Consider the following 85,588-nt stretch of genomic DNA (forward strand, 5'->3'; position numbering starts at 1 on the left):
AATCGGACGCAATTCAGAGCGACAACTCGTCGAAGACAAACGTCAACAATTCATTCAATGCTTTGAAAATATGAAAGCAGTATTAGACACAGCAAAGATGAGTTTTAACAATGTTGTCGAAGTCACCAGCTACCACACGGACATGAGGGACCTTCCGCTCTATATGGAAGTTCGTAATCTTTATTTTGGTGATTGTCTACCTGCTTGGACAGCTATTGGGGCGGCATCTCTGTGTGGTAGTCCTGGGTATTTCTTAGAAGTTAAGGCCATAGCTGTAAAAGAGTAACCGAAACAATAGGCTTTAGAAGTCCTGTGAAGGAGACGATAGGATGCTAAAAGATTTACACCTTTCAACTATTACTGCTGGATTGGTTGCTGTGCTTGTATCTTACTCAGGTCCACTGGCGATTTTTTTCCAAGCAGCTAACAGCGCTAATATTTCGCCAGAGATGATGACATCATGGGTTTTCGCCATATCGATTGGCGCTGCGATCAGTGGTATTGCCCTTAGCATCTATTTTCGAGTGCCAATTATTACTGCTTGGTCTGCGCCGGGTACCGCTTTACTTGTGACGCTGTTTCCAAACCTTAGTTTAAATGAAGCTATTGGAGCGTATATAACAGCAGCCATTATTATCTTTTTCATTGGCATAAGTGGATGGTTTGACAAAGTCATCCATTGGATTCCGAAGAGCGTCGCTGCGGCTATGATGGCGGGAATTCTATTCAACTTTGGTATTTCTGCCTTTCAGTCGTTCAACAGTATTCCAATTTTGACAGTTTCGATGCTCATTGGTTTTGTTATTTTTAAAACCATCAGTAAAACCTATTATTTAATGTTATTAGTTGCCCTAGGTAGCCTTTTATCTATTACGGTTTTACATGCCGATTTCAGCCATTTTACATGGCAGTTGGCATCACCTATTTGGATATCACCACAGTGGAGCTGGTCATCAACTTTAAGCCTAGCGCTTCCCCTCGTTATTGTTAGTCTTACAGGTCAGTTCTTACCGGGTTTTACTATTTTAAAAACATTTAATTATCAAGTACCTACTCGCCCAGTTATCAGTGTACTTGGGCTAGTCTCCATTCCTATCGCTTTTTTTGGAGGTATAACCACTGTTATAGCTGCGATTACTGCACCTATTTGCACCAGTCCAGATGCACATCCAGATCCAAATAAACGCTATATAGCAGGTATTTTTAATGGGGTATTTTATTTAATTGGTGGTATTTTCGCAGGTAGCATTGTTCTATTTTTCACCACTTTCCCTGCACAAATGATTGCTATTATCGCTGGACTGGCTCTTCTCGGAGCCATATTTAATAGCCTTACTCTTGCTTTAGAGGATAAGTCTAATATTGATGCAGCTGCTATTACGTTTATGACAACGGCCTCTGGTATTCAGCTATTCGGTATAGGATCAGCCTTTTGGGGCGTGGTACTAGGTACAGGAGCCTATGGGCTACTAATAGGTCTAAGGAAGTTAAAACAAAATCAATAAAAACAATGAGGTAAACTATGACAACCACTACAGAATTCTTACCTGCTCCGTTATGGAATGAAGCACTTTTTACTGGTGAGTGGAGCCGCCCCGCAAAAGCATTAAGCTCAGTCATTGAACCCGCCACAGGAAAATCTCTCGGCAATATAGCCATGGCTGATGAAGCTTTAATCAAACAAGCCTGCCAAGAAGCTCGACAAGCGCAAAGAAAATGGGCAGACCTACATTATGATGAACGCGCGAGCATCTTGCGAAAAGCTATTAGTATCGCAGAGCAACATTCAGATGAAATCGTAGACTGGTTAATAAAAGAAAGCGGCTCAATAGGACCTAAAGCTCAAGCGGAACTGGGTTTTACTATTAAGTCTCTAATTGAAAGTGCAGGTCTACCATCTCAAAGCCACGGGCAAGTTCTCCCATCTAGCGCTGGCCGACTTAGTATTGCAAGAAGAAAGCCCCTAGGCGTAGTTGGTGTTATCTCTCCCTTTAATTTCCCACTGTATTTGGCTATGCGTGCTGTCGCTCCAGCTATTGCCTTGGGTAATAGTGTCGTATTAAAGCCTGATCCTCGCACTGCTATTTCAGGTGGATTTGTGATTGCACGCATTTTTGAATTAGCAGGTTTACCTAAAGGCGTTCTATCTGTTCTTCCTGGTGATGGCGCTGCAGGTGCCGCATTAGTGGCTGATCCTAATGTAGCAATGATTCAATTTACCGGCTCAACTCCCGCCGGCCGTAAAGTTGGCGAAGCGGCTGGCAAACACCTTAAAAAAGTCTCATTGGAACTAGGTGGTAAAAACTCACTCATTATTCTTGAAGATGCGGATTTAGATATTGCATTAGCCAATGCCACATGGGGAGTTTATTTACACCAAGGACAAATTTGCATGTCTACCGGTCGAGTCTTGGTACAGCGCAAAATTTATGACAAGTTCAAAGCTATGATGATTGAAAAAGCAAAAAACTTACCTGCAGGAAATCCTGCCACGGAGCAAGTTGCATTGGGTCCGTTAATCAATGAGCAGCAACGGGACCATGCCGCGAATCTTGTTAAAGCAGCCGTTAAAGCAGGAGCAACATTGGAAGTTGGAGGAAACTACAATGGTTTATTTTTTGAGGCCACGGTCCTTAGCGATGTAAAACAAGATAACCCTGCTTTTATTGAAGAAATATTTGGGCCTGTGGCAATTTTAGTCCCTTTCGATACAGACGCAGAAGCAATAGAACTGGCTAATGATACCGAATTTGGCTTGTCTGCGGCCATTATTTCGCGAGATGTTGGCAGAGCATTAGCACTAGGTGAGCGTTTACAAACAGGGCTATTACATATAAATGATCAAACAGTAAACGATGAAATTATTAACCCATTTGGTGGTGTTGGCGCATCTGGTAATGGAACCAGTATTGGTGGCCCTGCGAACTGGGAAGAATTTACACAATGGCAATGGCTAACGTTAAAAGGCGATGCACCACAATATCCCCTTTAACGAGTAACAATGAAAGTCATCAACAATCATTAGAGTTATCAATAATAAAAAGGAAACTTAATATGACTGATACACAATTCACTCAAATAACTGCCGCCGTCACTCGCTCAAAAGGTGCGCCTTTTACTATTGAAAAAGCGCAAATTAGAGCACCTAAAGCAGATGAAGTACTCGTTAAAATCGTTGCTACAGGCATGTGTCATACGGACATGATTGTACGCGATCAGTATTACCCAGTACCTTTACCTGCAATCCTTGGTCATGAAGGATCAGGTGTTGTAGAAGCAGTCGGACCTTTAGTAAAAAACATCGCAGTTGGAGATCACGTTGTTTTGACCTACGGCTATTGTTCACAATGTAATTCCTGCCATACAGGCCATGAATCTTATTGCCAAGAGTTCTACCCAAGAAACTTCGGTGGTGGCGATATGGAAGGAAAAACGGCGATTCAAGATGCTAAAGGCGAACCATTACATGATCACTTCTTCGCCCAATCCTCTTTTTCTACCTACGCATTAAGCCTTGAAAGCAATACCATCAAGGTCTCAAAAAAAGCACCTCTTGAGTTACTTGGGCCACTAGGTTGCGGTATTCAAACGGGCGCAGGAGCGGTAATTAATTCACTAAAAGTCAGCCCCGGTAGTAGTTTCGTCACTTTTGGAGCTGGTGCTGTTGGTTTGTCGGCAGTACTCGCCGCTCAAGTTGCTGGCGCAACGACCATCATCGCAGTAGATGTCGTTCCTTCCCGATTAGAGCTTGCGAAAGAACTTGGAGCGACTCATGTCATCAACAGTAAAGAAGAAAATGCTGTCGAACGAGTAAAAGAAATTACAGGAAATGGTGCCAAATTTGCGCTTGAGTCTACCGGCATACCTGCTGTACTACGTCAAGGCATCGACGCCCTTGGGTCTCTGGGTACAATAGGTGTTGTTGGTGCACCAGCATTAGGAACAGACGCAAGCTTTGATGTGAATGACCTACTGCTTAATGGTAAATCCATTCGTGGTGTTGTAGAAGGTGACTCCACAACAAAAATATTCATCCCGCAATTAGTGGAACTCTATCTACAAGGCCGATTTGCCTTCGATAAGCTAGTCAAATTTTATGCTTTTGAAGATATCAATCAGGCTGCAGAAGACAGCGAAAAAGGGATTACATTAAAACCCATTATTCGCATTTCTGATCACGTTTAATGGCAAATATCTAAAGGCCATAATAAAGTATCCTTGTGATTGGCAAGGATACTTTATTATCTATCAATTCAAACAAGGACAACTAAGTTTTAGAGATAGCCTCTACAGCAATAAAATCAAACGTTATTATATTTGCCATGAAAACGTTAGTGTTCCATAACGAGTAAATTTATCCATTTCCCTGTCATGCTTATCACCATCGATACTAAATGGTGAATTAATGGCAAAAGCCAAAGCCATATCACCCCAAGAGTAAGTCAAGCCAGTGGTAAACGTATTATTGTTGTGGTTATAGTCTATAGACCGACTATTGCGGAAGGTATTACCATCGGTAAATATTTGATTAAATGTATAACCTACTTCAACTCCTGCAAAAACAAACCAACCTTCGTTAACAGCAATTGGGTTAGATGTTCTAGATTCCGCTAATAATACTGTGGCATAAGAATCATCAAGATTCTGTCCATAACGCAACATAATCCCAGTATTTACTCCACTTCGTAAGGTACCAATACTCGCATTTGCACCAGATAAAATATCAGTTCTGCCATTATCCGCTACCCATGCTCGCCAAGTTCGTCCTCTGGATAGCTCAAACACAACCTCATTTTCTAATTGCGTATCCCAGCCCATTGGGGTTTTAGCACTAATGACTCGATGCACTGCTTTTTGTGTTTGCTCACCCATAGCAACAGGGCCAACAACACCTAAAGTTGTGCTGACTCTATCTGCATAATTTGGAGTCACGGAAATATAAGCATTTGTAAAACTCAATAAAGCAGAATAAGGAAACGTCCCTTCAGCAGGGACCTTTTCTTCAATATTATATGGTGTTGCTAACGTTTGGCCTGCACTATAGATATTAACTGACGTTTTAACGTTTTCATTAGGCATGCTCCACAATAATGGCTTAACCCAAAAATCAGGTTGCTGAATGGATTGAACATCGTCACTAATTTCGAAGAATGAGACATAAATACCATTGGTATAGCCATTGTCTTCATTGACAAAAAAGTCGTTATCTAGTGTTGCAGACATCCAGTTAAAATCTGCATAAGCTGGCAGTATAAAAATCAAACAAAAGCCTAAAAAACATTTCCGTAATCTTATAAGCCCTTTTTGATTATTAGAAACTGCACCGCACTGCCCGCCCATTACTCACCTACTTTATTGGTATAAAAAAGGTAAATTATAAAGAGATCTTGGAGCAAAAACTGCAGCAAATAACATCTATAACAATTTAATCATAAAAGAACAATTGGTGAGGAAATCCTTATGAATACGATCTTTTGGTGCACTTTTACAGCCATCAGAAATAAGAGTTATAAAAGCAAAAAACCTCTGTCGGGCATTTCCTGACAGAGGCTTCTATTTTAATGCCAAACAAAAAATGGCAGACAAACTTAGCTAAAAGAGATCTCTTAAAAAATCAAAAAACCTAGTGAAATAATCACTCCAGAACCAATCAAGGCCATTAAGCAATAACCCATTACGTCTTTTGCACCAAGCCCAGCGATGGCTAGCGCTGGCAATGCCCAAAATGGTTGAATCATATTTGTCCATGCATCACCCCAAGCAATCGCCATAGCTGTTTTCGCAGCATCAACCCCCAATGCAGCGCCTGCAGGCATCATGATTGGCGCTTGTACCGCCCACTGACCGCCACCGGAAGGAACAAAGAAGTTAACAATACCAGCACTCAAAAAAGTGAACAGCGGGAATGTCGTTTCATTGGAGATTGACACAAACGCCTGAGAAATCACCCCAGCTAATGATGCACCAGAATCTCCTGTTGCTGTCATCATGCCCATAATCCCAGCATAGAATGGAAATTGCAGCAAAATACCAGAACAGTTACGCGCCCCTTGAGAAACCGAGCTCAACAAACTCTTTGGTGTTCCATGTAATAAAACAGCCGAAAACAAGAAGGTAAAGTTAACGACGTTTAAGTTCAGTGCAAAGCCATTATTCACAAAGTAATAAATAATATAAGCAAACCCCATTACACCAAGCAATAACGACAAAACACGGCTATTTTCAAGACGTTCTGCTGGAGTCATATTGGTTTTGTTTGGTGTCTCAACAACTTGCTCTTTTAATAATTCAGCGTCAATCGTAACCGTGTCTTGTGGTGCTGGATGCATCAAACGATTCAATAATGGAATCGTGATAAACATAACCGCCAAAATGGTTAGGTTCATCGTTGAGAAAATAGTTTCAGAGGTTGGAATAGGACCGGTCACCGCGCCATTGGTGACTTTCGAAATATTTGCCCCACCAGCAATAGACAATGGAATAGAACCGGACAGTCCACCATGCCAAAACAAAAAACCGCTGTAAGCAGAAGCAATCAATAAACGGTAATCTACGCCCTTTACACGAGCAGCAATTTCTTTAGCAAAAATAGCGCCTACGACTAAGCCAAATCCCCAATTAACCCAACACGCCATCGCACTGATAACGGTCACCAAGATAATCGCTTGCCCTGGTGTTTTCGCAACACCTGCCAGCATAGCTAATTTGCGCTTAAACGCTGGCGCACTCGCCATAGCATGTCCTGTTACTACGACCATTGCCATCTGCATAGAGAAGCTAAGCAAGTTCCAAAACCCACCTGCCCACGCGTTTACCACTTGCATTGGCCCCTGCCCGGTACTAGGCATAACCAATAAAAACACGGCGAAAGTTAAAACGATGGCAAAAATGAAAGGATCAGGAAGATAGCGCTGCAACAGAGTAACGAAGAATTGGCTTACTTTTTGTAAACCCGTTTGTTTTTGTTCGAGAGTATTCATCAGTTTTATCCTGTTTTTTATATTTTTTATTGGACGATAAAAGCAAAAAACAGAAAGAGAGACTAACTAGGAGCCCCCTTTCTGCATCACTTATTACGTTTATTAATGAGATTTTTTGTGCCAATTTCCTTAACGAGAAACCAACATAGCAACGCCCATTCCGCCACCAATACACAAGGTCGCCAGTCCTTTTTTAAGGTCTTGACGTTGCATTTCATGGAGCAATGTAACCAGAATTCGACAACCAGAAGCACCAATCGGATGGCCCAAGGCAACCGCACCACCGTTCACGTTCACCTTACTAGCATCCAAACCAAGCTCTTTGTTGACACACAAAGCTTGCACGGCAAAAGCTTCATTGGCTTCGATTAGATCCAAGTCAGATACTTGCCAATTAGCTTTCTTCAGCACTTTTTGAGTGGCGGCAATGGGGCCTGTACCCATAATTTCAGGATCAACACCCGCACCATTCGCGGCTTCAATTACAGCAAGAATCGGCAACCCCAAACGTTCAGCTTCTACATCGGATGTCACTATCACCATGGCAGCACCATCGTTCAACGTCGATGCATTACCTGCGGTGACGGTGCCTTCTTTAACAAACGCTGCTCGCAGTTTGCCAAGAGATTCAGCCGTAGTATCAGGGCGAATTTGTTCATCAGCATCGACCATAATAGGCTCGCCTTTACGCTGAGGTATTGAGATAGGTAGAATCTCTTCAACAAATCGACCCGCTGCCTGTGCTTGCGCAGCTTTTTGCTGGGAGTTTGCAGCGAAAGCATCTTGCTCTTGGCGGCTAATGTCCCAACGATTAGCAATATTTTCAGCCGTTTGTCCCATGTGATAATCGTTAAACACATCCCACAGGCCATCGGTCACCATGGAATCCAACAGTTCCCAATTGCCCATTTTTTTACCTGAGCGACTGTTTGGTAACACATGTGCAGCTTGACTCATGCTTTCTTGACCACCTGCAACGACCATGCTGGCATCACCGTTCAACACAGCTTGCGCCGCTAATTGCACAGCTTTCAAGCCAGAACCGCAGACTTTATTAATCGTCATAGCGGATACATGTTTTGGTAAGCCTGCATGAATAGCTGTTTGACGGGCAGGGTTTTGACCACAGCCTGCCGCTAATACTTGACCTAAAATCACTTCTTCAATGTGATCTTTCAAGATAGGTTGTTTAGCTAACATGCCAGACAAGAGTTGAGTGCCTAATTGCACCGCACTCAATGAAGATAAAGCACCATTAAAAGCACCAATAGGTGTTCTTGCAGCAGCAACGATGACGGCTTTCATAAGAAACTCCTTTAATTGTTTTAAGCAAATGCCATTTCTGGCACATGATCCGGCACGATGAGTTTGCCTTGGGTTTTTTCGATAATTTCTTCCACTGAAACACCCGGTGCTCTTTCTTTCAAGACAAACGCACCATCTTCAATTTCCAACCAAGCTAAATCTGTTAGAACTTTTTTGATACAGCCTTTGCCAGTCAAAGGCAAAGAACAATTAGACAGCAACTTTGATTCGCCATCTTTAGAAGCATGTGTCATGGTGACAATAATATTCTCTGCGCCTGCGACCAAATCCATCGCGCCGCCCATGCCTTTGATCAGTTTATTGGGAATCATCCATGAGGCGATATTGCCGTTCACATCCACTTCGAATGCACCCAACACAGTCAAATCCACATGACCACCACGAATCATGGCAAAGGATTCAGCGGATGAAAAAATCGACGCGCCTTTCACTGTGGTCACAGTTTGTTTACCTGCGTTGATCATGTCCGCATCAATGGTTTCTTCGGTAGGAAACTCCCCCATACCAAGCAAACCATTTTCAGATTGCAGCATGACGTCCATATTATTCGGCACGTAATTAGCAACTAAGGTAGGAATACCGATACCAAGGTTAACGTAAAAACCGTCTTGTAACTCTTGGGCAACACGTTGCGCCATTTGCTCTCTAGTAAGTGACATAAGAAACCTCTTTTTTATTCTGTTATTTTATTCAGCTGTCTTAACGGTTCTTTTTTCGATGCGTTTTTCAAATGTACCGAGTACAACTCGATCCACATAAATACCGGGCGTATGGATGTGAGCAGGGTCTAATTCGCCAATCTCGACGATTTCTTCTACTTCTACAACGGTGATTTTGCCGGCGGTTGCGGCCAAAGGATTGAAGTTCTGTGCGGTGTGGCGATAAATAACATTGCCATAACGGTCTGCTTTCCAGCCTTTTACAATGGCGAAGTCACCAACGATAGCTTCTTCCAACAAGTATTCACGGCCATTAAATTCTTTGGTTTCTTTGCCTTCTGCGACTGGTGTACCAACGCCAGTGGCGGTATAAAAAGCCGGAATACCCGCGCCACCAGCGCGCATTTTTTCAGCTAGCGTGCCTTGTGGAGTAAGTTCTACTTCTAATTCGCCATTCAATAATTGCTTTTCGAACAAGGCATTTTCGCCAACATAAGACGACACCATTTTGCGGACTTGCTTGTCTTCCAGCAAAATGCCCAAGCCAAAACCATCCACACCGCAGTTATTCGACACAACGGTTAAACCTTTTGTGCCTTTGCGTTTGATTTCAGCGATCAGGTTTTCTGGGATACCACACAGGCCAAAACCACCCGCAAGCACCGTCATACCATCTTCTAGCCCGATCATGGCTTCTTCATAAGAAGCGACGACTTTGTCAAAACCGGCCATAGTAATTCTCCTATCTTATTATTTTTAAATTCCATTCAGTTTGACCTAACGTGATAAATTAATTAAATTTGTTTTTTCTATTTATTAATAAGTTTTTTAAAACAATAATCCTAAAGAAGTATTCTTTAATGAACGTCAAACAAGTACGAGCCTTCCTCGCTGTCGCTCAATCAATGAGTTTTGCCAGCGCAGCCACACAATTACATTTGTCACAACCTGCACTGAGTTTATCTATTAAAAGCCTAGAAGATAATTTAGGTGGGAAGTTGCTGACTCGCACGACACGTCACATTGCGTTGACACCAGAGGGCGAAGCCTTGCTGCCAATCGCCAGGCGGTTATTAGCACAATGGGAAAATGCTGAAGACGAGATGAAGCAACGTTTTGCCTTACAGCTTGGCAAAATCACCATTGCTTCCATGCCATCCTTTGCTGCTTCGTTGCTGCCAAAAGCCATTCGTAATTACCATGCTTCGTACCCCAATATTCAGGTCGCCATAGACGATGTGTTATCCGATGTAGTAGTAGAAATGGTGCGGAACAACCAAGTGGAACTAGGAATTTCCTTCGAACCCAGTACTCCTATGGATTTGTCTTTCTATCCGCTCTATGAAGACAGGTTCATCGCGATTTTGCCAAAAGATCATCCACTAGAAGAACAAGACACGATTTGTTGGCAGGCACTTTTAGAATACGATTTCATCACCTTACAACGCCCTTCTAGCGTTCGCGCCATGATAGAAAGCACACTCCATGAGGCAGGCATCGAACTCAATGTGGCGTTTGATGCTCACCAACTTGCTACGGTGGGACGTATGGTCAGCGAGGGTATGGGCGTGGCTGTTGTCCCTGCGCTGTGCCGACAACAAGCCATAGAACAAGGCGCAATCTGCCGTCCCGTTATAGCACCCGAAATTCGCCGCCGCGTTGGCGTGATTTGCCAACCCAGATCCAACCTATCTATCGCCGCAGCAGCAATGCTAGATGTGCTGATCAATACTTATGCTTGATAGGTTTTTATCTGAATGTATAAAAACTATTCTGTTAGCTTAGCCACTGCGGCAAGCATCAGCTGTCTCAACCAGATAATCCCCAAATCTGCATGTTGATACTTATGCCACTGCATACTTTCCCTTAGTAGAGGCAATTTAACAGGCGTTGCAAAGGATTTTAAAGCCATTCCTTGCGAAATAGATTTATCAACTAAGCGCTTTTGCAATGTGGCAATTAAATTGGTTCCAACGACTAAGCTAGGGATACAAGAAAAGCTATAAGTACGAACATCTATTCGGCGCGATACTCCCTTAATTTTATAGGCATGAGTTTCAAAGGATGGATTGGAATTAGGTGGTTGCATACAAATATGACCCGCCGACATAAAAGCGTCCATCGTCATTCCCTTTTTTGATAGCTCACTTTGATCCCATACGACACAGACAAATTCGTCAGTGATTAAGGGCTCGCTTAGATGATAATCCGAACAAAAAATTTCTGGTAAAATCAATAGGTCTGCTTCACCTCGATCTAGCTCGTTCTTTGGATCACTCACCTGAGGAAGAAAATTTAACTTCACAGTACAGCCTTGCTCTTGTGTCATCTCAATCACATAAGGAATAAGCGTATGCAGCATATAATCGGACACACAAATGCGAAACTCACGATCAGATGAGGTTGGATCAAACCCTGGTTTAAGCATGATAGATGCGTCTATTTTTACCAAGATGTCACGAATCGGCTCTTCCAACTGTTCTGCAAGAGGACTTAATACCATCTTACGACCCGTTTGAATCAATAAATCATCGTTAAAATAGCGACGTAGACGAGATAAAGAACTACTCATCGCTGATTGGCTCAAGTGCAACTCTTCGGCAGCCATACTCACATTCTGATTACGAATTAAAGCATCTAATGCCACTAATAAATTCAGGTCAAGTTTTCGAAAATGCATTGTTTTTATTCTCTTTTTTTCACTTTTAGCACATTGGTAATGTATGAAATACCACGTATTTTTTCTTTAATCTGACTTGTTATTGTCACAATGGTCAAATCGATACCATAGATACGTAATAGAGATATTATTCATTTAAAGAATATTATTTTTTTATCTAACATGATTCGTATCAAAGGTTATGACTTGCTTAGCCTCCGTATTTATGTACAGCCACGCAAGCTAATTTATTCGCAATAAAAATAATAATTTGGAGTCAATATGATGGACCTACTTTTCCCTAAGTTGCTAAAAACGCCTGCTGTTCAACTCAAATACTCCAAAAATCCAATCAAAACCTTCAGCCCACGTTAGTGCCCACTGAGCAAACAATCTTCCCTATAAATCTACTGCCTTAGCTTTGTAGGTTATGAAATTCAGCTTGGCGCTCATTAATGCCCATGCGGTGGGCACCTTATTTCTAAAAATGCCAAAAACATAAAAATAAAAAGAGAGAAAAGCATGAAAAAAACTGCTATTGCACTATGTATGTTATCGCCTATCACTTACGTAAACGCCGGTGTATTGGATTTTTTAACAGAAAGTAATCATAAGTTTGGACTTAAAAACTTCTATGACAATGTTCAAAGTGGACGTAATGATCGAACTGGGAAGTCAGATATATTTAACTGGGTACAATCTGCTTCGTATGATTTTGATTCTGTGTATGTAGATGATCATTATGGTTTCAATCTAGGGTTACTTGCCGTTGAGCCGCTTGATTACGGTAAGATCTTTTTTGCTAAAAGCATTGCTCAGGTGAAAGTAGACGATAAGGGTCAACGAAGTGCTGAAGGCTTTAATAAAGTTACCGAAGCATTTTTAAAACAAAAGTTTACGACGGATGACAATATTAATGTCAATTTGTATGAAGGTCTTCGTGTGCTAAAGAATTTTGGCGCGGTCTCACGTGAAGGTAGTGTTACTTCTAGTGCCTACTACGGTATTACAGCAGAGGTAACAGCAAAAAAATGGGATATGAAAGTGGGCTATTTAACAGAATACAGCTCACCTAATGACTCAGATACAGAGGAATTACTAACCAAAGATAACAAACCAATAGATTTCATCTATACCATAGCTGCTGGCTACAACAATGATGGCGAATCTTTCCAGTATTACATCGGTGAAGGCCAAGACTACTTAAGAAGTCAGTCCTTTGGTTATAGTAAAAAGCTGACAGGTAAAAAAATCTCCGCAAAACTAGTTTATGTGGACGCGCTATCTAAATATAAAGCCCTATCTGATCAAAATCGTTACTTCGATGACAATGCCTACATTGCAGAAATAAAAACAGACTTCTTTTTATCTTCTGGTATTTTTTCTCTAGGTTACGCTTATGTTTCGGCAAAAAGAGAAAGCAGCTTAGGCCGATTTGAAAATAACCTTTCAAACAATTCGTATGGTGAAGATAGCAATCTCGCGAGTGGCTTGACTAAAGATTTCTATAACGACCAAGAGAACGTCTTATTAGCCAGTTACTTCCATCGGTACAACCAAGAAATAAGGTTAGGGCTGATCGCCCGTTATGGTTTTAACTTCGAATATAAAGGGCAGGACTTATACGAATATGAATTGGGCGGTGCTATTTTTTATACACCTACGTCAGTTCCAGGGCTTGAACTAAGCCTTAAAGGTGGACCAAATTCATCTTTCCGTCGTGGCAGAAGTGACAATACCCCCTACTTAGACAGTAATGGAAAAACGAACAATTTTGATGGCACAACCGTTATGGCAAAAATCAGCTACGACTTCTAATTTTTCTTTTGTACGGTTAAAGCGAGAAAATAAAAATGATAAAACCAACAACCAAATTCATGGGGCATTTATTGCTCCTCAGTAGTGCGACAGTACTGCTAACGGGCTGCGTTACTAGCCCTCAAGGCAATTTCACCGAAAATACTAATATCAAACAAACTAACTTAGTAAGCAAAATCAAACCTAAGTTATCTATTGATGGCTTAACATTTAAAGACCTAAATCAAAATGGCCACCTAGACCCATATGAAGATTGGCGTCTCCCGACACAGCTTCGAGTCAATGACCTAATCAGCCAAATGACACTACAAGAAAAAGCGGGCTTAATGCTAATTGATACTCTAAACAGCGGCTGTGAAGGCTTGCCGCAAGACACCGCAGAGCACTATATAAAAAAGCAAGAAATGCGCCGTTTTATCTTTCGCAACGTGGTCACTAACGATAACAGATGTGGACCAGATCGAGGTATTTTTGCAGGATCATCCTTAACACCTGCAGAATCCGCGTTCTATATGAACCAAATCCAAGAAATGGCTGAAAACAGCCGTTTAGGCATTCCTGTTTTACAGAAATCCAATGCACGAAACCATTTTGATAAAGACCCGAAAGTGGGTATTAATGAAGCTGCTGGCGCATTTACCCAATTCCCTAAAGAGCCAGGTTTAGCCGCAGCAGTTTTGGGCGAAGAAGCACTTCACCCAGGAAAAGGCATGGAGATAATTAAAACCTTTTCAGAAGTAACTGGCAGCGAGTGGCGCTCTATTGGACTACGCGGTATGTACGGTTACATGGCAGACCTTGGTACCGAACCTCGCTGGCACCGTTTCCATGAAACATTCACTGAAAATGCTGACCTTGATGCGAGCATCATGACTGAATTAGTAAAAGGTTTGCAAGGTGGGCCGGTCAATCCAGATACAAATATCGCTTTAACACTTAAACATTTCCCAGGCGGTGGTCCACAGGAAATGGGACTAGATCCGCACTATTCCTTTGGTAAAAACCAAGTTTATCCAGCTGGGCAGTTTGAAGAGCACCTTAAACCTTTCCAAGCAGCAATTGATGCTGGTGTCTCTTCTATCATGCCTTACTATGGAGTCCCGATTGACGTTGTCCACAATGGTGTGAAGTATGAGCAGCTAGGTTCATCATTCTCTAAACAAATTGTTACTGATTTATTACGTGGCGAGCTGGGATTTAAAGGTTATGTGAATACTGACACAGGAATAGTTGATGCTAGAGCCTGGGGATTGGAAGATAAAACTGTGCCGGAACGTGTCGCCCAGTCTATCAAAGCCGGGGCCGATACTATTTCTGGATTCCACGATGTGAAAACCATTACAGACTTGGTGGATCAAAAACTACTGACAGAAGCTCGTATCAATGAATCTGCAAAACGTCTATTAGCACCTATGTTTAATTTAGGTTTATTTGAAAACCCTTATGTAACAAGCGATTTGGCTCAACACATCATAGGCAATGAAAACCATCAGAATAAAGCCATGGATATTATGCGAAAGTCCATTGTTTTACTGCAAAATAATAACCTATCTGACAACACTAAAGTGCTACCAATTAAACACGGCGCTCACCTTTATGTTATGGGTATGGCACCAAAAGACGTTAAATCATATGGCTATAACGTTGTTAATGGAGAACCAACAGACACCAATGGCAAGGCTCTACCAAGGCCAAGCGCAAAAGGCAGTGACTATGCTTTAATCAGAGTCGAAGTCAAAAATGCCAGTCCGTTATTACGTAGCTATCGTTCAAGAGATGCGGCTACAGGAAATAACCCAAAACTGATCAATCCACTTACAAATCAAACATGGGGAGCAGAAGATCCATGCAATATGCATCCAGACATTAATCGTTTGTGTGTTGATGATATGTTTGGGCTAGGATTAATATTTGGTGGCGCTGTTCCATGGGAAGTAAATAACCTTTCTTTTACTAGCATGGCCGCTTCCGATTCGTGGAAAATCTCACCATCTTTAGAAGAGATACAAGCTGTGATGAAAGAAGTCGGTGCCGAAAACACCATTCTTAACATCTACTTTCGTAATCCTTATGTACTCGATGAGGCAAGTGGCTTGAAAAAAGCTGGCGCTATTTTGGCAGGCTTTGGAGTCAACAACAAAGCACTTATGGACGTTATCTCCGGACGTTTTTCACCACAAGGCAAGCTGCCATTTGCTCTACCTAATAACCTAACAGCTGTCATTGAAAACGATCCAGATGCACCAGGCTACGCGAAAAAAGACACCTTGTTTGATTACAATTTTGGCTTAACTTATTAGTATGCTTAATAAATCGACTGAATTGTTTTGATTGCTATTTTACAAAATGACGCTTTTATCATAAGCGTCATTTATACCTTAACCGTAAAACGCTTTCTTACAAGTTCACGTCGTTTTTAGCATGTTTCTATGTCGCTCTAAGGGCTACTCTTTATTTTCACTGGTGACAGAATAACCAGTCGTGCGCACAACAAAAACAACAGTAAAAAGGATGTCGATATGAGTAATCATGCAAACCGCGGTGTTATTTATCAAGGTAACGGCACTGTCAAAGTAGAAGCAATCCCCTTTCCAGAACTTTCTATTGGCAAGCGCCGGTGTGATCACGGCGTTATTCTAAAAGTTGTTACAACTAACATTTGTGGTAGTGACCAACACATGGTTCGTGGTCGAACAACTGCAGAAAAAGGCTTGGTTCTTGGCCATGAAATCACTGGCGAAGTTATCGAATGTGGTCGCGATGTCGAATTTATCAAAGTCGGCGACTTAGTTTCTGTTCCTTTCAACATTGCTTGTGGCCGCTGCCGCAACTGTAAAGAAGGTAAAACAGGTATTTGTTTGAACGTAAACCCAGCTCGCCCAGGTGCGGCTTATGGCTACGTAGATATGGGTGGCTGGGTTGGCGGACAAGCTGACTACGTTATGGTGCCATACGCAGACTTTAACCTACTAAAATTCCCTGATAGAGACCAGGCTCTGGAAAAAATCCAAGGCCTAACATTGCTTTCTGACATTCTTCCTACTGGTTACCATGGCTGCGTCACCGCTGGCGTGGGTCCAGGTTCTACCGTTTATATCGCGGGCGCTGGCCCTGTTGGTCTAGCCGCAGCGGCATCCGCTCACCTACTTGGCGCAGCTTGTGTCATCGTCGGTGACATGGTGGAAGATCGTCTAAACCAAGCACGTTCTTTCGGCTGTGAAACAATCGACCTAACTCAAGAAGGCGATATCCAAGACAAAATTGAAGCAATTCTTGGTGACCGCGAAGTCGATGCTTTTGTCGATTGCGTGGGCTTTGAAGCACATGCTTGTGGTTGCAACCACCATCAAGAATCCCCTGCTGTTGTTCTAAACTCTGCTATGCAGATGACACGTGCTGGTGGACAAATTGGTATCCCAGGTCTGTACGTAACAGAAGATCCAGGTGCGGTTGACGCTGCTGCTAAGCAAGGTAGCTTGAGCATGCGCTTTGGTCTAGGTTGGGCGAAATCTCACTCATTGCATACCGGACAATGTCCTGTTATGAAATACCATCGCCAACTAATGCAAGCCATCTTGTTTGATAAGATCGACATTGCTAAAGCAGTTAACGTACAAATGATTTCACTTGATCAAGCACCACAAGGTTATGCTGACTTTGATGGCGGCGCAGCGAAGAAATTCGTTATCGATCCACACAAAATGGTAAGTTAAACCTGCTTCATATTTAAAGATCTAGTTTGAACTGGCCTTGCCCTGCTAACCCTAGTTAGCAGGGCAAGGTTTTTTTTGGGTTTCAACGGGAGAAATATTGAGCTTTAAATCGGACTAACACCTTAGGCAAATGCTCGGGTAAATCTTCTGCAATCAGACCAATACCCACTTCATTGCCAACTTCACCATGCAACCAAACCGCGGCGGCAGCCGCATCAAATGGCGACATTCCCTGAGCCAACAATCCAGCAATAAACCCAGCCAATACATCACCAGAACCACCTGTTGCCAAATCCGCAGGCGCATTTGAATTGATAATCGCTCGTCCATCAGGTGCCGCAATCACGGTATCCGCGCCTTTCAATACCACCACAGCACCGCTTTGTTTAGCAGCAAGTCGAGCACGCGTTAATTTATCATTAGGATGTTGTTGATTGATTTCAGGAAATAGCCGCGCAAACTCGCCTTCGTGAGGTGTCATCACACAAGGACAATTTATGGCATCAAAGAGTATTTGCGGATCATTAGCGAAAGCACTGAGCGCATCCGCATCGAGGACGACCGCACGATCAGCCTTAAGCGCAGTCATCACCATTTTACGTGTGCGGATGCTTTCAAACCCCGCCAGCCCGGCTCCCGGGCCAACCACAATGGCATTATGACGAGCGTCTAATAACAACTCTTCAAAATCCTCCGCTTCTTGTGTCTGTTCTAGCTTGGCCACCATGATGCTAGTTAATGCACTCGCGTAAACAGGCCATGCTTTAATGGGGACAGCGAGTGTCACTAAACCCGCGCCAATTCGCATAGCACCACGAGCCGTTAAACGACTCGCACCAGTGATGCTTTCACCACCGTACACAACTGCATGTCCACGGTGAAATTTGTGCCCATCCAATCTTGGCCAAGGGTAATCTCGATACCAAAGCTCTGGGCTGTTCTGCCATGCTTGAGCATTTAGCGCTTCTAACACAGTAACGGGAATACCAATATCAGCAACAACCAGCTCACCACACAAAGCACGACCTGGAAGCAGTAAATGCCCCGGCTTTTTGCGGAAAAAAGTCACGGTTAATTCAGCGGGTGCAACAGCACCAAGCGCCGCCCCTGTTGTGCCATCCACGCCACTGGGTACGTCCACCGCGCAAATAGGCATATCACACTCAATCATGGCATCGACCATGTCGCGAGCTTTGCCTTCTAAAGGGCAAGCCAAACCCGCACCAAACATGGCATCGATAACCAAATCGGTTTGCTCTAATAAATCGACAGAATACTCTTCAACTTCACCTTGCCAAGCATGATAAAAATGCTCGGCTTCCGGAGATAACCTCTCCACAGAACCAAGAAAGGCTAAACGAACAGGCCAACCTGCCGAGCGTAAAATTTGAGCAATGACAAAACCATCTCCACCATTATTACCCGGTCCACACAAAACGAGTACAGAACACTTTGACCAGCGTTGAATCACGGCATCCGCTACCGCTTTGCCCGCTGCGGCCATTAGATCTAACGCTGGCACGCCAGCCGCTACCGCCGCTTTATCTGCCACGCCCATTTCATTTGACGTTAGCAGCGTTTGCTGGAATCTAACTAGGCGGTTTGTCATGTTTTATTTTCCTTTTACCATAAGTAGTGACTCGATAACTTGATGCTATCTTCTTTAAGGGTCAACTACCTCAAATTAGTAACCTAATGTTGGATTAATTTGATTATTTAACCTTTCTTCAGCAGCAAGTTTTTTGGCATTGTCTACCAGCTGATGGATTATTTCAGGTTTTGAAGCATCAGAAGCAACATGAGGGGTAATCGATACGCCTTGGGTAGTCCACAGCGGGTTATTCTCTGGCAATGGCTCCACACTAAACACATCCAACAAAGCGCCTCGCAAGTGGCCTGATTCAATAGCCTGTATGAGATCGGCTTCAACCAAATGATCGCCTCGACCACAATTGATCAAATAGCTTCCTTCTGGCATTTTATTGAACACTTGTGCATTCAAAATTCCCTGAGTGGAAGCGTTAAGTGGCAAAATATTTACCACAATATCAGACTGTTCTAACAGAGAATCCAAGCCATCTTCCCCGAAATAACAGTGAACATCTTGTAAGAATTTCTTGGTGCGAGACCAGCCATATACAGAGTACCCAAATGCCGCCAACTGGCTTGACACATAACCACCTAACTCTCCCAAACCTAAGAATCCAATACGAATATCCTTTTTTTTACGAATAGGATATCGCTGCCAATTTTTTATACTTTGCTCTTGTATCGCTTTATCAAAGTTACGCTGTACATTCAAAATACCGTACAGAATATATTCAAACATACCAATTTTTTGCCCATCATCAACAACTCGACAAACTGGAAGGCCGGCAGTCAGCAAAGTTTCACCAAGATGGTCAACTCCAGCCGCCACGGAGTGTATTAATTTGATATTGGGATATTCTATTAGCAAGTCTTGATCTGGTGCCCAACAAGCAGCGATCTGTGCATTTTCAGCCCCAGGCTCTCCAGGTAAGAAAGCCTTTACATCAGGGTAAAGTTCTCGGCAAAGGTTAACTAAAAAGCTGGAATATTTTGGTGTATTTGTAGCAAATAGTATGGCGGCACTCATTTACATCTCTCTTTACTAATTGAATTTTAGCCCCAAAAATTTGAATTAGCGGCCTCTAGAGCCAACAAGATAGCGCCCAAAACGCCCGTTTAAAAGAGGATTTACAGGCTAAAATGATCAAAAATCAACAAACCAAATAATATTCCGAATACGCTTCGAATTCGTCACATCTGCCTTGTTATCGCTATCTGACTCAACAGAATACGCCGCCTTTTTGATACTAATATAGAAGCCATCTTTCAATGACCGATGGCAGATAGACAATGCAAAATGACACGCTAGTATCTTTAGATAAACAACACCTTATTCACCCTGTCACCAATTATCGTGCTCATGAAGTACGCGGTGCGACCATACTAAAATCTGGCAAAGGAGCCTATTTAACCGATAATACCGGCAAAGAACTACTCGATGCTTTTTCTGGCCTTTGGTGTGTCAATACTGGCTATGGCCAAGAGAGCGTTATTAAAGCCGCCGAAAAGCAAATGCGCGAATTACCTTATGCTACAGGCTATTTTCACTTTGCCTCTGAACCTGCTATTACACTAGCTGCGAAATTGGTCGAAATCACACCAAAATCTTTGCAGCATGTCTTTTTTACACAAGGCGGTTCTGATGCCGTTGATTCCGCGATCCGCTTTATCGTCAATTACTTTAATTCCATCGGTAAACATGACAAAAAGCAGTTTATTAGCATAGAACGTGGCTATCATGGCTCTTCATCACAAGGGGCCGGATTAACCGCTTTACCAGCGTTTCACCGCCATTTCGATTTACCTCTTCCTAGTCAGCACCGAATTCCTTGTCCGTATGCTTATCGCAGCAAAGCGGGTTCAACGCCCGAAAGCATCATTGCCGACTCCGTTTCTTCGTTAAAAGACAAAGTAAATGAACTAGGAGCCGACAATGTAGCGGCCTTTTTCTGTGAACCTATTATTGGTTCAGGCGGGGTCATAGTGCCACCAAAAGGCTGGTTAAAAGCCATGCAAGCATGCTGCAATGAGCTGGGCATTTTGTTTGTCGTTGATGAAGTGATTACCGGCTTTGGTCGAACAGGTCCAATGTTTGCCTGTCTAGCCGAAGAGGTCACACCGGATTTGATGACCATGGCAAAAGGACTGACCTCTGGCTATGCGCCGATGGGGGCGGTCATGATGAGCGACGCCGTTTATCAAGGTCTTGCAGAAGGTTGTGGCCAAGATGCGCCGGTCGGCCATGGTTATACTTACTCGGCGCACCCAGTGAGTGCGGCAATTGCATTAGAAGTCATTCGTTTGTATGAGGAAGGAGGATTACTGAACAATTGTCAAACACTCGCCCCTTATTTTGAACAAGGATTACAGTCTTTATTAGACCATCCTTTGGTGGGTGATGCCCGTAGTCGCGGTTTGCTTGGTGCTCTTGAATTAGTTGCTGATAAAGAGAACAAAACGCACTTTGATCCAGCATTAAAGTTAGCTGATCGGCTAACGAAAAGTGCTTATAAACACGGGTTGATTTTCCGCGCCTTTGCCGACAACATTCTTGGCTTTGCCCCAGCCTTGTGTTATACCAAAGAGGACTTTGACCTGTTATTTAAGCGTTTAAAGGATACACTTGATGATGTACTTGAGCAGCCAGAAGTTCGTAGTGCTCTAAAGTGATCAAACGCGCTTTACATTAGGTTTATTTTGTAAAAGCAAACATTGTGACACATCAATAGATGACGTTTCGCAATGTTTGCTTTAGTATCGAAGGATATCTAACCGCTTAACATAATTGGAGATTTTGATGAACGGGGCGCAAAAACTGGATCGACTTGATATTCGTATTTTAAGCCATCTACAGCGTAACGGTCGTATTTCCAATGTTAACTTAGCGGATGCCGTAGGTTTATCACCCAGCCCCTGCTTAACACGAGTTAAGCGATTAGAAAAAGCCGGTTACATTATTGATTACGGCGCTCACATTCAATTAGAAAAGCTCGGCACCATTCAACGGGTTTTCACTCAGGTCACTCTAAAAGATCATCGCCCAGATCACTTTGCCCAATTCGAAAACTACATTCGAAAACTAGACGAAGTGCAAGAGTGCCATCTTGTCAGTGGCGGTTTCGACTATCAGCTAATTTTCCTAACTCGCAATGTAGTCCACTATCAAACCGTAATGGAAGAATTACTCGACAAGAACCTCTTTATCGATAAATATTTCAGCTACATAGTGATCAAATCTCCTATCGTCAAAAAATATTATCCTATCGATAATTTATTTACGCCTGAAGATTAATACCTTGACAATCTAGCAAAGCACATTCTCCCTATTGGGTGCGATTTCCCCAACCGCAGCATAAGCTTCCGTATCTGCTCATAAAAACAAACAATCCTACGATTTATCCTCCCATAACAAGCGTAATCGTTAGTCTGCTCTCGCTAAAATGGTTATCAACTCAACGATGGCTGTATTGAAAAGGCAAAGATTTATGACTCTGATACTCAAGCGCCCCAACCTAATTCGTACCAATAACTTCATCAATGGCCAATGGCAAAATAGTGAGCAAAATGCACACTACCCCGTTAGTAATCCTGCCACTGGAGAAGATTTTGCTCAGGTAGCAAACAGCACAGTAAAAGATGCTAAAGAAGCCACCGACGCTGCTTATCAAGCATTCGAAAGCTGGCGCACCCAACCCGCAAAAGTACGCTCACAATGTCTCATCCGTTGGCACCAGTTAATAATAAAAAACGCGGAGGATTTAGCTCGCATCATTTCCTATGAACAAGGAAAACCGCTCGCAGAAGCCCGTGGCGAAGTCGCCTATGGCGCCTCATATGTGGACTGGTTTGCCAGCGAAGCACTTCGCACTTACGGGGATATCATTCCTGAAACAGTTCATGGCAAAAAGCTCATGGTGGTCAAAGAAGCGGTCGGGGTTGTGGCGGCGATTACACCTTGGAACTTCCCTTTGGCTATGATCGCACGAAAAATAGCGCCTGCGCTTGCCGCTGGCTGCACTGTGGTTGCCAAGCCCGCGGAAGACACCCCATTAACGGCATTGGCTTTAGTTGCCTTAGCCGAAGAAGCCGGAATTCCAGCCGGTGTATTAAACATAATCACCTCGTCACGGGACCGAGTATCAGAGGTGGTAGGCGTATGGTTAAGCGATGCCCGCGTCCGTAAAGTCACCTTCACGGGTTCCACCGCCGTCGGTAAAATTTTAGCAAGAGAATCAGCTGCCACATTGAAACATCTGTCTTTGGAGTTGGGAGGTAATGCGCCCTTTATCGTCTTTGAAGATGCAGACCTTGATGCCGCTGTTGAAGGATTAATCGCTGCGAAATTTCGTAATGGTGGTCAAACCTGTGTATGCCCAAACAGAGTCTACGTTCATGACAGTGTTTATGATGATTTTGCTGACAAATTAACCAAGCGTGTTGCCTCTCTAAAAGTCGGACCATGGGATCAGGCCGATAGCCAAATTGGCCCTATGATCAACGACCGAGCCATCGAAAAGATTCAACGTCATGTAGACGATGCTCTGACGCTCGGCGCTCGCTTGCTCACAGGTGGAAAGCGCATTCAAAACGACATGGCAACAGGGCCAAACTATTTTGCTCCTACCGTTCTGGTTGATGCCAATCATGATATGGAACTCGCCCGTGATGAAACCTTTGGGCCTGTTGCTCCACTCTTTCGTTTTCACTCAGAACAAGAAGTGATTGAAGCGGCCAATGACACTCCGTTTGGTTTAGCGGGTTATTTTTATTCCAACGATATTAAGCGCGTTTGGCGCGTCTCAAGCAAAATGCAAACCGGTATTGTTGGTATCAATGAAGGGGCCATCGCTTCAGAAACAGCTCCCTTTGGTGGTGTGAAAGAGTCCGGTTATGGTCGCGAAGGTTCACGCTACGGATTGGATGACTACATGGATACAAAATATCTTTGCCAAGGTAATTTGGATTAAGACTGGAGATGGCTGCAATGAATAATGAATCGTTAACACCCAATAAGGATACGCTACCGGATTATCCTATTGAGATAGAATTTCCAGACATCACGCCCTACGAGAAAGGCAACAGTGGCATTCCTTATCTTTATACTTTTGATAGTGGCGCCGCTGGACCACATGTGATGATAAACAGCATTATTCATGGCAATGAAGTCTGTGGTGCTATTGTCGTAAAAGAGCTGATCGATATGGGGTTAACACCTCGTCAAGGCAAACTCACGCTGGCATTTTCAAATGTGGCAGCTTATCTAACTTTTGATCCGCAAAATCCGGATAAATCACGCTTTGTAGACCAAGATATGAACCGTGTGTGGACGAAAGCGATCCTTGAAGACCTCACTAAAGACTCATCCGAACTTCGCCGCGCCCGTGAAATGCGTCCAGTAATTGACGAGGTGGATTTCCTCTTAGATTTGCATTCAATGCACGAAAAATGCTCACCCCTTTGCGTCTGTGGTCCATTGGATAAAGGCTTAGAACTAGCCAAACAACAAGCTTCCCCTGCTTGGGTGATTCGTGATGAAGGCCATCCGGAAGGTTGCCGACTCCGTGATTATGCGGATTTTGGTGATTCAAGCAGTGATAAAAACGCTCTTTTAGTCGAATGCGGTCAACACTGGGAGTCTTCTGCGGTCACTGTGGCACGCGATGTTACCGCTCGCTTCTTAGTATTGCATGGCGTTATTGAACAAGATGACTTACCCAGCTATTGGTTCCAACCACTTGAGCCAATAATGAATATAGTAAAAGTCACGGAACCTGTCGTAGCGACCAGTATGGATTTTCGTTTTGCCGATCAGTACACAGGTTTAGAAACATTTAGTGAAGCTGGCAACGTCATTGCATGGAGTGATGGCCTACCTGTTAAAACCCCTTACGCAAACTGCGTTTTGGTGATGCCATCGATTCGGCAATTACGACCAGGTGTCACTGTGGTGCGTCTGGGTGAACTGTGCATTTAGATAAGTCATAAAAATACATACTGACACTTTTAGTCGAATTCATCCGTCAAAAGCGTCATCCTTAAATACAGCAAGGGGAACAAAATGCCCGCTCCATTATTATGCATTTCATCAACACCAGAATTACCAGAAAGCGCGGATGCCGTTGTTATCGGTGGTGGCATCGTGGGCGTTTGTGCAGCCTATTTTATGGCACGCCAAGGAATGAAAGTCGCTCTCATTGAAAAAGGCCGAGTTGGAGCAGAACAGTCCAGCCGAAATTGGGGCTGGTGTCGCCAACAAAACCGTGACGCACGTGAACTCCCCCTTGCGACCAAAAGCCTAGATCTGTGGGAAGAAATTACCGAAGATCTTGGCGAGGATTTGGGCTTTCGCCGCTGCGGATTACTCTATTTATCGGATAACCAAGCGGAAATTGATACTTGGGCGAAATGGCGTGACTTTGCGAAAGGTGAAGGGGTAACCACTCATATGCTCAGTGCGAGCGAAGCGGCTGAACGTGGTATCTCCACCAATAAACCATGGCTAGGCGGTGTGTTCTCTCCTTCCGATGGTATTGCCGACCCTTCCAGAGCCGCGCCATTGATTGCCAAAGGCGTGATAAAACACGGCGGCAGTATTCACCAATTCTGCGCCGCTCGTGGCATTGAAACCGAGGCAGGCAAAGTATGTGGTGTCATTACAGAAAAAGGCGTGATTAAAACCTCTCAAGTGGTCATGGCTGGCGGCGCTTGGGCTTCGTCTTTTTGTAACCAGCTGGGGATCCGCTTCCCACAATCCGCCGTGCGCTCTTCTGCTCTCTCTCTTATGCCGGGAGCGAAAGGCATTCCGAGTGCGTTACATACGTCCGAAGTCTCCATTACACAACGCAGTAACGGTGGCTATACACTTGCTATCTCAGGCACAGCGAATGTGGATATCACGCCTCAACAATTGCGCTTTGCCACAGATTTCTTACCCATGTTCGCAAAACGCTGGAAGATACTCTCTCCAGGCGATTTACAAGCTTGGCTAGCAGGTCATGAAACTCGTAAAAAATGGGCTTTAGATAAACCCACTCCGATGGAAAAAACTCGAATTTTAGACCCAAGACCGTCCACCAAATTAATTGAAGAAACTCTGAGACGTGCACGCATGCTGCTGCCTGAATTCGCCAATATTCCAGTACAAAATGCATGGGGCGGCTACATTGATAGTACGCCTGACGGTGTGCCAGTCATTGATCATGCAGAGAATATTTCAGGCTTTTTAATTGCTGCTGGATTCTCGGGGCACGGATTTGGTATCGGACCAGGCGCTGGTAAGTTGATCGCTGAAATGCTCGCCGGTAAAGAAACCTTTGTGGAGCATAAACAATACCAACTTGCTCGATTAAACAAAAAAGCATGGGGGAAAGTGTCGGATTTTTAAACAGAATCCGTCCTTTCCACATTAAAGTAAAAAGCCATGACAGTGACCTGTCATGGCTTTTTTATCACTTATAAAAATCACAAACTCGCTAAGCCTTACAAAAGCGTTCTCTGTATTGGCTAGGTGTCACACCACATAAACGCTTAAAGTGCTTAGCCAAATGACTCTGATCAAAAAAGCCCACCGCTCCAGCAACTTCGGTAGGTCGTTTGCCTTGCTCAATCAAAAACTGAGCGTTACAAACACGCACTCGGCAGACATATTGATAGGGAGAAATCCCCATTAATTGACGAAACCGCTTTGCCAAACTAAAGCGAGTTAACCCTACTAGAGCAGCTAAAGAGTCTAAATCAATAGACTCTTTATAATGCTGATCAATATATGCTTTGGCTTTTGCTATCGACTGAGAGGCCGATTCATTAAGGCAAATAATGGTATTTTCGCTTAGGATATTTGCTGGCAAAATTTCCACTAGATCTTCCATAATCGCACCTCTCTCGCTTAAATATAGATTCCTTGTCCCTATAGGTTTCGGGACTCTCATAAATTTAGACACTTTCGACTAAGGCATTTTTCTGCTCATGGCGTTGAACACTTTGACTATTTAAGTCATTAACAAATGTGTGGTGACACAATATTTGATTGCCTTTTGGTAGCTTAATTCGAGCAGGAATAATGCGATTACATTTACCCTCAATCCTTACCGCACAACGATCTAAAAATGGACAAAGTTCCACATTCTGTTTGGCCGCGCTAATGGTTGGCAAAGTTTCATGGTTCGCATTTGTCGACTCTAGCCAGCCTTGTTGCAGCTCTGGTACTGAATCGATAAGTAATTGAGTATAAGGATGAAATGGCGGACGCTGAAAAGACTCACCAGCCCCTTGCTCCACTTTAAAACCAGAGTAAAGCACAACCACTTCATCACAAATGGCTTGAACCATACTGATATCATGGCTGATAAAGAGATAGGAAACGTTTAATTTCTTCCTTAAATCGGCCATTAATTCGAGAATAGCAGCACCAACAACGGTATCCAGAGCCGATGTCACTTCATCACACAGAATAATATCGGGTTCTGCGGCTAACGCTCTTGCTAAGTTAATACGTTGTTTTTGACCACCAGACAACTCGGTTGGTCGACGATTCGCAATGCTGGCCGGTAAATGCACTAACGACAATAACTCTAGTACCCTATCACGCTGTTTCTTGCCTTTCATGCCATGATAAAAGCGCAATGGACGGGCAAGAATTTCTTCAACAGTATGCAAAGGATTCAAGGCCGTATCGGCATTTTGAAAAACATATTGCACGCGTCTTAACTGTTCTCTTGTTCGCTTAGTAGCATGCTCATTCAACTGTTCGCCATCAAGGTAGGTATTTCCCCCACTTGCTTGAACTAAGCCAACAATACTTCTTGCTAAGGTGGTTTTTCCTGAACCCGATTCGCCAATCACCCCAACGGTTGCACCACGACGAATTTTTAAATCTATGTTGTGAAGTACTTTTTTATTACCAAAACTCACTTCTAAATGACGTACTTCTAACAAAGGAGTGTCTGTATTCAAGTCCATCGTTTTCTGCTCGACCGTATCCTGACGAGTTTCAGGTTTCATAGCAGACAATAAACTTTTGGTGTATTCATTTGTTGGGGCTTCTAGAATCTCACGAGTGACATTATTTTCCTGAATTTCACCATTTTTCAGAACCACGATACGATCGGCCATTTGAGCAACAACGGCTAAATCATGGGACACATAAACGGCCGTTGTATTGCGCTCTTGAACCACCTTTTTAAAAGCTCTTAGCACTTCAATTTGTGTTGTTACATCCAACGCCGTCGTCGGCTCATCCAATATCACCAAAGCAGGGTCGGTGATGAGTGCCATTGCAGCCATCAAGCGCTGAAGTTGTCCACCCGATACTTGATGGGGATATCTTTCCCCTATGGTTTCAGGTGATGGCAAAGCCAGCTCTTTAAATAAACCGATGGCTTTTTCTTGAGCCTCTTTGCGAGAACAGGTCTTATGAATCATGGCGCTTTCTATGACCTGATCCATTATTGTTTTTGATGGATTAAAAGCCGCTGCCGCACTTTGCGCAATATAAGATACCGTTCGGCCACGCATTTTTGTCAGCTGATGAGGAGAAAGAGTCAAAACATCCACTCCTGCGACTTGAACAGAGCCGCCAACAATATGACAGCCACTGCGAGCATAGCCCATCAAAGACAAGGCAATGGTTGTTTTACCAGAACCAGATTCACCAATTAATGCTAATACTTCACCCTTTTTTAAACTGAAGTCGGCGCCATGGACAATTGGAATATCAGCCCCACCAGAGCGCACAGCAACGCGTAAACCACTCACTTTTACAAGTTCTGTCATCATTCTTCTCCTTAATGGTGTGCCGATTTATTGCCAAAGCTATCGATCAACAAGTTAACCCCAATGGTCAAAGACGCAATAGCAATGGCTGGGGCAATAACCGCTGGCGCTCCTGACCCTAAACCAGAGATATTTTCACGAACCAAAGATCCCCAATCTGCATCCGGCGGCTGTACACCCAAGCCAAGAAAACTCATGGAACTCAACAGCAAAACAACAAACACAAAACGCAGACCAAAGTCGGTCAAGACTGGACGGAACATATTAGGAAGGACTTCTTTGAAAATAATATAAGCCATGGACTCACCACGGAGCCGAGCAACTTGAACATAGTCTAACGTCATGACATTTACTGCCAAAGCACGGGCAATTCGAAAGCTCCCCGGCATGTAAGCAATGGCTGCCATGATAATTAGCAAAGGAACCGAAGAACCGAACGATGCCACCATAATCAAAGCAAACATCTTGCTTGGGATTGAAATCATTGCATCTTGAGTACGACTAATCACCGCATCTAACCAACCACCTGAAGCGGCAGCCACTAAGCCCGAAACAACACCAGCAGTACAAGCCGCAACGGTGGCGGCCAAAGCAACACCAATGGTATAAGGTGTGCCATTTAATACTCGGCTAAAAATATCTCTGCCTAAGTAGTCCGTACCCATCCAGTATTTAGCGCTCACAGGGCCAAAGACATCGTAACTTACAAAATCATTGGCGCCATAAGGTGCAACCATCGGCCCAATTACCGACATGATTAACCAAAAAAGAATTAAGATACCACCAATAGCACCACTGGCAGATCGCCCACGCAAGCGAGAGAAAAGTGACACGCTATAAATAGAGGTAGCCTTTTTAACGGAAGAAGTATTTGAACTCATTTTCGCAACCTCGGATTAGATACAATTTCACAAATATCAGCAATTAGAACCAAGATGAGATAGCCAAAACAAAATAGCATGGCGCAACCTTGAACCAAGGGCATATCCCTTGTGCTAACCGCGTTAAGCATTAATGTTGCGATTCCGGGGTAATTAAAAATGGATTCGACAATAATTACGCCGCCCAATAAATAGGACAAGCTCAATGCAACCGCATTCGCAATTGGGCCAAGGGCGTTAGGTAATACATGACGTAACACAATTCGCATTGGGCTGGCTCCTTTTAGCAAAGCCATCTCCACATAAGGGGAACTTAATTGATCAATCACCGCTGCTCGTGTCATTCGAGCCATTTGGGCGACCAAGACACTGCACAACGTCAGTACAGGCATGGCATAGACTTTAATCATCTCGCCAAAAGTATGTGCACTTTCCACATGAGACAATGCCGACAACCAACCAAGTTTTACCGCAAAGATTAATACGGCAATAGTCGCAATTAAAAACTCTGGAACCGACACTGCAAAGACCGCCATCATATTGATGTACCGGTCGAACCAAGAGCCACGATACATGGCAGAAAAAATACCAATCGACAGTGCGATAGGAACGGACACACTCGCAGCAAAGGCTGCCAAAACAAGTGTATTGGGTAAACGGCTCCAGATTAGCTCCATGATTGACATGCCATTTACCATGGAATAGCCAGCATCCCCAACGAGTAAGCCACCAAGCCATTGGATATAACGAGTATAAATGGGTAGGTCTAATCCTAGTTGCGTTCTTAAAGCCGCCAGAGTTTCTGGCGTGGCGGATTGACCCAATAACTCTTGAGCAGCATCACCTGGCAATAAATTCGTGATGATAAAAATCACCAGAGAAACAATCCATAAGGTCAATACACCTAGCCCTATGCGATTCATTATAAGCCGTGAAATTGTTTGATTCATGGTTCACCTATTATGCAGAGCATTGTGGAATCAAAGCTTCCACAATGCTGAGTTTAGTAACAAGAATTGGGACTTAAACTTCTAGCCAAACTTGTTCTGCAAACATGTACCCCATGAAACCACCTATTGGGTGAGGGGTATATCCTCCTAACTTACTGTTACAGGCATCATTGATACTATTAAAGTTGGAAATACCAATACCGCAATGATCATGAACTAAAACCTGCATATCGCCATACATTTGCTTGCGTTTGGCCTCATCCATCTCTCCACGTGCCGCAATCAACAGCTGATCAAACTGTTCATTTTTCCAACCCGATTCATTCCAGTTTGAGCTTGATTGATAGAACAAACTAAAAATCAGGTCAGCCGTGGGTCGCGCATTAATATTTGAAAAGCCTAAGGGATCTTTCATCCAATGATTGGACCAATAACCGTCTGCTGGAACTCGTTTTATATCCAATTTAAGCCCAGCTTGTTGAGCTGACAATTGCACTATTTGGGCCATTTCAACGGAATTATCCGCCGCAGCGGACGCTACCATAGGGATACTTTGGCCTAACACTCCAGCTTTTTTGAAATGATACTTCGCTTTATCTGGATCAAATTCTCGCTGTGCTAATCCGCTGTTGTAATAACGGTGGCCTTTTGGAATTGGTTGGTCATTAGCAATTGTGCCAAAGCCACGACAAGCCACATTTATAATTTGCGGGCGATTTAGAATCGATTTCATGCCTAAAACAAAATCAGGATTTTGCACAGGACCAAGCTGCTCTCTCATTACCAAATTGGTATAACCACCAGAATCCGTCTGTATTACTCGTGCAATTGGGTTTTCCATTAGGGTGTTAATAGAGCGCGGATTGACTGAGTTTATCAAATGCACATCGCCAGACAAAAGCGCATTGACGCGAGCAGACTCATCTGGAATAGAGAACAGCTCTACTTCGTCTAAATACGGAAGACCTTTTTTCCAATAATTTGGATTACGAGTGCCGATAGAACGAATACCTGGCTGGAACTCCTGACAAATAAATGCCCCAGTTCCATTGGCTTTTTTGAAGTCTGTTGTGCCATCACGAACAATCAGAAAATGAGACACAGCTAGAATAGCGGGCAAATCAGCATTTTTAGTTTGTAAAGTGATATGAACTTCGTGAGGTCCTACAGCTTTAACCTCGACCATTTGCTTAGCAACACTCTCAACTTTAGAGCTGGTTTTTGGGTCTTTATGACGATTAAACGAGTACACAACATCAGCTGATGTGAAAGGCTTACCATCATGAAAGTTAACATCTTTGCGGAGTTTAATGACCCATTTTTCAGCATCTTTCGTATCAAATGATTCCGCTAACACCATTTGAGGTACCAAGCTTTCATCTAACCGAGTGAGTCCGTTATAAAACATATAATGGCGGGTGTAATCAGTAGAGCCCGATCCTTTAGCCGGATCCAAGGTATCTGCCGTGGAACCTGACTGACTAGCGACTTTGACTTTACCGCCGTACACACCAGCGGAGGATTTAGCAAAAGATAGTGAGGAGCCTGGTACTAATACGCCTGAGCCAGCTGCCACTACCCCAGTTGTCATCATTCCACGCAAAACCTGACGTCGGGATACGCCCTGCGTTAACAGACTTGAACTTTGTTTTTCTCCCAACGAACGTTTTTTGTCATCTTTCATTTTATGGTTCCTTTTGTAAGTTATTATGTCATTAAAGTCTTACTCTTCTTTTTATATATCGGTTTATTTACTTCATTGCATTTCTACGAAAGCGGATTTGCCGACTCAAAGTCGCCTCGTTTTCTCATTCATGAATTAATGTATTAAGTCTTGAAAGCGGTAATAAGCTCCAACAAAGGGAAGAAACCATGGCTTGCCAAAATGACCAGGCACAGAGGGCCAATCAAGTTCTCGCCAAGGATTTGCTGCTTCATCACCCATAATGACTTTTGCCATTACTTTGCCCATGTGTGTCGACATTTGAACACCATGCCCGCTGTAGCCTAGTGAGTAATACATGCCCTCATGCTGACCCGCTCTAGGTAATCGGTCCGCCGTCATATCCACTAATCCCCCCCAGCAATAGTCGATACGAACATTGCGTAGCTCAGGGAAAACTTCCGCCATCGATGCTCGTAAAATATGCCCACTCTTTTCATCAGAGCTAGGGTTAGACATAGCAAAACGCGCTCGACCACCAAACAACAGACGATTATCAGGTGTAATACGAAAGTAATTGCCGATGTTTTTTGTCGTCACATAGCTGCGTTTTTCAACTAAAAGACGGGCTAACAATTCAGGAGCTAATGGCTCGGTAACCACAATAAAGCTGCCAACAGACACCAAACGTCGACGAAAATATTGAAAGGGTCCTTTCGCCGAGCTGCCAGTAGCAAGAAACACTTTATTAGCAACAAGCGAGCCGCGATTAGAAGTGATTTGGTAACGATCCACTGAAAGCCGATCAATACCGGTTACCATGGCATTTTCGTACAGTTTTGCACCGTATTTCACGGCAGCATCTGCCAAACCTAAGCCAAACTTGCCCATGTGCATTTGCGCACTGGTCGTTTGTAAGAGGCCACCATGGAATTGATTAGTCCCCACTTCACCTCGAACTTCGCCAGCCGTTAAGATACGAACATTAGGGTCCACTTCGGCTACAAGACGGTCATGAGCACGAGCCAATTTATCGTAGTGTGCTGGCTTAGCCGCCAACTTAAGACGGCCATTGCGAGTAAAGTCGCAGTCTATCGCTTCCTCTTTCACTAAATCCGCAACCGTATCGACCGCGTCTATATAGGAATGATAAAAAGCACGAGCTTTATCAGTACCGATTTTCTCTGCGAGTGAAGCATAGTCATGGGCTAGACCCGCATTACATTGGCCACCGTTACGCCCTGATGCTTCGCCAACCATCTTTCCACCTTCCAAAAGGACAACAGAAAGACCTTGCTTGGCTAACGCGATGGCTGCGGATAATCCAGTAAAACCACCACCCACAATCGCCACATCGTACTGACCCGATACGTTGCCCTGTTCCCCATTCTTGAAAGTTGAAACAGTGTCTAACCAATAGGATTCTAACTTCATGAAGCCCCCTCTGATGCTGTTCGACTAAACGCCCAACAAGTCCGCTAAGCCAGATAAATCAGACACTTCATGATATTCATAGAAAGGTGTCGATGGCTCATGACCACGGTTAACAAACACTTTGTTCTTGATTCCCATATCATGAGCTGACATTAGGTCGTAGCGTAGGCTAGAGGAAACATGCAAAACATCTTCTGGGCCGCAACCCAATTTTTCCAACATATACTCAAAGCCTTGTAACCTAGGTTTGTAAGCTTGAACTTGTTCTGCGGTATAAACAGCGTGGAAAGGAGCGCCTAACTTTTCAATATTGTGCGGAATTTGCTCATCCATGGCATTGGTCAGACCTACGAGTTTGAATTTAGTCGCTAAGCGAGCCAATGCTTCAGGAACATCTGGATGAGGCCCCCAAGTAGGAACGGCGTTGTAAAAGATCATTCCTTCATCATCGCGGTATTCAATTCCCCAGCGCTTGCAAGTACGTTTAACCGCATTACAAACAACTTGGTCGTAAGGCTTCCAGTCACCTAACACTTCATCCAATCGATAGGCTGAAAAGTCTTTTATAAATTGGTCCATGTCTTCTGGAGCAATACGGTCTTCAAAGACACGTCGTGCCGTTGGCCCCATTTGAAAATAAATTAAAGTGCCGTAGCAATCGAAGGTAATGTACTTTGGATTCAAGGTAGACATGTGGCTCTCCATTTTTTAGCGATTCGTTAAAATTTCTAAAATTTTTTGAATTAAAAACTTGATGAAATTATTACAACATTAAAACAAAGCCTGTTTGGCTTGATTTCGTTTTCATGTAACGCATTTTCAGCGGTATTGACCCCTTACCTCGGCACAATCTACCGCCCAGAATCTAGATGTCGTTAATAGGCAATTTTTACCCTAAAGCCCAAATCACTCATCGTCTTCCGTAAAATCAATCAATACACTTTTGGTTTTTTGATTCGCTTCATAGGCATAACGACCTAGATCTTTGCCTATTCCAGAACTCTTAAAACCGCCCGTCGGAATAGCAAAATCCCAGCTACGTCCATAGCGATTAACCCAAACCGTGCCAGCCTCTAATGCTTTCACCATACGCATAGCGCGATTTAAATCAGCCGTATGAAGACCTGCCGATAGCCCATAAGATGGGTGAGATGCTAGATTGAGAGCCTCGTCTTCTGTCTCAAAGGTTTCTACACACAATACAGGTCCGAAAATTTCATCTCGTACCGCTTCCATGCTCATATTTACATTGGTCAAAATAGTGGGGGTATAAAAAAAGTGATTGTCTTTATTCAATGGACATCCGCCCACCAACACTTCCCCTCCCTGCTGAACGGTTCTTTGCACTACACCGTCGATACGACCCACTTCTTTTGCTGAAATAATAGGAGATAGCGTGGTGTTATCCTGCCAAGTTGGTCCAGAGACCATTTCGGAAAAAATCTCAGAAATTCGCGAGACTAATTGCTCTGCAATACCCTTTTGCACTAAAAGACGTGAGCCCGCCACACATACCTGGCCTGCATTGGTAGTAATTGCGCCGGCAATACGACGCGCCACTTTATCGATATTTTTAATATCATCAAAAACTAGCTGTGGGCTTTTACCACCTAACTCCAAGGTCACTGGTTTAGTTCCAGTTTCTGCACAGGCCTTCATTATCAAAGCGCCCGTTTTAGTGGATCCAGTAAAAGTGACTTTGGAAATACGAGGATGACGGCAGATAGCATCGCCCACTAGTCCATCACCTTGAACCACATTAAAAATACCGGGTGGGATGCCTGCTTCTATGGCTAATTCTGCCAAACGAACAACACTGAAAGGTGTCATTTCAGAGGGCTTCAATACTACGGCATTTCCTGCTGCCATCGCGGGGGCGATTTTCCAGGATGCCATTACCAAGGGGAAATTCCATGGTGCGATCGCACCAATAACACCGTATGGCTCAGTAATCGTCATGCCTAAACTGCCATTTGCTGTTGGAATAACTTCTCCACCACATTTATCAGCATATTCAGCAAAAAAACGGATACCTTCGGCACAAAAAGGAATATCCCATTGCGTTGCCGCAGAAATAGGCCGTGTCGATCCCATTGCTTCAAGTGGAGCCAGCACCGCGACATCCGCAGCAATTAAATCAGCCCAACGCTTCATGACTTTCGCTCTATCTCGAGGAGATTGAGTTGCCCAATTACTTTGTTTAAAAGCTTGCCAGGCATTTTCAACGGCGTGGTCAACCAAATCCATATCAGCAATGGAAACTGAAGCGTAAGCTTGACCATCTGATGGTCGGATTACATCCATTTTTTCACCACTATTGATGGCTTTTCCACCAATAAAGTGGCTATAGGGAAGTCGCACATCCGCTGGATTGAAAGATGTCATACAGTTACCTTCTTCTCTCTTCATGTGAATTAAGTAAGCTCGTTAGAAATCAGGTGGCAGTGTTAAACACATATAATTTCCGGCTTATTTCTATTCTATGTGTGTAGAAGAAGCGTTTTATGCCGTTAAAAAGTAAGGGGACAGTACAAATTTGCCTTTGTAACTCGATGATTAAGTCATTGATGCTGAATCAAGATTTATAGCCAATGAAGATAGTTAGAAAAGTTATTTGGCAAGAACGTCCTAGCATTTAAGAGTTCGCAATGACAAACTAATATAGGTATTAGTAATGCACACTTTATAAACAGGGGTGACAGTCGTGCCTAGCGCAACATCAAAACGATTAGAAACTTACGAACTCACCATTCGAGAAATGACTCCGAATGACATAGACAAGCTCCATGAGCTTTCTACTACTGTGCTGTGGCCCCACCGCCCTTCAGATTGGCAACTTTTGCTAACTCTAGGTAAAGGAGTGGTAGGCTGTGACGCCATTGGCAGGATAATCGCCTCTGGAATGTGGTTCCCAATCGGTGACAAGTACGCAACAATCGGCATGGTCATTACCTCCCCCCGCCTGCAAGCATTAGGTGGTGGACGCTGGATCATGAACCATATTATGGCTCAATGTGACAATCGTGAAATTTTGCTTACCTCTACCCGAGCAGGCTTCCGCCTTTATCAATCACTCGAGTTTCAAACCATTGCACCCGTTTTCCAGTATCAAGGCATTGCTAAAGCAGTTGATAGCTCTAAACTTGCTGTTACTGAAGGTATTCGAGAATTAGCTCCTAATGATGAAGCAAGCATTCTTCAACTTGATAAAAATGCCTTTGGCATTGATAGAAATAACATCATAAAAACTGTCTTACAACAATCTCAAGGATCTGTATTGGTGCGTAACGATCACATCGTTGGTTTTGCCCTATGCAGAAAATTTGGTCGCGGTCATGTCATAGGTCCAGTTGTTGCTCAGAATTGTCAGGATGCCATGGCACTAATCGCTCCTCATGTGAATAAACATTCAGGGACTTTTTTACGTATCGATACCATAGAACAAGACGAATTATTTACCGCATTTATTTTAGAAGCTGGTATGTCACACTTTGATACTGTCACCTCTATGAGCAAACCCAAATTCAATCGAAATGACGGTGAGTTCCATAGCTTTGCTTTGGTTAGTCATACGCTCGCTTAACCCTGCCATTCTGATTTGTGATCATGGTGACGCAGTTATGACAACTCTAAAGCAATTATATTGAATCCAATTATTATCTTTGGTTCCAAGCCCCTATCACCTAAAAAACCTTATTGGCAAAAAACGCCTTCACAATAATATGCCGTCATAAGTCATGCTGACAGCAGATTTATAATATTCTCCCTGCCTAACCAACGCTTACTACCGTATTTCATTTTCACCTTATTTTATGGCAAGAACATCCTAGTAATTGCCAATATCAGGTACCAAAATGTCCTTCAGATTATAAGGAGACAGCTATGACAGCGACTAAAAACGCCCTCACAATTTCTTATCGCTCTTTGACTGAATCAGATATAGATGCCGCTTTTGAACTTTCTCAAGCAGTAAAATGGCCACACCGAAAAGACGATTGGAAAATGGTTCATAATCTTGGTTCGGGATTTATTGCCGAGTATAACAATCATCCAATTGGCACAGTGTTATGTTGGGATCATGGAGAGAAATTCGCCTCTCTGGGCATGGTTATTGTCTCACCAGATATGCAAGGCAATGGCATTGGCCGAGCGCTTATGAAGCAAATCTTGGCAAAAATTGGGGATCATAAAAACGTCCTTTTATTCGCTACCCCATCAGGCCAACCACTTTACGAAAGCTATGGTTTTCACCCTTCAGGTGATGTCTACCAGCATCAAGCCATAGTGAAAGATAGTCACCCTATTGATTCTGCTCAGGCTTCTCAACAACGCCCAATGACGCCAGCGGATCATAAGGCGATTGCTCAACTTGCAGAAACCGCTTGCGGCCTAGCAAGAGAAATGGCCTTAAATGAGGTTCTAAAATCGGCTACCGGTATCGTCACCGAACAGCAGGGAGAAATAACAGGATTTGCCCTTATCCGTAAATTTGGTCGAGGTTATGCCATCGGCCCCGTTATTGGCTCTACTCAAGATGACGCCAAGGCCATGATCCAAGCCTTAGTCAATCAGCATACCCATGAGTTTGTAAGAATCGATGTTCCACAAAGTAGCCAACTCAGTCCATGGTTAGAAGAAATTGGGCTCCCTAAAGTAGACACTGTCGTCAGAATGATTCGTGGTGAAATGCCACAAACAAACGCCAACGTGCAGCAATATGCATTAATAAGCCAAGCGCTAGGTTAGACACACTAAAGACCTTTGACCATCATAAACAAAGGTCTTTAGCCGTAAAACACAGGTGGAGAAAGACATGCAAAAAGTCAAAATCGCGGTTATTGCAGGCGATGGAATTGGAACCGAAGTCATTCCTGAAGGTATCCGCGCATTAGAAGCCGCTGGACGACACAGTGACGTCACGTTTGAATGGACACATTTTGATTGGTCATGCGAGACCTACCATAAAACTGGACGCATGATGCCTGAAGATGGTCTTGAACAGCTCAAAGCGTTTGATGCGATCTATCTTGGTGCTGTCGGTTTCCCTGGCGTGCCTGACCACATCTCTTTATGGGGATTGCTGCTCCCGATACGACGCGCATTTGATCAATATGTTAACTTGCGCCCAGTCCGCCTCTTTGATGGTGTTCCTTGCCCCTTAGCCAATAAACAACCTGGCGACATCGACTTTTACGTTGTTCGTGAAAATGTAGAAGGCGAATATTCCTCCATAGGCGGTATTCAATACGAAGGCACAGAACGGGAGATTGTTTCCCAGCAAAGTATCTTCACTCGCCATGGCACTGATCGCATCTTGAAATATGCGTTTGAATTAGCCCAAGGCCGAGAGAAAAAACACCTTAGCTCAGCCACAAAATCCAATGGTATTTATCACTCTATGCCCTATTGGGATGACCGTGTTACTAAAATGGCCAAGCATTACCCAGAAATAAAAGTAGACCAATATCATATCGACATTCTCACAGCGAACTTTGTTCTTATGCCGGAACATTTTGATGTGGTCGTGGGTTCCAATTTATTTGGTGATATTCTTTCTGACTTGGGCCCCGCTTGCACAGGCACTATTGCCATTGCCCCATCGGCAAACATTAACCCAGAAAAAACCTTCCCTTCTATGTTTGAACCCGTACATGGTTCAGCTCCCGACATCGCAGGACAAAACATCGCTAACCCGCTAGGCACTATTTGGGCAGGCGCCATGATGATGCAACACCTTGGTTATCCTGAGATTCACGACACCCTACTAGGTGCAATGGAAAGTATATTGCGCAATAAAAAATGTCTGACACGAGACATGGGCGGAAGTGCGAGTACCCAAGAATTGGGGCAGGCTATTGTAGAAGAAATAGATTCGGTGACACTTTGATCAACTAATTGCACTCCCATTGTGCCTTCTCCAGATCATACTGGCAGAAGGCATTTTTTTAGGAGTAAAACGACTTTAGTCTAGTTACTTATATATATCAGCAAGGTCGGCTAAATCCCAATTACCGCCAGTCAATACCACGCACACTTTCTCATCTGGTTTAAGTTTAACAGCACCTGACAATAGCGCACCCACTCCAATGGAAGCGGCTGGCTCAGCAATCAATTTGGCGTCTTTAGCAAGGCTACGCATCCCAGCAATAATATGCTCATCATCCACCAAGATAATTTCGTCAACGTACTTTTCAATAATAGGATAAGGATTTTGCCCAGGAACACTGATTCTTAACCCATCAGCAATGGTATTTTTTAGGGGCAACGTGGTTCGTTCTTTATTGATTCGGCTGTAATAATACTTTGGGGTTAATGCCGGCTCGGCACCGATAACACGCACGGACGGGTTAATTTCTTTGATGGCCGTTGCAATACCAGAAATAAGTCCGCCGCCGCCCATAGGGATAATTACGGTATCCACATCCTCTAAATCCTCCAGTATTTCACAACCAATTGTGCCCTGCCCCGCCATCACTAGCGGATCTTCAAAAGCATGAACTGGGACATATTGGTTTTCTTCGGCAATTTCATAAACCCTTTTCCACCGAGCAGCCGTGTCCCCATCAAAAAGAACTACTTCGGCCCCCAGCGCTTTGGTGTTCTCAATTTTAATTTTAGGCGTAGTCACTGGCAGAACTAATATAGCTTTTACTCCCAACATTCTGGCAGCATAAGCCAAACCTTGCGCATGATTGCCCGATGACGTAGCAATAATGCCATTAGCAATTTCTTCTTTTGACATAGAAAGCGTCTTATTTAGCGCGCCACGAATTTTGAATGCTCCCGTAATCTGCAAGTTTTCGGGCTTAAGATAAAGTTGGCAACCAAGGTTCAGCTCTATCTTTTCCGCACGCAAAAGAGGGGTGTGTTTGATATGAGGCTCTAGCCGCTTTTGGGCTTCTCTAATGTCCTCAATGGTTGGATAATCGCGCATCTTACTGACTCCTTAATGCGTATAAACTTAGTTTTAAACGGTAAAATAGAACGCGACTAAAAAAACTCGAAGCTCGTTCCAATGCCTTGTGCAATCGCATTCTGGTAAATTTTGCTTGCTGATGTGTTGTCTTGTATGGCCATACCGGTGGAATCGAAAATCGTAATTTCTTGATCATTTTCTCTTCCAGGTTTTGTGCCCAACAAAATTTCACCAATTTCCGCGTGAATATTCTCTTTCGTTATAATGTTCTGATTGAGCGGATGCCATGTTTCGCCTTTTTCGGTGCATTGAGCCATGGAATCATTCACTATTTTGGCGTGTCGAAAGATCTCGGGATCTAATTCTTGCTTGCCCTGCTGATCACTGCCAATAGCAATAATATGTGTGCCCGGTTTAATCCAATCAGCTTCCACCAACGCTCCTTTGCCTCGCGTGGTGGTAATTAAGATATCCGCGTGTTCTACCGCTTCTTTTTTAGAAGGGGAAATAATAACAGGAATGCCAAGTTCACTTTCCATATCTGTTTTGAACTGAGCCAGCGTGTCTTCAGTCCTGCTCCACGCATGAATCTCTTCAATTTTCATAACTTCATTAATGGCTCTAATTTGCATCCTTGCTTGGTTTCCCGTACCAATACAGGTCACCTTCTGGGCATTTTTTCTTGCCAACACCTTAACGGATACGGCACCAGAAGCGCCGGTTCTAAGGCCCGTTAATAAACTGCCATCCATAACACACAGCAAGGCACAGGTTTTCGCATCAAATAACAAAATACTGCCCATATTCGTAGGAAGCCCATGCTCTGAAGGGTTATTAACAAACCCACCCGATGAGGATTTCATGGAGATCATTTCATCTGGCTTAAAATAACTAAGCTTAAAATCAATTTCACCACGGGGAGATGGTAAATGTATTCCGATGTAATCAGGCTGAACGACTTGGCTAAGGTTAAAAGCTTTATAAGCTTCCTCTACCCTTTCAATCACTTCCGGCATGGTAATCAACTTGCCAACCTGCTCTTTATTAAGCAATAGCGTTTTCATATTCATCCTCTTTTTCTAAATACCAAACTAGGCGGGTCGAAAAATTGCGTAGACCTTTTTGACGTATTCAAGACTTTCCCAACTGCATTGGGCTCCTTGTTGAACTAAAAACACATCCCCTTCAACAAAGGTGCCTTTTCTTCCTAATTCATCAATAAATGTCACACTACCTTCGAGTAAGTACATAAATTCGTAGTGTTTATATTTCATCGCAAGACGATGATAAGGCGTGGAGTCCCAGCAGCCACATACGAACTGGTTATCAAAGGACAAATAGTCTGTGTGATTACGGCAGCTTGGCGTAGGCCCCACCAACAGTTCAGCTAGCGGAGTCCCAGAAGGCTCAAGCATAGCGGATAAATTAATAGGGGTTATCTTATTATCACTTGGTGTACTTTGGTTATAACGCATATAAATTAACGTCGTTGCTTCCTCACAATGCCATGAAAAAGAACAACCATGTAACAAGACTAAACTGGATGATTTACCTAAAACCATTGGCTCATCTTGAGTCAATGATAGCTTTCCTTTTATAGTAAAAATAAACTCATCCGCTACTAGCTCAGTAACAGCACCACTCCCAGGCGATAACTGAATAACACCTATTTCAACCGGCCCTTCAGGTAAAGGCAACGCTCTTCGCTGTCTTAGAAATGGATCCTGATCAAGATTATTAACACACGCACTTGCCTCAAACAGTTCTTCAGCAAATGCTTTGAGATCAACAAACGAAGGAACAGTACCCAAGTCAACAAGAGACGATTGCTCTGATATTGAATTTAGAAAAGTAGCCTGAGACATAAAAACCTCTAGATGAATAAATACCAACTAAAGTATAAACATCCAGAGAAAACGATAATCGCGGTTTCCTAACTCAAGACCAATCACATCCGCTTTTTTTAACAGATTAAACAGCATAATGTGATGAAACCCTCTCTACTCAAGAACCTAAAGACTCCTGTCACCGTCTCTGAAATTAAATAGGTAAACGCGGCTTAATTCCCCCCCTTAGCTATATTGTCTAAGCCGTCGCAGGTATGATGGCGCATTCTTAAGCTTTTAAACTTTTTGACTTATTACCGGACACTTTTATGAACGACGAGATCAACTACACAAACAATCCTCTACACGGTCTGGGATTACAAGAGCTACTCACCCAGATAGTTGATCACTATGGTTTTGAGATTCTTTACGCCTATCTAAACATCAACTGTTTCAAAACTAATCCAAGTATTGAATCCAGTGTGAAGTTTCTCAAGAAAACCGAATGGGCGCGGGAGAAAGTAGAAGTTTTCTACCTCTACAAATATAAGAACCTGCCACGCGTGTCATCAGAGCAATTTGCCTTACCACCAAGAAAACGCATTATCCCTGAAGGCCAAACACCCCGCGAACCGGCTGAATTAAGTTTGGAAGATGCTGAACGCGTGCGAGAAAAACAGGCGCAGAAAGCCGCTGAACATGGCAAGACAAAAAGATATGGCAACAGTAAGTTTGATTGATCGCAAAGGCGAATAGATAAACTGGATAGTAAGTTCGCAATCCTTGGAGAGATTTATGTTGAGTATAAAAAAAACGCTTTTTATCCTACTGACCATGATGCCTTTTCTCGGGCATGCCCAGCAGGCTACCCATAATGAGCGTACTAATTATGGTGAAGCCTCTCTAGAGACAATGCGTACGCTTGATTTACTGACTATCTCAGATTTTATGAATAAAAATAAAACCATGCATATTCAAGATGTGGCAGGGATTTGTTCATTACCCAATCAGATAAATATGTATGGAAGAGAACACGAGGTCATGGATAAGGTACTTTCCAGTAACGGCCTAGATAAAAGCTATTTTGTAAAAATAGGCTATGTAAATGTAGATTGTGGTGAAACCAACTTCATCATTGACGCGATGGAGAGAGATTCAGGGGTATTTATTAAATGGTTAGATTATGGTTTTGACCTTAATCGACCAGTGCAATACAAGGGCATGGTTGGAACCCCAATTGATATTGGCTTTTATAACCTCAATAGAGCGGAAAAAGAAAAAAAGGGATTATGGCGAAAAAGCATTTCTTACTTAAAGAAGCGTGGCTTTAAATCATGCAAAGAGTTGGGCATTAAATGCTCTATAGACTCTTAATTTAACGCGACACAAACCTAAAAGAACATGGTGCAGGCCAAATTATTGACGATTTATTGGAATTAATTCCTTCTGAAAATTAGCAGTGGCTACTAGCGCCTTCAAACTAGCAACTCCCCCTGCCAGCGTCCGGCCTCCCATTCGGCTTTTGTGACTTCCTTGATGAGAGGAGTCACCGCGTTTATTAAAGCCGTTTGCGGCCTTTCTATTGCGGTGGAGACACACACTTCACGCCATAGGGTTGGCGCCACAATGTCGATTGCTTGAATCTGATTTGTCTGCAATAAATGATAAAAGGCAGAGCTAGGTGACAGCATAATTCCATGGCCATCCGCCACATAGCGCAGTGTCGTCATGAGTTGCCCAAAAGCCGGCTTGTGGGACAACTTAACTCCGGTCTCCTCTTCATATTGACCCAAGACATAACCCAGTGAATCACGCGGGCCAGTAACAATCACCTCATGCTGAGCCAGCTCTGAAAATCGTATTTTTTTAGCGCCACTTAACACCTTATGGGAAGCCACTTTAGGCTCAGAACCCAGCGCCAAAAATAGTTTTTCTCGGAACAGTTTTTGTTGGCGAATTTGGCTCATGTCCGATCCATCAGGTGATGAAATAGCCATATCAATTTCTCCTGACAACAATTGGTTAGACAAGCTATAAGATAAGCCGGCATGTAGATCCAAGGTGATCTTAGGATAACGCTGTTCAACCAAGGCCAATAACGGCACGGAAATAATATTGCCAATGGGCTGAGTCATGCCAATTGATAAAACGCCCGATGGCTCATGCTCAAACTGATGCACATCGCATTTTGCTTGTTCGATTTGACGCATGATGGATTGCGCATGGGCTCGAAAAATCTGTCCGCTTTGAGTTAACACCACGCCACGAAAGCTGCGATCAAATAAATTCGCCCCCAATTCATGTTCAAGGTTTTCAATCTGCAAACTGATACTGGGCTGAGCGACATCTAATGCTCTTGCCGCCGCCGCAATGCTATTTAACTCGGCTGTTTTTAGAAAAAAGGTTAATTGTTTGCTGTTCATAATCGAGATAGCTATATAAAAAGTATTGAACCACACCATATTAATTTTTGTTTTTTATAGCCAGTTTTTTATTTAGCCTAACAACAAAACAACAAGAAAAGAGAGAAATTATGTCTACAGCAAAACGCTATTTTGAACAGCCCAGCCGATTCAGTGATGCCGAATGGCAAGCGAGACAAGACTTAGCCGCCATGTACCGAATCTTTGCCTACCTAAAATGGGATGAGTCCATCTACAACCATATTTCTTTGCGCGTACCGGGTGAAGACGAACACTTTTTGATTAACCCTTTTGGGCTACATTACAGTGAGGTAACGGCTTCGAACTTGGTTAAAATCGACTTAAAAGGCAATATCATTGGCCATTCTGACTGGCCAATTAACCCTGCTGGATTTACCTTCCATAGTGCCATTCACGAGCAAGTTGAAGGTGCTCACTGCATTATGCACGTCCATACCACGCCTACTTTGGCCGTTTGCTGTCTAGAAGATGGCATGTCATATAGCAATTTCTATTCAGCACAAATCTACAACAAGGTGGCTTACCACGACTTCGAAGGCATCACCCTGCATATGGATGAAGGTCAACGCATTATTGACAGCGCCGAGGGTAAGCCGATTTTAATGCTAAGGAACCATGGCCCCGTGGTCATGGGTGGAACCTTGGCTCAAGCCTTTGCCCTTATGTGGTTGGTTAATCGAGCTTGTGAAGTGCAAAAGGCGTCTATGTCCATGGGACAAGTACGCGAAATACCTGAAGAAATTTGCAAAAAATGCACCGCAGCCTCCCTTCCCCTTGACCCCAAATACGGTGCTGGTGAAGATGTTTTTGCCGCGATGAAACGTATTATTGAAAGACAGGATCCGTCTTACAAACAATAGTCTTAGATATAAAAAAAACCACACCCTTAAAAAAGGCGTGGTTTTTAATTTTTCATATAATTACAGAAAGAATTACTGACTCAATTCACTTACATTTTTTCTAAAGTAAGCGAGCGCTGCTTTGGCATCCACTTTACGATCAGAGACAGAGTCAATCCATGCCTGATCTATTCCCTCGTCCAATTTATCCATATCTTTTACGATAGCATCATCTTTAGAAAGATAGACCACGTTCACACCGTTCGCTTTTGCCTCCAAGATACCGTCTTGATCTTCTTTACCCCAAGCTGCGCCAGCGAGTCTTGAAAGCTTTTCACCTGAAACACTCATAATAGCGTCTTGGTCTTTTTTACTAAGACTGTCTAGCGTATCTGGGTTCATCACAATACTAAATGCAGTGGTGTAAAGCCCTTTAGGGAACAAGATAAGGTCAGTCGTGACCTCATGTAAACGCAAGGTCATTTGCTGCGAAGCCGGTAAAAAGGTGCCATCTACCACACCTTGCTGCATCATTTCATAAGATTTAGGCGCGGGAGCAGAAACGGGCGTCACTTCTAAACGTTCAGCAAGAGTATTTACCAAACCACCACCAATACGCATTTTTTTACCTTTCAAGTCGTCTAACGATTTGACTGGAAAGTTAGTATTCAACTGACCTGGGCCATGCACAAACAAGGCAAGTAATTCCAAACCTCTGAATTCTTGGTCAGCTTTGAAGAATTTTTCATAGGTATTCCACAATGCCACAGATCCCACTTCCGCATCGGTGATTTCACCAGGAATTTCCGCCACACTGGCTAATTTGAATCTGCCAGGTAAATAAGCATTAACACTAAAGCCCACATCAAATACACCATCTTCTACGGCATCGAAGATCGTTTTAGGGTCACCGGTATAGTTTTCAATAACCACTTCTACACGACCCTCAGTTGCCTTTTCAACCCACTGCTTCCAAGTTGGCCAAACAATGGAGTTTTGTGAACTCGTTGGCGGTAACCAAGTAGCCACATGCAAAGTCGTCTCTGCAGCTGAAGCCAGTCCGGATACTAAAATTGATGTACCACAAACTGCCCAAAGTAGATTTTTTTTAACATTCATCATATTTATTATTCCTATAGTTTATGATTTACATTGATAAAAACTTTGCTCTCTCATCACCATGACTTTATATAAAATCAGTAAAAAACTTATAATTATGCAAAGTCATAAAACGCCCTAACCATTAATAAAGCCTATTTTAAAAATCATTAGTCATATAAAAAATTAGGCAAAAACATCGATACTGGAACGATGAATACAATAATTAAAAGTCGAATAATATCTGCACACCAAAACGGTGTAACACCTTTGAAAATCGTACCTGCTTTTACATCCTTTAATACCGCACTTAATACAAATACATTCATCCCCACAGGTGGCGTAATTAAACTAATCTCCGTCACCACGACAACGACAATGCCAAACCAAACAAGGTCAAAACCCAAGCTAGACACTAGAGGAAAAAAAACTGGCACCGTTAGTAACAGCATGGAAAGACTTTCGAATACCATGCCAAGAATGATGTAAATGGCGAGGATAACCATAATCACCAACATCGGACTTAACTCCAATGCAGTGACAAAGCTCAACAAAGCATCTGGCAAGCCCGCTCGGGTAATAAAATCTGAAAAGATAAACGCCCCAATAACAACGCAAAACAGCATGGCAGAAGTTCGCGTGGTGTCCACTAGGGTCTCGACAATCCCACCAAAACTCAGGCTACGTCGAGCTAAACCAATAATTAGTGCTCCACCTGCACCAATACCAGCCGCTTCGGTCGGAGTGAAAACGCCCAAATAAATACCGCCCATCACAATAATAAACAGCAATAAAACGCCCCAAATACTCTTTAAAGCAAGCATTCGCTCTTTAAAGCCCATTCGCTCACCGGCAGGACCAGCAGAAGGGTTACGCCAGACAACAAAACGCACCGCACACATATAGAGAAAAATCCCCAACATGCCGGGAATGAAGCCCGCTGCAAACAATTCACGAATACTGGTTTGGGTCAGCAAACCATAAATCACCAAAATAACGCTAGGAGGAATCAATATGCCCAATGTTCCGCCAGCAGCAATCGAGGCGGTTGCCAAACTATCCGCATAACCAAACTTACGCATTGGTGGCATAGCCACTTTTGCCATAGTTGCAGAAGTGGCCAAACTAGAACCACAGATAGCTGAAAAACCACCACAAGCTAAGACTGTCGACATCGCCAATCCGCCTTTTCGATGCCCTAAAAAAGCATAAGAGGCGTTATATAATTCCTGAGATAAACCAGAACGAGTCACTAAATTCCCCATCAGAATGAACAAGGGAATCACTGATAAATTGTAGTCTTGTACTGTTCCTATCACCCGACTGGACGCCAGTGTCAGCGCTGAAGTCCAACGAAAAGACAGGACATTATCAAAACTTAGACCCTGCAAAATAGCAAAACCTAAAAAGCCAACCACTCCCATTGCAAAAGCGATCGGCATACGAATAACTAAAATTAAAAACAACAGGACGGCAAAGCCGATTAATACAACTGACATGCTACTCTCCAAACTGCTGTGATTCGTTATTGCCTTTCAGTACGCGATACGCACCGTAAGTCAACATACAAGCTGCCGTGATCCAGCTCATAATGGCGATATATTCGGTTAAATATCCGGTTGGTATTTTTAAATACTCGCTAACTTCGCCACGACGCAGAGAGCGCTCAGCCAGTTCATAAATACGAATGGCCAAGAAATAAAACGAAGAAGAGATAATAAATACTGAAAAGATGCCAAGCACTTTAACGATCCGATTGCCTAACACATGATCCAATAAATCCACGACCACATGCCCTCCACGCCATGTAATCAAGGGCATTTGAGCAAAAACCATAATAGCCAAGCCCATTTGAGTCAGTTCGAAGGCACCATTAATAGAATTATTAAACAGATAGCGGCCCACCACATCCACACAAGTAAGTGCCATCAACAAAAACAACACAGTTGCAGAAATCCCTTCTAACCCCACCCCAACCCAACGATATATATTTGGCTCTGGGTAATGCTTATCAATCCAGTCTCTTATCGACATAACAACTCCTAAATTCTTTTATTGTTTTAAGCTAGGTAAAATGCGCAAGACTTGAAAAAGGGAGAATAACTCCCCCTTGTAATAATCAATCAAATTGCTTTTTAACTAAAGTTAAAATGTCGTAACTGGCAACTAATTCATCATGCTGGTTAGTAACTTGAACATCCCAAACCACCACGCCCTGAGGCTCGCCTTTCGGGCTTAATTTGCCTTGGTCAATTTTGCGCTTGCAGGTTAAACGCGCGCGAATGGTGTCACCAATAGGAACAGGCGTGATAAATCGCAGAGTGTCCAAACCATAATTCGCCAAAACAGGCCCTTCACCAGGAGAAACAAATAATCCCGCCGCGGCAGATAACACAAAGTAACCATGGGCAATACGCTGTTCAAACTGAGAGTCGCGCGCTGCAATGTCATCAAAGTGCATGTAAAAATGGTCACCAGATAAACAGCCGAAGTTCACGATATCGGTTTCTGTCACTGTGCGACGATGGGTCAACAAAGACTCACCAATGCGAAGATCTTCAAAATAACGGCGGAAAGGATGCACATCCGTTTCATAAGTTTCGCCGCCACGAACGTATTCGCCAGTAATCGCAGACAGCATGGTAGGTGAGCCTTGAATAGCCGCACGCTGCATGTAATGTTTTACACCGCGAATCCCACCCAACTCTTCGCCACCACCAGCACGACCTGGACCACCATGTTTTAGCATGGGCAAAGGTGAACCGTGTCCAGTCGATTCTTTTGCAGAAGCTTGGTTTAAGATATGTACCCGTCCATGCCATGCAGCCAAGGCCGGAACGACTTTTCTTGCAACCTCAGGATCTTGGGTCACTAAAGTTGTTACCAAAGAGCCTTTACCACGAGCGGCCAATGCAATCGCGTGATCAATATCTCGATAAGGCATTAATGTGCTGATTGGGCCAAACGCTTCTATGTCATGCGCTCCGCCTTCTGCATCTGGATCATTACTCAGCAGCAAGGTAGGTTGTACAAAAGCACCTTTTTCCGTGCCTTTACCCAAAAGCTCAAACCCGTCTTCATGCCCGTAAACCACACGACTGCTTTTTAAAAGCTCAGCTAGCTGCCCTAAGACATCCTCTTTCTGTTCAAAAGAAGCCAACGCGCCCATACGTACAGTATCCAAATGCGGATCGCCAATTGACACTTTACCAAGGCGTGCACTTAAGTGCTCCGAAACCGCTTCGACTTGATTTTCAGGGATCAATACACGACGAATAGCGGTACATTTCTGCCCCGCTTTCACTGTCATTTCCCGTGCAACTTCTTTGATGAAAAGCTCAAATTCTGGACTATCGACAGAGACATCTGGCGCTAGGATAGCGCAGTTCAAAGAGTCGGCTTCAGCATTAAAAGGAATAGAATTATTGATGATATTTGGCGTGACTTTTAATTTGGCGGCGGTGCTCGCAGAGCCAGTAAAAGTCACTACATCTTGGCCATCCAAACGATCTAACAAATCACCAGTACGACCAATGATTAACTGCAAACTGCCTTCTGGCAATAAACCCGACTCGTGCATCAAACGCACACAAGCTTCAGTCAGATACGAAGTAGAGGTAGCAGGTTTAACAATACATGGCATGCCTGCCAAAAAGTTAGCGGCAAATTTTTCTAACATGCCCCAAATTGGGAAGTTAAAAGCATTAATGTGTACAGCAACACCTTGGCGAGGTACCAGAATATGCGAACCGAAAAACTGCCCTTCACGTCCTAACGGAAAAGCATCGTCTTCATGAATCAGGTTGCCGGATGGCAACTCACGTCGACCTACACTTGCGTACGCAAATAAAGTACCTGCACCACCTTCAATGTCCACCCAGCTGTCATTACGAGTCGCCCCCGTTAGTAGGGAAATAGCGTATAACGACTCCTTGTATTCAAGTAAATATTTGCCTAAATCACGTAAGCAAGAGGCACGACTCTGGAAATCCATAGCCATTAAAGAAGCTCGACCTTTGGTGCGGGCAAATTCCAGTGAACGAGCAAAATCGATGGTTTCTGCGTGTGTGTGATAAATTGTTTCGCCGTTAACAGGGCTAGTTAACGCTTGTGCGGCTTGATTCCCTAACCATTCTCCAGCAATGAAGCTTTGTAAAACATGGTTTTGGCTCATAATATTCTCCATCGGCAGCGTATTCACTGCCGTCATCTTTGTTGTTTTTATGATGTCTCGATCTAATTTTTTGCTATTAAAACTTTATGCTCAGTTAAGCGAGGTCATAACCCGTTATACTTGGTCAAAATCCAGCACAACTTTTTTGGATACCGGATAAGACTGACAAGAAAGCACATAACCGGCTTCTACTTCGTAATCTTCAAGACCAATACTGATGTCCATATCCACTTCGCCTTCAACCACCTTACATTTACAGGTAGAACACACACCAGCACGACAAGAAAACGGCAGATCTGCACCCTGCTCGTTACCTGCATTTAGCAAGTTTTCGGTATTCTGTTTCAGATCAAAACTCATTGCGTGACCATCACGAATGACCGTGATTTCTGACACATCTGCGTTGGCAGCAGCTTGTGCACGCTGCTCTCGTTTGCGCTCATTACCGGCCGCGGCAAACAGTTCAAAATGGATGTTTTCTTCTGGCGCACCAGCTTCTTTCAAAATATCTTTTACGGTTTCTGTCATGGCTTGTGGGCCACAAATAAAAGCCCCCGTTAGCGCTTTCACATTCACCCAACGCTCAAATAAAGCGCGACATTTCTCTTCGTCAATATGACCGTTGTACAAATCGATATCTTGCTGCTCTCGACTCAAGACGAAAATCAGATTCAAACGATCCATATAAGTGTTTTTTAGATCGGCAAGTTGATCTCGGAACATGGTGGAAGAAGTAGAACGATTACCATATAAAAGCGTGACTTTACTGTACGGCTCAGTGGCCAAAGTCGTTTTGGCAATAGACAGAATTGGGGTAATCCCACTGCCTGCGGCAACCAATAAATAGTCACCATGACGGGAAGGATCAAGCTCTGAATAAAAGTGTCCTAACGGTGGCATTACCTCAAGCACGTCACCAACCTTGATGGAATCATTAGCAAAGGTAGAAAAAAGACCGTCTGGCACACGTTTGATGGCAACACGCATTTCATTGTCTTGCACACCACTGCAAATAGAATAAGAACGACGTACTTCTTGGCCATCAATTTGAGTGCGTAACGTCAAATATTGACCTTGTTTAAAGTGATAGCTCTGCGCTAAATCCCCAGGGATATCAAAAGCGAGCGAAATAGAATCACGAGTTTCACGACGTAAATCAGAAACGGTAAGTGGGTGAAATTGATTCATCTGTGTCTCCACGGCCATGTTATTTTTATCTATGGCTCAAATGCATTTAAAATAATCAAACGGTTCTAAACAGGACTTACATCGATACAAGGACTTGCACGCTGTTGAGCCAAACTCACTTAATTGCTCCGTGTCGTCACTGCCACAATTAGGACACTCAACTTGCGTTACGCCAGACAGCAAAGATCGTTTATTCGAACTCCCAACTGGAGGCGCAATCCCGTAGGCTTTAAGGCGATTTCGACCTTGCTCAGTTATCCAATCAGTTGTCCAAGCGGGATCTAAGCGCTGCAATACTTTAGGGTGAGAAAAACCCGCCTCGTGTAAAGCATCGCGAATCGAAGTCTCAATATATTCCGTCGCAGGGCAGCCAGAATAAGTCGGTGTCACCACTACATTCAGGTGCCCATTTGCCCAACTAACGTCCCTCACAATGCCAAGGTCCATCACACTCACCACAGGCACTTCAGGGTCCATCACCTCTTCCAGCACGTCGTATGCGAGCTGGATATCCGCTTCGTTGCCTGAACGACCCTGTTGGTCAGTGGTTATTAACTCACCAGCTTGCATCGGGATATGCTCTTTGTAAGAACTGCATTTCTGCCAACAAAATCCCTAAATGCTCAGAGTGCATACCAGTTCGAGCACTCAAATAGAAAGTACTGGGCGCATCAGGAACGGTTAACGTCGCTTTAGCGAATACTTCGTTTACTGTCGCCCGCCATTGTTCCGGCAATTCGGTAAGCGCTGGGATACTTCCTGATTCAGACAAAGCCAATTCAGTATCGCTTTTTTCAACCAGTTCAAAGGTAAAACGCCAAAGAACATCAATGGCTTTTTCCATCCGCTGATGACTTTCTTCCGTGCCATCACCCAAACGCTCAACCCACTGAGATGAGCGGCGCAAATGGTAAGTCACTTCTTTTAAAGACTTCGCTGCAATCGCCGCAATTCGCTCATCTTTGGCGTCTTTTAACAGCGTCAGCAAATGGAATTGCCAAGCATCAAAGAAGAACTGCTTAGTCATGGTGACGGCGAAATCGCCATTAGGCTGTTCAACTAGTAACAAGTTACGAAACGCTCGCTCATCGCGACGAAAGGCTAACGCATCCGCGTCCGTACCATCGTTAATTCGCTCTGCAGCGTACTCATACCAATTGCGGGCCTGACCCACTAGGTCAAGACCCACGTTCATCATGCCCATTTCTTCTTCAAGGGCAGGCGCACGACCTGTCCACTCACAAAGACGCTGAGCATGAATCAAGGAACTGTCGCCAAGACGCAATAAGAATTCGGTTAATTCATCGTATTTAGTCATAACCACCTCACATATGCCCGACTTCATCTGGCAGCTCATAAAAACTGGCATGACGGTAAACTTTGTCTTCCGATGGATCGAATAAAGGCTCTTTCTCATCGCTTGCCGTCGCTGTAATTGATGCCGATGGCACAACCCAAATACTCACCCCTTCATTACGACGGGTATAAAGATCTCTGGCATTTTCAATGGCCATTTCAGCATCCGCAGCGTGAACACTGCCAACATGCTTATGATTTAGGCCGTGTTTACTACGGATAAATACTTCAAAAAGTGTCCATTCAGACATGGGAGATACCTCAAAATTAGTTAGGCAGCTGCCTGTTGTTTTTGTTTTTTATTTGCATGAGCTACCGCCGCTTCACGTACCCAAGCTCCATCTTGTATTGCATTTCGACGCGTTTCCAAACGCTCTCGATTACAAGGACCATTACCTTTGAGAACCTCGTAGAACTCTTCCCACTGAATTTCACCAAAGTCGTAGTGACCACGCTCTTCATTCCATTTCAAATCAGGGTCTGGAACTGTGCAGCCTAATAGCTCTAGCTGCGGAATGGTTTGATCAATAAAGCGTTGACGCAATTCGTCATTGGTATGGCGTTTGATTTTCCATGCCATTGATTGAGCAGAGTTAGGAGACTCTGCATCGCTAGGCCCAAACATCATCAAAGATGGCCACCACAAGCGATTAATAGCGTCTTGCACCATGTCTTTTTGTGCTTGCGTGCCATGGCGCATCATGTGCAAAAGGATTTCGTAGCCTTGGCGTTGATGAAAACTTTCTTCTTTGCAGACTCGGATCATGGCACGGGAATAAGGACCATAAGAGGTACGCTGAAGGGGTACCTGATTGACAATCGCAGCACCATCAACCAACCAACCCACAGCGCCCATATCAGCCCAATTAAGTGTTGGATAATTAAAAATACTCGAATACTTAGCACGGCCGGAATGAAGCTTTTCAATCTCTTCATCGCGATCCGCACCGAGCGTTTCCATCGCGCTATACAGATACAAACCATGGCCAGCTTCATCCTGGATTTTAGCCATCAGTTGCAACTTACGCTTCAAGGTTGGTGCGCGAGTTACCCAGTTACCTTCTGGCAACATACCCACAATTTCAGAATGAGCATGCTGTGAAATCTGGCGAATCAAAGTTTTACGATAGTTATCTGGCATCCAGTTTTTTGGCTCTATTTTAATCTCTGCATCGATCTTTTCTTGAAACGCCCGTTCTTCTGGCCCCATTTCAGCTAGGGATTTCATTGCTTTTGTCCCTGTTTCAACCTGTTGTGCGTACATGAGAACATCTCCAATATCGTAGAAATAAGTCATCTTATTAACAAAAGAATAGACTAATGATACATAAATTCAAGTTAATTTTTAATATAATGTATCATTTAAAAACCTAAATTTTAGACAATAAAATACCGTAACCCCTTACACTAAGGAGCTACGTTTAAACAAACAGGAAGATTAATTAAACGGAAATTCGTTCGTCATAAACGTGTTTAGCTTTACCCTCTGAGCGAGCTATACTGCCTATTTCTCTGAGTTTAACGTTAACACTGATTCCTACAGAAGACTTCACATGATGGCGCAATTGGTTGATGGCATCATTGATTTTTTGCTCATCAAAGCCAGCGCAATCCGGACGCAACTCAACATGCACATCCATACCGTCCATATTACCTTTTCGATACAAATGTATTTCATAATTTTCAGAGAAGTGATTCACTTTTATCACCTCCTCTTCAATTTGAGTTGGGAAAACGTTAACACCACGAATAATCATCATGTCGTCGCTGCGGCCTGTAATTTTGTCAATTCGACGCATACGACGAGCTGTGCCTGGCAAGAGACGAGTTAAATCTCGTGTACGATAGCGAAGCATTGGCAACGCCTCTTTACTCAAACTGGTAAATACCAACTCGCCCATTTCGCCATCAGGCAATACTTCACCCGTATTAGGGTCAACAATTTCAGGATAGAAATGATCTTCCCAAACCGTTGGCCCATCTTGGCTCTCGGCACATTCCATCGCTACACCTGGCCCCATAATCTCAGACAAACCATAAATATCCATCGCACGAATACCGGCTCGCTCTTCCACCGAACGACGTAGCTCATGGGTCCAAGGCTCTGCACCAAAAATCCCCAAACGCAATTTAAGGCCAAGGGGATCGATACCTAGTTTTTCCATCTCGTCTAGCAAATTCAACATATAAGATGGCGTCACCATAATGATGTCTGGCTGAAAATCTTTAATCAGACGCACTTGCTTTTCAGTTTGTCCGCCCGACATAGGAATCACGGTACAACCAAGACGCTCGGCACCATAATGCGCACCTAAACCACCGGTGAACAGGCCGTAACCATAAGCATTATGTAAAACATCACCTTTGCGCCCACCCGCTGCACGAATTGACCGCGCCACGATATTGGCCCAGTTATCAATGTCATTTTGAGTGTAGCCAACGACGGTAGGCTTGCCTGTTGTACCACTTGAAGCATGTAGACGAACCACTTGATTCATCGGCGTGGCAAACATGCCATACGGATAATTATCACGCAGGTCCGATTTTGTGGTGAAAGGAAGTTTGGCAATATTATCCAAGGTTTTAATATCATCTGGATGCAGCCCTAATGCATCAAAACGCTGCTTATACATAGGAACATTGTTATAAGCATGACGAACAGTCCATTGTAAACGCTCTAACTGATGAGCTCGCAACTCATCAATACTGGCGGTTTCCATAGGGTCAAGTTGATCTGGATTAAACCGACTACGAATATCCATTGTTCTGCTCTCTCTATTTATTATTTTTTAGAATGTATATTTTTTGCTTGCCCTATCTACTCGATAAGGCAATTTTTTGTATCGAATGAGTTAACCAAGTCGCTCAATTACCATTGCAATTCCCTGACCCACACCAATACACATGGTGCACAGGGCATAACGTTTCTGCTGAACTTCCAACTCATTCAAGGCGGTAGTAATCAATCGCGCACCACTCATACCAAGCGGATGACCTAATGCAATAGCACCACCATTTGGGTTCACCCGAACATCATCATCGGCCAAACCTAGTTCACGCAATACAGCTAGCCCTTGGGAAGCAAAGGCTTCATTTAGCTCAATAACATCCATATCTTCTAGAGTCAGCCCCACTTGCTGAAGCACTTTTTGTGAAGCTGGAGCAGGACCAATCCCCATAATACGCGGTTCAACACCTGCCGCCGCCATACCCAATACTCGACCACGCGCCTTCAAACTGTAAGTTTTGGCCGCTTCTTCACTGGCTAACAACAAAGCACAAGCACCGTCGTTCACACCTGACGCATTACCGGCGGTCACTGTACCCTTGCCGTCGCGACGAAACGGGGTCGCGAGATTTGATAACACCTCTAATGTGGTATCGGCGCGAGGATGCTCATCATGCTGAACGACAACCGGGTCCCCTTTGCGTTGTGGTATCACAACAGGAACGATTTCTTTGGATAAACGCCCGCTTTCTTGCGCTACGGCGGTTTTCTGCTGACTACGTAAAGCAAAAGCATCTTGATCTGCACGAGACACTTTAAAATCTTCCGCCACATTCTCCGCCGTTTCAGGCATAGAATGGACGCCAAATTGATCTGCCATCAATTTATTAACAAAGCGCCAACCGATTGTGGTGTCATACATGTCTGCTTGACGAGAAAACGCCTGCTCCGCTTTCCCTAAAACAAATGGCGCCCGTGACATAGACTCCACCCCACCCGCAATCATCAGCCCCGCTTCACCAGCACGAATGGATCTAGCCGCTAAACCCACTGCATCCATCCCAGAACCGCACAAACGGTTGATGGTTGTACCTGGCACACTATGAGGAAGACCAGACAACAAAGAAGACATGCGTGCCACATTGCGATTATCTTCACCAGCTTGGTTGGCACAACCATACAAAACATCATCCACTTTAGACCAATCCACGGTCGGATTTCGTTCCATGAGAGATTTAATTGGAATCGCACCCAAATCGTCTGCCCTGACTTTAGAAAGCGCACCACCATAACGCCCAATCGGCGTACGGATAGCATCAATGATTAGAGCATCAGTCATTTACGTTCTCCTGTGAAAGTATCTCACCTTTAATGCGATAAGATTTACCGTGAAAAATAGCGATCAATTGATCTTGTTGGTTATAAATTTCGACGTCGTAATTTCCTGTGCGACCACCACGACTTTTTTCCTGACACCGCGCTGTTAAAACATCACCTGCAAATGCTGGTGCCACATAATCAATGGAACAACCAAGCGCGACAGTTGGTTGGTTGTAGGTATTACAGGCAAACGCAAAAGCCGAATCGGCCAAGGTAAACATATAGCCGCCGTGGCAGGTTTTATGACCTTGCAACATAAAGTCTTGCACTGTCATGCGAACTTGCGACTGACCCGGCGCAGAAAGTAGCAACTCAATACCTAAATGCTGAGTGGCGACATCTCGCTCATACAAAGCCTGCGCGCAACGCTCAGCAAGCTGCACTTTCATCTGTTCTTCAGTAAAGTTATTGGACATGGAAGCTTCCTTCTAACATAGCGATACGACGAATTAACAAAGAAGGACGATAACGATCCTCACCATATGACCGCTGCAAGTTACTCAACACCGTTTCCACATCAGCCACACCAATAGAATCTGCCCACGCCAATGGACCTTGCGGATAATTAACGCCAAAACACATGGCAGTATCGACACCTTCTGCCGTTGCGACGCCCTGCAAAACCGCATCGGCGGCCTCGTTCGCCAACATAGCGACCGTTCGCATCACGACCAAAGCTGGCGAATCCACCACCTCACTTACTTTAATGCCAAGCAGATCAAGACACTGAACAACGTCATTAAAGGCTTCCTCAGATGTCGATGCTGAACGACTCAAGGCAATATAAGTGGCACTCTGATAATCCAAAGCCAAATCCACCAAGACAAGATCATTTAACGCTTCATCTTTGGCGCGCTCACAAGCCATTCGCCCATCGGTCAGCGCCACAAAGGTGTCACCAATTTTTAGATAACCTTTCGCTAAATCAGATACCTCAGTCACTTGCACACCAGCACGAGACAAGCGGTCGACCAAGCCTTTTAAATACCCGATATCTTTGGAGACCTCACACTTAATAACGGCTCCGTCATCTAAAGGAGACACTTCGACACATTGCGCCTGCGGTTTATCTGCCCCCTCTTTGTAGGAGTAAAAACCTTGACCAGATTTACGTCCCAAGAAGCCAGCATCCACCAAGTCTTTTTGAATCAAAGAGGGCTGAAAGCGAAAATCGCCATAGTAAGCATCGAATACAGAACAGGTAACCGCATAATTCACGTCATGACCAATCATGTCCGTCAGCTCGAACGCCCCCATTCGGAAGCCACCTGCCCCTTTCAACAAAGTATCCAAGGTCACACAATCCGCAACTTGCTCTTGTCGTAAACGAAAACTCTCAGCGTAAAAAGGACGTGCTACTCGATTGACAATAAACCCCGGAGTAGAAGCCGCATAAACTGGCTTTTTCCCCCAATTCAACGCAGTTTCATAAACACAGGTCGCCACATCAGAATCGGTTGCCAAACCAGACACCACTTCAACCAACTTCATAATCGGAGCGGGATTAAAGAAATGCATTCCCACCATGCGTTCGGGATGTTTCATCCCCGCCGCTAAACGGGTAATAGAGATAGAAGAAGTATTACTGGCCAAAATACAATTCGCTGAACAAATCGTTTCCAAGGCATCAAAAATACTTTTCTTAACGTCAATATTTTCAACGATGGCTTCCACCACCAACCCAGTATCAGACAATTCATCCAGCGAGTTGGCCACCGACAAGCGAGCTAATATTTGTTGCACCTGCTCAGCCGTAAACTTATTGCGCTCCACCAATTTCGCTAGTTGCTTTGCCATTGAATCGATAGAGGTTTGAGCAACCCCTTCGCGGTTGTCATAAAGCTTCACTTGATGACCCGCTTGAGCAGCCACCTGTGCGATTCCAGCGCCCATTGCGCCAGCACCAATCACCCCAATCACCGCACTTTGATTTAAAGCAGACATGATTATTCCCCTTTAAATTCTGGAGTGCGTTTTTCCATAAAGGCTTTCACACCTTCACGGTAATCTTGGGTTTGACCAGCCAAGCGCTGAAGATCACGCTCCATTTCAAGTTGCGCATTGAAATCATGGTCAAAGCTTTGATTAAGAGCACGTTTTATAAAAGACAAGCCTTTCGTCGGCTGAGAGGCGAGATGACGAGCCAATAACAGCGCTTCGTCACGCAGACTTTCATCGTCCACCACCTTATAAATCATTCCCCACTCAAGGGCTTTTTCCGCCATAAGAGGTTCACCCAACAAGGCCAATTCCTTAGCCCTCGCCATACCCACTAAACGCGGCAAAAACCAAGTTCCACCAGAATCTGGTATCAAACCAATCTTGCAGAATGCTTGAATGAATTTTGCGGATCGCGCCGCAATCACCAGATCGCAAGCCAAAGGAATGTTTGCCCCAGCGCCAGCCGCCACACCATTAACCGCACATATCACCGGCATTGGAAAAGACTGCAACTGCTTAATTAGTGGGTTGTAAAAACGTTCGATAGAAAACCCTAAATCAGGAGCTGCGGCATTGGGATCAACATTGCGATCTGATAAGTCTTGCCCAGCACAGAAACCTCGCCCCTCAGCCGTTAAAACCAGCACCCTAACCTGCTTGTCTTTTAGAGCGGATTTTAGTGCTTGCTGCACTTCAAGGTGCATGGCCTCATTAAAACTGTTCAGCGCCTTAGGACGATTTAGGCTTAATACTGCAACACCAGCATCAACGGAATATAGAATGTGTTCGAAGCTCATTTGCGATTGCCTCTGTAAGGATGGATAAACAACGGGTTAAAAGTTACCGACCAGAAAATTTTGGTTGACGTTTTTCTTTAAACGCCAAAATCCCTTCTTTTCTATCTTCAGTTCCAGCCAGCACAGTAAAAGCATGGCGTTCAAAACGCAGGCCTGTTGCTAAGTCAGTATCCATGCCTTTTAGAATGGATTCTTTTGCTAAACGCACAGCCAGACTGCCTTTGCTCGCAATGACTTTCGCCAAAGCCAAAGCTCTAGTAACTGTCAGTTCAGGTTGGGTTATTTCACTGATGAGACCAGCATCTTTTGCCTGCTGGGCATTGATAGGTTGACCGGTAAGCACCATTTGCATGGTGAGAGATTTACCAACAGCACGTAATAAACGCTGGGTGCCACCAGCGCCAGGCATGATGCCTAGATTAATTTCGGGTTGACCAAATTGGGCATCGCGACCCGCAATAAGAATATCTGCATGCATGGCTAACTCGCAGCCGCCACCCAAACAATATCCATTAATGGCCGCAATAACAGGCTTAGTAAAACGTGTTATGCGTTGCCAATACTGCTGACGAGGATCATTCAACATACCAACAAGATCGCGCTCTGCCATCTCATTAATATCCGCTCCAGCGGCAAAAGCCTTCGAACTGCCAGTCAGCACCAAGACTCGAATATCACTCGATGCTTCAACGCCATCCATGACATCACATAATTCCGCCAATAACTCTGTGGTTAGAGCATTCAGTGCTTCGGGACGGTTCAACTGCACCAACTGAACCCCATCTTCGACCTGATGCACTACCAATGATTGGTAATTTTTAATTGTCATTTGATTCAAACACTCGATCTTATTGTTATTAGTTCGTTCCACTAAACACGCCACAGCAAGCTTAGTAGCACTTCTTTTAATATAAAGATGAATCATAATTAGATACAAAACAAGGTAGAATTTATTTTTTTTTGTATCCTTTTAACCCACAACCCAATCGACAATCTAAAAATCGACAAAAAAATATAATAAATTCATGCAGATAGTGACATAAAAAAGATTTTCGCATTCGATAAAACAAAAATAAATCTTGATAATTTTCGATTTTCACGTAAAAAAACGAAAGAATTTAAAACATATCGACACAAAATAATCTAAAATTGAAGAAATAAAGAACCAAATAAAAAAGGAAAAAACATGCCTTACTACAAAATTGATGGTGTCACCCCTGTGGTACATCCAAGCGCATACGTACACCCAACCGCGACGCTGATTGGCGACGTCATCATTGGAGAAGGCTGTTATGTTGGTCCAGGAGCCTGTTTAAGAGGGGATTTTGGGCGCATTACTATGGAAGAAGAGTCAAACATCCAAGACAACTGTGTTGTCCATGGCTTTTCCGACAGCCATACCATCATTCGCAAACATGGACACATTGGTCATGGTGCTGTTTTACATGGCTGTGTTGTTGGAGAAGATGCTCTGATTGGTATGAACAGCGTTGTCATGGATTACGCTGAAATCGGCGAAGGTTCAATCATTGCTGCATCCTCATTTATAAAGAATCGCTTTACTTGTCCACCTAGATCTCTGGTGATGGGCTCGCCAGGAAAAATCGTTCGATCCGTCACAGATGACGAATTAAAATGGAAGCAAACAGGCACACGAGAATACATAGAACTCTCGAAAAGATGCCTCACCTCCATGGTTGAATGCATTCCACTCAATGTCATAGAAGAAGATAGACCAACACTGCAAAGTCGGTCACATCAGCCAAAAGGCTAGTACATTCCATGTTGCAATGCACTTAGTCTACCCTTTTAAGACTATTCCACTTTACTAAGCCGGACAGGTTTAAGAGAATGACCTCTGGCTTAACTCACTGGATCACCAGTCACCAATGAACAGAATTAATACTTTAGATACGTTAATCACTCGTTTTCAACAGCAAAAACCCATTAGAGCATCGTCTCTCGTCATCACTTTATACGGTGATACGATTGAACCTCATGGCGGCACCGTTTGGCTAGGCAGTTTAATCAAGCTGCTTGAACCAATGGGCATCAACGAGCGATTAATGAGAACCACCATTTTTCGTTTGACTCAAGATGGCTGGCTAACCAGTGACAAGGTGGGAAGAAAAAGTTACTACAGCTTAACTGGTTCCGGTCGACGTAAGTTTGAACAAGCTTTCCGACGCGTGTACAGCGCCAACCAAACCGTATGGGATGGTTCTTGGTGTTTAATCATGACACAACAATTGTCTGCCGAGGAAAGAAAGCAGCTACTAGACGATCTTAACTGGCAAGGTTTTGGCGTACTAACTGGTCAGCTTATTGGTAGTCCAAACACCAATCTAAGTGACGTAAATACCGTCTTAGCCTCATCTGGTTTACAAAGCAAAGTCATTGTATTTAAAACACATCAACAAGAAGAGTTAGCAGGAAGACAAATTCGAATGCTAGTAAGAGAGTGCTGGGAACTCGATAAACTTGGCGCTCACTACCAAGAATTCATTAACCTGTTTCGCCCTGTATGGCAAGAACTGGATGAAAAAGACAATCTCGACCCTGAATCCTGCTTCCTGACTCGTACTCTGTTAATCCATGAATACAGAAAGCTCTTGCTACGAGACCCACAACTACCTGAAGAGCTCCTCCCGGGAGACTGGGAAGGCAGAGCCGCAAGACAGCTATGTCGAAATATTTACCGCAAAGTCACCCCAACTGCAGAGCAATGGCTAGGGAAAAACCTAGAATCTGCCGATGGGCCACTTCCAGAAGCTTCACAAGCTTTTTATAAAAGATTTGGCGGATTGAACTAGCCCATACTAGCTAACGCGCGACGCTTTTGATCTAGGCAACAAGCTTTATAAATCATATGTAGTTTCTTCAAGAAGTCTCTATGAGTTATAAAGCTTATTTCACTACACAATGAACTAAATCCATATAGAAGATCAAGCAGACTCTCTAATAATCAATCGACCGTCCAGCTTGATATGATTCTCTATTTCATCTGAAATGACACCTATTAAGCTCATAATCATATCAATAGCACATTTGCCTATGTTTTCTACATCCTGTTCAACCGTCGTTAATGGTGGACAAGTAAATTTACTCAAAGGCTGATTATCATGACCTGATATTGAAATACTCAAGGCATTTTGATCCTTAAATGTTATCAAACCTTCTGAAAACATTGCTGAAATAACCCCAAATGCCACCCGATCATTGGCACATATAATGGCATCACCATCCAATTGATTAGATCTAATCATGCGTAAAGCTTCTTCTCGCGCCCACTCTTCAAAATCCCAACGCAAACTTTGCCCAACAGGAAGGATGATAGGCGACTCATCACTGGCTTTCATCGTGTCGAGGTACACGTCCAAACGTTCCTGAGCATTGCTATTTACATTCGGCATAGGGAAAAAAGCGGGACGTCGCCCCGCCCCAAGCATGTAATCTGTAATAAGACCAATTGTTTGCCTATTGTTATTTCTGACGCTGTAATTGGCCCCTTCAAAAACAGCATCAATAAACACCAAAGGCAACTCCATCTGGATTCTATGAAGCTTTTTTTCAACTTGTCGAATCCCGGATGGCGCATAGCAAATCCCAGCCACTTTCACCGAAAGAAAGTTTTCAATAGCCTTAGATTCAAGAGCAGGATCACCATAAGAACACTCAATCATCACTGAGTAGCCATAAGCCAACGCGTTCATGGCAACCGAGCGTACAATAGAGGCATAAAAAGGATCCCCTAAAGAAGGAATTAACACCCCTATTATCTTCGAATCTTTACGCATTAAGCGCGACGCCAAAAGATTTGGACGGTAATCCACTTCTTTTAGCATTGCCTCAATTTTCATTCTTGATCGAGGACTAACGGCGTCTTTTTTTTCAAAATATTTAGAGGCCGTAGGACGAGATACTCCAGCTAGCGCAGCAAACTCTTCCATTGTATTAACTTTTTTCAATCAAAAGTCCTCTCATAAAATAATACCCACAAAAACAACAACTAGATTACTGAAAATTGATTACATGCCTGAGCATACATTTTTATCTCTGAACGAATTCGTTCCCGCAAAAAAACGGCAGGATCATTGATTATCTCACCTTTTCTTAATGCAACATATTGCGCAGACATATACTGGCTAATCAATGGATACGGAGCAGGAGATGTCGTCAAGTTCTGAATTAATACCTTCAAACTTGCTTCAATATCAGCGTGATTCCAGTAGTAACGAGAACGATCACTAAAACTAAACTTACGAGCAAACATTTTATCTTGCTCATTCCCATGATAGTAACCTTCCCAATACTTAGGATTATTTACCATGGTTTGCTCCAACACTTCTCGAATATTGGAGCGCTTTTCAGGTTCAATCCATTCATCTTCAATATAACTTAAGGCAAATACCGCTTCACGAAATGCGAATGTTAATCCCGGACCCACTTTTAGAATCGCAAAATGATCTTTTACTAGATGGCTCAAACAAGATTGCGATTGATAATCCGTTGAATGAGCTTCAAAAACCATTCCGGAAAACTGATGAATAACAGACTTTAATTCTTTTGCTTTTACTGGGTCATATTCAATTACACTTGAGTGATCAAATTCCACCCCTGGCTGCACTACAACACCAATCACTCGATCAAAAGCATCGTCAATACCAAGATTAGAGAAAAGCACGCGGTGAGTATGAATGGTATCGGCCAAATCTATAGTGGAGGTCACCTGAAGCTCTTCTAAATCCTCTTGGGCACCGCCAGGAACAGGAACCTCGGTACCTATTACGTAATAAGGTTTCTGTTGCGCTAAAGAGACACGTTCAGCAGCCTGACACATAATAGCGGCACGCTTAGCAATCGTTTCCGACGACAACGGTACCTCATCATCAGCACAAGACATACTTGCATCTAAATGAATTTTAGTAAAACCCGCTTTAACATACGCCTCTACAAGCACTATTGCCTTTTCCATAGCATCAGCAGATGAAAGATGCTTCCAGGGATTTGGGCCCAAATGATCTCCACCAAGAATAAGCTGATTAGTATCATAATCAACGGACTTAGCAACCTCTGCAATATAAGCTTGAAAGTCAGCAGGCGTCATATTGGTATAACCACCATCTTGATTTACCTGATTACAAGTCGCCTCAATCAATAGTGGAGAATTATTTTCTTTCGCCTCTAACATAGCGGCTTCTAAAACAAAACGATTTGCTGAGCATACAGAGTAAATACCTATCTGCTCACCTGAGCGATTACGTTCGACGATATTTTTTAGGATTTCTGTTGAAGACATTTATATTTCCTCTAAAGATTCAGTGTAGGTATCGATAAACTTATTAAGCTCTTCTTCTGTAGATGCTCCCTCCATTGGCCCCCAATGAGATACAGCCATGGCTCCACTTGCATTAGCAAGCCCAAGAGATTTTTTTGGTGAATAACCTAATTCACGACATGCAATATAAGTAGCTCCGAAAGTATCTCCAGCCCCAGTCGCATCAACTTCTTCAACAGAAAAAGATGGCATAAAGAAATAGTCATTATGACTATAAAATGCACAGCCATCAGATCCCTGTTTTAATACGATTTCACTAACCCCCAATTCAAGTGCCGATTCGACCGCATCCTCTAAAGTTTGTTTATTAGTTAGAGCAAATAGCTCTTCACCACTAGGCAAAAATATATCTGTTTTGGATAAAACTTCTTTGAAAAATGCAAACAAGGCCGAATCACTCAATAACTCTTTACGTACATTAGGATCAAAAGATATTTTCCCACCATTATTTTTTACGATTTCAATCGCTGCTCGCATCATATGTATTACATCATGCGAAAAAATAGACGACCCCATAACATGTAAAACAGCACAAGTAGAAAGACGCTCTTTCGCAATATTAGTTAACTCAAAATCAGCAGCGGCACTATGACGAATATTAAAAATAAAATCGCGGCTACCATTACTTTGATACCTAACAAATGCTGTTCCTGTTGGAAGCTCACTATTAACTCCAATTAGACTGGTATTAACACCATTATCTATAAGTCGCTTTAAACAAACTTTACCAAAATCATCATCTCCAACACTGCCTATTATCGAAGCTGGAACTTTCATTTTAGCCACTTGATTGATAAAAATAGCAGGTGCACCACTAGGATAAGGTCCAAGAAACTCACCAGCTTCAATGAATAACTGATTCGTTTTTTTAGCCATTATTTCAACAAGAATTTCACCAAGAGTGATTACTTCTTTCATTACTTTACCCATACAGGGATACATTTCCGCCAATATAAAACGGCAATGTAAATCCTTTAAATAATAAAATTATCAATGGTGGTTAAACTTTTAGCTTTTTCTACTAGGTCTGCAGAGAAGCCTGACCATAAAAAACAACCACCACCTATAAAACTTAACTAAACAGTAATACTAAGTTGATTTTCTCTTATTTTTATAAACATCGATGCCGACAGCGATCAATATCACGACACCTTTAACAATAAGAGATACAAAGAAATCGACATTCATTAAACTCATAACATTACTAAGCACAGCGATAATCAAAGCGCCAATTAAAGTACCAATAATTGTGCCCCTGCCGCCGGTAAGAGAAGTTCCGCCAAGCACACAAGCTGCTATAGCATCTAGCTCCATACCATTTGCAGCTGTTGGCTGTGCAGAAAACATTCTTGAAGCCAACATAACACCACCCACACCGGCCATTAATCCAGTAATCATATATGAGTAAATAGTGGTTTTAGATACGTTAATACCTGAATAAGCGGCAGCCTCTGGATTACCACCGACAATATAAACTCGACGCCCAAAAGTTGTCTTTGATAAGACAAAATGATTCAAAGCTATCATCGACAACAAAATAATAATGGGAAAAGGGATACCAAAAAGGTAACCGTTAAAAATGTATTCAAAAGGAGCATTATCATAAAGAGAGACTGCTTGACCATCACTGGTTAACATTGCGACGCCACGCCAAATTCCCATAAAGCTCATGGTGACAATAAAAGGGTGAACACCTAACCAGGTGGTGATAAACCCGTTCGAAAAGCCACAAAAGACAGCGACTAAAAGTGCCATTGGTAGCATCAGGCCAAAAGGTAAACCATTTGTTAAGCCTATTACTAAAACTAATCCAGTTAGTGCCACAATAGAGCCAACTGATAAATCAATTCCAGCAAGTAAAATTGCATATGTCATACCAAAGGCAACAATAGCAACGATCGATGTTTGTAAAATAATATTTGTGACATTATTTACAGACCAAAAATATTCAGATAAAAAAGAAGATACCAAGCATAAAATCAATAACCCACCTAGTATTCCAGCATATTCGCGAAAAAAACTTTTAATCATTTGAATCAACTCCCGTTGCATAAACCATTACTTTATCCTGAGTTAATCCTTTCGTTTTAAACTCTTTTACCAATTTCTTTTCTCTCATAACAAATAATCGATCACTCATATTCATCACCTCGGGTAACTCAGATGAGACCAAAATGACAGCCGTACCTTTTTCAGTCAGCTCACGAATAATGCTATAGATTTCATATTTAGCACCGACATCTACACCACGAGTTGGCTCATCTAAAATCAAAATATCAGGTTGTCTTTCAAGCCACTTAGCTAGTACGATTTTTTGCTGATTCCCGCCACTCAGTGCCCCCACACTTTGGTGTCTATTCTGTACTCGAATATTCATCCGCTTAATACTTTCTTCGGTTTGACTAACTTCAGCTCGCTCGTTAATCAGACCACGGGTTGCTATTCGCTCAAAACTCGCCAAATTACAGTTAATATGCACACTGTGATCTAGTACTAAGCCTTCTTCTTTCCTGTTCTCAGTAACAAATGCAATACCATTTTCGATCGCTATAATGGGGGTTTCTATAGCTACTTTTTTGCCTTTAATAAGAATTTCACCTTCATATGGCAACATGCCAAATAAAGCATTCATCACATCTGATCGTCCTGCACCAACTAAACCAAAAAAACCAACCACTTCACCAGCATGAAGATCAAAGCTAACATTATGAAAGGCATTAGGATTAGTCAGAGATTTAACACTCAAGACAAGGTCACCAATTTCTGAAGCTGATTCATTTTTTGATGGATAAATATCACTCATCTCTCGACCCACCATCATGGTAATAAGGGGGTCAATTGATGTCTCGGCTTTATCAACTGTGTCTATATATTGCCCATCGCGCATAACGGTTATGTCATCAGAAATACGCATAATTTCAGCCATCTTATGACTGACATAAATAATGGCTTTGTTTTCAGATTTCAGTTCGGAAATTATATTAAATAGAATTTCGACTTCAGAGTCAGATAATGACGAAGTAGGCTCATCAAAAATAACAACATCAGACGGGTAACTTAAGCCTTTGGCAATTTCTACCAGCTGGCGTTGCGCCATTGATAAAGAACCCACTTTTACTTCTGCTGATATTGGTATGTGATATTTATTAAGAATACCTTCAGCATCGGAAATAATTTTTTTAGAGTCAATCACGCCAAAACGATGAGGCTCATTATTTGCAAATATATTTTCTGCAACCGTGAGGTTATTACACAAAGAAAGCTCTTGAAAAATAATAGCGATACCATTGTCTCGAGAATCTCTAGGTGATTTAAACTCAACATTTTTACCATTGCGTAAAATACTGCCAAATGTAGGTGGATGAACGCCCGCCAGCATCTTAAGAGTGGTAGATTTACCACAACCATTTTCCCCTAAAATAGTATGCACTCTTCCAGCTCGAAACCTTATGGATAAACCATCTACAGCCTTGTTGTCGCCAAAATGCTTACACAACCCGACTGTTTCTAGTAATACTTTCGACATCAATAGCTCCAGAACAAAAAAATAGGGCCTACATCAGCCCTATTTCTATCGCCGTTAATTACTTACCTGTATAAAGCACAGGGACAATCGGATATTCAGACTTAACTTCTTTGCCATTCAAATAATCTGCAACGACTTTCATTGCCGTTTTTCCCATGGCATCTGCATCTTGTTTCACAACACCAATAATATGATCATTTTCGTCTACAGCTTTAATACCCTCTGGCATACCATCAAATCCAATAACAACCGCTTTGGATTTTTGTTTAGTAACCGCAAGACCAGCACCAATCATCATGTCATCACCAAATGCAAAGATCAGATCCGTATCAGGATTTGCTTGCAACATATTAATAGTTGACGTCATAGACTCTTCTCGAGTTTTGCCTGGTTGAACCGCAACGATTTTGATATCAGTATCTGCTACAGCATCACGAAAACCTTGAAGTCTGGCTTCTACAGATGAAATACCAGGATAAGACAACATAACAACCTGCCCTTTTCCACCCAGCTGTTTCACTGCCAACTTACCTGCAACGACACCGCCACCGTAATTATCCGTCGCGATATGCGATACAATCTTGCTATTTTCTGCACCTATATCAACGGTAATGACAGGGATATTTGCACGTTCAGCTTTTTTTAGCGGTCCACGAATCCCCTTAGAATCCACCGGAGATATAACAATGGCATCTACATTTTTAGTAATGCAGTCCTCTATATCATTAATTTGCTTAGCAAGATCTTGGTTTGCCACAGAAACTTTTAAGTTGATATGTTGCAACTTAGCACCTTCTTTGAGGCCATTACCTAAAGCGATATAAAACGGATGGGATTGAGTCAAAAGAGAAGCACAAACAACAGGCTCATCTTTCGCATAAAGATTGAAAGAAGCGGAAGCAAGAGCGACAGCAATTGCAGTAAAACGTTTAAGGTTTTTCATTTTGATTTTCCTGTACATTTATTTTTATAAGTATCACGCCAACACAAACCAGCTATTAATAATTAATAGTAGATATGTGAAGAAAATTACCCCTTAAATTTACTCGAGTCAATATTTTTTTTACTCGCGTACAAAAATGAAAGAATTATCCTTTCCTACATAGCCACCCTAAAAGCATTGTGGGTGATTAAACTTTTGCTTGTAATATCTACATAATTGCATTCTATCTAAGACACGCCACAGCAATGTCAAAGGTTAAGCTGCTGAGATAATTATTGGGGCAACTAGGAGGCAGGTGGTTGGAATGATGCTAACATCATTGAAAGATAACCCTAGATTGGAATTAGATATTAAAAAAACTCACTCCACCCTCAAGGAGCAGAATGAGTCAAAGCATTACAAGCATTTACCCTGCTTTACTCTTACTACATAACGTCGATAGACTGAAAATCTTTCATGATACGGTCTTGAATCGCCTCTGTTCGCCCAGCGACAATCACGCCTTTACGAACATTCGGCTTATAAGGACTTCCATCCAACATACAGACATAACCACCCGCCTCCTGATAAGCAAGAATTCCTGCGGCATGATCCCACACTTTTGGTTTAGGGCTAATAAAGAAATCAACACCGTTCTGCACCATTGTTCGATATTCATGGCAACAACAACGCAGATTGGAAGAGCGGGCATAACCAACTTGCTGAATAGCAACACGCTCGCGCACAGCACTGTTCTCAAACAAAAAAGGCGAAAAGAATCCAACCAACTTAGAGTCAACAGGCTGGTTGCTTAACATTAAGCGTCGTGGCAACTGGTCCGGTCGAACAAACCAAGAGCCTTCACCTAAACTCGTTTCAATCCAATCGTCATTTAATGGGTCATACAACAAGCCATAAACGGTTTTACCTTGATAGATAGCGGCAATTAATACACCAAAGGTTGATAAGCCATGAGCGAAATTCCATGTCCCATCAATAGGGTCGATGATAACAACCAATCCATCCGTATCAATTTGATCTAATACTGACTCATCTTCCGAAACCGCTTCTTCACCAATGATGACAGCGTGAGGCAACAGCGTTTGAAAGCGCTGTGTTAATGCTTTTTCAGAGGCAACATCCGCTTCAGTAACAAGGTCATCAAAACTTGTTTTGAACGACACAGCACCATCCGAGAGCCTTCTAAACCTAGGCAAAATTTCTGCCTTGGCAACGTCCCGAACAATTTCTATCATCTCTGATTTTTGCTTACGTGTTAACACAACACCTCCATTTTACAATCTAAACCTATGAATTACGGGCGAGCATGATATTTTTCATCAATAGAGTTTATTGCTTTAACATTGTCTGCCGAGCGACCATTTTCATCGAATACTTGAACCAAAAACGCATCGGCAATGGACTTCGCTAACTCTTGCCCAATTACACGTGCACCCATAGTAATAATTTGTGCATTGTTAGAAAGTGCGGCACGCTCTGCAGAATAAGTGTCATGAGTGAGAGCAGCTCGAATACCCGGCACTTTACTTGCTGCAATACATACTCCAATTCCTGTACCACAGCATAAAATGGCACGATCGTATTTTCCTTCTAAAACTGCATTAGCGACACGATCAGACAAATTGGCATAAAACGGCTCAACTTCTCCAGAGTCAGTACGAGAAACCTCCTCTACATCGTAACGATCTTTAAGATGGTCAGCTAAAATTTTTGCTAGCCCTTCGCCAGCACTATCTCCAGCAATTGCAATTCTCATGATGCTATCCTCGGCTTTATATTTGCGTTTGAACGGCTGCGGCACATTTATTTAAAATATCGATATATCCACTAACACTCCAAGCGGATCGACCAATAAATAAACCATCAATGTGTTCGCAGGCTATAAGTTCTTCACAGTTATTAGGGTTCACCGAACCGCCATATAAACAAGGAACTTTGCGTCCCAATACTTTTTTGGCAACATCCAGAATTTCAGCTTGTCTTGCGTCGGCATACTCTGCAGAAGCAGGAATCCCTCGCTCACCTATTGCCCAAACAGGCTCATAAGCAAACAAAATAGGCGCATCTTTTTGGTCATCGCTCAGAAATTGCAACGCACCACGCACTTCTTTTGCTAAGACATGAGCTGCCTGTCCGCTTTCTTTATCTGCCAATGTTTCGCCAACACAGATAAGGGGAATTAAACCATGACGAATAGCAGACTCGACCTTACGACCAACCGTCTCATTCGTTTCACCAAAGTACTCTCGTCGTTCGGAGTGACCCAGTTCAACAATATCAATGTGACAGTCATTCAGCATGAGAGGAGACACTTCTCCTGTCCAAGCTCCATGTTCTGCCCAATGCATATTTTGAGCCCCTACTTTTACGGATGTATTACGAAGTATTTCTTTTACTTCACGTACACATGTAAATGCAGGAATAACAAATCGCTGAATATGGGCATCTGCATTAGCATCATCAGTCTTTAAAGCGACTGAAAACGCTTGCGCCTCTGCCAGTGTCTTATTCATTTTCCAACTTGTACCAACCCAAAATTGCTTTTTATCCGTCATGTATTTTCCAGTGATCTCGCAATAGTTAACTGAATACCAGCGTCCACCAACTGCTGTTGAACGTTTGGCTCTGGAACTTGGTCGGTGATGACCCAGTCAAAATCATCAAGATTTGCCAGTACATGAAGTGCAACACGATCAAAGCGTGTGTGATTAACCAACAAGCAAGTCTTAACCGCCGCATTAATCATGGCTTTTTTTACTCTGATCACATCAGCATCCATATGAAACACTTGGTTTCCAGATACCGCAGGACTCGATAAAAAAGCAAGATCCGCTCGCAAACTAGTTAAATTTTGCTCTGCCAACACGCCGAAGTAACCATTAAACTTAGAAGAATACATTCCACCAAGTGCAATAAGATCAATCCCCTTTTCAAACTTTAATGACTCCAAAATGGAAGCATTATTGGTAATAACTGTCAGTGGCTTTTTACGAGGAAGCATGCTCCCCAAAATTGCAGCCATAGATCCATCGTTGACCATTACAGTCATCCCAGGCTCAACTAGCTCCAATGCTTCTAACGCCATCCGTTCTTTACCTTCACTACCTTGACGTTCACGCAGTCTAAAATCACTTTCAAATTGCATGCCCGCTTCAATAGTCGCACCGCCTCGCACCTTACGTAGTAAGCCGCCAGCTTCAAGTTCGTCTAAATCACGGTGAATTGTCATCTTCGAAACAGTAAAACGTTTCGCTAACTCCTCTAGATCAACAACACCATTTTCGACAAGAAGATCGATAATTTGCTGTCTACGTTCATCACGCTTCATAAACACTCACTTCGATAGCAAATCTCTTGAGTATGTTATAAACCCAAAAATAACATTTTTAAAGTTATATTTAACAAAAATATGTTTATTTTGTTAAATTTAATGTTATTTATGACACAAAACCAAGAAATTTCGGATTAAAATCACAAAAAAATGTGAAAACAGCCAGTTTTCACACAACTTAGTGAGTAGAATAACATTTATAAAATCGGATTTAGATAGGAAACCATCAAGATAACAGGGGAAACTACGTGAAACATGATTAGTAGATGTTAAAAATCACATTCTTTTGTTTAGTACTGGTATCTCCTCTGAGGATTTAGGAAATACCAGCGTTGCCTTTTCGACATATTCAAATAGATGGATTAAACATCACAAAATATGCAATTTACCATTAAAACTCACCAGCTTTTCTCTGGCCTCTTGGCTGAGTTCACTGTCTGTATATATTTCTGAAAATTGATCAAGTTCTGCCACTTTAAACAAAGAAAAGCTATTATATTTACTGCTATCAGCCACTAGAATACTTTCTTCAGCACACTTCATCATATCGGCTTTAAGGGCTGTTTTAGCTTCTTTTGGCGTAGTTACACCATGCTCAAAGCTCCAAAAGTTACTACTTATAAAAGCAATATCGGTATGAATAGACTGAAGTAGCCTTCTTGCATGCTCTCCAACGCAAGACTGGCTGGCATTATCAATCTCGCCACCAAACATGGTTACTTCAATCTGTTTGAATTCACTTAAAAACAGCGCAATTCTTAAATCAGGGGTGATAACCCTGAGAGGAAGATGTGTGATATTTTTAGCAATTTCCATTGTCGTCGTGCCGGCATCTAAAATAATAGAATTCCCAGACTCAACTCGCTCGGCTGCTGCTTTAGATATCCTTTCCTTTTCAGCCTTAAATAATTGGTTTTTTTCTTGCACAGAAAGCTGCGCCGCAACAAAATTATTTAAAGTGACACCACCATGAGTCCTTCTAACAACACCCTGATTTTCTAGATCTATTAAATCTCTCCTTACTGTTGCTGGAGAAACATTTAGAGTCTGAACAAGTTCATCAACAGTCGTTAAATTAGTATCTTTTAAGTAATCAACTATATCTTTATAGCGGTGCTGTTTTTTCATCAACTTTGGTCACCCTAGTTAAGTAAATAATCACGAATTCACCCAAAATAGTGTAATCGAAGGAAATATTGTAATAAGAACCAAGCAGCAGAGCAAAGTTCCTAAAGGTACCAACGTCGCTAATATGACTTTTTCAACCTGGATTTCAGCCACTTGACTCGCAGCAAACAAGGTTACCCCAAGTGGAGGGGTAAACATACCTATGGCCAAGTTTACAACCATCACCACACCAAAATGAACAGGATCAATACCATAAATAATAGCAATGGGGGCAAGTATTGGTGCAAGTAGTAAAATCGAAGCAGATGTTTCAACAAACATACCAACAACTAAAAGCAACAAATTAACCGCTAAGAAAAACTGTAACTTAGTTGAAAAGTTATCCGTAGCAAAAGTAGAAAGTAGCTGAGGCAAATCGGACCGACTCACAAGAAAACTTAACAATGAAGCTGCCGCAATAATTAGCATCACAGAAGACGTTGATACCACAGAGCCTTTAAGTATCCTTGGTATATCTTTAAACGAGATTTCTTTATAAACAAAAACGCCCAGTATCAGCCCATAAATAACAGCGATAGCTGAAGCCTCAGTTGGGGTGAAAACACCACCATAAATTCCACCAAGAATCATGGTAGGCATTAGCAAAGCCAGTAAAGCATCTTTTGATGAAGCCAATAAACTCTGTTGATCATTTGCATCATTTTTGCCATGTCCAGTCACAATACACCAAACAATAACCATGATAATAAGGGCAATACCCATAAGCAGACCTGGGCCTATTGCAGCAAGAAAGAGCTTACCTATCGATGTATTAGTGCTAACACCATACATAATTAATGGCACAGATGGAGGAATAACAATTCCCAAATTCGCAGAAGACGCCTGAATCGCCGTCGCCATAGGTTTAGGATAACCATGTGCTATCATCGCTGGAAGCAAGATCGCTCCTACAGCATATGCTGTCGCAACACTCGATCCAGATACGGCAGCAAAAATCATACTGGTTATAACACAAGAAATCGCTAAACCACCCTGAAGGTTGCCCACAAGAGATTTTGCAAAAGTTACCAAACGTTTTGAAACCCCTCCTTGCCCCATAATATTTCCGGCGAGGATAAATAAAGGAACTGCCATTAATGGAAAGCTATCTAAACCAATAAACATTCGCTGTGGAATGATAATTAATGGGAGGTTACTGAAAAAATAAAGCCCTACTGCTGACGCAATAACAATAGCGACGGCAATAGGTACAGATAATGAAATGAATGTAAGCAATAGCGAAACAATGACTGTTGGCATGACTAGACCTCTGCGGTTTTAGTTATTTTAAGATCGGCAGGCTCAGGTTTATTTTCGACATTTAATATATGCCATTCAAGTAAGGACGGAATGCTTAGAACAGCACCAATAGGGATACTAATATAAAGCCAAAATGCAGATATATTTAACATAGCGACATTCTGATTCTTCACCCTTACTGCAATATCCCAGCCATACCATATCAACACACCCAAAAAAATCAGCGCGATGATGGTAACCGCTCGTTTTACCCATAGACCAAAGATATCTGGAAGGACTTCCACAAAAAAAGTAATGCTGATCATACTTCCACGGCTAAATACACACCCCATAGAAATATAAACCATCCATACCATCATCACCCTAGCCGAGATTTCAGACCAAGCTGATGGAGCACCAAATACAAACCGTGTGATGACTTGATAAAACACTAATAAAGCCATGAGCCCCATAAGAGCCGCAGAAACATTTAAAGCAGAATTATTAAGGAATCGACTAAATTTAATAATGAATTTTGCCATTTTCGTATCCTCAAATAAGAAGGCTGATACTTTCATACCAACCTTCTTAACCTATTATTTCATACTTTTTATTTCAGCTAGCTTCTCAGTAAATTCCATTTCCTTAGCGATCTTATTACGAACACCCTCGGTAGCTTTTACAAAAGGTGCTATATCCACTTTATGAATAGTCATACCTTTTTGAGTCAACTGATCTGAAGCTTCATTTTCAAGTTTCTCGCGCGACTGACGCATCACCTTAGCAGCAACATCGGCCGCTTGCTGAACCCACTTTTGCTCATTTGAGTTAAGTCCATCCCAATATCCCTGAGACATAGCAATAACAGCTGGACTATAGAGGTGCTGAGTCATAGAGGCTTGCTTTTGAACTTCATAAAGCTTTGATGTTACCGCAAGATTGATCGGATTTTCTTGACCATCAATCGTTCCTTGTTGAAGTGCAGTGAACACTTCCGTCCAAGACATTGGTATTGGAGAAGCACCTAACGCATTAAATGTCGCTAAATGAACCCAGTTTTCCATCGTTCTGATCTTTTTACCCTTAAGATCTTCAGGCTTCAAGATCGGGTCACCATTATAAGTAAGCTGGCGGAATCCATTTTCCCCCCAAGCCAAACCTTTAATCTGATGCTCTGACATTCCATCAAGAATATCCTTTCCTATATGACTATCTAGTACGCGATGTGCATGATCGTAACTTTCAAATACATAAGGAAAATCAAACAGATAAACATCTTTATCAAAGTTTCCTAAAGGCCCCGTTGAAGAAATAGTCATTTCAATAATGCCTAGCTGCAGACTCTCAACTACTTCACGTTCACCACCCAAAGCACCCGCAGGCTTCAAATCGACTTCAATTTTATGGTCACTTAGCTTTTCCAGTTCTGATTTGAAAGCATTACCGGCCGCACCATATTGTGAATCCATCGTTTGGGTAAAAGCGAGGTTAATAGTTTTAGCTTCTAGAGCCAGCGGTGAAAGGGCGAGAGTAGTTAAAGCTGCACATTGAATTATTTTTGTCTTTATTATATTCATTGGGGTTTCCTTTAATTTACATTATTGCTTATGATCATTTTATAAATTGAGTTTTACTTAAGTGATTAGTTGAATACTGTGAGCAAGTTCGTCTTTATTGAAGACTTTCTTCCAATCAGGGTGGAGCAACTTACCCAAACCATTATCGATTGCTTTATTGCAAGCATCAGAAAATTGACCATCAATTTCATCAAAAATAACCGCTGCCAGAATGTTCATATGGCCCAAAAGGAAATCACGAGCACAGTCATATGGGACCCCCCCATCAACCACTTCATCCATAGCTTGACGCATTGCAGTCAACAAAGTTGCGCAAACAGTTTCAGACAAACCTGGCTCTAACATCGCCATTTGATGCAAAGTAACACGGTAAGAATTTTTGATCGGTGCATAGATAGTCTTCGCAATATCTTCCCCAAGCTCCCATGCAGAATCAGGACCTTGCAGTAAAGTTGAGACAACGCTTTGCTTTGCATGTAAACCACCAAAGTGGTCATTTAAAGCATCTTGATTAAGTTCTTTATTAAAAATGACTGGATGGCAAGGATGAGTCACAAAGTACACAAGATCATCTCGCTTAGGGAGATGGCCAGCAAACGGTGCAGCAGCATCAAGAACCACAACCATAGTCCCCGGTTTCAAATGCTCACAAACCTGACTACTGATTTTTCCAATGAGAGTATCCGGCACAGCCAAAATAACCGCATCAGATGCTTCTAAAGCCGAGTTTTGCTGATCAGGGCCAATCGCATCAATATTAAGCTGCTCTTTTAGGTTCTTACGACCTTGCTCGCTTATTTCAACGTGATTAACCTTATAATCTGAATTTTGCAGGTTTTTAGACAAACGCATGCCCATTTTTCCGCCTGCACCGATTAAAGATATAGTTGTCATACTTACTCCACTTTTATTGTTTTGCTTTATGAGAAAAATACGATAATGCCTGCGATAACTCAGGATGAGTCACGGCATAATCATGTATATTTTGATCTGAGATACAGGAATCCCAAGCTTGTCTAATGGCTTTTACTCCCCCCTGAGCACCCAATGGATGACCATGTATACCACCACCGCCGAGATACATTAGTTCTGTAGATTTACCTGTTCGATTGTAGGTTTCTGGCACCTGACCACCCCACTGACCGGAGCAAAAAACAGGTAAAGTTGCAGATAAATGGCCAAGAGGTTGAGTCATTGCATAATAAGCCTCCATCACGGAATCATTACCTTGCCAATACTTCCCATCAATACCATTAATTTGAAGATGATCTATGCCTAATAGACGCCAAACTTTTTGCCAAACATTGAAAGAAATCCCCCAATCGCTGCGCTCATTAAAAGCCAGCCCATTAGTATGAGCATGCAAAATAACGTCACTAAACTTATTAATTGAATCTAAACCGCAAATACCTATTTGATTGACGTTTATAACAGCAGCATCACCGCCTTTGCTTTTCAAATACTCATGATTACGTTCAATTTCACCAATATCTGAATGACAAATGTTAAATGCATAAATAACTTTCTTACCACTTTTCTGCTGCCAATCATCAATAACAGGCATAATAGCGTCGATGCGATCTTTTACATGAGAGTATGGCGGACTTTGTAGTTTCTCATCGTCTTTAATGAAATCAATGTCAGCAGCCACCAGTTGTTCAACCAGATTTGCGCTGTCTGCTGGTGTGATACCAATATTCGGTTTTAAGATCCCACCGATCACTGGACCTTCTGACATTCCCAATTTGCGATAAGTACCTTCAATACCAAATTTTGGACCTTGAAAGTGAGCAACAAATTGATCGGTGAATTGAATGTCTGCTATTTTTAAACGCTCAATCACCTTAATAGATGAGACCCCACCACAAGCAATTGTGAAAATAGCAGACAAGTCATATCCGCATAAATCAATAGGGTAAGAGATAATCACACGACCACGATATTGCTTTAATGATGAAACAAAGCTTTCTTCTATAGAAATAACTTCAGCCGAAAAGCATCCCACATTACGACTTGAGATATCTGGAATTTTCGTAAAAGTTCCAGTTGTTTGATCATTGCAAATTTTCTCAGCAACTTGAGCTAAACTGATGAAACTATGAATTAAGTACGTAACCTCAAATCTATCCATCATTTACTCTCCTCCTGAGCATAATCGAACAAAGAAATCTTCAGATCCCATTTGCCCACCTTTAAGAGCAAGCTCTAACCCATCTATATCACTGTCTTGAGCATGCGCTCGGCATAGAGGAACACCTGGACAAAGTGGTGCAATAAATGTCAAAGCATCCAAGTTTAAACTTTGAATACAGTAACCTGAGGTATCACCACCAGCGACAGCAAGCCTTTCAATAAGACCCGTCTTTGTAACAGCTAAAGCAATAGCACCAAGGAAACTACCAAGCATTTCATCAAAATGTAGATCTCCGTCTTGAGAAGCGGTCGTTGAACCGCTTTTCTGAGGACCCAAAGCGGAATACACCAAAGGCGATTTATTACTACTAAGTAAATCAATACAGGTTTGAACGATCTCATCTAAATATTGAGGCCTGCTTTCAAGCATCAATAATCTGGCGATATCAAGTTCAACGGGAATGAAACAATGGCTCAACGCATAATCAATTTGACTACTTGTGATAGAAGAACAACTACCGGATAGCGCCAAAATCCTAGACTTAGACGTGATATTGATATTTTCGACAAGTTTATTTTGGCTATAAACCGCATCTTCGAAACCAGATGAAGAAACAGAAAAGTGCAGACCCTCTTGGCAATGCTCATTAATCAGCGCCCCAACTTTAGCTTGAGAGGAATGATCAACAGAATCAAAGATAACCACTTTATTTTCGGCAATAAATTGCTGTAATTTAGTCGCCGCAGAGTCGTCTGAGTACATACTCAAATTAACTGAGGCGCAATCAACCTCACCTAACTGATGCATATGCTTTACCAGATTCGCTTCTGTCATTGGCGTTGCTGGATGGCAGCTCATCACAGGGTGTCGATCTATGCGATAAGTCTCCCCTTTTGAATCAGCAAACAACTCACCAAAGCACACGTAGCGTTTAATTTTTGGAGTACCCACTACTATGGATGTCCAGCTAGGCAATAAAACATCAATTCCGACCTGAGTTGCTACGGCTAAGTTACCTTTATGAAGGTTTGAATCGAAAGTTGAACAGACTTTATAATGTATATATTTAGGATCGAAAGAATTTAGAAACTGATATACTTTCGGTAATTCAGCTCTCATCCACACAGGATCTTTGCTTCGACTTATCCCTGCCACTCCAACACAGTCATAATCAGAATAAATAATCGAATCTTTTTTCTCTGGCACACGAAGCAATAGAATCGTTTTCTTGCCGCGTAAGCTTAGACTTTCAAGTACATCAGTGGAGCCAGTGAAATCGTCTCCGTAAAATGCCAATTCTACTGTTGAGTTCAAAACCAATTCCTTATTCTTATTTTTAACAATTCCACTAAAAGATGAAGAACAAACCTTAAGCACAATGTCATCTTATGATTCAAAATACTCAAAAAAACACATCGATTCAATCATTTTTTTGATTATTTAACTCCATAAAAGCAAAAACAAATCAAAACAATCTTTTTTCAATCAAAAAATGCGCATGAGGTATGCATAAAAAATATAGAAAAAACAACTATAGCAATGCAATAGGACTCTAAATACCATCAAAAATGGCAAGAAAGCTTAAATACGAACGTGGTTAAAGAAGAGAAGAGAAGAGAAGAGAAGAGAAGAGAAGAGAAGAGAAGGGATAATGCTAGAAAGAATGTAAAAAATGATTTCAAATCCTCAAAATAACCCCAGGTACTTTATGAGAAAAGGAAACACTTCTTACTGCATAGAATTGAAACATAGCTCATCAAAAGACGATAGATTGACATGGGATCGTTACACAACGCCCCATGTCGTAAGTCATTATATTCCCCAGTTTTCTATCACCTCGACAAAATGACTCAGAAATAAGTTAGTCTGATATGCATCCAAGGCGCGATGATCGATACTTAGGGACACATAGCATTTTGGTCGGATGACAATTGTGTCTTCACCATCCACCTCTTCCACCACGGCTCTTTTTTCAAGCTTGCCAATCCCCAAAATAGCCACTTGTGGCTGATTGATGATAATGGGCGTAGCAAATAAACTGCCGCTCACGCCATGATTTGAGATGGTAAATGTACCATCTCTCATGTCTGCGGCAGCCAGTTTACCTTGTCTGGCTTTGTCTGTTTGTTGCTGTAGGGCTGAGGCGATTTCAAACAAGTTCTTCTCTTGAACCTGTTTAACGACTGGGACAATCAATCCATCATCGCCTAACGCGGTGCCGACACCTATGTTAATGTCTTCAAATATTTCCAAGCAATCATCATGAAAACGCGAATTAACGACAGGAACTTTTTGTATTGCCTTCGCGCTGGCGGCCAAGAAATAAGCGGTAAAAGTCAGTTTTACACCCGCTTCTTCAAAGCCCATTTTGCACATTTTTCTATGCTCGATAATTCGCCCCATGTCCATCTCAAAAACACTCGTTACGTGTGGCGATGTATGAAGCAAACTATCAACCATATGATTGGCGATTTTCTTGCGCATGGCAGTATGAGGAACCAGCTTACTTTTTAAACCATGCGATTTTTCAGCTGAAGTAGAAACATTTAAGTTGCTTTGCTCCTTGCTAGCTTGGGTATCAATAAAGGCTAAAATATCATCTCGCGTAACACGTCCACCTTTACCGGTACCATCAATAGAGGACAAGTTCAGGTTATGCTTTCTCAATAGTTTTCTAACCGCAGGTCCGATTAAATGGCGTTTTGAGCCATCGTTAACCAAGTCGCATTTAGCAACATCTGCCTCTGACTCAATTTGCAAAGCGTCATTAGCAACAGGAGATAATGATTTATCTACTGAAGCTTTATCTACCTCTGATTGTTCACCACAATTTAAGTAGCCAAGAATGGTCTTTTCATCAACATTATCACCCGATGTCGCCAAGATTTTTCCAATGGAGCCATCATTTTCAGCACACACTTCCATCGATACCTTGTCGGTTTCCAGCTCTAATATGGGGTCGCCTTTTCGAACTTGATCACCCTCTGCCACCAGCCAAGTGGAAAATACCGCTGCCGTACCTTCTAATGCTCCAACTGGCAGTGTAATAGTCATTGATTCGTTCATGCTCTCACCCTCACACTTCAATCAGTTTTTTCATGGCATCAGCGATCTTTTGCTCACTCGGAACCGCTTTTTCTAACAACAAAAAGTTATGAGGGTTAGGAATATCCGGCATGGTCAATCGTTGGATCGGCGCATCAAGACTAAAGAACAATTCATCGGCCAGAGTCGCGACAATTTCCGCACCAAAACCTGCGGTTTTATTGTCCTCATGAACAATCAAACAGCGTCCAGTTTTCTCCACAGAAGCCAGTACCGTCTCTTTATCCCACGGCTGAATGGTTCGAAGGTCAATGACTTCTATGCTCATATCAAGGTTTGTAGCGGCATTCTGACAACGCTCTACCATCGCACCCCAACAAACTACCGTTAACGCCGTGCCAGTAAGGATCGTTTTCGCTTTCCCAAATGGGATGACATAGTCATCACCAGGATATGGACGACGCGACCAACTATTGTCCAATAAAGATCTATGCTCAAAGAAAATTGTTGGATTATTGTTTCTTAGGGCAAAACGTAACAAGCCAACCGCATCTTCAGCGTTTGAAGGCATAGCCAATTGCCAGCCGACTTTATGCGCCCACTCCACTTCGTCACTCATGGAATGCCATGGATCGCCTCGACGGGCAAATCCACCCGGAATTCTAACCACCATAGGCGCAGCAAATTGGTTATTGGTTCTCCAACGCATAATCCCAGTATCAGAAAGCTGCTCGGCAGCTGGCTCAGCGTATTTACGGAACTGTATTTCCGGTACTGGCATCAAACCACTTAGCGCCAAACCGACAGAACGACCAATAATTCCCTCTTCCGATAAGCTGGTATCGAACACTCGATCGCCACCAAACTTCTCATTCAAGCCAAGGGTTGCCCCGTGAACACCACCTTTAGGCCCAACATCTTCACCAAACACCATCACTTTTGGGTTCGTAGCTAGCTCATAATCCAAGGTTTTACGGATCGCCGTTAGCATATTTAGACGCGAACCTTCAGGTTTGGCTTGATCACTTTGAGTTGGAAACACATGACCACTCGCCGCTAATCCACCACGAAGCTGAACCTTATCCTTTTCGGCATAAACAAATCGTGTAAGGTTTTCAGGATCCGGCTGCTGACGCTCTTTGGCTTTATCTACAGAGAGGCGAATATCGCGATAGCATTCGTCTTCTAAATCATGCCATTCATCCGCGGTCATAAAGCCATTATCAAGCAGATAACGCTTAAGCTTAGGCAAAGGGTCTCTCGCTTGCTCATCCGCGATAAAGTCTTCGTTTTTGTAGGTTTGCGTATCTTGGAAAGTGTGCCCACATAAACGCGGCACTTTAAGGCGAAGCAAACACGTTCCTTTACCTGAACGTACATATTCAACAGCTTCTTTTATCAGTACAGGCGTCAGCTCAGGGTCGGTTCCATCGCCATCAATAATCTTCAAATTTTTATAGGCTTTGAGATTGGCAACCTGATCGCCACCTGGTGTTTGCACTTCCTGCGGAACGGAGATGCCATAACCATTATCTTCAATATAAAATAAATGCGGTAAATTGTTGGTTGTTGATATGTTTAAGGCTGACCAAAAGCCATTGGTCGACATGGAAGAATCACCACCCATGGACACGGCGATGGCACCTGCGTAGCTTGAATCATTTAGCTGATTTTTATGATAAAGAATGGACTGAGCCCAACCAGAAATAGGCGTATATTGGGCACCAACCCCACCACACATAGGAAACAACATAGCGCCTTTTCTATCAACATTCGGATAGTTACAGACCACTCCTATGTCTCTACCATCGCTGTAACCACCAGCTTTCGCCATAGGTGATGCGACCACTTCGTCCAAGTCAATTCCAAGGCTCATAACAAAGGGTCTAGATCGATAGTAACCACTTGCGGCATCGTGCGGATGAGTTAGCAAAGAGCCCAAAAGAATTTGCGCAAAGTCATGCCCACGGGCTGAAAACTGATTAAACACTAACTTTTCAGGTACTAGCTCTTTTTCTTCTATCTCGTCCAAAGCACGCGATAACAACATTAATTGACTTACTCGAAGCCAATCAAATTCAGGTTTTTGACGAATGACATTTTTGACGCGATGATTTTTTTCTAGCAATTGATTCATAAAATTACACCATCTCTGCAGCTTTTCAGCTTTATTTTTATAAGTAAGATGCTATTAATCTTATCCATGATTACGCGAAATTATCTTTCTTAATTGCCGAGTATTTGCCAAACTGAGCAACAAAGTTTCTTCAAATAACAAGAATTGGAAACACATTTTATGCTCGACAAATTTGACATTAGTATTCTTGCTGCCTTGCAAAAAGACGGCCGTTTAAGCAATAGAGATTTAGCCGACAAGATTGGCCTTTCCACCGCGCCATGCTGGCGACGCCTAAAACGCCTAGAAGATGAAGGCTATATCAATTGCTACACAGCAGAGTTGAATCCGAAAAAGGTGAACTTAAATGTGATCGCTTTTGCACAAGTGTCAATGGATAACCACCACCCAGAAACACTGGAGCCCTTTCTTACCGTCGTGGGCAAATGCCCAGAAATCCAAGAGTGTCATTCGGTGAGTGGCGATTGTGATTTCTTACTAAAAATCATTACAAGAGATCTAGTGAGCTACGATGAACTGTTAAGCAAACAGTTATTGCAAGCGAGAGGGGTTCGTTCAGTCAATACGATGTTTTCAATGAAACAGCCAAAAATAACCAGAGAATTCCCATTAAGTGAGTTCTCCTTCAACGATCACTCCTGATATATCGAGTAGGGTGAGGCGTTGCCGCCTCATCCCTCTCACAGAACCGTACGTACGGACCTCGTATACGGCTCATGCAAACTTCCATTCAGTATAAACACTGAACACATACCCCGTTCTCACTTCTTCAAGATTCACCAAACCTTGCTCATCGAACCATTTGTTTGGCATCGCGTGGCTGGCTAATGGACTCGCTGCATTTCTCCAACTGGTCATCGAGATGTACTTAAACGGCGGCTTGTAGCCCAGTTGCTTGAGCCTTCGATGCAGCCGTTTAGGTTTCTTCCATAATTTTAGTTGAGCACTGCGAAGCCGTCTCCTTAACCATTGGGCGATTTTCTTGAATTCACCACTCGCATTGGCAATCCTGAAGTACTG

At 42.9% G+C, this 85,588-nt stretch carries 77 protein-coding genes (1 of these 77 running past the window's edge); 22 read left to right on the forward strand and 55 right to left on the reverse strand.

What is annotated here, in order from left to right; genetic code table 11:
* The 4 genes from B6N13_RS04985 to B6N13_RS05000 form a co-directional block, all read left to right on the forward strand.
* Positions 1-286 carry the 3' portion of a RidA family protein gene (locus B6N13_RS04985; protein ID WP_169458677.1) on the forward strand. Its footprint begins 107 nt before the window's first position, so the window shows 286 of its 393 coding nt (coding positions 108-393); the start codon falls outside the window, past its left edge; its stop codon occupies positions 284-286.
* Between the two features lie 43 nt (positions 287-329).
* Entirely contained in the window at positions 330-1,505 is a 1,176-nt protein-coding gene (locus B6N13_RS04990; RefSeq protein WP_169458678.1) for a benzoate/H(+) symporter BenE family transporter, read from the forward strand.
* A 17-nt stretch (positions 1,506-1,522) separates the two neighbouring features.
* Positions 1,523-2,992 carry a benzaldehyde dehydrogenase gene (locus B6N13_RS04995; RefSeq protein ID WP_169458679.1) on the forward strand — a complete coding sequence of 490 codons (1,470 nt, stop codon included), beginning with the start codon at positions 1,523-1,525 and terminating at the stop codon, positions 2,990-2,992.
* 62 nt (positions 2,993-3,054) lie between these two features.
* Entirely contained in the window at positions 3,055-4,185 is a 1,131-nt protein-coding gene (locus B6N13_RS05000; protein ID WP_169458680.1) for an NAD(P)-dependent alcohol dehydrogenase, read from the forward strand.
* Between the two features lie 126 nt (positions 4,186-4,311).
* Here B6N13_RS05000 and B6N13_RS05005 read toward each other — a convergent pair whose 3' ends face one another.
* The 5 genes from B6N13_RS05005 to B6N13_RS05025 form a co-directional block, all read right to left on the reverse strand.
* Entirely contained in the window at positions 4,312-5,262 is a 951-nt protein-coding gene (locus B6N13_RS05005; RefSeq protein WP_248280227.1) for a lipid A deacylase LpxR family protein, read from the reverse strand.
* A gap of 344 nt (positions 5,263-5,606) precedes the next feature.
* Positions 5,607-6,980, reverse strand: coding sequence for a short-chain fatty acid transporter (locus B6N13_RS05010; protein ID WP_169458682.1), 1,374 nt, complete (start codon positions 6,978-6,980; stop codon positions 5,607-5,609).
* A gap of 129 nt (positions 6,981-7,109) precedes the next feature.
* Positions 7,110-8,285, reverse strand: coding sequence for an acetyl-CoA C-acetyltransferase (locus tag B6N13_RS05015; protein WP_169458683.1), 1,176 nt, complete (start codon positions 8,283-8,285; stop codon positions 7,110-7,112).
* Positions 8,286-8,305: 20 nt separating this feature from the next.
* The gene (locus B6N13_RS05020) at positions 8,306-8,965 is read right to left on the reverse strand and encodes a CoA transferase subunit B (RefSeq protein WP_012070735.1); all 660 of its coding nucleotides are present in this window, start codon (positions 8,963-8,965) and stop codon (positions 8,306-8,308) included.
* Positions 8,966-8,992: 27 nt separating this feature from the next.
* A complete protein-coding gene (locus tag B6N13_RS05025) occupies positions 8,993-9,697 on the reverse strand; it encodes a CoA transferase subunit A (protein WP_012070736.1) in 705 nt (234 codons plus the stop codon).
* Between the two features lie 128 nt (positions 9,698-9,825).
* On the opposite strand from B6N13_RS05025, the gene B6N13_RS05030 reads away from it, so the two are divergent.
* A complete protein-coding gene (locus B6N13_RS05030; protein WP_169458684.1) occupies positions 9,826-10,707 on the forward strand; it encodes a LysR family transcriptional regulator in 882 nt (293 codons plus the stop codon).
* Positions 10,708-10,733: 26 nt separating this feature from the next.
* Here the strand turns inward: B6N13_RS05030 and B6N13_RS05035 are convergent, their stop codons facing one another.
* Complete coding sequence (locus B6N13_RS05035; protein ID WP_012070738.1) at positions 10,734-11,645, reverse strand: LysR family transcriptional regulator; 912 nt, start codon at positions 11,643-11,645, stop codon at positions 10,734-10,736.
* Between the two features lie 501 nt (positions 11,646-12,146).
* On the opposite strand from B6N13_RS05035, the gene B6N13_RS05040 reads away from it, so the two are divergent.
* From B6N13_RS05040 to fdhA, 3 genes are all read left to right on the forward strand, one after another.
* Entirely contained in the window at positions 12,147-13,442 is a 1,296-nt protein-coding gene (locus B6N13_RS05040; RefSeq protein ID WP_169458685.1) for a hypothetical protein, read from the forward strand.
* Between the two features lie 35 nt (positions 13,443-13,477).
* Entirely contained in the window at positions 13,478-15,742 is a 2,265-nt protein-coding gene (locus B6N13_RS05045) for a glycoside hydrolase family 3 N-terminal domain-containing protein (protein ID WP_169458686.1), read from the forward strand.
* Between the two features lie 219 nt (positions 15,743-15,961).
* Positions 15,962-17,155, forward strand: coding sequence for a formaldehyde dehydrogenase, glutathione-independent (gene fdhA, locus B6N13_RS05050; RefSeq protein WP_012070741.1), 1,194 nt, complete (start codon positions 15,962-15,964; stop codon positions 17,153-17,155).
* 82 nt (positions 17,156-17,237) lie between these two features.
* Here the strand turns inward: fdhA and B6N13_RS05055 are convergent, their stop codons facing one another.
* Both B6N13_RS05055 and B6N13_RS05060 read right to left on the reverse strand, forming a co-directional pair.
* Entirely contained in the window at positions 17,238-18,764 is a 1,527-nt protein-coding gene (locus B6N13_RS05055) for an NAD(P)H-hydrate dehydratase (RefSeq protein WP_169458687.1), read from the reverse strand.
* A 75-nt stretch (positions 18,765-18,839) separates the two neighbouring features.
* A complete protein-coding gene (locus B6N13_RS05060) occupies positions 18,840-19,772 on the reverse strand; it encodes a glyoxylate/hydroxypyruvate reductase A (RefSeq protein WP_012070745.1) in 933 nt (310 codons plus the stop codon).
* A 263-nt stretch (positions 19,773-20,035) separates the two neighbouring features.
* Here B6N13_RS05060 and B6N13_RS05065 point away from each other — a divergent pair, with 263 nt between their 5' ends.
* The 5 genes from B6N13_RS05065 (at position 20,036) to B6N13_RS05085 (ending at position 26,129) form a co-directional block, all read left to right on the forward strand.
* A complete protein-coding gene (locus B6N13_RS05065) occupies positions 20,036-21,415 on the forward strand; it encodes an aspartate aminotransferase family protein (protein WP_169458688.1) in 1,380 nt (459 codons plus the stop codon).
* Between the two features lie 127 nt (positions 21,416-21,542).
* Positions 21,543-22,037, forward strand: a complete 495-nt coding sequence (locus B6N13_RS05070; RefSeq protein ID WP_012070747.1) for an Lrp/AsnC family transcriptional regulator — start codon at positions 21,543-21,545, stop codon at positions 22,035-22,037.
* Positions 22,038-22,230: 193 nt separating this feature from the next.
* On the forward strand, positions 22,231-23,712 hold the full coding sequence (locus tag B6N13_RS05075) for an NAD-dependent succinate-semialdehyde dehydrogenase (RefSeq protein ID WP_169458689.1): 1,482 nt from the start codon (positions 22,231-22,233) through the stop codon (positions 23,710-23,712).
* 17 nt (positions 23,713-23,729) lie between these two features.
* On the forward strand, positions 23,730-24,719 hold the full coding sequence (locus B6N13_RS05080; protein ID WP_169458690.1) for a M14 family metallopeptidase: 990 nt from the start codon (positions 23,730-23,732) through the stop codon (positions 24,717-24,719).
* Between the two features lie 84 nt (positions 24,720-24,803).
* Positions 24,804-26,129 (forward strand): FAD-binding oxidoreductase, encoded by a 1,326-nt coding sequence (locus tag B6N13_RS05085; RefSeq protein WP_012070750.1) that lies wholly within the window; start codon positions 24,804-24,806, stop codon positions 26,127-26,129.
* 88 nt (positions 26,130-26,217) lie between these two features.
* Here B6N13_RS05085 and B6N13_RS05090 read toward each other — a convergent pair whose 3' ends face one another.
* The 8 genes from B6N13_RS05090 to B6N13_RS05125 form a co-directional block, all read right to left on the reverse strand.
* The gene (locus tag B6N13_RS05090; protein ID WP_169458691.1) at positions 26,218-26,613 is read right to left on the reverse strand and encodes an AraC family transcriptional regulator; all 396 of its coding nucleotides are present in this window, start codon (positions 26,611-26,613) and stop codon (positions 26,218-26,220) included.
* A gap of 64 nt (positions 26,614-26,677) precedes the next feature.
* Positions 26,678-28,516 (reverse strand): ABC transporter ATP-binding protein, encoded by a 1,839-nt coding sequence (locus B6N13_RS05095; protein WP_048814074.1) that lies wholly within the window; start codon positions 28,514-28,516, stop codon positions 26,678-26,680.
* Positions 28,517-28,527: 11 nt separating this feature from the next.
* Positions 28,528-29,397: an ABC transporter permease gene (locus B6N13_RS05100; protein WP_012070753.1), complete on the reverse strand. Its 870-nt coding sequence runs from the start codon at positions 29,395-29,397 to the stop codon at positions 28,528-28,530.
* Positions 29,394-30,347 (reverse strand): ABC transporter permease, encoded by a 954-nt coding sequence (locus B6N13_RS05105; RefSeq protein WP_012070754.1) that lies wholly within the window; start codon positions 30,345-30,347, stop codon positions 29,394-29,396. Before B6N13_RS05105 ends, B6N13_RS05100 begins: the two co-directional genes overlap by 4 nt.
* 73 nt (positions 30,348-30,420) lie before the next feature.
* The gene (locus tag B6N13_RS05110) at positions 30,421-32,031 is read right to left on the reverse strand and encodes an ABC transporter substrate-binding protein (protein ID WP_012070755.1); all 1,611 of its coding nucleotides are present in this window, start codon (positions 32,029-32,031) and stop codon (positions 30,421-30,423) included.
* 135 nt (positions 32,032-32,166) lie between these two features.
* Positions 32,167-33,444, reverse strand: a complete 1,278-nt coding sequence (locus B6N13_RS05115) for an FAD-binding oxidoreductase (RefSeq protein WP_169458692.1) — start codon at positions 33,442-33,444, stop codon at positions 32,167-32,169.
* Between the two features lie 24 nt (positions 33,445-33,468).
* Positions 33,469-34,137, reverse strand: coding sequence for a haloacid dehalogenase type II (locus tag B6N13_RS05120; RefSeq protein WP_012070757.1), 669 nt, complete (start codon positions 34,135-34,137; stop codon positions 33,469-33,471).
* A 213-nt stretch (positions 34,138-34,350) separates the two neighbouring features.
* Complete coding sequence (locus B6N13_RS05125; RefSeq protein ID WP_169458693.1) at positions 34,351-35,829, reverse strand: aldehyde dehydrogenase family protein; 1,479 nt, start codon at positions 35,827-35,829, stop codon at positions 34,351-34,353.
* Positions 35,830-36,148: 319 nt separating this feature from the next.
* Here B6N13_RS05125 and B6N13_RS05130 point away from each other — a divergent pair, with 319 nt between their 5' ends.
* The 3 genes from B6N13_RS05130 (at position 36,149) to B6N13_RS05140 (ending at position 39,331) form a co-directional block, all read left to right on the forward strand.
* The gene (locus tag B6N13_RS05130) at positions 36,149-37,027 is read left to right on the forward strand and encodes a GNAT family N-acetyltransferase (RefSeq protein WP_169458694.1); all 879 of its coding nucleotides are present in this window, start codon (positions 36,149-36,151) and stop codon (positions 37,025-37,027) included.
* Between the two features lie 299 nt (positions 37,028-37,326).
* Entirely contained in the window at positions 37,327-38,190 is an 864-nt protein-coding gene (locus B6N13_RS05135) for a GNAT family N-acetyltransferase (RefSeq protein ID WP_169458695.1), read from the forward strand.
* A gap of 67 nt (positions 38,191-38,257) precedes the next feature.
* On the forward strand, positions 38,258-39,331 hold the full coding sequence (locus tag B6N13_RS05140) for a tartrate dehydrogenase (protein ID WP_169458696.1): 1,074 nt from the start codon (positions 38,258-38,260) through the stop codon (positions 39,329-39,331).
* Between the two features lie 84 nt (positions 39,332-39,415).
* Here the strand turns inward: B6N13_RS05140 and B6N13_RS05145 are convergent, their stop codons facing one another.
* Genes B6N13_RS05145 through B6N13_RS05155 form a run of 3 tightly spaced genes read right to left on the reverse strand, consistent with a single transcriptional unit; the run spans position 39,416 to position 42,225 of the window.
* Positions 39,416-40,378 (reverse strand): threonine/serine dehydratase, encoded by a 963-nt coding sequence (locus tag B6N13_RS05145; RefSeq protein WP_169458697.1) that lies wholly within the window; start codon positions 40,376-40,378, stop codon positions 39,416-39,418.
* A gap of 56 nt (positions 40,379-40,434) precedes the next feature.
* The gene (locus tag B6N13_RS05150) at positions 40,435-41,430 is read right to left on the reverse strand and encodes an ornithine cyclodeaminase family protein (protein WP_248280228.1); all 996 of its coding nucleotides are present in this window, start codon (positions 41,428-41,430) and stop codon (positions 40,435-40,437) included.
* Positions 41,431-41,451: 21 nt separating this feature from the next.
* Complete coding sequence (locus B6N13_RS05155; RefSeq protein WP_169458698.1) at positions 41,452-42,225, reverse strand: cupin domain-containing protein; 774 nt, start codon at positions 42,223-42,225, stop codon at positions 41,452-41,454.
* A 290-nt stretch (positions 42,226-42,515) separates the two neighbouring features.
* Between B6N13_RS05155 and B6N13_RS05160 the strand changes: the two genes are divergently transcribed.
* Positions 42,516-42,926 carry a VF530 family DNA-binding protein gene (locus B6N13_RS05160; protein WP_169458699.1) on the forward strand — a complete coding sequence of 137 codons (411 nt, stop codon included), beginning with the start codon at positions 42,516-42,518 and terminating at the stop codon, positions 42,924-42,926.
* Positions 42,927-42,981: 55 nt separating this feature from the next.
* Positions 42,982-43,560, forward strand: a complete 579-nt coding sequence (locus B6N13_RS05165) for a hypothetical protein (protein ID WP_169458700.1) — start codon at positions 42,982-42,984, stop codon at positions 43,558-43,560.
* A gap of 101 nt (positions 43,561-43,661) precedes the next feature.
* Here B6N13_RS05165 and B6N13_RS05170 read toward each other — a convergent pair whose 3' ends face one another.
* Positions 43,662-44,609 carry a LysR family transcriptional regulator gene (locus B6N13_RS05170; protein ID WP_169458701.1) on the reverse strand — a complete coding sequence of 316 codons (948 nt, stop codon included), beginning with the start codon at positions 44,607-44,609 and terminating at the stop codon, positions 43,662-43,664.
* A 110-nt stretch (positions 44,610-44,719) separates the two neighbouring features.
* Here B6N13_RS05170 and B6N13_RS05175 point away from each other — a divergent pair, with 110 nt between their 5' ends.
* Positions 44,720-45,490, forward strand: coding sequence for a class II aldolase/adducin family protein (locus B6N13_RS05175; RefSeq protein WP_169458702.1), 771 nt, complete (start codon positions 44,720-44,722; stop codon positions 45,488-45,490).
* A 72-nt stretch (positions 45,491-45,562) separates the two neighbouring features.
* Here the strand turns inward: B6N13_RS05175 and B6N13_RS05180 are convergent, their stop codons facing one another.
* The 15 genes from B6N13_RS05180 to paaF all read right to left on the reverse strand — a co-directional run bounded on the left by B6N13_RS05180 (position 45,563) and on the right by paaF (position 60,960).
* A complete protein-coding gene (locus tag B6N13_RS05180) occupies positions 45,563-46,591 on the reverse strand; it encodes a TRAP transporter substrate-binding protein (RefSeq protein ID WP_169458703.1) in 1,029 nt (342 codons plus the stop codon).
* Positions 46,592-46,737: 146 nt separating this feature from the next.
* Positions 46,738-48,066, reverse strand: a complete 1,329-nt coding sequence (locus B6N13_RS05185) for a TRAP transporter large permease (protein ID WP_012070769.1) — start codon at positions 48,064-48,066, stop codon at positions 46,738-46,740.
* A gap of 1 nt (position 48,067) precedes the next feature.
* Positions 48,068-48,601 carry a TRAP transporter small permease gene (locus B6N13_RS05190; protein ID WP_169458704.1) on the reverse strand — a complete coding sequence of 178 codons (534 nt, stop codon included), beginning with the start codon at positions 48,599-48,601 and terminating at the stop codon, positions 48,068-48,070.
* Between the two features lie 85 nt (positions 48,602-48,686).
* Positions 48,687-50,741: a phenylacetic acid degradation bifunctional protein PaaZ gene (gene paaZ / locus B6N13_RS05195; protein WP_169458705.1), complete on the reverse strand. Its 2,055-nt coding sequence runs from the start codon at positions 50,739-50,741 to the stop codon at positions 48,687-48,689.
* Between the two features lie 114 nt (positions 50,742-50,855).
* Positions 50,856-51,929, reverse strand: coding sequence for a 1,2-phenylacetyl-CoA epoxidase subunit PaaE (paaE, locus tag B6N13_RS05200; RefSeq protein WP_169458706.1), 1,074 nt, complete (start codon positions 51,927-51,929; stop codon positions 50,856-50,858).
* A gap of 36 nt (positions 51,930-51,965) precedes the next feature.
* Complete coding sequence (gene paaD, locus B6N13_RS05205; RefSeq protein WP_012070773.1) at positions 51,966-52,499, reverse strand: 1,2-phenylacetyl-CoA epoxidase subunit PaaD; 534 nt, start codon at positions 52,497-52,499, stop codon at positions 51,966-51,968.
* Positions 52,486-53,247 (reverse strand): 1,2-phenylacetyl-CoA epoxidase subunit PaaC, encoded by a 762-nt coding sequence (gene paaC, locus B6N13_RS05210; RefSeq protein ID WP_169458707.1) that lies wholly within the window; start codon positions 53,245-53,247, stop codon positions 52,486-52,488. Before paaC ends, paaD begins: the two co-directional genes overlap by 14 nt.
* A 7-nt stretch (positions 53,248-53,254) precedes the next feature.
* Positions 53,255-53,536: a 1,2-phenylacetyl-CoA epoxidase subunit PaaB gene (gene paaB, locus B6N13_RS05215; RefSeq protein WP_012070775.1), complete on the reverse strand. Its 282-nt coding sequence runs from the start codon at positions 53,534-53,536 to the stop codon at positions 53,255-53,257.
* 20 nt (positions 53,537-53,556) lie between these two features.
* Complete coding sequence (paaA, locus tag B6N13_RS05220) at positions 53,557-54,549, reverse strand: 1,2-phenylacetyl-CoA epoxidase subunit PaaA (RefSeq protein ID WP_169458708.1); 993 nt, start codon at positions 54,547-54,549, stop codon at positions 53,557-53,559.
* Between the two features lie 178 nt (positions 54,550-54,727).
* On the reverse strand, positions 54,728-56,047 hold the full coding sequence (gene paaK / locus B6N13_RS05225) for a phenylacetate--CoA ligase PaaK (protein WP_169458709.1): 1,320 nt from the start codon (positions 56,045-56,047) through the stop codon (positions 54,728-54,730).
* Positions 56,048-56,137: 90 nt separating this feature from the next.
* Positions 56,138-57,352: a 3-oxoadipyl-CoA thiolase gene (pcaF, locus tag B6N13_RS05230; protein ID WP_169458710.1), complete on the reverse strand. Its 1,215-nt coding sequence runs from the start codon at positions 57,350-57,352 to the stop codon at positions 56,138-56,140.
* Entirely contained in the window at positions 57,345-57,809 is a 465-nt protein-coding gene (paaI, locus tag B6N13_RS05235; RefSeq protein WP_169458711.1) for a hydroxyphenylacetyl-CoA thioesterase PaaI, read from the reverse strand. The genes pcaF and paaI overlap by 8 nt, the downstream gene beginning before the upstream one ends.
* Positions 57,799-59,337 carry a 3-hydroxyacyl-CoA dehydrogenase PaaH gene (gene paaH / locus B6N13_RS05240; RefSeq protein ID WP_169458712.1) on the reverse strand — a complete coding sequence of 513 codons (1,539 nt, stop codon included), beginning with the start codon at positions 59,335-59,337 and terminating at the stop codon, positions 57,799-57,801. The genes paaI and paaH overlap by 11 nt, the downstream gene beginning before the upstream one ends.
* Before the next feature lie 2 nt (positions 59,338-59,339).
* Positions 59,340-60,131 carry a 2-(1,2-epoxy-1,2-dihydrophenyl)acetyl-CoA isomerase PaaG gene (gene paaG / locus B6N13_RS05245; RefSeq protein WP_169458713.1) on the reverse strand — a complete coding sequence of 264 codons (792 nt, stop codon included), beginning with the start codon at positions 60,129-60,131 and terminating at the stop codon, positions 59,340-59,342.
* Between the two features lie 43 nt (positions 60,132-60,174).
* Entirely contained in the window at positions 60,175-60,960 is a 786-nt protein-coding gene (gene paaF / locus B6N13_RS05250; RefSeq protein ID WP_048814373.1) for a 2,3-dehydroadipyl-CoA hydratase PaaF, read from the reverse strand.
* Between the two features lie 357 nt (positions 60,961-61,317).
* On the opposite strand from paaF, the gene B6N13_RS05255 reads away from it, so the two are divergent.
* Both B6N13_RS05255 and paaX read left to right on the forward strand, forming a co-directional pair.
* The gene (locus B6N13_RS05255; RefSeq protein ID WP_012070783.1) at positions 61,318-61,905 is read left to right on the forward strand and encodes a phenylacetic acid degradation protein PaaY; all 588 of its coding nucleotides are present in this window, start codon (positions 61,318-61,320) and stop codon (positions 61,903-61,905) included.
* Positions 61,906-62,020: 115 nt separating this feature from the next.
* Entirely contained in the window at positions 62,021-62,944 is a 924-nt protein-coding gene (paaX, locus tag B6N13_RS05260; protein WP_169458714.1) for a phenylacetic acid degradation operon negative regulatory protein PaaX, read from the forward strand.
* A gap of 132 nt (positions 62,945-63,076) precedes the next feature.
* On the opposite strand, the gene B6N13_RS05265 is transcribed toward paaX, so the two are convergent.
* The 19 genes from B6N13_RS05265 to B6N13_RS05355 all read right to left on the reverse strand — a co-directional run bounded on the left by B6N13_RS05265 (position 63,077) and on the right by B6N13_RS05355 (position 84,568).
* Positions 63,077-64,099: a LacI family DNA-binding transcriptional regulator gene (locus B6N13_RS05265; RefSeq protein ID WP_157035987.1), complete on the reverse strand. Its 1,023-nt coding sequence runs from the start codon at positions 64,097-64,099 to the stop codon at positions 63,077-63,079.
* A 41-nt stretch (positions 64,100-64,140) separates the two neighbouring features.
* Entirely contained in the window at positions 64,141-65,430 is a 1,290-nt protein-coding gene (locus B6N13_RS05270; protein ID WP_169458715.1) for a D-tagatose-bisphosphate aldolase, class II, non-catalytic subunit, read from the reverse strand.
* Entirely contained in the window at positions 65,431-66,387 is a 957-nt protein-coding gene (locus B6N13_RS05275; RefSeq protein WP_169458716.1) for a sugar kinase, read from the reverse strand.
* Between the two features lie 171 nt (positions 66,388-66,558).
* Positions 66,559-67,500, reverse strand: a complete 942-nt coding sequence (locus tag B6N13_RS05280) for an ABC transporter permease (RefSeq protein ID WP_169458717.1) — start codon at positions 67,498-67,500, stop codon at positions 66,559-66,561.
* On the reverse strand, positions 67,493-68,995 hold the full coding sequence (locus tag B6N13_RS05285; protein ID WP_169458718.1) for a sugar ABC transporter ATP-binding protein: 1,503 nt from the start codon (positions 68,993-68,995) through the stop codon (positions 67,493-67,495). The genes B6N13_RS05280 and B6N13_RS05285 overlap by 8 nt, the downstream gene beginning before the upstream one ends.
* A 58-nt stretch (positions 68,996-69,053) precedes the next feature.
* Positions 69,054-69,938 (reverse strand): substrate-binding domain-containing protein, encoded by an 885-nt coding sequence (locus B6N13_RS05290; protein ID WP_012070791.1) that lies wholly within the window; start codon positions 69,936-69,938, stop codon positions 69,054-69,056.
* Between the two features lie 425 nt (positions 69,939-70,363).
* A complete protein-coding gene (locus B6N13_RS05295; protein ID WP_211172772.1) occupies positions 70,364-71,200 on the reverse strand; it encodes an inositol monophosphatase in 837 nt (278 codons plus the stop codon).
* A gap of 32 nt (positions 71,201-71,232) precedes the next feature.
* Positions 71,233-71,694, reverse strand: coding sequence for an RpiB/LacA/LacB family sugar-phosphate isomerase (locus B6N13_RS05300; RefSeq protein ID WP_072838284.1), 462 nt, complete (start codon positions 71,692-71,694; stop codon positions 71,233-71,235).
* Between the two features lie 16 nt (positions 71,695-71,710).
* Complete coding sequence (locus tag B6N13_RS05305) at positions 71,711-72,493, reverse strand: triose-phosphate isomerase (protein ID WP_169458719.1); 783 nt, start codon at positions 72,491-72,493, stop codon at positions 71,711-71,713.
* The gene (locus B6N13_RS05310; RefSeq protein WP_169458720.1) at positions 72,490-73,266 is read right to left on the reverse strand and encodes a DeoR/GlpR family DNA-binding transcription regulator; all 777 of its coding nucleotides are present in this window, start codon (positions 73,264-73,266) and stop codon (positions 72,490-72,492) included. Before B6N13_RS05310 ends, B6N13_RS05305 begins: the two co-directional genes overlap by 4 nt.
* 372 nt (positions 73,267-73,638) lie before the next feature.
* Positions 73,639-74,397 carry a DeoR/GlpR family DNA-binding transcription regulator gene (locus tag B6N13_RS05315; protein ID WP_169458721.1) on the reverse strand — a complete coding sequence of 253 codons (759 nt, stop codon included), beginning with the start codon at positions 74,395-74,397 and terminating at the stop codon, positions 73,639-73,641.
* A 30-nt stretch (positions 74,398-74,427) separates the two neighbouring features.
* Positions 74,428-75,696 (reverse strand): TRAP transporter large permease subunit, encoded by a 1,269-nt coding sequence (locus tag B6N13_RS05320; protein WP_169458722.1) that lies wholly within the window; start codon positions 75,694-75,696, stop codon positions 74,428-74,430.
* 2 nt (positions 75,697-75,698) lie between these two features.
* Positions 75,699-76,217, reverse strand: coding sequence for a TRAP transporter small permease (locus B6N13_RS05325; RefSeq protein ID WP_157035988.1), 519 nt, complete (start codon positions 76,215-76,217; stop codon positions 75,699-75,701).
* A 54-nt stretch (positions 76,218-76,271) separates the two neighbouring features.
* Complete coding sequence (locus tag B6N13_RS05330) at positions 76,272-77,252, reverse strand: DctP family TRAP transporter solute-binding subunit (RefSeq protein WP_012070799.1); 981 nt, start codon at positions 77,250-77,252, stop codon at positions 76,272-76,274.
* Between the two features lie 57 nt (positions 77,253-77,309).
* Positions 77,310-78,146, reverse strand: coding sequence for a phosphogluconate dehydrogenase C-terminal domain-containing protein (locus B6N13_RS05335; protein WP_012070800.1), 837 nt, complete (start codon positions 78,144-78,146; stop codon positions 77,310-77,312).
* Between the two features lie 13 nt (positions 78,147-78,159).
* Positions 78,160-79,386, reverse strand: a complete 1,227-nt coding sequence (locus B6N13_RS05340) for a ribulose-bisphosphate carboxylase large subunit family protein (RefSeq protein WP_169458723.1) — start codon at positions 79,384-79,386, stop codon at positions 78,160-78,162.
* The gene (locus B6N13_RS05345) at positions 79,387-80,700 is read right to left on the reverse strand and encodes a four-carbon acid sugar kinase family protein (RefSeq protein WP_169458724.1); all 1,314 of its coding nucleotides are present in this window, start codon (positions 80,698-80,700) and stop codon (positions 79,387-79,389) included.
* 498 nt (positions 80,701-81,198) lie between these two features.
* Entirely contained in the window at positions 81,199-82,452 is a 1,254-nt protein-coding gene (locus tag B6N13_RS05350) for a 2-oxo acid dehydrogenase subunit E2 (protein WP_169458725.1), read from the reverse strand.
* 10 nt (positions 82,453-82,462) lie between these two features.
* Positions 82,463-84,568, reverse strand: coding sequence for a transketolase C-terminal domain-containing protein (locus B6N13_RS05355; protein ID WP_211172773.1), 2,106 nt, complete (start codon positions 84,566-84,568; stop codon positions 82,463-82,465).
* 159 nt (positions 84,569-84,727) lie between these two features.
* Here B6N13_RS05355 and B6N13_RS05360 point away from each other — a divergent pair, with 159 nt between their 5' ends.
* The gene (locus B6N13_RS05360) at positions 84,728-85,210 is read left to right on the forward strand and encodes an Lrp/AsnC family transcriptional regulator (protein ID WP_012070805.1); all 483 of its coding nucleotides are present in this window, start codon (positions 84,728-84,730) and stop codon (positions 85,208-85,210) included.
* Positions 85,211-85,282: 72 nt separating this feature from the next.
* Here B6N13_RS05360 and B6N13_RS05365 read toward each other — a convergent pair.
* The coding region (locus tag B6N13_RS05365) for a group II intron maturase-specific domain-containing protein (protein WP_282434063.1) at positions 85,283-85,588 on the reverse strand (306 nt) is incomplete at its 5' end.

Source organism: Marinomonas sp. UCMA 3892 (assembly GCF_012726345.1).
GTDB lineage: Bacteria > Pseudomonadota > Gammaproteobacteria > Pseudomonadales > Marinomonadaceae > Marinomonas.

Excerpts from the sequence above, each read along its gene's own strand:
- B6N13_RS04990 (WP_169458678.1), top strand. The coding sequence starts at position 330 with ATGCTAAAAGATTTACACCTTTCAACTATTACTGCTGGATTGGTTGCT.
- B6N13_RS04995 (WP_169458679.1), top strand. The coding sequence starts at position 1,523 with ATGACAACCACTACAGAATTCTTACCTGCTCCGTTATGGAATGAAGCA.
- B6N13_RS05000 (WP_169458680.1), top strand. The coding sequence starts at position 3,055 with ATGACTGATACACAATTCACTCAAATAACTGCCGCCGTCACTCGCTCA.
- B6N13_RS05010 (WP_169458682.1), bottom strand. The coding sequence starts at position 6,980 with ATGAATACTCTCGAACAAAAACAAACGGGTTTACAAAAAGTAAGCCAA.
- B6N13_RS05015 (WP_169458683.1), bottom strand. The coding sequence starts at position 8,285 with ATGAAAGCCGTCATCGTTGCTGCTGCAAGAACACCTATTGGTGCTTTT.
- B6N13_RS05020 (WP_012070735.1), bottom strand. The coding sequence starts at position 8,965 with ATGTCACTTACTAGAGAGCAAATGGCGCAACGTGTTGCCCAAGAGTTA.
- B6N13_RS05025 (WP_012070736.1), bottom strand. The coding sequence starts at position 9,697 with ATGGCCGGTTTTGACAAAGTCGTCGCTTCTTATGAAGAAGCCATGATC.
- B6N13_RS05030 (WP_169458684.1), top strand. The coding sequence starts at position 9,826 with ATGAACGTCAAACAAGTACGAGCCTTCCTCGCTGTCGCTCAATCAATG.
- B6N13_RS05035 (WP_012070738.1), bottom strand. The coding sequence starts at position 11,645 with ATGCATTTTCGAAAACTTGACCTGAATTTATTAGTGGCATTAGATGCT.
- B6N13_RS05040 (WP_169458685.1), top strand. The coding sequence starts at position 12,147 with ATGAAAAAAACTGCTATTGCACTATGTATGTTATCGCCTATCACTTAC.
- B6N13_RS05045 (WP_169458686.1), top strand. The coding sequence starts at position 13,478 with ATGATAAAACCAACAACCAAATTCATGGGGCATTTATTGCTCCTCAGT.
- fdhA (WP_012070741.1), top strand. The coding sequence starts at position 15,962 with ATGAGTAATCATGCAAACCGCGGTGTTATTTATCAAGGTAACGGCACT.
- B6N13_RS05055 (WP_169458687.1), bottom strand. The coding sequence starts at position 18,764 with ATGACAAACCGCCTAGTTAGATTCCAGCAAACGCTGCTAACGTCAAAT.
- B6N13_RS05060 (WP_012070745.1), bottom strand. The coding sequence starts at position 19,772 with ATGAGTGCCGCCATACTATTTGCTACAAATACACCAAAATATTCCAGC.
- B6N13_RS05065 (WP_169458688.1), top strand. The coding sequence starts at position 20,036 with ATGCAAAATGACACGCTAGTATCTTTAGATAAACAACACCTTATTCAC.
- B6N13_RS05070 (WP_012070747.1), top strand. The coding sequence starts at position 21,543 with ATGAACGGGGCGCAAAAACTGGATCGACTTGATATTCGTATTTTAAGC.
- B6N13_RS05075 (WP_169458689.1), top strand. The coding sequence starts at position 22,231 with ATGACTCTGATACTCAAGCGCCCCAACCTAATTCGTACCAATAACTTC.
- B6N13_RS05080 (WP_169458690.1), top strand. The coding sequence starts at position 23,730 with ATGAATAATGAATCGTTAACACCCAATAAGGATACGCTACCGGATTAT.
- B6N13_RS05085 (WP_012070750.1), top strand. The coding sequence starts at position 24,804 with ATGCCCGCTCCATTATTATGCATTTCATCAACACCAGAATTACCAGAA.
- B6N13_RS05090 (WP_169458691.1), bottom strand. The coding sequence starts at position 26,613 with ATGGAAGATCTAGTGGAAATTTTGCCAGCAAATATCCTAAGCGAAAAT.
- B6N13_RS05095 (WP_048814074.1), bottom strand. The coding sequence starts at position 28,516 with ATGACAGAACTTGTAAAAGTGAGTGGTTTACGCGTTGCTGTGCGCTCT.
- B6N13_RS05100 (WP_012070753.1), bottom strand. The coding sequence starts at position 29,397 with ATGAGTTCAAATACTTCTTCCGTTAAAAAGGCTACCTCTATTTATAGC.
- B6N13_RS05105 (WP_012070754.1), bottom strand. The coding sequence starts at position 30,347 with ATGAATCAAACAATTTCACGGCTTATAATGAATCGCATAGGGCTAGGT.
- B6N13_RS05110 (WP_012070755.1), bottom strand. The coding sequence starts at position 32,031 with ATGAAAGATGACAAAAAACGTTCGTTGGGAGAAAAACAAAGTTCAAGT.
- B6N13_RS05115 (WP_169458692.1), bottom strand. The coding sequence starts at position 33,444 with ATGAAGTTAGAATCCTATTGGTTAGACACTGTTTCAACTTTCAAGAAT.
- B6N13_RS05120 (WP_012070757.1), bottom strand. The coding sequence starts at position 34,137 with ATGTCTACCTTGAATCCAAAGTACATTACCTTCGATTGCTACGGCACT.
- B6N13_RS05125 (WP_169458693.1), bottom strand. The coding sequence starts at position 35,829 with ATGACATCTTTCAATCCAGCGGATGTGCGACTTCCCTATAGCCACTTT.
- B6N13_RS05135 (WP_169458695.1), top strand. The coding sequence starts at position 37,327 with ATGACAGCGACTAAAAACGCCCTCACAATTTCTTATCGCTCTTTGACT.
- B6N13_RS05140 (WP_169458696.1), top strand. The coding sequence starts at position 38,258 with ATGCAAAAAGTCAAAATCGCGGTTATTGCAGGCGATGGAATTGGAACC.
- B6N13_RS05145 (WP_169458697.1), bottom strand. The coding sequence starts at position 40,378 with ATGCGCGATTATCCAACCATTGAGGACATTAGAGAAGCCCAAAAGCGG.
- B6N13_RS05150 (WP_248280228.1), bottom strand. The coding sequence starts at position 41,430 with ATGAATATGAAAACGCTATTGCTTAATAAAGAGCAGGTTGGCAAGTTG.
- B6N13_RS05155 (WP_169458698.1), bottom strand. The coding sequence starts at position 42,225 with ATGTCTCAGGCTACTTTTCTAAATTCAATATCAGAGCAATCGTCTCTT.
- B6N13_RS05160 (WP_169458699.1), top strand. The coding sequence starts at position 42,516 with ATGAACGACGAGATCAACTACACAAACAATCCTCTACACGGTCTGGGA.
- B6N13_RS05165 (WP_169458700.1), top strand. The coding sequence starts at position 42,982 with ATGTTGAGTATAAAAAAAACGCTTTTTATCCTACTGACCATGATGCCT.
- B6N13_RS05170 (WP_169458701.1), bottom strand. The coding sequence starts at position 44,609 with ATGAACAGCAAACAATTAACCTTTTTTCTAAAAACAGCCGAGTTAAAT.
- B6N13_RS05175 (WP_169458702.1), top strand. The coding sequence starts at position 44,720 with ATGTCTACAGCAAAACGCTATTTTGAACAGCCCAGCCGATTCAGTGAT.
- B6N13_RS05180 (WP_169458703.1), bottom strand. The coding sequence starts at position 46,591 with ATGATGAATGTTAAAAAAAATCTACTTTGGGCAGTTTGTGGTACATCA.
- B6N13_RS05185 (WP_012070769.1), bottom strand. The coding sequence starts at position 48,066 with ATGTCAGTTGTATTAATCGGCTTTGCCGTCCTGTTGTTTTTAATTTTA.
- B6N13_RS05190 (WP_169458704.1), bottom strand. The coding sequence starts at position 48,601 with ATGTCGATAAGAGACTGGATTGATAAGCATTACCCAGAGCCAAATATA.
- paaZ (WP_169458705.1), bottom strand. The coding sequence starts at position 50,741 with ATGAGCCAAAACCATGTTTTACAAAGCTTCATTGCTGGAGAATGGTTA.
- paaE (WP_169458706.1), bottom strand. The coding sequence starts at position 51,929 with ATGAATCAATTTCACCCACTTACCGTTTCTGATTTACGTCGTGAAACT.
- paaD (WP_012070773.1), bottom strand. The coding sequence starts at position 52,499 with ATGCAAGCTGGTGAGTTAATAACCACTGACCAACAGGGTCGTTCAGGC.
- paaC (WP_169458707.1), bottom strand. The coding sequence starts at position 53,247 with ATGACTAAATACGATGAATTAACCGAATTCTTATTGCGTCTTGGCGAC.
- paaB (WP_012070775.1), bottom strand. The coding sequence starts at position 53,536 with ATGTCTGAATGGACACTTTTTGAAGTATTTATCCGTAGTAAACACGGC.
- paaA (WP_169458708.1), bottom strand. The coding sequence starts at position 54,549 with ATGTACGCACAACAGGTTGAAACAGGGACAAAAGCAATGAAATCCCTA.
- paaK (WP_169458709.1), bottom strand. The coding sequence starts at position 56,047 with ATGGATATTCGTAGTCGGTTTAATCCAGATCAACTTGACCCTATGGAA.
- pcaF (WP_169458710.1), bottom strand. The coding sequence starts at position 57,352 with ATGACTGATGCTCTAATCATTGATGCTATCCGTACGCCGATTGGGCGT.
- paaI (WP_169458711.1), bottom strand. The coding sequence starts at position 57,809 with ATGTCCAATAACTTTACTGAAGAACAGATGAAAGTGCAGCTTGCTGAG.
- paaH (WP_169458712.1), bottom strand. The coding sequence starts at position 59,337 with ATGTCTGCTTTAAATCAAAGTGCGGTGATTGGGGTGATTGGTGCTGGC.
- paaG (WP_169458713.1), bottom strand. The coding sequence starts at position 60,131 with ATGAGCTTCGAACACATTCTATATTCCGTTGATGCTGGTGTTGCAGTA.
- paaF (WP_048814373.1), bottom strand. The coding sequence starts at position 60,960 with ATGACAATTAAAAATTACCAATCATTGGTAGTGCATCAGGTCGAAGAT.
- B6N13_RS05255 (WP_012070783.1), top strand. The coding sequence starts at position 61,318 with ATGCCTTACTACAAAATTGATGGTGTCACCCCTGTGGTACATCCAAGC.
- paaX (WP_169458714.1), top strand. The coding sequence starts at position 62,021 with ATGAACAGAATTAATACTTTAGATACGTTAATCACTCGTTTTCAACAG.
- B6N13_RS05270 (WP_169458715.1), bottom strand. The coding sequence starts at position 65,430 with ATGTCTTCAACAGAAATCCTAAAAAATATCGTCGAACGTAATCGCTCA.
- B6N13_RS05275 (WP_169458716.1), bottom strand. The coding sequence starts at position 66,387 with ATGAAAGAAGTAATCACTCTTGGTGAAATTCTTGTTGAAATAATGGCT.
- B6N13_RS05280 (WP_169458717.1), bottom strand. The coding sequence starts at position 67,500 with ATGATTAAAAGTTTTTTTCGCGAATATGCTGGAATACTAGGTGGGTTA.
- B6N13_RS05285 (WP_169458718.1), bottom strand. The coding sequence starts at position 68,995 with ATGTCGAAAGTATTACTAGAAACAGTCGGGTTGTGTAAGCATTTTGGC.
- B6N13_RS05290 (WP_012070791.1), bottom strand. The coding sequence starts at position 69,938 with ATGAAAAACCTTAAACGTTTTACTGCAATTGCTGTCGCTCTTGCTTCC.
- B6N13_RS05300 (WP_072838284.1), bottom strand. The coding sequence starts at position 71,694 with ATGAGAATTGCAATTGCTGGAGATAGTGCTGGCGAAGGGCTAGCAAAA.
- B6N13_RS05305 (WP_169458719.1), bottom strand. The coding sequence starts at position 72,493 with ATGACGGATAAAAAGCAATTTTGGGTTGGTACAAGTTGGAAAATGAAT.
- B6N13_RS05310 (WP_169458720.1), bottom strand. The coding sequence starts at position 73,266 with ATGAAGCGTGATGAACGTAGACAGCAAATTATCGATCTTCTTGTCGAA.
- B6N13_RS05315 (WP_169458721.1), bottom strand. The coding sequence starts at position 74,397 with ATGAAAAAACAGCACCGCTATAAAGATATAGTTGATTACTTAAAAGAT.
- B6N13_RS05320 (WP_169458722.1), bottom strand. The coding sequence starts at position 75,696 with ATGCCAACAGTCATTGTTTCGCTATTGCTTACATTCATTTCATTATCT.
- B6N13_RS05325 (WP_157035988.1), bottom strand. The coding sequence starts at position 76,217 with ATGGCAAAATTCATTATTAAATTTAGTCGATTCCTTAATAATTCTGCT.
- B6N13_RS05330 (WP_012070799.1), bottom strand. The coding sequence starts at position 77,252 with ATGAATATAATAAAGACAAAAATAATTCAATGTGCAGCTTTAACTACT.
- B6N13_RS05335 (WP_012070800.1), bottom strand. The coding sequence starts at position 78,146 with ATGACAACTATATCTTTAATCGGTGCAGGCGGAAAAATGGGCATGCGT.
- B6N13_RS05340 (WP_169458723.1), bottom strand. The coding sequence starts at position 79,386 with ATGATGGATAGATTTGAGGTTACGTACTTAATTCATAGTTTCATCAGT.
- B6N13_RS05350 (WP_169458725.1), bottom strand. The coding sequence starts at position 82,452 with ATGAACGAATCAATGACTATTACACTGCCAGTTGGAGCATTAGAAGGT.
- B6N13_RS05355 (WP_211172773.1), bottom strand. The coding sequence starts at position 84,568 with ATGAATCAATTGCTAGAAAAAAATCATCGCGTCAAAAATGTCATTCGT.
- B6N13_RS05360 (WP_012070805.1), top strand. The coding sequence starts at position 84,728 with ATGCTCGACAAATTTGACATTAGTATTCTTGCTGCCTTGCAAAAAGAC.